Origin of the sequence: Granulicella sibirica (assembly GCF_004115155.1) — a bacterium.
Taxonomy (GTDB): domain Bacteria; phylum Acidobacteriota; class Terriglobia; order Terriglobales; family Acidobacteriaceae; genus Edaphobacter; species Edaphobacter sibiricus.
On sequence record NZ_RDSM01000001.1, the window covers coordinates 1,727,326 to 1,842,668 of the forward strand.

Genomic DNA, 115,343 nt, shown 5'->3' on the forward strand with positions numbered 1-115,343 from the left:
GTTTTGTAGATCACATCGACTTTATGCGAGGCGGCTGCCAACGAAGCTTCGGCATCCCCAATCTCCAGGAGCAGTGGTTCCCCCTGAAAAACTCCTGGCTCAGCGTTGGCCTTCGCGTCTTCGAATAAGGTCACCGACGATTCTGTCTCATAAACCACGGATACCAGCGACTTCGCGTAGTCGGCTTGCTCCTGTGTATCGGCAAGAACCAGGGCTACAGGTTGGCCATTCCAGTGGATTGCTTCATCCTGCATGATTGGCAGGTCATCGCCACCGGCGGCTTTCGCGCTCGACATGAACGGGGGCGCAGGCTTCATTCGAGGCGCGTTGCGGTAGGTCATGACCAGGACCACACCGGACGCCGCTTCAGCCGCAGCCGTATCAAGTCCCTTGATTCGGCCTTTCGCTACAGTGCTGTACTTGAGCGCCGCGTAAACCATGTTCTCCATCGGAAACTCGGCCGCGAATTTTGCCGTCCCACTCACCTTCTGCGGTCCGTCCAGCCGCGAAGTGGGCGTTCCAATAAGTCCGTGCTTTTGACGAATCAACGGGTCGGGCTTTCCACCTGGCATCCACGCATCAGGGGCGATCTGGACGGCCTTCTTCATAACCGCTTGCGCGGCGTCTTTGATACTCATGCAACGCCTCCTGCCAACTCCGCCAGCACCGCGACAATGGTGCGCTTTGCGAGCTCTACTTTGAATCCGTTATGGCTCAAAGGTTTTGCATCCGTGAGCTCCTCATTTGCTGCGGCCAGGAAGCTTTCATTGGTGGCGGGTCTCCCCCTCAACAAGGCCTCGAGCTTCAAGGCTCGCCAGGGTTTGTGGGCGACTCCGCCCAGAGCGAGTCGGACATCCTTTACGACTCCGATCTCTAGTTCCATCGCGGCTGCGACCGAAACCAGTGCGAACGCGTAGCTCGCTCTGTCCCGAACCTTGCGGTATATCGAATGCCGAGCGAAAGGCAAAACTGGCAACTCCACCGCTGTGATCAATTCGCCGGGAGCGAGCGTCGTCTCGATCTCGGGATGATCCCCAGGGAGAAGGTGCAGGTCGGTGAGCGCACGGATGCGTTGACCTTGTGAGCCTGTGACATGCACCATCGCATCAAGTGCGGCGAGAGCGACACACATGTCCGAGGGATGAGTCGCAACGCAAGACGTAGAGGCCCCAAGAATGGCGTGGATTCGGTTGAAACCTTCGATAGCGTCACAACCTTGCCCCGGATTTCGCTTGTTGCAGCGCGATCCGTCGTCATCGTAAAAGTAGGTACAGCGAGTCCGCTGCAGCAGGTTGCCACCAACGGTAGCCATGTTGCGTATTTGTCCGGAGGCCCCGGCCAATATAGCTCGCGCAAGCAGAGGGTAGCGCGTCCGTATCGCGCGATTCTCTGCGACCGCCGTATTCCTCGCCGCAGCTCCGATAAGGATGCTACCGTCTTCCCTCTCCATGATCTCACTTGAAAGGTTGGTCACGTCAACCAATGCGGACGGCCGCTCCAGATTCTCTCGCATCAGGTCGACGAGATTCGTGCCGCCTCCGAGGTATTTCGCATCGATTTCGCCGCCATGTCGGAGGGCGTCTGCAACATCAGTCGCGCGTGCATACGTGAAGGCGTTCATTTTGAGGCCTCCGCAAACTCCGTGATCGCATCGACAATCCCGTTGTAGGCACCGCAACGGCACAGATTTCCACTCATCCGTTCGCAAAGCTCATCGCGCGTGAGGCTGATCGACACCCCTTCCAGATCGCCGGTCACGTTGCTAGGTACACCCCGTCTTATCTCCCCCAGCATGCCCACGGCTGAGCAAATCTGCCCCGGAGTGCAGTAGCCACACTGAAAGCCGTCATGCTCAATGAACGCACGCTGGAGCGGATGCAACACCCCCTCCGTTGATAAACCTTCGATCGTTGTTACCGAGCGACCGTCATACTGTACGGCGAGTGCGAGACAGGAGAGAATGCGTTCTCCGTCAACCAGAACGGTGCAGGCCCCGCACGCCCCTTGGTTACACCCCTTCTTGGTGCCCGCGAGATCCAGATGGTCGCGAAGAAGGTCGAGCAAAGATACTCGCGTGTCCTTCGGCAAATCGATGGGTGATCCGTTGATGTTTATCGACATGCAATGATCCTCAAAATGTGAAAAACTGTTTCGCTATAAGACGCAAATATCGGTACTCGCGCAATCGCTGATTGACCAAAAACCCTGGGGAGTAGATCGGGCGGATTGCTGGACAACAGATGGCCACAAATGGCTCAACACTCCCTATGACTGCGCAATGGCAATCTGCCGGGACGCGAACGCACTTCCGAGCGCCATGAATAGCGATGCGGTGTATTCCTCTGCATCTCCTGATGCTCAGAAAACCTAACGCTTGAGTCCTCCAGGCGTGCCCGCAGTATCCCTGTCTGGGCTTATTAGCGCCGGATAGAACGCGAGACTTATCTTCTCTGTGTTGCAGAAGAGGTCATCTATCGCCGATGCTGCTCCCTGTTCCTTCGCGTCGCGCCTCCGCGCTCTTGTCAGCGAGCGATCTCGGTCTAAAGCTAATGCTTTCTCGTGGTATCCGTGACCTTAGGACTCCGCAGACGTTCCGTCCCTTCCTTTAGAACTCTGTGGCTGTGCGCCCTCCAGGGAAAGATGAAAGACGGTACCTCTTTTGACAGCGCTTCGCACCCGCATCGACGAGCCGCACTTCTTCATGATCTCAAGACTGAGCCAAAGTCCAAGCCCGTTTCCTCCAGCACCCTTGGTGGTGTAGAACGCCTCGAAGACCCGACTCAACACTTCTGGGGGCATTCCAATCCCCGTATCAGCAACGGTCAGGCGGACACACAGTTTACCGGTACGATGATTCATAAACTTTCGGACACGAAGGACAAGGCGGCCGCCATCAGGCATAGCATCCAACGCATTGCCTACGAGATTTGCTATGACCTGTCGCAACTCCCCTTGAGGTGCAGAGACGAGAACACCATCAGGAATGATGGTTTGTACCGTCACCCCGGATGTGACGATGCGTCCTTGGAACAGTTTTACAACGGTTCCGGCAAGCTCAGCCAAGTCGAACGGGGTCGTCCCGCCCGGATCGTGGTAGAAGCGAAGGGTGTTCGTCGCGATCTCCGAGACACGTCTAAGCTCATCTTCGGCTAGTTGAATATATTCAGAACGTTTCACTTCGGACGATTCCGTACGAAGCAAATAAAGAAGGCTGACCACCGTGTCTAGCGGGTTCCGGATTTCATGGGCAATAGATGCGGCTAGGCGTCCCGTCACTGCAAGCTTCTCGGATTCTATGAGTGCATCCTGAATATTCCGACGCTCGGTTCGATCAAGAACAGTTCCAATCAGTCGACTGGCTACTCGCTCACCGTTGCGTTCTTCAAAGAATGCCTTCCCTTTTCCGCCGAGCCAACGAATGAGTCCGTCAGGCCGAACGATCCGGTAGTCCAGTTCATAGAGACCCTTCCCGTTCGGATCAAGAGCGTCTGCTATCGCAGCCTCGACCAATGGACGGTCATCAGGATAAAGGACAGAGAGAAAGTCGGCATAAGCGAATTCAGCCTCGGGTGGAAATCCAAAGATCTCTTTGCATTTGGGAGAACTGCTAAGCTCCTCTTTCGCAACAAACAGGTGCCACGTGCCTACACCAGCCGTCTCTGCGGCGAGTTGCAGCGTTTCTTCGATTTTCAAGGGGACACCGATTGAAGTGGGTCTGGGATTCAGCTTTGTGCAGTTCCGCTCAAAGGAGGCTAAATCGCAGTCGGTTCTTCGTCTGTCTTGAGCGACCTGCCGATCGAATATGGGCTCTCTACCCTCAACAAGAGACGAACATCAGCGTATGACAGGTAGATGCGCCGGACCATCTCGCTGTTGTGTGTTTGCTCTCGGAGAGATTAATCGGTTGATCAGAGGCAAGAACCGGACCCATTTGTTACCTGCTTGACCCTGCAGCTACAGCAGCACACCGGAGAGGGGAATCAGTGAGAAACATCACGAAGAGTACGCAGCTGTTCATACGTCAGACTGTGGAGGGTTCCGTCAGATAACGTGAGCACCACAATCCCCAGAATCTCTTCGCTGACACAGATCACATCGAGAACGGGTGTCGTAGGTCTCACAACCCGCGCCTTCTTGTTCGCTAGGCTCGCACACGCCATCGATTTAGTCAGCTTCATAAGGGGACCGGGGTTGTCGCTTGGTTTGACTTCTCATCAGTTCCAAATGGTTTGAGCGGCGGCCTTGCAAGCGATGCTGCACGCGCATAGGCCTTTTCGGCAGGTTCCTCTGTAGGAAGCTTTTGCGTGGAGCGAGGCAGGGTCACCAAGAAAGATGTACCTTTTGTCGGATTTCTCTCCGCCCAAATGGCGCCGCCGTGCTGTTCAACAATGGCGCGACAGATTGCGAGGCCGAGGCCGCTTCCCCCGAGTCGACGGGCATCGTCATGCTCAAGTTGCCGGAAGCGTTCGAACACCTTCTCAAGTTGATCCTCTGGAATGCCACGCCCTTCGTCTGAGATTTTCACCGTCAGTTGGTCGATAGACGCCCGAATATCGAGCACTACATCCCCTTGAGGCGGGGAAAACTTGATCGCATTGGACAGCAAGTTGATGAGGACCTGCAAGATTTTATCGGGATCCCCATGAAAAAGGAGCTTGCTGCCTAATGTCTGAGAGACGGCGTTAACATGAAGCTCGACCCCATGCGCTTGAGCCGTTGGCATCATTGTTTCGATAGCCTGTTCTGCCAAATCTTCTATCAAACATTCTTGCACCTGGAGAGATGTCGCTCCGGACGCTATCCGCTCGAGGTTCAGGACATCGTTGACCAACCGAATCATCCGGTCCAGGTTGCTCAGAGCAATATGAAAAAGCCTCGCGCCTTTGTCGTTCACTGGACCTGCCAGGCCCGCCGATAGAATTCCAACAGCACCCCGCACGCTTGTTAAGGGTGACCGGAGCTCATGGGACACCATGGCGACATACTCATTCTTGAGGTCATCCAGTTCAGATCGCTTCCGCAGCTCGCATTCATCGGCCAAGTGTAGAAGCCGGGTTTCTTCGAGCTCAGCGAAGAGGTTCTCAAGCTTCCCATTTGCTTCCGTGAGGGTCTTGTTGCTTGCCTCTAGCCGAGTCGTGAGCTCCCGATTTGCGCTGATCTCTGTAAGGTTCTTCCTCCGCTCAGAGCGAAGCTCCAAGCGACCTTGAACCTCTTGGCTGAGGATAGAGAGGGCTTTGATCTGTCCGGGAGATAGGCCTCGCGGGATGGTATCTATGACACACAGCGTGCCAATGGCTACACCGTCACCGGCATAGAGGGGCATGCCGGCATAGAAGCGGATGTGTGGTGAGCCGAGAACAAGAGGATTTTGTTCGAAGCGCTTGTCCTTTGTCGCATCTTCCACCACAAAAAGACCCTTCTCAGCGATCGCGAGTGCACAGAAGGACGACGTGATAGAAGTCTCAGTTGCAGCAAGTCCAACAGCGGCCTTGAACCATTGACGTTCGGAGTCGAGTAAGGATATAAGGCTGATGGGTGTACCGCAGATCTCAGAGGCCAGCACTACCAGATCGTCAAATTCTGGCTCGGGTAGCGTGTCGAGGATCTCAAGTTCGCCCAGTGCCCGGTGTCTCCTCTCCTTCTCCGTCGCTGTAACGGAAAGATCCGTTACATGAATTGTCGTCTTGACCTTTACGGGTATTGCATCGTCGGGCAACGGCTTCTCCAGGTCGCTCGGAGCCACAATATCCTGCACGCTGCCGTACCAGCAGACGATGTTACCGCTAACGTCAAACCTAGGGGCACCCTTGGCCCGCTTCCATGTCCAGCCATCTTCCCCATCCGGCACGCGATAAGCAACGTCAATGGGCGCACCTGCTCGCCTCGAGACGGCCATAGCTTTGAGTGTGGCTCGCATATCTTCCGGATGGATCTTTCTGAGCCATTCGTGATCCGCTAGATGATCGTTCATCAGGCCCGTGCTCTTATCCCATCTCGGACTCAGATCAAGATTGCGACCTTGGGGATCCATAATCCATAGGACCTGCGGATTCAGCTCAACCATGCTCCTGTAATGAGCTTCGCTCGCTTTGAGCGCGTCCTCTGTTTGTTTTCGTTCCGTGATATCGGTCACAGCGATTGCGACTCCAACAACTTCCCCGCCCTCATCCAGCGCTGGCTGGTAGGAAACTAAGCGCGTGTCCCCGGAAGTGGGAGCTTTCGCCTCAACATCTGAGATTGCCTCCCCTTCAAGGGCACGCCTTATGAAGGGTTCCACGGCGGGAAAGAGCTCTGGAATCATCTCGGAGACTTGACTCCCCAGATGGTTTTCAACCGGAGCGCCGTTCATCTCGGCAAGTCTTTTATTGAGATTCACATATCTAAGATTTTGATCAACGAAGGCCAGGCCTACTGGCGCGCCATCATAGATGGCTTGGAGTTGTGCTAGCCGCTGAGACGGAGAAACCTCGAAGTCTGAAGCAGAAATGCGTCTCCAGGCGCTCCGATCGTCTGTGACGAAATGTTCACGATCAATTGAGATTGACGCAGCAAGCTCGTGTTCTGGTACGGGTTGACCATAAAACTCCCCTTGACCAAATTCGCACCCCAGCCACAGCATCATCTCTGCCTGCTCCCGGGTCTCGATGCCCTCAGCGACAGTAGCCAAGCCGAGGCTTTGTCCAAGGCCTACAACTGCAGAGACTATCTTGCGGCTTTCCCGGCTGTCCGTCATTGAGCTGACGAAGCTTCGGTCGACCTTTAATTCGTCAAACGGCAGAGCCTGGAGATGGTGCAGGCTAGAGTAGCCCGTACCGAAATCGTCAAGCGCCAGCCTGCAACCCATCGCCTTAAGTTTAGCTACGATCGTTGCGGCACTCTGAAGGTTGTCGATGAGGGCGCTCTCTGTTATCTCCACAATGACCCGCGAAAGTGAGAAGTTGCATTCCATGGCGATACGGTGGACTAGTTCCGGCAAGTGCAAGTCGCGTAGTTGAAGAGGAGAGATGTTAATAGCCAGTGTTAGAGGGGTCGGGATCGCGGAAGCCGCAGCAAAGGCCTTCTCCAAAATCTGTTGGGTGAGGGCGTTGATCCAGCCATCTTGTTCTGCTAGCGCAATGAATTGGCTGGGCGGAATTACACCGGCCGTAGGGTGCTTCCAACGGGCGAGTACCTCGAACCCAGCTAATTGCCCGGTGTGCATGGTGATCACGGGCTGAAAGAAGGGAACAAATTGGCTTTTCTTCAAAGCGCCATGGACGTCCTGGTCGTAGGAAACCACCTTATGTAGTGGCGTCGGCATCAGCTTGTCTGTCATATCTCTCTTCTCTGCTCTCACATAGAGACATCTGCGCGTGCTGGTCGGCCATTGGTTCAGGGCCGAGGATGAGTCTTTCTCAACGTGCAGCAACGATAGCCTTTTCATACTCTTCGATCTGTGGTGCCCACTACATAGGCGTATATAACGTGGGTGCAAATGGAGCGGTCGGGGCTTTTTCTTCGCTGCCCAGGTTGAGTAAGGATGGGATTTAGACAAGATCGCCAAGGATCTTGAACAGTACTTTGCGTATCGCTTCAGCAAATCACGCCAGTATTAAATCTTGTGCTCGGTCGCCTACAACACAAAAGAGCGCGTATGCTTTGCGTAGCATCACAAGCCATCGCGCGGAGATCCATACCACGCCGTCCCTGGTGTATCTGATCGGCCAGCCGAGATCGAGGCCACACATGACACAAGGACATTTCAAGAACGGGCTGCTTCAACGCTTCGATTCCGAAACTATTAGGCGGTTAGACCTGAATGCGGTCGACCTTCCGGTGAATCGCGAGATCGAATTTCCTGGCAATCGAATCGAGCATCTCTTCTTCATTGAGGAGGGGATGGCGTCGATGACGACGACGTTCGACGATGGGTCTCAGGTCGAGGTGGGCCTCGCAGGGTGGGAGTCTGTGCAGGGTGCATCCGTTCTGATGGGTACCAAGAAGAGCCTCAACCGGGTCTATATGCAGGTAGCCGGACATGGCTACACCACTACAACGTGCCTGGCAGCTCAGGAATTCAAACGTTGCTCAGTGTTTCAGGACCTTACTTTGCGGTATCTTCAGGCTCAATTCATTCAGTCAGCACAGACGGCGGGCTGCAATGCCCGTCACTCTGTCCAGCAACGTTTAGCCCGCTGGCTGCTTCTTTGCGCCGACCGGAACGGAGGCCGCATTCTGCCTCTATCCCATGAGTACATGGCGGACATGCTTGGCGCAAACCGTACGACCGTAACTGTCGTTGCAGGCCAATTTCAAAGCCTAAATCTGATCCAGTACACACGCGGCAAGATCAATCTTATCGATCTTCCAGGCTTGGAAAAGATGGCCTGTGAGTGCTACCGGGTCGTGCGAGACCACCTCACCAATCTCACTGAATATGATCAGGGCGTTGGGTGTACCGGACAGGTAAATGAGCAGCAACTGAAAGCCAGCTAACAGAACAGCAGTGTTAGACGAGATGGGACCGGATATGCCAGAAATGACCAAGACAAGACTTCTGCTTGTCGATGACGATGACGACTTGCGTGAAACCCTCTGCCTCATCCTTGAGCACGGCGGTTTCGAAGTGCTTTCCGCAGCTAACGTCAATGACGCGCTCAAGCTGATTGGGGCGAACATCTTCGATGTACTTGTCAGCGATCTGCACATGCCTAACGACGGAGATGGCCTTACCGTAGTGAGCGCCATGCGCCACTCAAACCCAAAGGCCGTCACGATCATTTTCAGTGCTCACCCCGAGATGAAGGCGGCCGCAGCCGCAATATTGGCTCAGACGGACGAAGTGTTTGTTAAACCGCAGGCCGTCGTGAATCTGGTGGAAATGATCCGGGCAAAGATGAAGGCCGAACCGGGCCCTGTGAAGGTGGTCAGCACAGTTGCGACGATCCTCGAAGACGATGCAGCGGTGACCATCAAAAACTGGCTTCTTAGGGTTGATGCAGACAAGCACATTGTGTGGGTAAAACTAGATGATACGAAGCGTACGGCGCATCTGCCCCAGCTCTTTAGAGACCTGGTGTACAGGTTGAGAAACCCGCTTGAGTTGGGAAGCCATGCGTTGGTCTCTGCCGCTGCGGCTGAGCACGGACTTCTACGAAGAGAGCAGGGTTATACGGCCGCGATGATGGTGGAAGAGTCGCGAATGTTGCAAGTCAGCATCTTTCAGACTTTGCAAAACAATCTGCATCGCGTGAACTTTAGCCTGGTTCTCATTGGCGTGATGGCGATCGCGGATGAGGTCGACTCACAATTGGCTCAGGCGATGACGGCGTATATCGGCGAGTCTAAAGTCGACAGTCTGCCCAATATTGCGTAAGAAGTTACGCAGATTCGCTGACAGAGTGATCCAGCGCCAGATTCACGAGTTCTCCCTGCCATTGGTCAGGCCGCTGGCTTGACCAGCCGTTGGGCTGTGAAACGACTACATTCCCTTTCTTTTTCAGTTGCAAGCAGCGCTTAGGATCTTCGCCCCGCACGCTGCCTCCGTCCCAGTCTTCTGAGAGAACACCATCTACCGAATCTATGTGAAACTCTACTTTGTGTGAGAGATCTCCGCCAGGTTCAGCAAGCGGACGATCTGAGATGCTTTTGATGCTTACTCGATAATCATTCATGACCCGCCTCGTGTTTTCGTCGGATTCTCCATGATTTACTCCTGTGAGGCGTCCGGCTTGGGCGTGGAAACAGCATCTATGTTTTCCTTCTTCGCCGTACCACTTCCGCCACATTCGGCGCAGACCCCACCCATTGCAGTTTCCCCGGTGCCGTCACAGAACCGACACTTCACATTTGACACTAGCCGCACCTCGAAGAGGTTTGATGCCAATTCGCAACCTCTTGCCGCATATGATCGCTAGAGCGTATTCCATAAACACCGTCTGCAAATGATCTACAGGCAAGCGAGGTAGAGGAAGGCTCTATAGGTTGCGAGGAGGTTCTCATAGCGAACGAGGAGTCTGCGGAGTCGGTCCAGTCCTCGATAGCGCCGCGACGAGCGTAGACAGAACTTCTCTACTCCGAACCTGGTGACGCCGACGACAGTTCGCAGCCAGTTCTCCGTGAAACTGCCTGCGCGCAGATACGACACTGGAATCGGCAGCGTGCGCGTCGCCACTTCCATTAGGTGCGTCGACGTGATCCGCCCTAGGTTGGGGACCATCGTCGGCCTTGTGTATGACAAAGACAAGTTCAAAATGCGTCGATCCACTTCTGCCTTAGCATTGTGTGTGCCGAGCAGGGGCGCGCCGAAAGGGCGGAATACGGAGGTGGGTCAATGAAACCTGGGAAATAGTTGACCTGGCGGTGGGGCGATAACCCACAAGTCCCGCGAAGGCCTAATTTGCGAGTGGGATTAGCCCTCTATCAGGTGGATGATAGTAATGGGATCAATCCGCAGTTTACGCCGCTCTGGAATCCACCTGAGATGCCGAAGACTCAACTCCCTGCGTCGAGGACTTCTCGGGCCAAGTCACAGGTGGCAGCGTCTCGAATGCTGGCTTCGCAAAGAAATAGCCCTGCATGAGTCGGACACCGCAATCCCGCAGTGTTTCGAACTCCTCCAAAGTTTCGACGCCTTCCGCGAGCATCTCCATCCCCAATGCCTTTGTGAGCGCTACGATGGACTTCACGATCAGGAGAGCTGATGGACGCTTATGCACTTTTTTGACGAGATCGATGTCGAGCTTCAGGTAGTCGATTTGCAAATCGGCCAGCATATTCAACTCCGAGTAACCACTCCCAAAATCGTCCAGCGCGACCTTGAAACCTTGCCGGCGGTACTCCTCAACAATGCTCCGAAGGTGAGCCTTGTCCTTCACCCTCTCGGTCTCGGTTATCTCGAAGATCAGGCGTTCCACGGGAAAGCCACACTTTTGCGCTGTCGCGAGTGTCAATTGAATGCAGGCGGCCGGGCTGTACACAGCTCCCGGCATGAAGTTAATTGAGAGCCTCGCTCCGGTTTCTACTAAGCCCAGCTGGGAGGCCAGCATGATCGCAGCCACGCGGCAGTTCTGGTCGAAAGCATACTTGTTTTGATCGGTCACTTGGCTCAGTACAGAGTAAGCCGATTCACCCTTCGGCCCGCGCACCAGTGCCTCGTATGCGTAGACTTTCTTCGTATCAACGTCCACGATTGGCTGGAACGCCATAGTGAATGGGAAGGGGCTCTGAACGCCGTCTCTGCAAGCGCTGCACTTTGTAGTGCTCGTCACTTGTCTCATTCTTGTACCCGCATGGGCGATAGAGTTGTGCTCGGTTCGATCCGCCTTCGTAAAGGCTGGCTCTCGGCAACTCTCGCGGATTTTGAAGCAGAAATGATCACTGATAGAGCAACTTGTTATGGGCAGCCGACATAAACTTCTGGCGCATGGCTGGCCCATCCGTGGGAGTGTTCTCGGTAGGAGTTGGCTCTAACATTGAAAACCAGGCGGAGGGGTGTCGCCTGCGGACGTATGGCTTCCATAAAGTGGTTCCGATAACCATATCAGTGACAATCAAGTAGTAGTTATCATTCGGCGTCTTGCGGGCTGGGCGAGTCCTCTTTGATGAAACCATAGCGGGTCCCCGGCCCGAGACTCCAACGCGCGGCCACTTGAGTCGAGATTTCGTAACCGATTCGTTGAGGAGCAACGCCGGTTGGCGAACCGACGCTTGAATACCTCTTGCAAGTTGAATAACGAGAAGCCAAAATGTCTGGCAGAGAACCAGCGTCGGCTTCGGCTACGCGGTGGGGTAAATCTTTGCTGAGCCAGGATCGCAGGCGACGTGTTGTATGGCTGGTCAATTTTGTGGTCGTCATTCTGGGAGCCCTCGTCGGTGGCACCATCACATTCCTGATCGGACAATGCGCCCAACAACGAGCGGCTCGCGCCGAACTGCGCCTCTACACCCGTGAAGTCTTGAGTGTCGAGGAGCGCTTGGGGTCTGAAACCCGCGCCACGCTCAAGGCAATTCAAAGCGACAATCTAGAGTTTTGTTCCGACGCCGAACTCTTGTACATGCGGCAACAGCTCTTTCGCTCTGCATTGATACGCGATATTGGTCGAACGAGGGGCGACAAACTCTATTGCACAACAGGCCGCGGTCGTCTTTCGGTGGCCCTTCCCCGTGACACGCCTAATTTTGAATTTGAGGACCGGCTTGTGTTTAGGGATATTCCGCTGGCTATTTACCCCGGTGGGACAGGAGAAGTGATTGAAAGCAACGGCGTCTCATTGGTGTACAGCCATGAATTTTTCGCAACTCTCGATCATCCTCCGGTCTTTTATACGGTTTTCATCGTCAATAGCTCGAAGCATCAGGTGTTCGCCCTCTATGGTCCTGATGTGCCACTCAGTGTGGACGAAATCTTGACCGGCGCGCTGGTTGAACGCCGCAACGGCGAGCTCTACGAGGCAATCTGCTCTGATAAGTACCCAGGTTGTATTGTGGGCCGACTGTCTGTCTCAGCATGGGCGGAGCAGTATAGAGATTTCGTCCTCGAGTCTCAGGTTGCCGGCGGTCTCCTGGGGGCTGCCATTGCTTTCATACTTCTGCAGTTCTATCACACCCGATCAATGGAGGTAGAACTACGCCGTGCAGTGCGACGGGGAACACTACGCTTGGTGTACCAGCCGATCGTCGATTTGAAGACGGGAAGGATCGTCGCAGTAGAAGCCTTGCTACGCTGGTCTCGCAGGGGACGCGATGTTTCACCAGAGGTCTTTGTCGCTCTTGCGGAACGCCGCCGATTTATCGGCGCCCTCACAAGGTGGGTTATCCGGAACGTCATCTTAGAACTTGGCACGACGATTGAGGAGCGACACATTCGTGTCACCGTGAATATAGCTTCCGAGGATCTGAAAGACCTGGGGTTCCCTGCATTCCTGACGGACTGTCTGCAAAAGGCACGCCTTACCGCGAATCTGATAGGACTGGAATTGACTGAGCGCTCTGCCGCCGAAGGCACTTCCGCAGCTACGGCGATTGGCCTGCTGCGATCTCTTGGACATTCGATCTACATCGACGATTTCGGGACGGGTTATTCCAGTCTTTCCTACCTGCATCGTCTCGCTCCCGACGCGATCAAGATTGATCGGTCCTTCACCCAGACGATTGGAACCGAGGCAGTTACAGCCCCAGTTGTACCCTTGATTCTAGAAATGGCTTCGAAGCTGAACATGCTCGTTGTCGTTGAAGGGATTGAAAGCCGGGAGCAGGCGGTCTATTTCAACGCGGCCGTGCCGAACGGATCGCCGATATGGGGACAGGGATGGCTATTCGGCAAGCCTATGCCGGTCTCTGAGCTGCGGAGTTTGCTTGCCAGGAATTCAGCAACACAGAGATGAGGATGCGCAGTCGGTATGTCGGCTCTTGTCCTAACCGCGTAAACCAATCAACCCGAGGTCTGCTAACTGTCATTTGGCGATTCCATAGGAAACTCCATCTCAGTCCCTTGAGAAGCAGACAAATTCGCACCAGGAGCGGCTAAACCGAATTGAAGAGTAATTGACGGATCAACTTCAGCCCACGCCTCATCCCGCGGGGCCTTGATCCGAATGTGTCGTCTCATCGCTCACAGGAGAAAGGCGTGGTTTGCAACTCGGCACAACCTGGGCCTCGCCAAGATCAGGCTATGGATTTGACGCTCGCACTCTACGCGAGCCCGGAACTCGGATAACGCCCGCGTCCCGCAAACCCACAGCTTCGACGGCGGTGAAATCTAGAAGGTCTGCCGGGTTGACGCCTAAGATGATTGCGCCTGTTTCGGACGAAGGTCTTTACTAGCCGTTTTCATCTTGTACATAGCTTGATCGGCGAATGAAAGCAATCCTTGTACTTCGGTTGCGTCATCCGGGTATATTGCGATCCCTAAGCTGCACTTTACCCTGAAGGTTTGCCCCTCGATCACCATCGGTTTGCTTATAGCCGCAAGAATCTTTTTTGAGACCTGTCTTATCCCGCTTTGCGCTTCGTTGTCCGGCAGAACGACAACGAACTCATCTCCACCGACTCGAATGACGGAGTCCGTCGCGCGAACTGCCGATAGAAGTCGTTGTGCCGTCTGCATCAAGACCTGATCACCGACTTGGTGGCCGTGTTCGTCGTTGACTGGCTTGAAGCTGTCCAGGTCGATCATGCAGACACTGATCTTGCCTCCAAAACGTTTCACACGCTCTATCGCTTGGGAGATGCGATCGTTTAACAGGGTCCGATTGCTCAAGCCCGTCAATGGATCATGTTGCGCAAGATGGAGAAGTCGTTCCTCGTTCAGTTTGCGTTCAGTGACGTCAGACGCCGTGATCGCAACCCCGTCTTCAAGGCGGACCGCTTGAACACGAATCCACTCGCTCAAAACGCTCTCAGCATGGATCGGAACCTCAGCTACGAAGGGTTCACCCGTCTCTACTACCCTCTTGTAGGCGTCAAACAGCCCGGTTGTTCGGACTATCGGCAACAGTTCACACAATTTTCCGTTTAGGAGGACATCTCGCGTGATGGCGACCATCTTCTCCAGACTGCTGTTCAGGTAGGTAAAGATGAAATCTTCTATCTCTCCGGACTCAGCTCGCACGGCCTCGCATATATAAAACGCGTCTATGCTGCTTTCCATAGCAGCAGTCACGCGATCGCGATCGCGCCGGACCAGGGCCTCCATTTGGAGGACCTCTTCTTCCTGTCGCTTTCGAGCGCTGATGTCGCGGACCACCTTGGCAAACCCGATTAGCTTTCTCTTCGAGTCGCGCATGGCGGTGACTACAAACGTTGCCCAGAACCGCTCTCCGTTTTTCCGAAGCCTCCAACCCTCCCCCACATGGTGTCCACCTTGGCTAGCGGCTTTCAGTTGCTTCTCAGGAAGACGGTTTTCTATGTCATCAGCGACAAAAAACATGGAGTAGTGTTGGCCGATCACCTCGTCGGCTGTGTAGCCCTTGTTTCGTTCTGCGCCTAGGTTCCAGCTGCAAACGCGGCCACCACAATCCAGCATATAAATTGCGTAGTCTTCGATTGAGTCGACCAGGATCCGATAGTGTTCTTCATCCATTCCCTTTGCATGAGAGCTGCTGACAAAGGCGTTCTGTGTCGAGTTCACCTCAGAATGCGAGACCTGTGGATCCAGGCGATACCCCTTGCGTGGAACCGTCTCAATATATTCACGATCGTTTGACTGCCGACCAAGTGCCCGCCGCAGTTGAGAGATAACCTCCGCGAGATTTTCGCCGTCGACGAAACGGTCTTGCCAAACCTTGACTCGGAACTGCTCTTTGGACACGGCTTCGCCGGCCGCCCGCACAATTAATTCAAGGGCTCGGAACTGCTCTGTCGGCAAGTCAATGTTTCGGCTTCCCGCGCGAAGCTCAACCGCTTCTAGGTCCAGTGTGTATGGGCCAAAGGAATGGACCTTCTTCCGGGATGGGATCGATGATTGTTTGATAATGCATTCTCTTGAGGACTTCCACAGTGCAGTGCAATTAGGTTTGCGCAGTCGTTGGGGCACTGTGGAACTGCGGGGGGGGTAGAGCATGATGCGAGCGAAATAAACCATCGCTGTGACGTTAGTTGCCGCCTTACGCCGTACGAGGATCACAACACAGAGCGGGTTAAATGAATCAGCCTTTGGACTATCTCTGCCGATCATGATGAGCGACATCGGGTGTTGCGACGATTCGGGACAAAAGAGACCATTTGGGATTCGTCAGAAACGGACGACTCGAGTACGAAAGCCGTCCGCAATCCTGTCCACTCCTGCACAATCGAAGAGACACCCACCCCCTGACGCTATTTTGCCAAACGCGTCTCGTCGCCCTCACCGAACCGCGTGGGCCGACTTCAATCGACGGGCAAGCTTCGATCGCTTCGTCGGCTGCTGCGCCCCAAACCCAAGAGCTATGTTAGATGCAAGAGGGTTACCCGCACGTCATGATCGCCGGTATATCTTTTCGATGCGTTGAGCAGAAATTGCCTTTCAGTAACTGATCATGCCTGTAGGACCGCCATTATCGAATGCCGTGTGCTGGCAGACTGACATCACGACAAATGCGGTCAATCGCTCCAGGTTCGTTCATGCATCAGCAACGGCTGATGGATGACGACGGATCGTCTTTTGAGACAATACAGTCGAATTGAGCGGACCGCCGTCGGAGAATCGGACTATCAAGTTCAGAAGGAGCAGCATCGATTACCTCGGCCATGTCATGCCTTTCAAATCGATACGATGAAGTTGGGTATCTTGTAAAACGGTTGCTGAAGTGCAATGCAGGCAACGACAGGAAGTCGCCTGGACACTGAGATCGTCAAACGCTGTGAAGATTTCTGAAAACTGCGGGGCTTCGGGGAGGACGATGTCCTCAAGACCCTCTCGGCTGCGGCGGCCGCATGGACGAGCTGATCACGTCCTTCTGTGAGGAGACGCGGAACTTAGGCGTGGTCTCTCGCGTATCCTGCACATCCGATACTCGCCGATGAAGCCGGAAAGGTCGTGTCAGATTGAGACTCCCGCTCCTGATTCTTCATATCCTCGGCGGTACGTTCAGCCTCGTCGCCGGAGCGGTCGCGATGATCGCGCGCAAGGGCGAGCGGTTCCATCGTCTTTCGGGCAACGTCTTCACGCTGGCCATGTTGACCTTAGCCACCAGCGGATTTTGGCTCGCCATCCTGAAGTCGCAGATCAGCAATGTCATCGCCGCCGTGCTCACCTTCTATCTGGTCGGCAGTGCTTGGCTTGCCGGACGCCGCCGAGACGGCACCGGCCCGCTTGACTGGATCGCTCTGTTCATTTGCCTGGCTTCCGCCGCAGGCGTTCTTACCCTCGGCATCCGAGCCATCCACTCCGCCACAGGTACAGATAACGGCGCCCCCGCATTTATGAGTTTCGTATTCAGCGGTATCCTTCTTCTGGCCACTGCTGGAGACATCCGTCCTCGCCCATCGTGGCATCTCCGGTCGTCCTCGCATCGTTAGGCATCTATGGCGCATGTGCGTGGGACTTTTTATCGCGACAGGTTCCTTCTTCCTCGGTCAGCCGCAGGTTTTCCCGCCTGCGCTCCGTGGCTCTATTTACCTCATCGTTCCGGCAGTCCTTCCACTCCCACTGCTCGTCTTCTGGCTCATCCGGGTCCGCTTCGGGAACAGCTATATCCTCGATCGCCGAAAACCTTCGTTCGCGCTCAGCGATTCAGGCAGACATGAACGAAGCAGCCCAAAACGGGCGACTCCATAGCCGTGATTCGCGTGTACAGGCTCTGCCGTGTTCCCACTTGTGGCAATTCAGAAGCAATGGCAGATTCGTCCTTCGAAGTCGGCTCTCGTCACAGATCAGCCAGATGACGAGGGGCCGTCTCACAGTACTAATGATCCAAGATCGGCTTAGACAGAGTTGGATGAGTGCATTGGCCTGAAATCACGAGTTGAGGGCTCCATTCCGCGTAGAGCGCCGAGATCACCGACTTCGACCGGGACGACCACATCTGCGACGACAGCACCGCTGCCTTTTCGCTTACTGGAAGCACGGTCACCGTCTCGAACCAGGTCCGCGACGTCCGGCCCGGCACGCTGCTCGTCGACCACGAGCTGCCCATCGGCCCTCTGGGCGGCCCGCCAACCGTCTCTTCGTTAAAGGCGAGATGGAGTTCATCTTCACTACCGCCAGCGCCTCACCGCCGGGCTGCTCCTGCGATGGCCGCAGCGTGAGCCCACGATTTTTCCGCGACTAAACCTGGCGCATTTGCCTTTTGATTCGGCATCCGCCAGAGACGCACGTGTCTTCTGGTTTGTCATTCTCTGGATTAACTCTCATTCTCGGACGGCGAAGGTAGAGGACTTCCCGAAACAGAGTCGATCAAGATGCGTATAGCAGCCCGATCATTTTCGGTGTCGAGACAAAAGGCGAACCCTACATCATTGCCTTCCACACGGGCCACGCGCACTTGGATATTGAGGTAGTGCGCTCCTGCCTCCAACTCCAACTTGCCTTCGACCCAGACATCCGGCGGATGATCAAGACCTGCCAGGAGTCCAGACTCGCTCACATTGACACACCGGCCTTCATGCCTGCGTCCATCAACGACAAAAGAAACATCAGCATCGAGTCGAAAGCGCGTGGCACGTGGTTGATCGTTGCCTGGCGTCTCCACCGGCCCGCTGGATTCTGCCGACGAGCGAAAAAGGTTAAACCACATACAGTGCCTCCAAAATCAGGTTTTCTCTGTAGCCATCCGCCTTCGTTCGTACAGCGCGAACGTCAGGAGCGAATCAAGCCATGCATTCAGTAAAGGGACTGTCGGGGAGACTGCGGTAGTCGAAGACGCGGGCGGGGAACGAGGTTGTGACAAAACTCTTAGAGCTCCGCTTCCAACCGCGCAGAAGAGGTTTGGCCTTTAAGTTCCTTGATGAGAGCTTCCGCCAAGGTGAGCAGCCGTTCTCGCTCTCGCTTGATTTCATCGATGTCCTGAACGACTACGACCGCGCCCTGGACAGAGCCGTCTCCTCGAACGATCGGTGCACCCAGCAAGGATACCCACGCCTCTGTGCCATCCGCACGCAGGCAGAGCGCTTTTTCAATACTGGTCTTCTGTCCGCGCAGGGCGCGGGCAAGGGGATACTCGCCACACTCGAGCCGTCTGCCATTGACTCGAATCGCACCCCACTGCGCGTAGTTTTCTATGATGTGCCTGGATGGGGCGGGGTAGCGAAAGATACGACTCGCCTCGGGGTTCGACAGGCTTAATCGGCCGTCCGGCTCAGCCGCCAGCAAGATCGCCACAGGAACGGAGTTGAAGATGGCTTTAAGTTGTGCCTCGCTCTTTCTCAGCGCCTCTTCCGCCTTCTTCTGATCGTCGATATCGTCGACGCTGCCGTACCATCGAATGATTATTCCTGATGCATCGCGGCGTGCGGCGCCTCGAGATCGTATCCATCTCCATCTGTTGTTCCGGCACAGGATGCGGCATTCGACATCAATTGGATCGCCGCTGCGAATCGATGTTGCAATGACATTTTCCACAGATGGCCTGTCTTCCGAATGGATGGCTTCGAGGAAACCTTTCCCTTCAGCGGTCGCGGCATTCATGCCAGTCACCTGTTCCCACCGCGGGCTGATGGCCATCGCGTTTCCCTTGGCATCAAGCACCCAGGGAATCTGCGGGTTCAACTCAACCATGTGGCGATGGTGGTCTTCACTCTCGCGGAGTGCGGCCTCCGCGGCCTTCCGGTCGGTGATATCGACCACCGCGACGGAGACTCCGACAACCTCGGCGCCTTCATCCCGCACAGGCTGATAGGACAAAAGATAGTCTCGGTCGCCTTGTCCCGGGCCAGCGGGTCGTCTGGCTTCGACGCCGGTGATCACTTCGCCCTCGAGAGACCGACGCATGAAAGCCTCGAAATGGTGGAATGCTTTGGGGACCATTTCAGCGACCGGTCTTCGCAAGTGCTCTTCAACCGATGCGCCGTTCATGTCGGCTAACCGCTGGTTGAGGGTGACATAGCGAAGGTTGCGATCGAGTAAGGCGAGTCCGACGGGCGCTCCATCGTAAACAGCCTGCAAGTGCGCAAGCCGCTGACTGGGCAGCGCATTTCCCGCCAGGCCTCCCCAAAGGCCTGGCGAATGGTTGAAGGATATCTTTTCGCGCGGCATCTCAACGGTTGTGGGCAGATCTTCAGCCGGGATCGGCCGTCCGAAGAGCCACCCCTGTCCCAGTTCACAGCCGAGCCACAACAACATTTCGGCCTGTTCGCGTGTTTCGATGCCTTCCGCCACAGTAGTCAGCCCAAGACTTTGTCCGAGACCCACTACGGCCGCCACAATCTTGCGACTTTCTCTGCGTTGGATCATCGACCCAACGAAACTTCGATCGACCTTCAGCTCATCGAAAGGCAGCGATTGCAGATGCAGGAGGCTGGAGTATCCCGTTCCGAAGTCATCAAGCGCGATCTTGCACCCTAGCGCCTTCAATTCGTTCGAGATGGTTTGAGCACGCTCCACGTTATCGACGACCGCGCTTTCCGTGACCTCGATAACGATGCGCTGGAGGGGAAAACCCAGGTCTTCGGCGGCGCTCTGAATCCGTTTGGGCAGATCTAGATCGTGCAATTGCAGTGGTGAAACGTTGAAGGCTAGTGTTAGGGGTTCCGGGATCAGCTTCCCAGCCTCGAAGGCCTTCTGCATCAGCCGTTTCGTCAACGCATCGATCCATCCATTCTGTTCCGCAATTGGGATGAACCGGTCCGGTGATAAGACTCCAGCCGTGGGATGGTGCCATCTCGCCAGCACCTCAAATCCGGCGAGCTCGCCAGTCCGAAGTGTGACAAGAGGCTGGAAGAAGGGAACGAACTCATCGTTCTCGATACCGCGACGAACGTCATCATTACTGATCAACATGACCGTGACCTCCAAATGGCCTCGTGCGCCCCTGCTGGGGAAGGGCTGCGCCAAACAGAGCCGGCCGCACGATGACCGCGTTTAGAACCGAGAGACCAGGATGAGGAAGAATCCCACTACGCTCAGAATGGCAAAAGCCAGACACGCGGAGATGTAGTAGGCAGCAAACCGCCGTTGGCGTTCCTTCGGTCGCGTGATCCCAACACCCCAAATGAAACTCTCGCTCACGAAATCGGTTAGGCTTCTCATCATTGACTGCTCCTGTCCTTTTCCATTGGAGCGGCCAGAAGGCTGGGATGATATGCAAATCCTGCTGAAAATGCACTCCGGAGCGCGATGAGAAGGCCGGAAGCGGAGCCTCCATCCGGACGCATCGCTGTAGTCCGCGACTCTCAGTTGGTGCCGCTGATTGACGCTCCGCGTGATCAAATCCCGACCCGGGAACCGCCGTGGAAAGATATCGTTCTTGAGCAGCATCTCGTCCGTCCCGGAGAGATCCCGGAACATGAACATCCGAATCTCTGCCTCCACCTGCAGATTGCTGGCGACCGAGAGATTGAATGGTGGCAGAACGGGAGGAATGCGATTGAACATACCCAACCTGGGTCGCTCATCGTAATCCCGCCCGGAACGCGGCACCGCTGGCGATGGCATGGGTCTTCCGAAAGATTGATTCTCTCGGTCGAGGATGACGCACTGCAGCAGCTTGCATTGCAGCTAGGAGCGCAGCATCCACTGGAGATCAAAGGAGCCTGGTCTATCCTGGTCCCATCGACGCGGCTTCTCATCTCGGAGATGGGCAGAGAGGCACGCGAGGGCTGGCCACTCGGCGCTCTCTACGCAAACCTGCTGGCATTATCTCTCGAAACCAATCTCATCAAGAACCATTCCAGTCAGCAGATCGCTTTGCCTCGTCTCAAAGGCGGACTCGGCGTGCCTAAGCTAAAGAGGGCGATGGAATATATGTCAGCAAATCTTGCTGAGGACATAGGCCTCGAACAAATTGCAGACGAAATGGGGATGAGTCCATCACACTTCGCCCATGAGTTTCGGAATTCGACGGGCACGACTCCATATCAGTACTTGCTACACCAGCGCCTGGAGAGAGCAAAGGCTCTGCTCAAGACCACGAAGCTACCCATTCAGAATGTCAGTGTCCTGACGGGGTTCAACTATCCGGCTAATTTTGTACGGGCCTTCCGACAACGCATAGGACAGTCACCTGACGCTTGGCGCAAAGACCATAGGAGGTAAGTAACGGCAAACGCGCCAAGGTCACGCAGCTATTCTGGAATGACGCATGATCGCCAATGCGCGTTTCGAGCGCTGATTTGCGATGCACGTGCGGACACTCTCTGCTTTATCCTTAGGTTGAGGTGACATGAGTACACACGAAATATTGGAAGCCATCGACAAACAGATCACGCGCCTGCAACAGGCCCGGGCCCTACTCTCTAGCGCCGCTCCAGATACTCCTGCCGTTGCCGCAACAACAAAGCCAAGCGGTAAGCGGCGTGGCCGGCCCAAAGGATCAGTCAACAAGAAGTCTGAAGCTACAGCTCCAGCCCCGGCAAAGAAAGTCAGAGCCACCATCAGTGCCGAAGGTAAGGCGCGAATTGCGGCAGCCCAAAAGGCTCGTTGGGCCGTGCTAACGAAGAGCAGCAACGTCGCCAAGCCCGCAGCAAAGAAGAACTCTACAAAACAGAGCAAGAAGACCGTCACGCCTTTGAAGAAGTCTGCCGCTAAGCGTGCGCCTACCGTTAAGGCTGTCGCAACGACAAAAGAAGCGTAGAACGACGGCTCCGGTTCAGGGTGGGTCTCTCGTTCCGCCTCATGCGGACGCGATTATCTTGAACCGGAGTGGCGAACTACCGCCTCCATTGCGGAATGCGACCCAGGCGTGGGTCATGGCTCAGAATGAGGTCGCATGCATGAAGAGCCTCCTGTTCAAATTCGGCGCAATCAGCCGGCAGGACGAGCCAGTGACCAATCTTGCTTCCCAGGCCCTGAATCGGGCGAAGCGACGGTAAGGCCTGACGAAGCTCTGCGTCCATGGGATCAGTGGCTTCAGAAAGGACGAGCCACACACCGTTATCTTTGGGATATTTTGCATGATCTAGCAGCATCATGAAGAGTCGGTTACCGACATATACAGACCATCCGGAAAACATCCGGCGCACATCCGGCTCTAAAGTCGCGAGGGCCTCCAGAACAAACGAATGCGGCGGTCTCGGCTTCAGCTTTGGGTGACGCGGCATTTCGGTCCTCCATTTGGTTCCCGTAACAGTTGACCACGCTATGCCCCCAATTTCGCGTGGGTGAGGTGCACGCGCTATCGATGGAAGCTTGGTCTCTCACGCCGAAGCTGCGATGGAAGGCTTGGAAGATAGGCGGCTACCATCCCTCATGTTGAAGAGAACGCACATGCCGACACACTCAAGCTTAACGACGACGACCTCACGGCCATCGACAGGGTGTTTCCTCCTCGTCATCACAAGCAGCAACTTGAGGTACTTTGAGCGCTTCAGAACTTGTTAAGTGGGCGACCAGGCGCGAACGAGGTCTCCTCCCTTCCCCGTGATCGGGTCACTTGCCGGAAAAGGAAGGTGCAACATCCTTTCGGTCGTTGCCGCGTCCGGGGCGGACCGGCAGATATCCCAGTGTTGCCCCACAGGGTAGGCACCCACAACGAGGAAGCCCGGATCCCCACGCACAAGGTAATGACCCGTTCCTGCGGGCAGCACGAGGACGTCTCCGGCACCGACCGTCACATCGTGACCACCTTCGCCACCCAACGTCAACCGTGCGCTTCCTGCGGCGAAGCCGAGCACTTCGTGAGCAGTGGAATGATAGTGATGAAAGGTGTAAACGCCATTTCTCCACTGAGCTGGCCAAAGATTGCGCTGCAAATCCTCTTCCATGTGGTCCGCGAGCCCATCACCGCTAAATGCTCGGCGATAGAGCAACACCGGCAAGCGTTCATTGTTCGGCATCCAGCCATTTCGAGACAGCTGCAGTTTCTCGACCTCAGGTTTCCGTTCTCCTTGGGCCCTTGAACCGAGTCCCAGGACCGCCATCGCCACGCTAAATTGTCTACGGTTCATTCTTCGGCTCCGAGAGTTAGGATGCGATCTGCCCGCTGAACCGGTTGACGGATAGGAAGAGGCTCTCCGACCGGCCACGGGTGGGACTGTGACGGCAGCATAGATGTCGCGTAGGGTCTAGACACTCCTCTGAGAGCGTCGTGAAATACAGAAACGCATCCTATTACGACGCTTTTCGGTGCCTTTCACGCCGTATCTTTGAGGTATACCCTAACGCACAAGCCCAACGGTGGAGATCTCAGCTAAGCCACCGGTCAGACGATTAGAATGGTGTTCTCAAGATTTCAGCTCAAGCATGCAGTCAACGGAGAGGTTAGAGGACTGAGCAACGATGGGCGTGGCAGAGACTTTTCAAGCATTTAGGGATGAGTATGTCATCGGCAAGGACCAGATGGACTCGATCTCCTACCGATACAAGCGAATAACCCGCCAGCTAAACACAGATTTTTGGGAGACTCAGTCCGACACAGCCCACTCCCTTTACATCGGCTCATATGGCCGAGATACCGCCGCAAAAGGGGTAAGCGACGTCGATATTTGGTTCAGGCTCCCCGGTCGGCTATATCAGCAATTCAACAACCACCAGGGCAACGGGCAGTCTGCGCTCCTTCAGGCGGTCCGAGCCTCAATGCAAAAAACCTATGGCACAACAAGTCTCAAGGCCGATGGCCAGGTTGTGGTCGTCAGCTTTACGGATGGGATCACTTTCGAAATTCTCCCGGGGTTCGTAAACGCGTCAGATACTGTCACATTTCCGGACTCAAACGACGGGGGGACCTGGAAAACCTGCGATCCACAGAGCGAGATGACCGCGTTTGCAACACGCAATGCCCAAGCAAATCACAATCTCAAAGCCATTTGCAGAATGGCTCGAATCTGGAAGGGCCAGCACAACATAGCAATCAGCGGGATGCTTATCGACACTCTCGCGTATCAGTTCATAGATTCATGGGGAGAGAAGGACAAGAGCTACCTGTACCACGACTGGCTAGTTCGTGATTTCTTCCTCTATCTATCAAAGCAAGATCGAACCCAGGAATGGTGGAGGGCCCCAGGAAGTGGCTCATGGGTCCACAAAACGGGCGCTTTTGTGGCGAAGGCTGAAACTGCGTATGACAATGCTTTAGAAGCGATTAGGCAGACAACGGCGGGGCAACCCACATCGGCACGACTATCTTGGCAATTGATCTTTGGGACGACATTCAATGGCTAACGCAAACGAATACGACGCGCTAGAGGCGCAAATGCGAGAGTGTTTTGGCCGAGTAATCTACACACACAAGACCCATTCCAAAATGGCTGATCGGGCGGCGAATCGTCTGAAAGTGCTCAAGCTCAGTCAAATCGTTCTTTCGTCGCTCACCGCTAGCGGGACCATCAGTATCCTCTTCACAGACCAGTTCTCTCTAAAGCTCATCACGGCCTTAGTCTCTCTTGGCACGGTTGGGTTGACGGCCTATATGAAGGGATTCGATCCAGGCGCGGTTGCTCAAAAGCATCGTGACACGGCAGCGGATATTTGGCCCATTCGAGAGAGCTATCTGAGCCTCCTGACAGACATTGTGGGAGGTGATGAGCCCATCGAATCTATAAAAGAACGCCGTGATTCTTTGCAGGCCTCGTTGGCTGCAATTTACAGAGGTGCGCCTCATACGGATGGCAAGGCCTATTCGGAAGCCCAAGTAGCGCTTCAGAAAAATGAGGAATACACGTTCTCTGATGACGAAATCGATCGGTTCTTGCCGAAGTCCCTGCGTGTTGGCGACAGAAGTGCGAAGACGGAGGGGCCGTCAGCTTGAAGAAGAAAGATACGACCACGCTCAGTAAGCCCCTCCAGAACTACTACCGCGACTTGGTCGGCTTCGCCGATCAGATGATCACTCACGAAACAGCGGTCCGCTCCGCGTTTCAGAACCTGTTGGCCGATACAGCGCGAACATACGGCTGGATGCTAATCCCAGAATTGGGAAAAAAGGGCTTACGTCGAGTCATCCCAGACGGCACATTACGCGACATCAATTCCCTGCCCCGGGGTTATTGGGAAGCAAAAGACACGAAGGACAAACTCGACACTGAAATCAGCAAAAAGATTGCCCTAGGTTACCCTTTGAGCAACATCATCTTTAGGACACCCGAGAGGGTGTGTTGTATCAAGCTGGCGCGATAGCGTACCGCGCTGATCTGACCGACCCCCTCCAAGTCACGGAGTTGCTCTCTCAATTTTTCTCGTACACAGAGCCAGATATTGATCGCTTCGAAGCCGCTGTCGAAGACTTCAAGCTGCACTTTCTAAACACCATCTACGAGCGCTTTTTTCAGAGGCTGCTTCGGCTTTCGCATGGGTGTCGTCGCCTATGTTGCATGCGCACGATGGCCGGTCAAGGAACGTATCGAGCTAGGCACCGATGATCGGAATTCGTGACCGCCGCTGTTTGCGCCATCCGTTGTAGCACTTCAAGAAATCATCGGACGCCTGCGGCGTCAGGATCATCGAACGCGCACATTGCTTGGCAAATATATCAAGCTGGGTGTTTGTAATGTCATCGTTCGGATAGGTACTGAGCAACGCTTTCGTCGCCTCACATCGAGTCTCGGGCAAGAGCGGCTCCAGAGCTATCTTCAGAATGAATTCCCCCATAATAAAGAAAGAGGCACGGCGGTCAAAGATGGGTACGCCAGAGAAGGCCTTGAGCATCTTGGCCATCGGGAAGTTGTCGACCGAATGCCTTGCCAGTCGTAAGGCCGCGAGCATCACCGATCCTGTGAAGTGAGTTGACTGAAAATCGTAGCCGATCAGCTTGGCGTAAATTTCTTCAGCGAGCGAGCGATCGATTAGACCGAGATTGGCGATTTGCTCAGTGAGTGCCTGGGTCCAAACCCTTTCGACACCTAGTTCGGTCTTTGCCAACTCGCTTGCGTTATAGTCGTCGGACCATAGGAGATGTCCGGGACGTAGCGCGAGCATCGCAGACTCCAAGCCTTCTTCGCCCAAGATTTCGTTAAGCTGGTCCCGTTTATCTGGAAGCAACCGCGCAACCTCGGGAACCGTCACGATCTTGGTATTGGCTTCGATCTCCGCTAACCATTGCTCGAACGCCAAATGGTATTGCTCGGCCTCCTGCTCCGCGGTTGGCACCATGTAGTGTTGGCCATCTTTGTAAAGCATCGTGCCGTGCGCGGGAGAAAACTTTGCCTTGGCTCTCAACTGTTGCAGGGTCGCGTATGTGGCGGCAGAAATGACGAACTGGATCGTTCCTACGGAAAGCACTTGCCGCGTTATATCCAGCAGTCTCAGTGTCGCAAGTGCTGTCAGGTCGACAACAACGATATTTCTCACCGCCAACGCGGACATGGCGTTCATCAAGGAATTCACATCTGGCGGAGCACACTTTACGAAGTCTTCGCCCGAACGTGCCAGATCGATCAGAGCGCCATGAGCAGAATCATCGAAGCGATCGCCAAACATATGCAAGGTGATCGTCGAGTTCTTGTAGATTTCTCTGACTTTCAAAACGGCTTCCGATTGTGACCGGACTGAATCGAGGATTGGCTGAACATCTGCCAAGGTGAGTTTTTCTGGAGTAGGAATCTCTAATGTCCAGATTACGGACTGATCTGAAAACTTGTATTCCATCTGTGGTCCGATGGCCTGGATTCGCCTTGTGTATTTCGGCATGATCTGGACGATCGTGCCGATGTGGTCGCGCAAGGGGTTCTTTACACGAACGAAGGTGTCCCCGACACGCTTACCGATCAGATCCATTGCCAGTTCGCTCGTTGCTGAAATCTCCTCAAAATCGGAACTCGGCGTCTCTGTATCCTCTATTACCAGCCATTCGGTCACCCCATTGTTTCCTCTACTGTATTGAACGGCACTTCCGATTTGAACGGTTTCCGTTGCCGGTCCTATCTCGTCGGGACATGCTCCAGGAGCGAGGGCTGCGATATAGGCTGTATGCGCTTCAAGCTTGTTCGGGTTGGCCCGCAGTACACGATAGGCGTAATCGACCGCTTCCATGGATCGGTCGCTCCATTGCAGGACGTGGATTGCCGGCACGGCGTATCGCATGGGGATTTCTTCAGCAAGTGGCATCGCCGCCGCTGAAATCCGTGCCAGGTCCTTGCGACCAAACCTTAAGGCAACTATCGCAAGCCGCAACTCCGCCAGCCGATGTTCAGGATTGGCGGCGATGAATTCCTGTAGGCGGATGATGGCTTTTTCGTAGTCGTATCGTTCCAGGTATTGCAGTTCGTATTCGAGGTTGTCCCACATTCGGAGGCCCTTGGCGTACAGGGAATCGAATGTTTCCAAGATCACGTCATCACGCCTCAGGCGTCCGGCGCAATTCAGAAGCAAGTTAGGATCGCACCTGACGCCTACTCGGCTGAACAGAAATTGGAGCAAGGGCAGTGCATCGGCCCAACGTCCAAGCTCCATGAGATTGCGCGCAAGCACGGCTATTGCGGAAAGCGTTGTGGTGCTGGTTCTTAGCGCGATTGCATCATCCAAAAGCTGGTTCGCTTCGGCAATTGTCCCCTGCTTGATTGACGCGGAGGCGCGGATCGTCGTTGCAAGAACCGGTGACGCAATGACTTCCTGCCTTTCGGCGTAAGATGCCACTTCTGAGTGGCGCTCGGCCAGAGCAAGAGCGCGCACCGCACCGATCGTGAGCGGGTCGACAAGCTCCTGTCTCATTTTGCCGACGGCTGCCGAACTGAACACGTCGAAGGCTCTGAACAGATCGTTCGCCGCGCCTCGCTCCAGCAATGCCTCGCCAAGCATGAAATTAACATTAGGCATCTCTTTAAACCGAGCATGGATTTCTTCGAAAAAGATGATCGCGTCATCTCGATTGCCATTTGCCATAAGTGCTTGCGCCAGGGAAATCTGCGCATCGATATCGGAAGAGTCCGCGCCAAAAGAATCGCGGGCGTACCGTACCGCGTCTTCCTTGTTTCCGAGAATTGTTGCTATATCTGACTTGAGTCCAAACGCCTTCGCTTTGACGTATGAGATGCCCTCGACTTCGGCAACCTCTATCGCCGTCGAGGCGGTCAAATCAGCATTTTGGAGCGCGCCCGAGCGATCTGTGCCGGGCAGAGGGGTCCCGCTTCTGTCCAACAACACAACGCGTCCGAACCGTACCTGAGCAAGAAACAGATGCGCCTGAGACCATTTCGGCTTAGCTGCGACGGCATCCTTGGCATGTTGTTCGCCGGCTTCGAGCCGATCGCCTGCCATAGCCCTCATGCCAAGGGCAAAGGAAACCTCCGCATCGCTACGCAGATGAACCGGAGTGGCTGCCAGCAAATCCTCGTATGGGATGTCTATTGGAGACGACTGAATCCAGAGAGACATGAGGCGAGTGGAGTGTGGAAACCTCTCTCTTGCGACAAGGACTTTTTGGCGCGTTTGGTCATCGTCTCCGAGAAGGTGAAACGCCAACACCTCATTCGCTATAGCCAATTCGTCGGTTGGTCTGAGTGGAGCGGCATCGAGAAAATGGCGCGCAGCCTCCTTTCCTCGTCCCAATATCAGGCAGGCCGCGCCCAAATTGGTGAAGATGCGGAAGCGGTGCCACTCGGTAAGGTCTGCACCTTTGTTTTTCTGAATGCGATTGAGTTGCAAAAGAGCGATTTGGGCATCGCGTGAATTGATCAGGTCACGCGCTATGTCTATCTCGGCATCGATTCCGGTCGCTCCGAACGTTGCAGAAATTGTCTGGCCTATATCGACGATCTGATCCAACTTGTTATTTACAACCGCAACTTCTTCGGGACGAAGACCGCCGTAAAACTGCGCCTCGATTTCTGGGTACTGCCTGATCATCTCGGTGATCTGATCCCAGTTGAGGAGCTGAACGGTGAACAGTCCGGCTGCCCTGCATTCCTGATTGAGCGACTGTATCGTGAGTTGCGCCCGACCGGACGCTTTCCCGGTTGTCAGAATCACGTAATGATCGATCCTGGACGGAAAGGTCTTGGCCTTTTCCACTTCGTCCTTGATCTCGCTAGGCGTGAGCGATTTCGTCTGTTCTTTCAGCTTGCATTGAGCGGCAAAGATTGGGTCTTCGCCAAGCGTGTCGAAGATGTCTACGCCATACTGGTCTTCCCCCTTCTTGCCGAAAAGTTCCAGGCCGGGTCTATTCCAGTGGCGTTTTAGCAAGGCTAAGCAAAGCTTTTCGAAAGCGACTTCCGATTGTGGCGGGTTGATCGTGTACGGATTCACTAGAATGACGCTCCTCGGAGACCAGTGAAACTGGCAGTGTCAGCTAGTGTAGCGTTTCGATGTTAGGCGAAGCGGCGAGCAGCCCCCATCAGTCATCACTCACGTAATGGCTCTCCGGGAATCTGCCAGCCGCAATCAGGCTGATCTCGTTGGCTCGTGTGCGGATGCGCAGCTTGTAGGCCTCGAAAGTTTCGCCTGGTGTTGAGAACCCGTGCTCGGTCCACGCTTGCCACCATGCCTTCATCAGGTCGTGCGAGACAATCGGCACGTAGTCCTCGTCGCGAATGTGTGATCGCGTGGGTGGTGCGGGCCTGCCTCTCGTCGACTCGCGCAACAGGTCGCTGTTGTATAGGTCGTATGCGATCTTCTTAATTTTGGCTGGTGCCGGTCTGATGGCACGTCCCTGCTCGTCCATTGCGCCTACATCGGAAAGATAGTCGATGAACGCCTTATCGACGCAGTTGAACGGCACTTCCACAAGGACGCGCGCCCAGCCATCCAACAGGTGGGCCTTCTGCACCGCAGTCATGTCGCCCAGCCAAAAATTTCTGCGGGAACCCGTCTGTTCCATCAATCAACTCGCGTGGCGTATCGCGCTGGTAACGACGCTCAATGAGGTCGAGAGCCTGCTGGGAGATACCGGCTCGTGTATTGCTTGGCCTATTTGTCGCATTCCTCATCTCCGTTCGTTCGTCTTTCCGGCGCTCGGCGTTCAGCCCGCTTGCCGGTAGTGGGGTTGTAGGTGGGGTCTTGCCCGGTGCGGATCGTCGCGTATTCGTGACTGGCGGCGATCAGCGTTTTCGCATCAATCTTCACTCGCGCCTTCGTCCAGGTCTGCCGCGCTTTGCCCTTCGCCTCATGCGAGGGTATGCGGCATAGAAGCGCTCGAACAACGCATCTTCCTCGGGATCGTCGGGTGGTGTGGGTGACGCGCGCTTGCGGCCGAGTTCGCCGATGACGGTGACCACGCCATGCGGTGAGGCCAAGATCGTTCAGGCGCAAGATGATGTCAGGCGTGACGTCCACGCGCGTGTTCTCTTCCAGTAGGACCAGTGATAAAGGGCGGCGGCAACGGTCACTGGAAATCGCGTTCGGATGCCTTTTAGCCGCCAGACACGATCTTGCATGTTTAGCAGAGACCAGCAAGCACACACGCAGCACGAACGATCATTGCCTAAAACTCTTCCTTCTTTGGCGGTGCGTCAGCGTCTTCGGGCAATGCCTTCAGCATCAGTTCGATCTCAGTGGCGAATGACTGAACCGCCGCTTTCAGTGTCGCGATCTGCTCCTTCTTCCAGGTCTGTTCCTGACCCTCGGGAGTTTTGCCATTCCGGTGAACGATATCGTGGCGAAGTTTTATGCCAGTGCGAATGGTGTCAGGGATGTCTGGAAGGGTAAGACCGAACGCCTGTTTATAGATTTTTGCCACGTTGGCGAGATCGTGCCAAGAGATGCCGTTGATGAACCCACGCACGTCGGTTTCGATGGTCTTCGCACGTTTGAAGATATCGGACAGGGATATCTGTTTCTCACGCAGGTGCGTGCTGTGACTGACGAAGCGTTCGAGATATGGTCTTTTATTCAAGACGATCGCCGAAAACGAGTCGCCGAGGTAAGTTTCTAGGGCAATGATGATGTTCAGGTACAGCAACCGGTAAATCAGCGGGCCGTCGATGATCGACCGCTTTTCCTTTGCGACTAGCTCGATCTGGTTGAGCGACGCCATAAGTTCCATGTAGGGGCCTTCCAGGTCATCTGGAACCCAGTCGTCTCGATAGTAATCATCCTCGGTAGGTCGCGGCGACCATTCATGATTTATGTCGGTAAGCTCATCCGCAATGGAGTCGATCAAGTCTTCAGCAACGGTTCCGGCAAACTCATCCTGCAACGCATCCTTAGGATCGACACCTTCTCCCCAAATCCACTGGTATCCGCCCTCGCCTGAGTCGTACGGCAACTCATTCGGGTCCATGTAATTCTCCTCGAACCACTGACGAATAACCTCCTCCTGGGCAGCCTTGCTCAACTTGCTCACTGCGCTGCGCGGGATCGCCTTATCAAATCTTGGGGAACCATAGTACGTCGTCTTGTGGGGCATGTCAGGATTGTAGGTCAAGGCATCCGGTTATGCGGCGATCGTAGCCGATAATGGCACACTTGATCGAGTCAAAGCACTGGAGACATCGGCAAGAGACTTGCAAACATAAACCGCAAACCCGGTGGCTGACAGGCACTGGTGCACCGATTTCTGGTTAGTGGACAGTACACCCTTCGGCGTCTTCAGTTCGATGAACGTCGTAATGCCGCGCCAGAAGATCAACAGATCGGGAATACCGGCCAGCACACCAGGGTTCTTCAGATCACGTTGCGCCTTCCAGCCGCGCTTTCCCTCGTTCATGACGTGACAGAACACAGCACCTTTCGGCAACGCTAGGCTGAGGTAATCGACGAATGCCTTAGCCGAGTCAATTGGCAATTGCCAACATCGGCCGGGATCGGCTAAAGCTCGATGGCGTATCCGTCGAACGCGATGGAAGGGGCGTCGATCTCCGGCATGGGAATTTCAGCTACAGCCGAACCATCAAACTCTTTCTGCACGACAAGCTCAGGCGCGCCAGGCTGATAGCCGTCCGAGGTGTACACGGTTAGCTCATAGAGCTTGGCAGGAAGCTGAGAGAGTACTTTGCGCTGTGCGGTGATGTGCTCGGCCTCGCCGCTCAGGATGACGCGATCGACAGTAAGGCGTTTGATCGACTCTACGGCATAACCGTACTCAACATGTTGCGCTTGTGTGGGGGTAAGCTGGAGGCTCTTTCCCGAATCTACTTTGACAGAGAGGCCGCCGTCTTCGTGGATGTGCTCGATGGTGGCGAGATTGCCGACCCGGATACCTTGATCCCACTCAGAACGGGTGAACTGGATGCGCTCGCTTTCGGCCAACTCGCGCTCTTCGGGCTTATAAACAGTTGCCTTGAGGCGCATCTGCCATTCGGCTGCTGGGTCGTAGACGCGGGGGCTGTCGTCCTGCCCGGTCACAGTGATGAGGTTCTTCTCGGTATCGACGTCGGTCACCCTTCCGTAGGAGTTCGGAGAAATGCTCAGCTCATCGCTGCCCTTGCTGCCGTAACGGATCACGTCACCGACTTCATAGTTCGCGGCGATCTTCGCATCCTTGTCGGAGAGCACTTTGTCAGATAGTACGGTGGTGCTAGAGATCTCGCCCAGCCTGCCCTGCTCATGAAGATCCACCCGGATGAGCCGGGTCAGCTCTTCACGCTCCGCTTTGTCAGGAGCGAAGATGACGGCGCGGTCTTCCTTGGAAACGTAGTCCTGGGCCACGGCAGCAACGCGGTGTTCTCGGTCGCTGTAGACATGGATACGGTTGGTATCCCGCAGGAGCGCGGTTGCCGACTGTGGGTCATCGCGCCTGAAGCTGTCCACCGCCTGCCGGACATCGCTGAGGTCGAGGGCTGCGGTCTTCGAAACCTCGTTGGCCAGCCGCTGGCCCAAGGTCCCGGCGTCGTTGGTGTAGATGCGCGCATCGTAGGCGGCCCGGGAGACGGCGACATAGGCCAGCCTGTCATTGATAAGCGAACGACTGGACTCGGTGTCGATATTTGCGATTACCCGATCGGCGGTGAGTCCCTGCGAGCTGTGCGACGTAACGGCGTAGCCGTGGTCGAGCTGCCGGAACTCGGTCGGGTCGAAGGTCACCTCGCGCCCACTCTTGCCATCCATGCGCACGGTAATGGACCGCTCCTCAAGGGCCGCGACGGTGCCAAGGTCGCGATTGGCGATTCCGAGAGCGCGATTCCCGGCGGTGAACTGGATCCGCTCGCCCAAACTGAAATCCCGGCTGCGCTCTTCAAACACGTTCACGCCATAGAGCCGCTTCGGGTCATAGGAGACCTGTTCGCCGTCCTGCTTCTGGACGGTGAGGGTGTTGGTCCGAGCCTCGACACTGATCACGCGAGCCTCGGAATCACGCTCAAAGCCAAGAGCCTTGCTGCACGACTCGTAGCGGATCACATCGCCGGGATTGTAGAGTGCTGCCCAGGTGCGGCCTGCGCCGGTGAGGTCGGAACGATGCGCGAGTGTCTGGAATGCGCGGCCGTCCGGCGAGAGCTGGCCGGTGCTTTGCAGCTCGGAGCGAATGCCCTCGTTGATCTGCTGACGGCTCCGGTTGTCCGGGGAGACAACGAGGGTGTTTTTCGGGTGGGCGGCATAGTCCTTGGCGATGGCCGCGATACGATCCACGGCGCTCTTTACCTCGGTCACGCGGCCCTGCTGGGCCAGCAACTCGACGCCCTTCTCTGTCTCTCCGGTGGCAAGGTGCTGCACCGCTTTTAGCAGCTCCGCATCCTTCTGGCGCATGATCTGATCCAGCTGCGAGGTCTGCATCCCGGCCTGCTGCATCTGTTCGAAGGGCTTGCCGGCTTCTACGCCCTGATGCTGGCGAATGTCACCGATGACCAGAACCCGGTCCTCCGGCGAGACCTTCTGAAGAAAATCCCGCATCTGTTTAGAAGAGGCGAGCGAGGATTCATCCAGCATGTAGAGATGTCGGCTGGCAGGCTCGGCTTCTATCTTGCGGGCGATGAAGCTCTGCAAGGTGTAAGCCTCGATTCCGGCCTCGCGGAGCTGGCCAGCAGCGCGGGATGTGGGCGCAAAACCCTCCACCTTGTAGCCCTTCCCCTCCGCGCCTTCGCGGATGGTTTCAAGGCTCGCGGTCTTGAAGGTCGTCATCAGCGTCGTTGCCCCGGAGAAGTCCATCGTTCCCTGAGCATGGGCAATGCTTGTGACTGTGAGCGCGGCGAGTGTCGGCCACATCACACCCGTGGCGCGGAACAGTTTGCGTTTCGAGAACGGTCGGGCCAATCGCTTGGCAAGGCGGGCTGTACTGCGGGAGATCACTACGTGGCTGCTGCGTATCATCGGCACCTCCATCGACTGGTCTCAGTCGGGATATGTCGTGATGATTGGGCGTGTGTCGGGGTCTCGTCCAATACTTCTTATTTATCGGGTGATAGCTCCGAAGTATCACCCCGATCTATCTCGTGCCAATGGTGCAACTCAACCGATGAGCGTCATCTGTGCCGCATTGTCTTTCGTTCTTTGAGATGGACGTTTCGTCGTTAAGAACGAGGCTTGGACCGATGTTGATGCGCGACTCAGAGGGGTCTCTTTGCTGTTCGCTGGGAGTTGCCTGATGAGACGCTTTAGCAGGATGGGGACGGTCTTCGGATGACGGGTCTTGTGAAAGATCACCGCTGTGTCCACAGTCCAGTCCACGCCCACGATTGGCCGGGTGGTTAGCTCTTCGTGGAGGCTTGTTCCTTCTCGGATCAACGCGAGTCCGTGGCCCTCTTTGACCAGCGTCTGCATCTCCGACGGCTGTGAAGCCCATGAGCACGCCTCGATCTCAATACCGGCCTCCCTGAGAAGTTCCACCAGACGTTTGTGAGCATCGGGGTGGCGTTGCGGGTGATACAAAACGGCAAGATTGCCCTGTAAATCGGACGGTTGCAGGGAAGCTTTTGCTGCCATCGGATCGTCACGCCGCAGGCAGACAACGAGGCGATCCCGGCGCAGCTCTTCGATGCGCAGATCGGGATGGTGCAGCGGTAACGTCACGAAGGCAGCGTCTACCGTTCCCGTGACCACTTCCTCCGCGAGGTGCATCGCGTCTCCATGCGTCGGGCGTACAGGACAGACGGGAAGCATCTCTTTGTGCAGATCACAGAAGGTCCGAAAGAGCGCTTGATCGACCAAAGGAGTTGATCCGAACCGAACCGAATTCACCTCACCTCGCTCAATTGCGATGAGCGCGTCGAGTACATCGTCGCGCGTCTCGAGCAGAAACCTAGCTAGGACCTTGAATGCGATTCCAGTGTCCGTGGCGCGGATGCGACCGCCCTTTATCTTCCGGAAGAGACGGACTGAAGCGTTCTCCTGGAACTGGCGAGCCTGAACGCTCAGATTGGGCTGCGCCGTGCGCAACTCCTCCGCTGCGGCCCGGAATCCTTGTTTCTCGAGAATCGTCAGCAAGTATCTGAAGTGGCGAAGCTCTGCCCAGTCATACATAGCCCACCGCTCGATAGGAAGTATTGACTCAAGTCAATTCCGAACAAGCGGGCGTGCTCCTCTCCGCCTGCGCAAATTCTGTCAATAGCGATACCGGTTTTCAACATGAAAATCGATTTTGGCCAAACTTACTTCAAGCGCAAGATGCTTCTTTCGAACGCGATGGCCCGAGGTGATACGTGAGACATATCACCCGATAAATAAAACGTATTAGACAGGACCCTTCTGACGAGAGAGGCTAGGCACATTTCCAGGTGTTTTCGATGCCGGATTCAAGCCGAGTTACAAGTTCGTTACTGATCCACTTGCGACCCATTTGATTTGCCGAGGCTGACGGAACGAACCAGTGTTGGATCAGACTCGCCATTTCGGACCATCGGTCACTGAATCAGCGGAGAAAAGTCCTGCAGCTGCAATGACACAACTGCAAGGAGGAGAAGAGCTTATGCCGGCGCTACAACGAGGCTTCAGCGCAACAGCTGCAAAGTTAGAGGCAATAGTGTCCAATGGACCAATTGGAAGGCGGCTCCTGAACGTCGGGGAGGCTGCCCAGTACCTGGGCGTAAGCGTGGACACTCTCCACAAATGGGTCCAGTTACGGGCGATTCCTCACGTCAAGGCCGGTCGTGCGTTGCGTTTCGATCTAGTGGCTCTCAACCGCTATATCGACGAACACACAATCGGAACCATTGACTAAGGGAGACGTCAGATGTCAGTCACAAAGATAGAAGAGGGTCTGTATAAGGTTCGCTGGAGAGAAGGAGGCCGAGCCAGGAGCGTACTTGTCCATGGATCGGCGTCTCTTGCGGACAAAGTCGAGCGAAAGAAGCTTTCACTTCGAGATGAAAACCGGCATCTCGATGTCAAACGGCAAATCAACTACCGGATGAACGACCTGATAGATCGTTATTGGGAGCAGTACGGGGTCAAGAAGAAGTCGGCTGATCGAGAAAAGAGCATTGTCGAGGGCATTCGTTCTTCACTGGGCCGAATGTTTGTGCGAGAGGTGGATGGGATGGCGGTGCAGGAGTGGTACGACAACCTGACGGATATTCGTGAGTTGGCCGTGAACACTGCGGAGCGTCACTTTCACGTCATGCACCACATGATGAGAAAGGCATCCACCATCTGGTCGACGGTGACCGGACTTGATCGGAATCCTGCAGATCAGGTGGAAGTGGAGCACATCGATGACGCGAGGAAGCGCTACCTTTCTGAGAAGGAGCTTCTCCGGCTCAAGGTGGCTCTCGACGAGCGTTTGTATCGGAAGGGCACAAAGGACATCAACCGGACGAATCTTCGTCTGAGACTGTTGGTCCTCATTGCCGTGGCAACCGGTATGCGGCGCGGGGAGATCTTTCGCCTTGAGTGGGGAGACATTCTCTACAGCGAGGGATTGATCGTCGTACGGGCAAGGCTCAAGAAAGGCAAAATACGCCTTGTCCCAATGCCACCTGAACTCGCAGAGGAGATCCGGCGGTATCCGGCTGTCATGGGGGAGGACCGCATTTTGCCCCCTGAGCCAGGTGCAACGAGTGGACGTCAGCGTGCGGACAAGAGTTTTCATGAATTGCTCGAGCGAGCAAAGATTCGAGACTTTCGGTTCCACGATCTGCGCCACACGTTTGCTTCTTGGTACATGATGTCGGGCGGTGATCTGTACGAGCTCTCGAAGCTGCTTGGGCACTCAAACATCAAGATGACGGAGCGATATGCCGACCTCGCTAGAGCGCACATCGTGAAGACAGGAAACGTCTCACGGGAACTCTGGAGCAAGATGGAACCTCGATCAGAAAGGGGAGAGAGCGACGTTGCGCAAACGAAGACAGGACACCGAGCTTGATCGCTTGGTACGGAGAAGTATCGCGTCGTATCGAGAATGTGTCCGATATGTGTCTTGAACTAAACTGAGCTAAATTTGGCTACCGCTAAGTTGTTTAGAATGTGGTGGCCAGAGACGGGATCGAACCGCCGACGCCGGCCTTTTCAGGGCCGCGCTCTACCACTGAGCTATCTGGCCTTGGTCTGCAACGAAAGAAACGCGGGACGGCCAAGATCCGTTCCTACGCCTCTGACCCCAGACTCATCCAACGAACCTGCGCCTGGAAGATTGTGATCCGGGGCAATGCTTGAGGGAGTCAGACGCCAGCGGGGAGCCGGCGTTTTCTGCTGTCCATGCAAGTATAGCAATCTCCGGGCGTCTCGCCAAACGGAGTCGACAACTTCGGGCCGGACAGCTCCATTCAGTTTGGACGAGGCGGCAGACGTGGAATGGGACGCACAAGGTGCGTCCCATTTTCCACGTGCTTGATCCACTTTAGAAGCTGAGTCGACCGCCAAGCTGGATCAAGCGGGGAAAGCCCAGGGTGCTGGTGATCTGTCCGTGTGAGCTGGAATCGACCGCGAGGGTGGGACCGTTGAACTGCGGAGTGTTGAAGGCGTTGAGCGCTTCGGCGCGAAACTCTGCGTGAATACGCTCAGTGATGACGAAGTCTTTATTAAGTGAGAGATCCGAGTTGAGATAGCCGGGGCCATAGCAGCCGCTGGTGCGGGGTGCGTTGCCATAAAAACCTGCGTTGGTGGTCGTGTAAGCGCCTTCCGCTACACCCAGAAAGTAATGATCGAGACGGCCTTCGGGTGCTCCAACCTTGCAAGGGCTGGGCCCAACAAGGCTGGGGCGGGTAACGGCATTGCCGAAGGAAGAGTTCGGATTGCTTCCCTGTCCGATGGGCAATGCGCCGCCGGACTGGATGATGGTGATGTCGTTGAAGCGCCAGCCGCCGACCGCGGTGTTGACCCAGCGATTCGCGTTGCCCATGAACTGCTTGCCTTTGCCGAAGGGAAGCTCATAGGTGACGGCAATCGATCCACGCTGAGGAAGGTCGTTGATGGAGCGGGAGTATTCGTGGGAGAGGTTGTAGGCATCCTGGGGACCATTGTTGCCGGGGTTGAGCGTGCTGCCCGCGCCCCAGAGGTTATCCCAGTTGGAGGACCACGTATACGAGGCTAGGACTGTTACACCGCGGCTGAAGGACTTCTGTACCTTGACGTCCAACGCGTTATAGTCAGAGCGGCCGTTGCTGAGCGAATCCGAGATTGCCTGATACTGAGAAAAGGGCAACAAGGTTTGATAGTTCTTGACCTTGCCGGACGCCAGCGTGGGGAAAGCGCCGATGCCTGCGTAAGCAAAGCTTGTCGCAGTGCTGGAGAGAGTTCCAGGGCCTTGACCGAGGTACTGATCAGGAAGCTGGTTGATGTTCAGGCTGTTGTAGATGTTTCGTCCATGCCCGCCAACGTATCCGATCTTGAAGGCGATTCCGCCTGCGAACTGATGATCGAGACCGAAGGAATATGACTCGTAGATCGGAGAGCGGCGGGTCTGGTCGACGACTGTCAGCGTCGTGCCGATGTTCTGGCTCAGACCATTGGCATTGCCCACGGGCTTCGTTTGCACGTTCGGAAATGGATTGCTGAGACTGGTCAGCCCGGCTGCGGAGGACGCGTTGGTGTAGGCGTTGGTGAGGCTGTTGGTGAGGACGTAACCGGGAGCGAGTGCCGGCGAGGTGCTGTATACGATCGGATAGTAGAAGACACCCGCACCGCCTCGAACAACCGTTGCGTCATCGAGCGCGTAGGCAAAACCGGCGCGCGGAGAGTACTTGTTGCCCATGTTGCCGGTCTGGGTGCCGTAACCGTTCTGACCAGCGAACTCGACGCCGCCCGTCGCTGTAGGACCTGTACCGAACGCACTGTAGGTCGCGCCACGATCGAAGCCAACCGCGTAATGATTGTTGCGCTCGTGGACGCCGGGCTCGTACTCATACCGGAAACCAAGGTTGAGGGTGAGCTTTGGCGTCACGCGCCAGTCATCCTGGAGGTAAGTTGCCTGGTAAGCGGTGGTGATCCCCAAAGCCGCGGGGATAACGAGCGATGCGCTCGTCGGGTACCCGAGCAGGATATTCGCCGCGGTGGCGCTCGTGCTGCCGTTCGTGCTCAGCAGCGACTTATCGAAGGCAAAGGTTCCGTTGCCGTTGCTGATATTCGTGAAGCTGACGCTGATAGCGCGGTACACGTAGCCAGTCTTGAGACTGTGCTTGCCAAGGCTCTTTGAGACGCCGACCACAAAGTTGCGCGAGAAGTAGACAGCGGGACCAGAGTTGGCGGTTCCTTCGGGTGAGAGACCCGCGTCTGTCGTGATCTGGGGGAAGGCGGCTTTGGTGAGGGCGCTGGTGTAGTTAGCCGGGAAGCCAAGGGAAGACTGATTGAAGCCGTTGCTGATATCCAGCGTGTTGTTCGGGAACCGGTTGAAGCCGAAGCCGACCGTCAACAGGGTGGTGGGGTTGATGGTGATGGTGTTCTGGATACTGGTGGCGTCGACCTTCCGGTACAGCAGGTAGGAGCTGGAGCTGCCAGCCAGAGATTCGAGCGAGTTACCGCCGGGCTCCTTGCTGCCGTAATGGAGATAGTAGAAGTCCGCGAGCCAGCGCGTGCCGAACTGGTGGGTCAGTTTTCCATCGAACTCATCGGCGCGATCGCCGAGCGTGTCGGCTCCGTTGAAGTTCGGATTGCCGTATGTCGCGGTCAAGTTCGCGTGCGGGTAGGTGTTGACGATTGCCTGACCTACCGGGTTGATCGAAGAAGCCGGGATGGTGTTGTTCGCGAAGAACTGTCCGGTTGCCGGATTGGTGATGCAGATGGCATCCACTCCGTCTGAGCCCTTGCCGCAGGTCGTCGGGCTGGTGACGGTTCCGATTTCGGAGAAGTTACCCGAACGCTGAAGATCTGTCGGGACGATGTAAGCATTTGTGGTGATCGGGGAACGCTGACGGTAGCCTTCCTCGGCGACCCAGAAGAAGGTCTTGTCCTTGCCACCCATCCAATGGGGAAGCGGAATCGGTCCGCCAATCGCGCCGACGTAGCTGTAGAACTCGGCAGCGCCGCGCGGCGTTGTGGACTGGGTGATACCCGTCACGGGATCCTTGTAAGGGGTGCGGTTATTGAAGAAGAGATTGGCGCCCCAATTCGTCTGGCGTGTCTCCCCCTGCAGGACGCCGTGGAGGGAACTTCCACCTGACTTCAGTGTGGTGTTGAACATGCCACCCGATGTGCGTCCGATTTCCGCGTCGTAGGTGTTGGCTTGAACCTTTACTTCTTCAACGGCCTCGATGGAGGGAATAATGACGGCGCGGTTGGAAAAGTCCGTGATCGGGACACCATCGATCGAGTAGTTATTCGAGCTGATCGGGGCGCCAGCGATGGAGATTGTGGAGGAGCCGGACTGATCCTGGAAGCGCACAAAGCGCGGGTCGCCAACGGGCGTGACGTTGTTGTCGAGCTTGGAGAAGAGGAAGGGGTTGCGGCCGGGGTTGGGGAGGTTTTCGAGCTTTTGCGAATCAATAAGCTGGCCGTTGTAACTCGTTCCGTTATTGACGAGTGGCTCCGAAGCAGTGACCTCGACGCTCTCCGTCATCGATCCAATCTGCAGCTTGATATCGAGCGGAATCGTATTTCCCGAATCGATTACGATGCCGGTGTTTTCTTCCTTCTTGAAGCCGTTCCCTGTCACGGTAAGCGTGTAGGTTCCGGGTTCTACGGCGCTGAACACATATTCGCCAGAGCCATTCGTCGTCGTGTTACGCGGAATCTTAGTCGACTGTGAAGTAAGCACAACCATCGCGCCAGATACACTGGCCCCGATTGGATCCGAGACGATTCCACGAATGACGCCGTAGTTGGACTGGGCCGATCCGGCGACAAACGACGAGATCAGTAGAAGAACAAGCAGAAGTGCGTGGGTGATCTTGTTAGCTCGAATCAAGTGTCGCCTCCAGAGAGTGTGCTGCGCTTTGACCGCAGGACACAGGTATAGGTCGTCGCCTGCTATAGAAATCGCGCGGCAAGTAAGTGAACCGAAAGATGGAATGCATGAGCTCGCTGAAGAAAGCTCCGCCCGGACCGCCCTTAAGGCGAGTAGGTGGCAGCACTGTTCTCAGTGCAATCACGGCTCATTTCATTCTTACGGCGCTGGAAAATCCTGAAGCTGGTCCATCTCTTCCATCTGCTGGCCGGAGTCGGATCCCGGGAGGGTTAGACAAAGCAGTTGCGGTACGGACAAGTACAGCGAGAGGGCGACTCCTCGTCGACGTAGGTTGCTAAACCATGGTGCGGCGGGTGAATCGATACACGGAGAGCGTGGGCCGTTTTCGTTGGTGGCCTCTAAGTCGTGCTCAAGATGCTCAATTGGGCTGTCAGGTGTTGAGTCTGAGACTATCGGCAGGTGAATACAGTGTCAATACTTATTTTGCCCAGATAGCCGCGTCCTTCAGGCCGGCACGGCAAAAGGGGAAGCTCGTCGAACGAACGTGCGCGGGAATCCTGCGTCGGCAAGAGTGTTTTCTTCCATTGTTCCGTTTGCGGCGTAACACATTTGGAGTTAGAGTAAGTTCCACGAACGCGAATATCGCGTAGTATCTTCGACCTCTGCTCCTCCCAAGCTTCCCGCTGCGTTCTCTCGCATCAGACTCCGATTCTTGTCGCCTCGACTAACATCTTGCCCGGCTAACCTCTTGAAGGAGTACCTCATGAATTCGCAGAAGATCACCAGCCCAGTTTCCCGTCGCTCCTTTATGCGCATGGCGAGCGTCGCCGCATCCATGCCGATCATGACCGAGGCTCACTTCGCCTGGGCCGCACAGCAGGCGGCTGCCAAGGCAACCGATGCTGCTCCGGCGCGCCGCACGCGGCCTGCCATGCCGCCAGGCGCGGTGCTTATCAATGCCAATGAGAATCCACTCGGCCCTTGTAAGGCCGCATGCGACATCATCGCGGCCATTGCGCCCAAGGGCGGTAGATACGATATCGATGGAGAGACCGGCAAGCTCACCAAGACCTTCGCGGAGCAGAATGGCCTGAAGGAGAACTACATCGCGGTCTATGCCGGATCGAGTGAGCCGCTGCATTACTCCGTTCTGGCATTCACGTCGCCGACGAGAGGCTTTGTTACCGGCGACCCCTCGTATGAAGCAGGCATGCGCGCCGCGCAGGTTGCCAAGGCGAAGATCTCGAAGGTGCCTCTGACCGATACGCATGCACACGACGTCAAGGCGATGGTTGCGGCAGATCCGAACGCCGGCATTATCTATATCTGCAACCCCAATAATCCCACCGGTACGCTGACCACCAAAGAAGATATCGCCTGGGCGCTCGAGCATAAGCCGGCTGGCTCCATCCTTCTCGTCGATGAGGCGTATATCCATCTTTCGGAGGCTCCGAATGTGCTGGACATGGTGGCTGCCGATAAGGATCTGATCGTGTTACGCACCTTCTCGAAGGTGTACGGGATGGCGGGCATTCGTTGCGGACTTGCAGTTGGACGTCCAGACTTATTGGCGAAGCTGACGCCTTACGGCATGAACGCGATGCCTATTACGGGTTCGGCTGCTGCCAACGTCAGCCTTCTCGACACGGACCTGGTGCCGACACGCAGAAAGATCATTGCCGATACCCGCAACGATACCTTCGCGTGGCTCACGGCGAATAACTACAAGTTCATTCCATCGCATTCCAACTGCTTCATGATCGATACCGGCCGCAACGGTAAGAGCGTTATCAGTGCGATGCAGGCCAAGAACGTCTATATCGGCCGCACCTGGCCGATATGGCCGAATATGGTTCGCGTGAGCGTGGGAACTCCGGAAGAGATGGCGAAGTTCAAGGTTGCGTTCAAGCAGGTAATGGATGCCCCCGCGACGAGCGCAGCTATGCGCGATCCGTTTGCTGGAGTGTCATTTCCTGAACTCTCGTAGAGAGATTCGCCAAGGCAAGTAGAAAGGGGAGCCAATGGCTCCCCTTTCTACTTGCTCATAACGACTTACTTGCTTTTGACGGCGATCACTTCGATTTCAAGCAACGCCCATGGAGCGGCAAGCGCAGCGACCTGCACAGCGGAGCGAGCCACCTTGTTTGGCTGATCCTTGGTGCCGAAGTACTTCACGTACTCGGACTGCATGCCTGCGAAGTCAAGCTTGCCACCGTTGGCTGGATCGCCCGCAAGGAAGACCGTCATCTTGACGACATCTTTCATATCGAGACCCTGCGCCTTGAGAAGCGTCTGAATCTTGGCGAAGACACTTGCGGCCTGAGTCTTGGTGTCTCCGTAGACCGCTGGGGTTCCCTTGGCGGTATCTGCCGGAGTGACAGGCGAGGCGAGTTGGCCGCTGAGGTAAAGGGTGTCGCCAGCCCAGACGCCATCGGCGATCGCTGCCTTCTCGTTGGGTTGCAGGTGCTTGACGGTTGTCTGCGCGTGGATGGCGATGGGAGCAACCAGCATCGCGGCACTAAGAACAATCTTCGTGATCTTCATAACTCTCCTGAGGTCGATATTAATGAGACTGATTGGTTGTAACTAGGCCGAAACGATTGAGGAGGCTGTGGTGGCAAGCTTCGCAGCCTTGACGCGCTCGCTGATCAGCTTGACCGCACGCAGGGAGCTGAGCGTGGCGCCCTCCTGCCAGGCGACGATGTGGCTGACGTGGCATCCGGCAAAGAAGATCGGGCCATCGGGCTGAATGAGGGTTTCGTAGCCTGGGCTTACTGGGCGCGGAGCGGTTGGGTCGGACGGGCCGCCGGCGCGCGCGCCGCGGCCTGGCCCGTCCCCTGCTGGCGGGCCATAGGAGCGGATCCACGAGCCTTCGTTGTATGGAATCCGCTGCCAGCCGACATAGATGGGCTTCTCGAGTTCCTTGCCGTGGCCCGGATGCAGGCGCTCGATCGACTTACGCGACTCTTCGAATTTCTCCGGAATCGTGAGCTTGCCGAAAGGAGACGAGGTCTCGTCGGTATAGCCCGAAACAACGACACCGCGTTCGGAGAAGATCTTCGCCGAGGGAAACCAGATGGGACTACAACCTACGTTGACGAACTCGAGGCCGCCATAGATGTTGTAGTCCTGCTCCCAGAAACGGCGCGATTCCCACGCGACTTTGTAGGCGTTGGCGTAAACGCTCTCCTCGATGACCTTCTTGTAAGGCGCGGAGAAGTCGTTCGGCGTCTTCTTGAGGATCGTGAGGGGCATGGCGCAGATGCAATAGTCGGCCTCAATCTGCTTCGCCGAACCGCCCTGCATGTAACCGATCTTGACACCCTTCGCGGTCTTCCGAATCTCACTTACCGGCGAGCTGTATTGAACGATATCTCCGAGTGACTTGGCGAAGGCATACGGGATGCGATCCATGCCACCCAGCGGCTGGAACATGGTGGCCTGCATGTCGAACTGCTCCTCGAACAGCATGCCCTGCCAGAAGCTCTCGTCGAGCAGCGTGTGCATGTCGATGGGCTTTGAGAGTACGCCCGTCTGGTCTCCCGCGCCCGCCGTCTCAAGATAGCCGGAGCGGTCCGAACCGTTGTACTTGCCAGCCTGGTCGAGCGGTCCGTACAGACGCAGGAACGCGAGCATGCGGTCCTTATCGTCCTTCGACATCTCGGAGTCGAGCGAGCCTCCACTCATGGCCTTCGACAACAGCTCCGAGACGTGACCACGGGTGTCATTGATGGCCTGGCGCTGCACGACGGGCTTGCCGCCGTTGGCATTATCGTTCTGCAGAAAGCTGGAGCGAGTCGTGTTGACTTCCACCTCGAGCTGGACGCCGAGCTTTTTGCAATAAGCAAGGATATTGGGGTGGATGGATGGAAGGCGGGCTGGTCCGACGTTCTGGTAGTTCCCTTCGTCGAAGCTACAGGTCTGCGTTGTGCCGTCCACAAACTTGATCTTGTCGCCGCCGCGTACCGTCCAGTTGCGGCCACCGGGGCGCTCACGCGCTTCAAGCACGGTGACGGTGTAGCCCAGTTGCCGCATCTCATAGGCCGCCACGAGACCGGCGATGCCGCCGCCGAGGATCACCACCTTCACGCCCGCTCCCGAGCCCGGGGCCGCTCCGAGAGACTCGTGTGTCACCAGACCTTCAGCGCGCGCGGGCATAAGACCCAATCCCTGCATCGCTACAAACGCAGCGCTGTATCCGCCAGCCTGCCCTACGCGCATTAGAAAGTCGCGCCTGGAAAATTCCATGAAACACCTCATCAATCAGAATCGGAATGCGTTGCTTGCTGCGAGAGACTCGTGCGGGAGGAAGACGAAGTTATCCTTCCGCACGACGTGGAGAAGCATGCTCGGGTAGCTCAGGAATAAGGCAAACGATGGTGAAGTCCGGGAGGTAGAGGGCGTGGAAAAGCTCAGATGCCCTTCAAATAAACGGGATCTGCGCAGGTTTTTTCTAAGGTTGTTACCCGACTGTAACCTATTTCCGCTGGGATCTCCACGTTTTTCCAGAGGCCGGCAACAGATGCTCGCAGGGAAAGGACTTAGTCCGTTGAAGCCGGTTCCGGGAAAGTTGGGAGGTCGAAGAGATCGTCCATATCGCGAACAGGCGAAGGGGCTAACGTGAGTTGCGGACGGGTAGAACGCATCGGGCGAATCGATCGCACTTGTCCTCCGCTCGGGACCGTTGCAGGGCGCGATAGAAGGGCGTGAAGATCCTGTAGCTCTTTACGGATCCGGTTCCATTTGCGCAGGTCGGTGTTCGCGGGCGAGGGTGAAGCTTCGATCGCAAGCGCGAGCTGTGGTTCTTTGCCTTGCTGTTCCGACTTGAAGACCTGGCGTGCACCGGGGATGGTGTAGCCCTCGTCGTAGAGCAGGCGCTTGATGCGGAGAGCCATCTCGACGTCGCGCCGACGGTAGAGACGTTGGCCGGTGCCGCCCTTATTTGGTTTGAGCTGGGGAAACTCGGTCTCCCAGAAGCGAAGGACGTAGGCGGGCACCTGGCAGAGCTTGGCGACGTCGCCGATGCGGAAGTAGAGCTTATCCGGAATCTCGGCGCTCGAAGGTACTCGGCGGATTGGCTCGTTCTGGGCCATGAATGTCCGGCCGCCGTGCAGGTCGAGCGGCTTGAGCGTAAGTATAGGACAACATTGGGGGGGATTCGCGGTTTTTTGTCGCTGGACGCGTAGTCGATACGGGTCGAGCGGATGTGGCATCCAAGGAGTCCAGGAGAACGATATGCCACAGAGTACACACGATCGCGTTGCAGAACTCCATAATCTGGCTGCACATGCCCATTCCGCGGCCGCTACGGCGCATGGAAAGGGCGAGTATCTGAGTGCGCACGAGTTGACCAAACAAGCGCATGAGCACTCGTTGAATGCACACAAACATTCAGAAGAATTGGCCAGGGAGAAGGCCGAAAAGGGCTGATTCCGCTGGTCAGCTACTGGGCCGTTGTATGGATAGAACGGTTTAGTGGTGCCGTACTTGCGGCGGAGCGTCGCCGATCGTGACCTCGACAGGCACGGAGGCGGCGCTCTCGCCGTTTGCGTTGTCGGTGGAGACTGTGTACTGCTGGGAGCCAAGCTCGGCGATGATGCCCGAGTAGATGGGGGTGGTGAGGCCACCGGCTAGCCTGAGGGTCTTGCCTTCTCGAATGCTTCGGACGGTGTAGGTGTGCGCTCCGGGAACGGGAAGCCACGTGAGCGCGACCGCGCCGCCCACTACGGTGGTCTTGAGGCCGGTGGGAGCGGCGGGCGGTAAGCCCGCTGGGAGCAGGCCGTACACGCAGAACTGGCCGGTGCCGATGTTCCTCGTGCCAAAGCTGGCGAGGTAGACCTTGCCGTTGGCGATGGTAGGCGGGGCCATCTTGGAGTACTCGCCGCAGTCATCGCGGGCGGGATTCTGGAGTGAGTTCCAGAGTTCGTGGGTGACGTCGTCGGCGTCGTAGGCGTGGAGGATGCCAGGGCGGGACTCGTGCCAGGAGTCCCCGGTGGCGTGAATGGCGGCCCAGAGGATGCCGTCGTGGCCGTTATTCGCGGAAAGCGAGAGCATGGCTCCGGGATGACCTTCGTTGACCTCGGGCCGCGTCATGACTGGAGTCTCGTCGATCTTGTTGCCGCCGACGTGGTAGACGCGGGCCTTATCGCGCTGGCCCCAGACATAGAGGAGTCCGCCGCGCTTTGCGCTCTCCCAGAAGACGAGGCTGTGGAGATGCGACGCCGTGGCCTGGAAGTGCTGGATGGCGTGCTCGTCGCCGAGATGGCCGAGACGATCGGCGTCGACGGCGTAGAGGACGCCCTCCTTTCCTCCCCCGGCGATCATGCGGGTCCCGGGAATGAGGGTCGGGCCGGAAGAGCCAAGGTCGGCGTCGATCTGGTCGAGCTTGACATGGTTGGTGGGAGTAAACCAGTCGAGGAGCTTCAAGTGCGCGTCGAGTTTAAGGAAGCTTTCGCTGAAGTTCTGGACGCCGTCCCAGTCTCCGTTCGCCGTGACGACGTAGATGTTTCCGGCGGCGTCGACGGCGGGAGCCTGGCCGGACTGCCAGATGGTCGCGCCCTGCCCTGTGGGTGAGGTGTTGAGCACGGCGGTCTGTTGCAGCGTGCGGGCGTCGTAGCCCAGGAGATAGCCGTGGTACGGCAGCTTGTCACAGTGCGAGGCGTAGCCGACGTAGATCATGCCATTCGCGAGCGTGAGAGCTGGACGCTGGCTCTGCTGGAGGGGGTCGAAGCCGGGAGCGGTGATGGTGGTTGGGCTTTCGGGCAGGTCGGCGCCGGTGGCGAGGTCGAGGGCGTGAAGGCGTTGCTGATATCCGCCTCCGGTGCGGGTGAGGGCCACTACGTAGAGGGCGTCGTGGGGTGCGCCATCGCGCTTGAGCCAGAGGACGGGCGCGCCAAGGATGCCCATCTTTCCATTGATGTCGAAGCAGCCGAAGTCGGCGTCGTGGAGGTTGGCGGGAGTTCCGAAGTTCACGTGCCAGACAGGTGCCGTGGCGGCGGGGTCGTTGGCGTCGAAGGCGTAGACGCTGTTGTTGACGGTGGTGAGGAAGACGAGGTCGTGAGTTCCGCCATCGATCGAGATATTTGTCGCAAGGAGAGGCTGGGCGTAGATCTGGTCGTCGAGGACGTGCTTGAAGAGGAGGCCGAAGTCCTTCTGGTTGACGTTCTTCAGGTTGAGAACGGTCTCGTGAAGGTTGGCGCCGGTGCGGCCGGGATCGTTGTGCTGGGTGAGGACGTCGACCTGGGCGAAGGCGGCGAGGGAGGACAGCAGGACGGCGACAGCGACGTACATCCAGGGTTGCCGGGTGCTTCGAATGCTCAATTGACGGCTCCAGTACAGCGCATGTGCGGCTTTGCCCGTTCGAACCCAGAGTACAGGGAAGGTTGCTATCTGCGGGGGGCAGTCGCGACGACGAGTTCGGTAGCGTCGGATGGAGTGGCCGGGTTGGCGATGGCATCGAAGAAGATGGCGGAGAGAGTTGTGGTGGAAGCGCAGGTCACGTCTCCGACACCAGGATGGGCGAAGACAAACTCGCGGAGCAGAAGGCCGTTGTAGGAGTTCATCTCGAAGAGCCGTCTTGCCGGGGTGGTGGATGCTCCGGGCGAGGCCTCCCGGGGTTGGGCGCGCAGAACGAGAGGGTATCCGGCACCGGAGACGAGGACATCGTGGAGGACGAAGCCGGGAGGCAGGGCGATGGGGATGGAACGATCTTCGCCCATAGCGCTGAGGACGCGGACGGAGCGGGCGGTGCCGGGGTATGTGAGGAGAACCTGCTGACCGTAGGGGACAAACGCGGCACGCTGGAGAGAACCGAGCGTTACGTGGTTGGGCGCGGCCTCGGCCTCCTTCGCAGAGCCGAAGGTGGTGTACGGGGCGGCGTGCTGATGCTCGTCGAAGTCGACAAAGCGGCGCACGGTGCCGTCTTCCTTGACGAGCGCGAGGAGTGGGAGGAGGTTGATCTCGTCCCAACCGAGGACAAGGAAGTCACCCGTACCGAAGAGAGCGACCTTGACGGGCTTGAACTTAAGGTCAAGGGTGAGGAGTTTGGGGCTGGTGCCGTCCGGGTCGGAGAGAGAGAGAAAGTAGCCAGTTTCTCGGACTGCACTGGGGTCGTTGTGGTCGTTACGCCGGATCCCTTCGAGAAGGGTTACGAGGGTGTGGTCCGCCGCGAAGAAGTCTCGGACGGAAAGGTTGATAAAGTCCAGGGGAAGCTCACGGCGGATAGGCAGTCCCTCGCCGCTTGAGGTGACGCGGTAGAGGTCGGGGATGGTGGTGGCATCCGGGCCTGGGATTTCATTGAGAAAGGTGGTGCCGTCTTCGGAGCAGTGGGCGATGAGGCGGGTGGCCGGGGTGGGAACGCCAAGGATGGGTTTCCGATCCGAGAAGTAAACGGCCTGCTGACGCCATGAGGTGTCCGCGTGAGGCTTTCGAGCGGTCGAGGCGGCGTGTGGAACCTGCGCACGGACGACAGAGGCGAGACAAAAGAGAGCGAGCGGCAGGACATTCGAGAGGGTCATCGTGCTCCGTGGAGAGGCGGTGGCATTGATAGGACGCGAATCCGAGGGAAAAGGCGCGGAGGGGGTTCCGGTGACGGCACGGAACTTATATCGTTATGGGGCGTATCTTCGGGGGATGTTGAGCCGTCGAGGACGGTCGGAGGTTTTTCATGGAGCGGATGATGAGCATGCGTTCTGGTGTGGTGGCTGCTGGACTGCTGGGTGCTCTGGTCCTGGCTGGGTGCAATGTGCGTTCGAAAAAAGAGGGGACCGGGGAGAACGTAAAGGTCGCCACGCCGTTCGGGGGGATGCAGGTAAAGACGGATGAGGCCGCGGTGTCGGATGGGCTTGGGCTCCCGGTGTACCCGGGCGCGACGGTGCTGAAGAAAAAAGATAATGGCAAGGACGACGATGCCGCCGACGTGAACATGAGCTTCGGCGCGTTCAAGATGCGCATCAAGGCGATGAGCTATCACAGTGACGATGCTCCGGAGAAGGTCGCGGAGTTCTACAAGCCAGCGCTGGCGAAGTATGGGGACGTGATCGAGTGTCAGCACAACAAGGCGGTTGGGACGCCGGTGAAGACCTCGCAAGGGCTGACCTGCGACAACAACAAGAGCAACCACATCACGGTGACTGAGGCGGGATCGGGTGAATTGGAGTACAAGACAGGGTCGCAGCAGCACCAGCACATCGTCGCGCTTGAAAAAGATGGAGGCGGGACGAAGATCGGGCTGGTGGCGCTGGATCTGCCGGGGCATCTGTCGTTTGGGGACGATTCGGACGGAGACAAGCAGTAGGGCGGCCCATACCTCGCGGGCAGTGGGGTGGTAGCCTCAAAGAGGTATGCGCGGATTGTGTCATCGATGCGGCGGGGATCTGGTGGGGAGTGCGGGTGAGTCGACGTTCTGCCCGCATTGCGGGGCTCCGCAGCTTCGGGTTCTTGAAGAGAACGTTGTCGTAGCAAGAATCGAAGCCTCCGATGGACGGGCCAGCACGGGTGCGCTGCCTCCTCCACATCCTGGGCGGGTTCGATGGGGGACCGTGACGGTCCTGGCGGCTGGGGTTTCAGCCGTGGCGGCGGTTTTGATGGTTGGAGTGATGTGGCTTCCGGTGGCGTTTCCGCTGGCATGGCTGTGGACGGTCTGCGGTGCGGTGGTGGTGCTGGCGATCTACCAGAGACGGCATCCGGAGACCCTGATCACTGCGGGTACCGGTGCCCGGGTGGGGCTGGTGTATGGGCTGATGGCGGTGACGTCGCTTGCGGCGGTGATTGCAATTGGCGGCCTGGTGGCTCGCTTTGGGCTGCATGCGATGGGGTCGATCGACCTCTGGCTGACGAATGCGATGCAGCAGGCGGTCGTCCAGCAGAAAGACAGCGGCGTGCAGATCACCGAGGAGCAGTTGAAGATGTTTTACTCGGCCGAGATGCGGGCTGGGATGGCGCTGTTTCTGCTCGCGGTTTCGGGGACATTTCTTGTGGGATTTTCGGCGCTTGGCGGGGCCATTGGCGGAATGCTGCGGATGCGGCGTACCCGAGCGTGATGGAGCCTGAGGGCTTCTTCAACTGATATGATCTGGGGCAATTCGATATGACAGATGACACGGTAAAGACGAAGGCTGGTGAGGAAAGCGCGGCGAAGCCCAAGCCGAAGCTGCGCGAGAAGGGCCGGTTGATGTCGGCCTCGGAGATCGAGCGCACGCTGGTGAGGCTGGCGCATGAGATCGTCGAGCGGAACAATGGCGGCCAGAATCTCGGACTCGTCGGGATCAAGCGACGCGGCGTTCCGCTGGCGGAGCGGCTGGCGAAGCTGATCAGCAAGATTGAGAAGCATCCGATCGATACCGGCGTGCTGGATATCAGCTTCTATCGCGACGACCTATCGACGCGGGATGTGCGGCCGGTGGTGACGCCGGGAGCGATCGGGTTCGATGTGAACGGGCGGGACATCGTCCTGATGGATGACGTGCTGTATACCGGGCGGACGATCCGCGCGGCGCTCGATGCGCTGTTCGCGCATGGACGTCCGAAGAGCGTGCAGTTGCTTGTGCTGATCGACCGCGGGCACCGCGAGCTGCCGATCCAGGCGACGTTCGTGGGGCGCCTGATCCCGACGTCGTGGCGCGAGATCATCGAAGTGAAGCTGAACGAGATCGACGGGCAGGAAGAAGTTCTGCTTGTCGAACTGGCCGACTAGTGCGGTACGCTCCGGGTTCACTGCTGACGGTGGACGGGTTGCCCGCCATGGAGGTGGCGTCGATTCTGGCGCTGACCGACCGGTTGGAGACGATGGACCCGAAGGCCAAGTCAACCTTGCTTTCCGGGCGTCGTGTGGCGCTGCTGTTTTACGAATCGAGCACGCGGACGCGAACGTCGTTCGAGCTGGCGGCGAAGTCGCTGGGCGCGACGACGACGCTGGTGAGCGATAAGAGCTCTTCGATCGAAAAAGGCGAGAGCCTCAAGGACACCGGGCTGACGCTGCGGGCGCTGGGGGCGGAGTGCATCATCCTGCGGCACAATGCGGGCGGGGCTCCGATGCTTCTGGCGCGGATGACCGGACTTCCGGTGCTGAATGCGGGAGATGGGATGCATCAGCACCCGTCGCAGGCGCTGTTGGACCTGCGGACGATGATTCGGCGGCTTGGTGTCGCGACGAGGGGTGGGCCGGGCGAATGGCTGCGCGGGCGGACGGTCGTGATTACCGGGGACATCCGGCACAGCCGCGTGGCGCGGTCGAACGCTATGCTCCTGCCTCGGCTTGGGGCGAAGGTCATTCTGTGCGGCCCGGAGGCCCTGCTGCCGGAGGAGGCGCGATGCCTCGATGTCGAGATCTCGCGGGACTTCGACCAGGCGCTCGACGGCGCGGATGTGGCAATGATGCTGCGGATTCAGCGGGAGAGGCTTGAGGGGTTGGAGATCGATCTGAACGAGTACAGTGCGCGCTACCAGATGAATGCAGACCGACTGGCGCAGGGCAAACCGGGCCTTGTGGTGATGCATCCGGGGCCGATGATTCGCGGACTCGAGATTACGGGTGACGTGGCCGATGGACCGTCGTCGGCGATTGAAGAGCAGGTGGCGCATGGGCTTGCCGTCAGGGCTGCGCTGCTTGTGCGGGCGTTGGGGGTGTCGGCTTGAGTTCTTTGGGGCAAGACATGCTTATCAAGGGTGGGACGGTCGTCGATCCGGCGAGTGGGGTGGATGGGCTCTTCGACGTGCTGGTGCGGGATGGGCGAGTTGCGGCGGTCGAAGGTCCGGGGGTGCTGGACCGGGTTGAGGTTAGCGAGACGTTCGATGCGACCGGAATGACGGTGGCTCCGGGATTTGTGGATGTCCACGTTCATCTGCGGGAACCGGGGCAGACGTATAAAGAGACGATTGCAACCGGGACTGCGGCGGCGGCGGCGGGTGGGTTTACGACCGTGGTCGCGATGCCTAACACGGTTCCGGTGAACGATTCGACGGCTTCACTTGCGTGGATGCTCGACCCGGAGCGGGGGGCTAAGGTTCATCTATATGCCATGCCGGCAGTGACACTCGGCAGCATGGGTGAGCACCTCACGGACTTCGAGTCGCTGGCGCGGGCCGGGGCGGTTGGATTTACCGATGATGGCAAGCCGGTGCTCGAGGATCACGTGATGCAGGCGGCGCTGTTGTGCGCAGGGCGGCTTGGGTTGCCGATCTCGCAGCATGCGGAAGATACGCGGCTCACCGGCGGATGTAGCATGAACGCGGGGACGGTGGCGTTCAAGCTTGGTCTGCGCGGGATGACGGTTGAGGCGGAGAGCCGGATCGTCGAGCGGGATATCCGGCTGGTGCGGGAGATTGCGAAGGTCGATGGCGTGCGGGCGCACCTGCATGTGCAGCATGTGTCGACGGCGAAGGCGCTTGAGGCGATCCGGCGGGCCAAGGAAGATGGGCTGCATGTAACGTGCGAGGCGGCTCCGCATCACTTCACGCTGACGGATGAGGCGGTCGGAGACTTCGATACGCACGCCAAGATGAATCCTCCGCTGCGCGCCGAGAACGATCGGCAGGCGGTGATCGCCGGGCTTCTGGACGGCACGGTTGATTGCATTGCGACGGATCACGCTCCGCATGCGGCGCATGAAAAGGAAGTGGAGTTTGAACGGGCTCCGAACGGGATTACCGGGCTGGAGACGGCGCTTGGGCTTGCGTTGAAGGTGCTTGGACGAGAGCATGGGATGCCGGTGCGGCGCGTCCTGGAGTTGATGAGCCAGAATCCGGCGGCGATCGTCAACCTGGCCGGGCGCGGGACGCTTGGTGTGGGTGCGGTGGCCGACGTTGTTGTGTTCGATGCAGGACGCGAGTGGACATTCGACGGGTCGAAGGCGCTGTCGAAGTCGCGCAATACGCCGTTTGATGAGGTTGCCATGATCGGGCGTGTGGTGGGTACGATTTGCGCGGGGCGGGTGGTTTACCGGGGTTAGTGAAAGGATCCGGCTTTCGTGGTGAGATCAGCGATGATCTCTGGGGTGAAGTCGCGATCATCCGCGTAGGCGATGCCCACTACGGCGATGACATTTTCGGCGGAATCGAAGACAGGCAGGGCGATGGCGGCTTTGGCGTCGACCGCCTTCGCTCCAGGGCGGACGGTGGCTGAGGGATCATCCTTGAGATTGCAGGTGAAGACTGGAGTCTTGGTGACGAGGGCCTGTCCGGCCATGCCCTTGCCGTCGGGAACCCAGGCGACGATTTCACAGACTTTCGGCGGGATGTTGTGCGAGGCAGTGAGACGGAGACCGCCTTCTTCGCGGCGATGGACCGTTCCGGCGACTGCGCCTGCTTCACGAATGTAGTCAATGAGCCAGGGTTGATCGATCTGCGTGGCGGCTGCGGTCTCCTGCGTTTGCATGGTCATCTCTGGTTTCCTTGGATTGGCTTCTTTACGCTCTTCGGAGGAAGCTTGGTCAGGCCGATGGGAGCCGTGGCGCATGGGTTTGGCGGGGTGTAGACCGGTGGCCCGGAGTTTGGCGCTGCGGGCTGTACGGCGGCGGTGTTGTGAGGGTAGACGCCGGAGGCTTCCGTCGCGGTGGACGCAGGAACGAGGTTTGGCCACGGGCCCTTGCTGAGATAGACGCTGTAGAGAGTATTCGTCGCGATGGTGCCGTGGCTCGGGTAGCAGGGCAGCGGGAAGGTGGCCTCGATGCCTCCGTAGATATAGCCGATGAGTTCCTTCTCGCCGTCGGTGAAGGTCGAGAGATTGACGACGGAGTTTTCGGTTCCCTGGAAGTGCGAGGCGACGGAGAGGTTCGGGATGAAGTCGACCGATGCGCCGTGAAGGAGACCGCCCGGGATGGGGTCCTGGGAGACAACCTCCTGGTACTGGCCGGAGGAGTTCTCGAGCAGCGTAGCGACGTCCTCGATGAAGGGCATGCCGTCGTTGCGGCCTTGGGCGGTGACCATCTTGTAGACGGTGGCCTGGTCGGCGGTCTGGTTAAGGAAGAAGTGGCCGATGCCGCCGAAGAAGGTGTGGTAAATGCTCGACCCATCCCACACGGAGATGATGGGCGACTCGTAGAAGCCGAAGTGCTGGGAGAGGTTGTGGTCAGAGTTGACGGCGATACTGACGCCGTTGCCGGTGATGTAAACCGGAAAGTCATAGGCGGCGATCTTGCCCGGCGGGAAGACACCACCGAAGACGGAGTAGCGTTCGAGTCCGGTGGTGGGATCGACGTCGTATCCGGAGGCGAAGTCGCGGCGGTTCCACGGCATGGTGGAGTCGGAGGATGTGATGGGGTCGTAGGTCTTGATGGAGAAGGCTGGCGGATTGGCCGTGCCGGTGGTGCTGATGACGAAGGGTAAGACCTGGTTCGTGTAGGTCTGGGTGAAGGATCCGAACGGGTTGTAGTTGCCCTCGAAGTCCTGCCCGAAGGCGAGGAACTCGAGCCCGGCGGCGGTGTGGGAGAGGGAGCCGCCCGTGACCTTGAGAGCATTGTTGGTGACGAGGTTGACGGGGTTGGTGATGATGCCTGCAACGGCAGCCTGGCGCTGGGCGGCAGTGTACGTGGTGTTGGTGGCTGCCGCGGCTACCTGCGAGACGGGGATGCGGATGATCGTCGGGAAGGTGGTGTACTGGCCGGTCGCATGAATGACCCCATAGCCTCCGACGATGTACCAGGCGTTCGATTCGGGATGGTACTCGCACTGCTGGTTCGTGGCGGTCAGAGGATCGGCGAAGGAGGCGCTGAGCTGAGAGAGATCTGCGACCTGGACAGAGGTTCCGGCGACGGGATTGACGGACCAGAGCATGGTATTTGGCCCGGCGAAGTTACCGCTGGGATTGAACTGGTGAAGGCCCTGGAGGCGTCCGCCGAGGATGAGCCACTGGGTGGGGGAGACGTTTGCAAGGCAGTACGAGTGCAGGGCTGGAAGCGTGCTTGGCTGCGGCGCAGCGACGAAAGTGAGGGTGTAAGGGATGGTGGGCGTGGTCTGGACGGGCGGCGTGGTTTGAGCGGTCGCTGGCGTTGTGGCCATCAGGGAGAAGGCCAGGAACAACGGCAACACCAAACGCAGATTCCCTTCGGGAACGACAACCGAAGAGGCGACGGGCCGGAGGTATCTCATGCGTTGGCTCCTTTCCTGGTTGGCGTCGCGGTTGGGTGCGGCGCACCTTCTCCCGGCGGTGGCGGCGTGGGCTGGGTCTCCTGCTGGAGGTTGTAGCAGTAGTAGAGGACCGTGAGCAGGCGGTTCGGCGAGAGGTCGCGCATGATGGGCATCAGGCGCGGGTCGTCGATCGTACGGGTCATGTAGTAGGGGATGGTTCCGCTTGCGATAACGCCACCGCTGGGGAGCGTGTACGTGGCAGGACCGGGCATGTTGGCATAGGAGACGAACCACGGCGGGTTCGTCGAGAAGATCTGGAAGGTCTGCTGATCGCTGAGGTCCATGCGGGCGTGCATGGAGGGGAAGAGCTTGACGTAAACCTTCATGAGCCGCTGGATCTCGGCCCAATCCGGCTTGGTGTTGATTTGATAGCTCGACCAGACGACGGCGGACATCATCTGCTCCTGCGGCGGGCAGCCGCTCTCGAGGTTCGGTGGTGGCGGCGGTGTGCCCTTCTGCCAGAGGCAGATGAAGTAGAGCTGCGACTCCAACTCCGGAGTGCGTGAGCCGGGGTCCCAGATGGCGGAGAGCTCGAGGCAAAACTGGCCTGAATGAGTTCCCGGGCAGAGAACCGCTTCGAGGCAGCCATCGGAGGAGAGGCTGTTGCCTTTATAGCCGCCGGACCATGGGACGGTGGCGGCGGAGTTATTCGGGAAACAGGGAAAGACGTGATGCTCGATCTGCGAAGCGTCCGTTACGGGCTGTCCCCACTGGGTGACGTAGAAGAAGCCAGGCTGAGAGCCGGGGTTGGGCTGATCGCTGGCAAGCTGGAAGTTGCGGTCGTCGCACGCGATCCAGAAACCAGTGGCGCTCTCCTGCCAGAGGACAGGCTGCTTATTGAAGGTGCTGAGGCCGTTGATGCCAGGGAGCGACGAGGCGAGAAAGAAAGGCGCCGACGCGGCTGCGGCCGCCTGTTCGGCGGTGAGAGGCAGGCGGACGATGCCGCCAGAGAGGCTGTAGAGGATGTCGTTCGTCTGGAACGGAGTACCGACGACACCCGTCGAGCCGTCCCCGATATAGACGGAGAGGTTTCCGAGATTGAGCGGCCCCTGGCCGGGGGCGGAGGTCATCAACGCGTTCGAGAGATCGATAGCGACGGTGTTGTTCTTGACCTCAAAAGGCGCACCGTAGAGCGAGGGCTGATCCCATGCGTCGCCGGGTCCGGCACTCCGTCCGGCGAGCCAGCGGCCGGCTAGGCAATGGGAGGGATCGGTCGCGAGTTGCGGGCCGACTGTGGCGAGGACGCGGCCGATACGAAAGTCCGATGCATGCCAGGGGACGTTCTGGTAGCCGTCGAGCGTCATGCGGATGGAGAGAAGGAGGTTGCCCGAGGTGTCCTGCGTGGTGGCGGCTCGGAGCTGGTCCAGGATGGGCGAACCGGAGGCGGCGGGCCAGGTGTCAGCGGGAATGCGAACGACGGACTGGTAGACGCCGCATGCGTTGGAATCCCCTCCAAAGCTTCCCCAGCCGTAACTGTCCCATCCGGCCCAGCCGCGCGTGGGAAGAACGCGATCGAAGCGGATGCTGTTCAGTGTACAGGGATCCATGGCCCCAGTAAGGACCGTGCCGCCTACCGTGAGCTTGAGAACGAAGCCGTAGATGTTCGAAACGCCCTGTTGGTAAACATCAAGGTCGACCATCTTGGCGGGGGAGAAGGGCGGCGTCTGGCCATTCGTCGCGCCCGGGGTGTCGGTGGAATTGACCGGCGCGCCGATGAGCGGATCGGTGAGGCTTGGGTTGCCGTTCTGGTCGAAGGCGCAGGTGACGACTGGCGGCGTAAAGGCGCGGTTCGGCTTCGAGGCGAGGATGTCCTGAAAAGAGAAGAAGTGGGAGCCGCCGGGATCCTGCCAGGGGGATGGATTGGTGCAGGATTCGTCGTAGTGCGAGGGGTCGTTGTCCATGGTGGATGGATCGGTGTAGAAGCTGCCGACCAACGAAAAGCTCGGGAAATCCATGTAACTCACGCGAAGGCGCTCCTTGGGTAGCTCACTAGGGTTAGCTCGCTGGCTTAGTTCGCTGAAACTGGGGGCCCGGTCTTTGTTTGCTGCAGGGTCGCGGCGTATCCGGTTGCGCCCCAGTGCGTGTAGTGACGGATTGCTTCGCCGAGAAGATGCTGTCGAAGGCCGGCTTCCGAGGCGATCGATGCAGCCCGCTGACAGGCGAGGGCCGCAATGTGTGGATGATCATAGCGCAGGGCCGTGCGGGCCGCATCCCCAAAGCGGTCGAGTGCCTGCTGACTTCGATTCGCAGTGGCCAGCCATTCGGCTTCGATCAGCCTCGCCTTGGAGGCGAAGTTCGCGGGGGAGTTGCGAGCCCAGAGCTTGAAGCGCCTGACGGTGCGCCGGGCACGCAGCAGGGTAAGGATGCGCGCGGGTGGAGAGCGGCGTCGGGACAGGGCGAGTTCGGTAAGGGTGAGGTAGAGATAGTGCTCCGTGCCGTGGAGCATGCCACGGGAGTCACCGATGTAGGCCGCGGATCCTTTGCCGGATATCTTCGCTGCTTCGTAGTTGCCGAGGAGATAGTGCGTTTGGAGATTCAGCAGATGTGCGTAATGCGCGAGGTGGCGGGAGCCGAAGTCGGCTTCCTGCTTTGAGGCAGGTACAGAGGCGGCATTCGGGTCCTGTAAGAGGGCGATCGCTCTGCGGACGGCGAGAACTGAACTGAGTGGTTCTTTGAGTTGGAAACGAGTAAGGAGATCGACGTCCTCGGCTGTATTCTGCGCGATGATGTTGAGCGGCGCTCCGCGCATGAACTGGCTGATGGCAGTGGCGGCACAGGCACAGCCTACGTGGAAGAGATCTCCTGTGCCGAGGCCAGCGGTACGGGCTGTACGCCAGAGAGCTTCAGCCTCTGTCGCAGGTTCGCGCCAGGAAGTACCGAAGTAGCCGACGACGAAGCTGACCTCGGGACGCTTGCGGGTGGCGTCATAACGATCGATGAGCTGCAAAGCGACCTTGCCGTAGCGGTGGCCTGTCTTGTAACGGCCAAGAATGCCTCCGAAGAAGATCGTGCCGACGGCCATGAAGCCGATGGCGGTATCCCGTGTGCTCCCCAAAAGAACGTACTGATTCACCATCTTGACCATGATGGCGATGCAGAGCTCCGGACGGACCTGGTAGGCCGCTTTGCCGATCGAGGCAAGGATGGTCATGCGCGCAATGTGTTCCGGGTCCGTGGCCACGGGGAGGTCGGGGATGGATTCGATTTCGATCTTGCGGAGAAGTAGCCAGTTCTTGAAAAGATCGACCGCGAAGCTGGGGGGATGGAATTTCGCCGGGATCTTGAGATGAAGCTCCGCGAGGGCAGCGCGGCCGGTGGCGTACGCCTCGGGAAATCGGGCGAGGTCTGTGTAGAGGTGGACGAGACGCTCGGAGATGCGGGTACGGGAGACGACGTCCGGAACAAGTTTGCGGGCTTTCACATAGAAGGCTTCCGCGCGCGCAAAGGCGAGCGCCTTGGCGGACTCCTGCGCGGCGAGCTCGTAGAAGTGTCCGGCTTTGGCGGGCTGCTCCCCGGACTCGTAATGCACGGCAAGTGTGTCGGAGGTCGCTTCGCCGGATGCCTCGAGCGTGACGGCGAGGCTGGCGTGACGATCGCGACGGAGGACGTGGGTGAGGTGGGCGAGGACCGTCTCGCGGATGCGATCGTGATAGGTCTCGACTTCGTCGAGGAGGCTGAGACCACTGCTGCGAACCAGGTGATGCATGCGCAGCGACGTGAGGATGGAAAGCGGGAGATCTTCCAGGCCGCTCGCCTCGTGCGCGTAGCGGAGGCGGATGGGCTGGCCGGAGACAGCGATCGTTTCAAGGAGATCGAGTTCGGCTTGAGGAAGCGCGACAATGCGGCTCCAGAGAATCTCGTCGAGGCCCGAGGTTCCTGAGCTGCCTCCAGACTGCGGCAGAGTACGGCCGGTTCGAATGTGGTGAGCAAGCTCTTTGAGAAAGTAGGGGTTACCGTCGGCCTGCCGGATGATCTCCTGCATCTCTTCGACCGACGCCTCATTCTCGCGCTCGCGTAGCATGGCGCCGACGAGCTCCATCGACTCTTCCGCACTCAACGGCTCGACAGGAATATCCCGGAGTGTGAGCGCGGCAGCTCTTCGTTCGAGACCGGCGAGGGCTTTGAGAGACGGACTTGTAGCCGCATACTCATCCCGATAGGTGACAAGAAGAAGGACGCGTAAGCCGGGGCGTGCAAGGGCGACCGAGAGCATCTCCACCCCGTCGACATCGCCCCACTGCAGGTCGTCGATCCAGAGCACGAGGGGATGCCTTCGATCAAGGCGCTCGAAGAGGTCGCCAAGAGCCTGGAAGGCGTCACGACGAAGCTCTGTGAGGGCGAGAGAGCCCTCGGAACGATCGGCGCACTCCGCGATATAACGCACCCGGCGGAAGACCGGAAAGACCTTGGTGAGCGGAAGGCACTCGATTGGCGAGAGAGCTTCCTGGTCTTTTGCGTCGGCCCCCGCGAGCCACAGGGCGATCTCGTCTGCGATCCCGTCGACGGATTTATAGGGCACGGACTCCTGTTCGTAGCACCGCCCGCGAAAGACGAGCACAGGCTGCTCGGCGGCGAGGCGCTCTAGAAAGTTTTCCGTGAGCGTGCTCTTGCCGGAGCCGGATCGTCCATGCAGGTGGACGACTGTAGGGGCCATGCGACTGCTGTCGAAGCCTGCGCGAAGAGCCTGCATGTACTGCTCGCGGCCGACGAACTCCGGTTCGTCGTCGATCCCGATGGCCTGAGCCTGCGCGGGGCCCGTGGTTGCGCCGAGAGCCTGGAGTATCTCGCGACCTTCGGGGCGGCGGCTGGAGTCGCGCTGCAAAAGCCCCATGCATACGGCGCTCAGCGAGGGCGGAACTCCGGAGACGATACTCGTGACCTCCGGGGCTTCCGTTAGCTGTTTGGCCCGGAGAATCCTGATCGGTTCGCCTTGAAACGGCAGACCGCCCGTAAGAGCCTCGAAGAGCATGACGCCGACGGCGTACCAGTCGCTAGCCTCGGTCAGTGGCGCGCCCGCGGCCTGCTCTGGAGACATGTAAGGGATCGTGCCGGAGATGCCGTGATCCGAGCTTGAAGAGCTGGACCCGGGCTGACGCACCTGGTTCCCTGCCCTATCCGGTTTGAGCCTGGTCTCTGGCTTGGCGGCGCGGGTCGAGGCCAGGCCAAAGTCGAGGATGACGACCGTCCCGTCGCCGCGCACCATGACGTTCCCGGGCTTAAGATCGCGATGCAGCTTACGCTGGGCGTGCAGGGCCTGAACTCCGATGGCGAGTTGCCGGAAGCCGTGCAGGATCTGCTGGATTTTCTCGAAGGAGATGGTGCGAAGAGCATAACCAGTGGGAGTTTCAGAAAATGTGATGAGACTGGTTGCTTTTTCAGCGAAAGGAAGATGAGCGACGGTCGCATCTTCGTCCGGGAGCGCAACGGTCGCCTGAGTCAAGCCTGGCATCGCGGACAAAGAGCGGGTTGCGTCGCTGTCCTGTGAGGGCAAGGCGGTCGTGTGGTCCAGCGTAGGGAGTGTTCCGGCCGCCTCCGAACTCTCCCTCTGCGAGAGGGTGACATCCTGCATGAAGTTCGAAGCTCCCTGAAGGAACTCCATGGTGAAAAACCAGTCGTCCTCATGGCAGAGCAGCTCGTACATCGAGATCAGGTTTGGATGGGCGATCTCGCTGAGGGAGCGAAACTCCTGCTTGAGCCGGAGGATCGTCTCGGAGTCGCTGCGATGCAGCATCTTGAGCGCGATGGTCTCACGCCGCTCCGTGTCCCAGGCCTCGAAGACGACGCCCATCCCCCCGCGTCCAAGCTCGCGGCGCAGTTCGAATCGTTGATTGCCGGTGAACGCCATCGCGGAGAAAGCCACCAGGTCTGAGGGGTGTAGAACATACCAAGCATACCCTGCGGGTCAAGCGAGCGAGAGCGGCTAGACTGGGCTGGCACCACGACAATTCCAAATGAAAACTCCTCATCCACGCTCGGCTCCGCTTCTGTATTGTCTTGCGGCCTGCGCGCTGCGCATGGCGCCCGGACAGAGCGTTGCGCCGCGTGCAGAGAGCATCACCGTCATCGCGGAACCGGTGCCAGCCGACACGCTTGCGGGGACGCACACAATCCTCGATCGCGAGGAGATTGTGCGGAGCGGGGCGAGGGATGCGGCGGAGTTGCTGCGCTTCGTAGCCGTGGTGCATCTCTCGCAGGCAGGATCGAAGGGTTCTTTAAGCAGCGTGAGCATACGGGCGGCAAAACCGAACTTCACACTTGTATTGATCGATGGCGTGCCGGCGAATGATATCGGCGACCTGCTTGGTGGCGCGTTCAACTTCGCAACGCTATCTGCGGACGAGATAGAACGCGTCGATATTCTGCGAGGGCCGTTGTCCTCGATCTACGGCTCGGAGGCGGTGGGCGGAGTGATCAGCATCGTGCTGCGAAGGCCTGCTGACGGACCAGTGATGAGACTGTCGACTGAAGGTGGAGAGTTCGGGTACGGCTCAGCGAGTGGCGGGCTGAGCAGGACATGGAAGAGGCTTGGGCTCAGCGGGGATGGCGGCTTCTCGCGCATGGGGCAGCAGGTACTCGATGACGGGTTCGCATCGGGTGACGCTTCGTTGAAGGCTGACGTGAGTCTTGGCGGCAGCAAGCACGTGCAGAGCTTTATGCGGTGGAACCGGCTCGCTTCGACGAGCTTTCCCGTCAGTAGCGGCGGACCGGCGTTTGCGATCTCTCGGGCAATCGAACACGATAGGGCGGATCAGATAGTCAGCGGGACAAATTATCAGCAGCAGGTTGGGACGCGTTGGTTCTACACGGCGGGTGGAGACGTCTTCTCGCGTGTGGCCGTGAACGATACGCCGGCGATTTTCGATAGGCTTCCTCCCGGCCCCTCGTACGTGCCATCGACGGCGAGCGCCACGCGATTCATGCGATGGCGGGTGTTGACGGTTCAACAGGTCCATCCAGCCCGGTGGCTTTCGCTGTATGCCGTGACGGCATTTCGGCAGGAGAACGGGACAAGCGTGGGTAACCTGGCGGGATATCTTCCTGCGTCCTACGCGCTCTCGCGGCCAACGTTTTCGTTCTCGGGAAATGGGACGGTGACGAAAGGCAAGCTGGCGGTCACCGGCGGGTTCGGGCTCGAAAAGAGCAACACGTATCACACCGTGATCTCGCCACGTGTTGGTGGAAGCTATGCGCTTGCGAAGACACGGCTGAGGGCGAGTTGGGGCAAGGGGTTCAAGCTGCCCTCGTTCTACGCGCTTGGCAGCCCGCTTGTGGGGAATCCGAAGCTCGTGCCGGAGTTCGGCACCGGATTCGACGCTGGCGTGGAACGGGAGTTTGCGCCGGCTGCGACGAAGGTTTCGCTCACCTATTTCGATAATCGGTATCGAGATCTTGTCGACTTCGACCCCACCGTCTTTCGCCTGGTGAATGACAGCCATGGCTATGGCCGAGGACTGGAACTGGAGGCGAGCGCGGCAGTGCGGCGAGTCAGAATTGGCGGAGAGGTTTCCTATCTCGATGCAGGCCTGAAGGAAACCGCGAACCGGCTGCGGGATGTGCCGCGATGGAGCGAGCAGATTCGCATGTCCTTACCCGTGACGCGCGCGATGGGCCTCGACATTGCCACCGTATGGGTTGGAAGGAGATACGACTACCAGGTGCCTGTTCCGCAGTACAGCACTGTCGGCGCTTACTCGATCACGAACGCGAAGCTGCGATGGAACCTGCGCGAGGGGCTCGAAGGGACGATACGGGTGGAGAACCCCTTCGATCGGAAGTATCAAGAGTTCGTGGGCTTCCCAAGCCCTGGTATCTACGCGAGTGCGGGTCTGACCTATACGAGGCCGCGGAAGGCGACGCCGTAGACACTGAGGCGTTGACCTCTCGGAACGGCAACCCGCGCAATTCGATTATGGTAGCGTGTCTGGGTGCCGATCTTCCGCAAGACCGCGGTCGTCCAGTTTGTGCTGCCGAGCACGAAGGACGAGGAGAAGATGCCGCTTACGCTTGAGCGCGAGTATGGCGTCTTTTTGTCGATCGATGGATGCCAGTTCTCCGCATCGACGTTTCGCTCGCCCGTGAACGATGAACGGTGGCGCGATTTCGTCAACCGAATGAAACGCTGTAATGAAGAGCGGAAAGGATACGAGAGTGCGGTGGTCATCCGCGCCGTCGGGCGCGACTTGTTCCAAACGCTTGCTGGCCTGAGCCCCGTGCTGCAAGAGTTTCTTTCGGAGCCGTCAACTTCCCGAAGGCTCGTCATCCAGACGACACGGCCGGAACTTCATCTTCTGCCATGGGGAGCGCTCTATGACCTTTCAGGAAAGTTCCTCGCCGCGCGCGACCTATCAGTCGTTCAGTCGTGGGGTAAGTTTTCGAAGATACCAGTGGCGCTCGGAGCAACGTTGAACCTGGTCTCGGACGTCGACGCGAATACAACCAGCGCGACGCTCAAGTCGCTGAAGAATCTGCCCGAAGAGATTACGCGGATCGCACGGGGCGCGCCGGACATCCTGCATATCGAAAAGCACGGGAACCCCGAGTTGAACCAGATCGGCGGAGTCAGCGCGACGACCAACGCCCGCCGCTATGCGAAGGCTCGAATCGCGCTTCTGTGGAGTTGCTATTCGGGCTCGGCAGACTCGTGGGGGCAATCGCCCGCGCTCTCGCTGCATCGCCAAGGCGTTCCGCTCGTTCTCTCGTTCCAGGCGCCGCTCAACGTCGTTGACGCGAAATCAATTTCAAGGGACTTCTACTCCGATGTCTTTGGTCCGGCGGCAAGCCGCGACCCGGAGACCGCCCTGGTCCGCATCCGCGCGGCGAAGTTCGAGCAGGAGTTCGACTGCGCCAACTGGGCCTCGATGGTCGTTTACATGACGGGGGCACTGGACCTCAGTGCGATGGCGCTGAACGGTCCACAGGTCCCGCAAGCCACGTGGTTTTCACCGGCTGTTCCGCTTGCCGAACCTGCGGTGAGTGTACGGGCAAGAAAGGGATGGAAGCAACTAGCCAGAGCGATCGAGCGCCTTCCGCCGGGCTCCATCACAGGCATGGAGATACCGGATGCGCTGCAAGATGAGGACTGGAGTCAGCTTCCTGTCTCCATCGTCGAGAACTGGCGGGGAAACAAGATCCGGCTGGATGGCGGAAACGATCCTTTGTCCGGCGATGCCATCGCCGAGCTAAACCTGCCCGTGCAGGACGCGCCGAAGACCGACGCCGCGGACCGGCTCGTCTGGTTCTTCCAGAAGATAGCTTCCTTCGGGGCGCCTTTGATCGTCTGGACGGATGCGTCGCCGTGGCATTCCGAGTTTCTGAAGACGATCTCCCCGAACCCCGCCCTGACCTTTCTGCTGATCTACGGCAAGCCAAAGCCGCTCACGGTGCCTGAGTTCGTCGATCTCAACAAGCTGGACGAGGCGCAGAAGCTCTACGAGGACATCGTTGGATCAGATGGAACTGGGGAATGCGACGACGAGGTCCGCTCGGCGGCGTACTTCGCCTATGCGCGCTGTAATAGGCAGGCGAAGGCTGCGGCTTGTGTGCTCGCGCTCAAGAGCTCATCTGAACGTGCTCTGCTGACGGGGAACTACGTGAGCCGTTGGGGTGGCATCCCGGAAGAGATCGCGCCGAGCGTCCCCACGACAGGGACGGCTGCTGTTGCGACGAAGGGACCCAGGATAACGGATGCGAAGCGCCGCGAAGATGACTGCTATCGCGAGACGGTTCACCTGGCCGAAACCGATAATATGCCGCGCGACTCCGGCAGGGCTCGTCACGAACTCGGTTACTTCATGCAGACTCGGCACCGGGTACGCTCCGCTGAGACCTTTTACCGTGCCTCTCTGCTCGACTTCGAACGAAGCCCGTTGCCCCGCGACATCCGCTGGCACTCGGCGCTCGCAAACCTGCTGCGGGACTGGGCCGATCTGCTTGCCGACAAGCCGGACCATCTCGATGAGGCGCTGAAGCTTCTGCGACGTGCGCTTGCCATCCATGCATTTCACGGGCGACGGCTCCAGATTGCCTATTCTCTTACGACGCAGGCTAGGATTCACCAGACTGCGGGACGTCCGACCGAAGCGGTCGAGGGGGCCCTCGATGCGGCAAATCTCTTTGAGGAGTGCAGGAACTGGGGTGGCTGGGTGGAGGCAATCCGCATTCTGCTGGATGGACTGGCTGAGAAGCGTGAGACAGGACGGATGCTTGGCGTGGTCGACCTTACACTGGCTAAGCTGGCGAAGGTTCCGGGTGAGCAGATATCCGATCGCAGGCGGGACGGCTTTGTGAGAGCTCTTACATTCGAGAACGCGAGGGCTCACTGGATTCACGGAGATATGCCGGAGACGAGAAAGGCTCTGGAAGACGTGTTCGATAAAGCTCCCCGGGACTTTGACGAGAGCGCCCTCGGCCAGGCGGCGGCCCGCCTTAAGCGCTTCGTCACGCTCTGATGCGATCCATTTGAGGTTTCGCGGAGTACAGTGAAGCGAGGCTTGGGATGCACGCTTCCGTGAGGAATGACATAGGACCAAAGGCCCCGGAGAGCTTTGCTGAGGACGTACGACGCGCAGGCGAGCGGCGGCAATTCGGGCTGCTTGGACTGCTCGGCGTTGAAGCGCGAAGCTATGGCTGGATGGCCGATGGGCTTCGCCTGGTCGCGGAGAGCCTCGATGGGTTGTCGGACGCAAAGCGCTTCGGCTGGGATCACGCGATCCTTTTTACCGGCCACATGATCGACGCCCCGGATCGGAAGCACCCGAGGTTTCCTGCGTCTTGCGAAGGTCGAGCGCGCGAAGCCATGGCTAAGACGCTGCGGGAGCTAAAGCGTGTGCATACAGTGCGAACAGTGGGCATCGCAGGCGGTGCGAGCGGGGGCGATCTTCTGTTTCACGAAGAATGCGCTTCGCTTGGGATAGAAACGTTGCTGCGCCTCACGCTACCGCAAGAAAAGTTCATTGAGACATCCGTCGCGCCTGCAGGTGAAGCCTGGGTGAAGCGCTTTCATGCGCTCGTCGAACGGCTCGGCAAGAGCAATGTCGAGGTGCTTGGAGACAGTCTCGAGTTGCCCGCATGGATGGGCGAGCGTATGGACTACGACGTCTGGCAGCGAACCAACCTGTGGCTCATGCAGGAAGCAATCGCCAGGGCGCCGGCGCGATCGCTCCTCGCCCTGTGGGATGGCGAGGCCGGAGATGGTCCGGGCGGGACACAACACCTTGTTGAAGCAGCGCTCAGGTATGGGACCGTGGTGGCGCCCATTATTCGTACTCAAGACTTGATCGACTAGGAGCAGTTACTCGAGAAACGGCACGACGGCATCGAGAAACGCCGCCGGCTTTTCGGTCGAGGGAACGTGCCCGCACTCCGGCACGACGACGAGTTTCGCGCCCGGAATCTTCGCGGCGAAGTCCTTGCCATCGTCGAGCGGAACAACCATGTCGTTGCCGCCCCAGACCACGAGCGTCGGGATCGTGATCGACGCGAGCTTATCGCTCACAATCTCTTCCGCAAGCTTTGGATTGCCACGGAGAGAGCGCTGCGTAAACCCATCGTTCGCCTTGAGCTTGATGGCGAAGTTCTGACGAATGAAGTCTTCAGTCACACGAGACTTGTCGTAGAAGATGATACCAACGCCCGCGGCGTCCTTGAGGGTTCCCGCGATCGGGATGGATGGTCCATCGCCGAGCGTCCTATGTCCGGCCGCATCTTCGAGGATCAACCGTTCCGGCTTCGGCAGCGGGTACCTGCCGGTGTTCTCCGGAGCAAGCGCCTGAATGGCGTACGACGACGCGACCCATCCACCGAGCGACTCGCCCGCGAGCGTGAAGTGGTCGACATGCAGCGTGCGGAGGAACTCGCCGAGGAAATCGACGTAGGTCTGGATGCTGTAGTCGATGAACGGCTTATCCGACGATCCGAAGCCGATCTGGTCGAGCGCGATCACGCGATGGTGCTTGGCCGCGAGCGGCATGATCACCTGGCCCCAGTCGAACATGGCCTGGCTGCCGAAGCCATGTACGAGCACGATCGTGGGGCCGACGCCGGTGTCGTAGTAGACGATCTTCTGCCCGAAGACCAGCACTGCCTTGGTCATCGGAAGTGTGCCGGTCTTGACCAGAAGAGGCTCCGGCGCCGTCTGGGCCTTGAGACCAAGGCCGCCGCATGCAAGGAGAAGAGCAAGGCTGAGGCGGCGCATCGAAGGATCTCCAGGGGCTAGGCAGAATGACGGAGGTGGGAATCGCCAGGGGCTGTTATTTTCATAACAGCACAACCGCACCCCTTAGTAAACCTGTCGTCCGATCGGCTGAAATGCTGGCCTGTCCGTGGAGGATCGTCTCGTTGAATCGCCGGCGCTTTGTGCATCTCGGGGCGATGGCCGGTATGAGCGGCGCATTGGGCTGCCGGCGCACTCGTGGCGTAGGCCTGGTGTGGGCCCTGGGTTGGCTACCGGATGTCGAGTATGGCAACCTGTGGGTCGCGATGGAGCGCGGCTACCTGCGTGACGAAGGCGTCCGCATGTCATACGAGCCGGGCGGCCCGAACGCGCCGCAGCCCGTGGTCGTGGTCGCGGCTCAACAGGCGAACATGGGCGACGCCGAGTGGCTGCCTTTCCTCGATGCAGTCCTTCAAGGCAATGACTTCGTCGTGGTCGCCGCGCAGTTTCCTATCCTGCCTACGGGACTGATCACGCTGCCCAGGCGGCCAATGCTCAAGCCGGCAGACCTCGTCGGCGGCCGCTTCCTCGTGCAGGGCCCAAGCGAGCGCAACGAACTGGACGCGACCTTTCGGCTCAACAAGCTCCCGCTCGACTACAAACTTGTGCCGGTCGGCTTTTCTCCTGAGGCTCTCCTGCAGGGCGAGGGAGATGCCTACTTCTGCTATGTCACCAATCAGCCCACAATGCTTGAGAACATGGGCCTGAAGCAGGGGAAGGATTTCTTCGTCACGAAGGTCTACGATCTCGGCTACAGGGTGCCATCATCTCTTTTGTTCATGGATCGTGAGATGGTAACGAAGCATCGTGGCCAGGTTGTCGGATTTCTGAAAGCAATCCTGCGCGCGCAGGCTGACAACGCCAGGGACGCGTCGTATGCCGCGAGGCTTGCCGTCGAAAAATATGGCGGGGACCTGGGCCTCCACCTCAAGCAGCAGGTCACGTTGAACCGTTTGCAGGTGCCTCTGGAGCTTGAAACGGGAACGAATATTCCGTTCTGGTTCAGCGATCAGAGCATCCGGAACATGTACGCCATTGCGAAGATCACGGGCAGGGAAAACCTTCCGCCACCGGAGCGGCTTATCGATCGAAGTATGTTGGAAGAGGCATACCGTGCAGTCGGAGGGAAAGCTTGAGTGAAGTGCGGCAGAAGCAGGAAGTGAGCTTACTCGTCACGGGAGCAGACGTTGTCTGCTTCGACGACCATGAAACGCTGGTCCGTGAGGGCGCCATCGCGATCGACGGCGACTCAATCGTATGGATCGGCGCGGCGCGGGAGGCGGCGGATAAGTTCGCGGCAAAGGATACGATCCGCGCCACAGGCATGATCGCGATGCCCGGCTTCATCGACTGCCACGTCCACACGGCCCAGCAGTTCCTGCACGGCAAGCTGCCCTCCGTGCAGCGTAAGGGCGAGTTGCGCAGTCCCATGTGGCAGCGCTATCTCATCCCCTTCGAGAGCGGGCTGGAGCCCGAGGATGTGTACTGCAGCGGCCTTGCTGCTTACTCCGCGATGATCAGTTCCGGTACAACCTGCTTTCTCGAAGCGGGCGGCCCATTCCCGGAGGAGATGGGCCGGGCCGCCGATGAGATCGGCATTCGCGGACGCATCGCCATGTCGACGATGGACACGACCGACGATCTGCCTTCTCACTCGCGCATGGACACGGCAGTTGCGCTGCGACGAAGCGAAGACCTCGTTCACTCCTGGAAGCACCATCAGCGCGTGAATGCATGGCTGTCGCTGCGCCAGTTGATGGTGAATACCGAGGCTCTTCGTCTCGGCATGCACGAGCTATCGCACGCGCTCGATACGCCAATCCACACGCACCTCGCGGAGGGAACATACGAGGTCGACTTCGCCATTCGTCAATGGAATATGCGGTCGGCGGAGTATATGGAGAAGATCGGATGCCTCGATCATTATGTGCACGGCGCACACTCCGTTCTTCTGAGCCTGAATGAACTTGATCTCTATGCCGAGCGCGATGTCTCGGCTTGTCATTGCGCCCTGAATAACTACACCATGGGAAGACCAAGGCTGTTGGAGATGATGCGGCGCAACATCCGCGTGGGTCTCGGCACGGACGGTGCGGCTACTCGCGCAAGCCTCGATATGTTCCAGGTAATGCATGGCGCGGTGCTTGGGCAGCAGGCTGTTAACGGCACGCCGTATCACGTCGATCCACCCATTACTCACGAGCAGATGTTGAAGCAGGCGTTTCGTGGCGGTTCCCGCGCGGCGCGACTGGAGCGCTCGATCGGAAGCCTCGAGGCTGGCAAGAAAGCCGACGTAGTGCTTGTTCCCACCGATGACTACGACCAATATCCGAACTATGATCCGGTCATCACGCTTGCCGAGAGCACCGTGGGACGCGATGTCCGCACGGTCATCATCGACGGGCGTGTCGTCATGCAGGACCGCAGACTCCTGACCATCGACCTCGGACCCATGCGCGAGCGCGTTGCGCGGCAGTACAAGACCATCATGTCGCGGTTCGACCGCGCGATCGGATAGCGCGTGGCCACGATTGCCCTCGAGGGCGTGAGCAAAGAGTTCCGGATCAGCCGCGACCGTCGTGTGCTTGCCCTGGAAGCCATGGACCTGCGCATCGCCGAGGGAGAGTTTGTCGCGCTGCTTGGGCCATCGGGATGCGGCAAGAGCACGATCCTTCACCTCGTTGCGGGCCTTGATGAGCCATCGACGGGCCGCGTGCTCGTTGACGGCGTGCCACCCCGTGAACTCCAGGCAAAGCAGGAACTCGGTATCGCCTTCCAGGAGCATGCTCTCCTGCCCTGGCGTACCGTAGAAGGAAATCTGGAGTTACCCTTCCAGATCGCCGGACGCCGGCCTGATCGCGAGCATATCGCGGGTCTCATCGATCTCGTCGGCCTCAAGGGATTTGAGAGTGCGCGTCCGAGTCAGCTTTCCGGCGGCATGCGGCAGCGTGCTTCGATCGCACGCGCTCTCTGCCTGAATCCGAAGCTCCTCCTGCTGGACGAGCCGTTTGGCGCTCTCGACGCGGTCACCCGCCGCTCCATGAACCTCGAACTCCAGCGCATCTGGCAACAGAAGCGCATCACGACAATCCTCGTAACCCACACCGTCGAGGAGGCTATCTTTCTTGCTGACCGGGTGCTCGTCATGAGCGGTCGTCCGGGACGCGTCGTACGCGAAGTGGAGGTCCCATTCGCCCGTCCACGCGTCGTGGAGACGATGCGACAGGAGGCCTTCCACCGTATGGTTGACGATCTAACCCAGAGCCTGGAGCCGTGATGGACGACACGACATCAAGTCGCGAAGACATCCGACGCATACTCTACCAGGTGAGCGGCTTCGTGCTTCTTCTGCTGATCTGGCAGGCTGCCGGAAAGATGGGCGTGGCGGGCAAGACGCTTCCCGCGCTGACTGATGTCCTCGCAGTCTATGGAGCGAACGGACGTCGTGCGCTCCTTCTTCGCGCAACACTCGCCACAGCCTCTTCGGCTGGCATCGGACTCCTCGCGGGCACATGTCTCGGAATCGTAGCGGCTTTGGTGACATATCTTACCCCCGCGCTGAGACCCGGCCTCGACCGTCTCGCAGTTGTAGTGAATGCCGTTCCCGCAATCGCGCTTGGTCCGGTCCTCATCATCACGGCGGGCAGGCAAGCAACACCGGCTCTGCTCGCGGCAATCCCTGTCTTCTTCCTCATCTATGTCGCCGCGACCACCGGCCTCGCTCCGCCGACCGACGCCTCGTTGAGTTCTTTCGCGCGAGCGGGGCGGGCAGGTGGAAGCGTCTCCTCTATCTCGACGCAGTCTCTGCCCTGCCCGCGCTTCTCAGTGGAATGAAGCTCGCGGTCACGACGGCGATGATCGGAGCCGTTGTCGGAGAGTGGTTCGGTGCGCCCACCGGCCTCGGCATCGTCATCCTTAACACGATGCAGAACTTCCAGATACCGTTGATGTGGGCCGCTGTTCTGGTCGTTGCGGCGATCTCGCTCACCGGATACGGAGTCATCGGCCTCGTGGAGCAAGTCGTCGACCGGAGGCGCTCGTGATCGGCCGTCTCTTCAGGAAGTCGTGGGCTGTACTCCTGCTTCTCGCACTCTGGCAGGCATGGGTGATGACGACGAACTACAACAGGATCGTTGTAGTCTCGCCATTCTCCGTGCTGCAGGATATAGCGCTGCACGCGCCCGTCTATCTCGGCCCGGCGCTGTGGACGCTCGGCTTTGCTGTTGGCGGTCTCGCGCTCGGCATGATCGCGGGCGTAGCCCTTGCGGTCGTGTGCTGGACATCGAAGCTGCTCACCGGTCTTCTGCAACCCGCCGCGCTTCTGCTTACCGCGACCCCGATCGTCTGCCTCATCCCGCTGCTCGCGAGGATCTTCGGCTACGAGAGCAGAACGGAACTCCTCACGGTGATGATCATGACCTTCTTCCCGAGCTTCGTCTATGCGGGCTCCGGACTGAATCGTCTTCCGCGCCGGTCGCTCGAGTTCTTTCACACGCTGCAGGCATCACGCTTGAAGCGACTCACGCTGCTGGCTTTACCTGCCGCTATACCGGAGCTCGCCGTCGCCCTTCGCGTCGGCTCGGCCTACAGCATTCTCGTAACGGTCGTGGCCGAGTTCCTGATGCAGACAGGCGGCCTTGGCGCGATGTTCGCGGTCACGATGCAGATGTTTAATCTGCATCGTGCCATGGGTGCAAGCGTGATTGCGATGGTTCTTTCAACGGCTCTCTACGAAGCAAGCACCGCGCTCGAAGCAAAGGTCAAGATGCGCTTTGCCGAGTAGCTCACCATCTTTCATCAACCTTGGCACCGGCAAGCTTGCGAAGATAGTTACCCCACTTCGGATCGTAGCCCGGCATACGGTTCTCCAGCTTCGCTCCATCGTTCCACCAGTGGGCTACCGTCCGGCCCATGCTCGATCCGCGCCGCGTATGCAGGTCGACCATGAAGTCTTCCACCTCTACCTTGCGCTCGCCGCGTTCGACCACCTCGCGCGTCCAACCCGAGAGCTCCATCGACATGTTGTCCTTCGGCGCCGTCGCAAGCAGGCGCACGGCGTGCGCGCAGTAGATCCAGCGATCGCCGGGATCGACCATGCGCCCAGCCTGCAGATAGAGCGCGTTGATAATCGACGGAGCGGCCGGCATCCCGAGCCCGACATCTTCGGTCGCGATGATCTCAAGCCTCCGCCATAGCACCTCTTCCGCCTCCGCTCCCGAGGCAAAGAACTCATAGGCTGCAATAGCAGCCTCTTCCACGCGCCCGCGGCGAATGCTCTTCTGGAGCACCGAGCGGAGTTCGTCGATGGGGAAGCCGTGAATGCTTGTTGTGCGACTCCAAACGTCTTTGCTTTGATAGTTCTCTGACATCTTCGTTCCCTTGTCCGCTGGATTGGTTTGGGCCTCGGCCCATCCCTTGCATCATAGCGGCATCGTCTGCCGAGACTGATTTAACTGAGTATTCCGGTGCGCCGATTTGGTGTACGCTTTGCGAGCAGCCCATCTCGCTCTCAAGGCCGGATCGATGAAGAAGACGGACCCGAGCATCACATATCTCAACAGCTACGGATATAACGTCGTCAAAATGCCGCGTGCGGGGATCGAGGTGATGGACCTGGTCGGACGGGACGAAACGACCCAGATCATCGGGCCCATCAGCGCCATCTGGACGAGCACTGAGCCTGCACCCGTGCCTTCACCTCCACGCGCTATGCCGAATGTGAACGGCCAGAAGACCGACTCGCTCGACCTCTCGCTCGGACTCGATGTGCTCGCCGGAGCCCTGCAGGCGCTCGGCGCTTCCGCCCCATCGCTCAAGCTCGCCTTCCATAGCGCGCGCAGCGTCCAGTTCGCCTATACCGGTGTGACGCTCACGACAATCCAGACGGTCGAGGCCGGGAACTACCTCACCGAAGGAACGCTCAAGACGGATAACCCGGTCGTAAGAAATTACTTCTTCAATCCGGATTCCCACGCCTACCTGATCACGTCAGTCCTCAAGTCCGCGTCCATTTCGGTTTCGGCGACGGATGCCAACGGAACCGACGTCGGAATCGACGTACCCGCGATCCAGGGAGCAGTCGGGGCCACAATCAAGGTCGCGCCAACCAACTCTTCGAACTCCACGCTTACCTTCACCGGTCCCGACGCGGTCACCTTCGGCTTCGTCGTGCAGGAGATCACCCGCGACGGCGACCAGTGGAATCTCCACGGCGTGAATCCATCGGGAAAGATCGCCTTCGCCGTCGGCCCCAATGCTCCCGCCGACGCCCCGAAGCCGATCATCTTTTCGTCACCGGAGTGTCGCATCGATATCTAACGTATCCCGGGCCCAGCAAAGGATTGCCTTATGACCTCCAATGCGTTCCCTATGCCTCTCTGCGTTCGCGCCGCCACCTCCCGGGTACGTCCGCCGCTCACAGATGCGGACGTTCCCCACCTGCCACCCGATCTGCCCAACGCGGACAAGCGCAAGAAATCCGGCAAGATCCTTGGTACCGACTCCAGCGTTCCGAATCCGCAGGACCTGACCATGGCTGGGTGGGGCATCATCTTCGCCACCAACCCACAGGCCGAACTCATCAAGGCGCAGCTCCAACCGCTGATCGATCTTCGCCGATCGCAGGTGCAGTCGGCCGATCTCTTCCGGATCTTCGAAGGCCCTCAGAACGGCGTCACGCCGAACCTCACCGCGGAGGCCTGGGCCTATAGCCGAGGGGTCACACTGAACGCACCCGTCCACCCCAGGGGCAAGGTGCCGTACTACCTTCTTCTCGTCGGCTCCCCGCAGGACATCTCCTTCGAGTTCCAGAACAAGCTCAAGATGCAATGGGCGGTCGGCCGTCTGTACTTCAACGATATCGCCGACTACGGCCGCTACGCCGCCAGCATCGTCCAGTACGAATCTGAGTCCTTCACCCCCGCGCAGGCAAAGAAGGCGGCATGCTGGATGACCCGCAATCCGAAGGACCAGCCCACCGACCTTCTCTCGAGCACACTCAAGCAAGCCTTCGACAATCCAGATCCAGGCGAAGCTCTCGGCGCTTCCCGTTCCTTCCCTGTCGACTACTACGTATCGGCCCAGGCCACCAAGCCACAGCTTCAGAAACTGCTCTCCGGCGGTCCGCAGAGCCCCGCCATCCTCTTCACCGGATCGCACGGCGCCGACTACTGGGGAGCGGTCCCGGAAATCCAGCGCAGGATGCAAGGGTCCCTCATCACGCAGGAGTGGTCAGACGGCGCTGCCCTCGACTCTTCTAACTCCTTCTCGGCCGATGACGTCCCGGCAACCGCGAACCTCCAGGGAGCGATGGTCTTCCTCTTCGCCTGTTATAGCGGAGGATGTCCCGCCTTCGATAGCTACACCCGCAACGAAGACGGTTCGCTCGTTCGCATCGCCGACGAGGACATGATCTCGCGGCTACCGCAGACGCTTCTTGCCAAAGGAGCCCTCGCCGTTCTAGGGCACGTCGACATCGCGCACTGCGACTCGTTCCTCACCACCGATGACACCCCACAAACGCAGGTCATCGCTTCCCCTCTCGAATACCTGATGGACGGCATGAGAGTCGGCCGCGCCGCGGACTCCCTTACGAGCGTCTGGACATCCTTAAGCGCATCCGCCGGGTCGGCGAAGCCCCCCACCGGAACGACTGCAGCCGCTGCCCAGAAACGTGCTGCGTATGCCCGCCTCGTCGTCTCCCGCGACGATCTGAAAAACTTCATCCTCTTGGGCGACCCTGCGGCGCGCCTCAAGGTAGAGAAGTTCGCCTGAGCAAATCTGCCTTAGGGTTTGACGGTCTTTGCGTTGTTTCCCCTGCTTCCGCCGAATGGTATTGGAAGCCCGGCGTCTCCAGAGCTCAACATCCGGGTGATTTCGAGATAGGAAGAAGCCGGCGCCGTGAAATGCGGCTTGCCCTCATTCTCTCCACTAACCAGGATCTGATACATACCCTCTTCCGACGACGTAAAGGTGTATGTCACCTCGGTGGTGCCGCTCAGCACAAAGGTGCTCTCCGGTGCGGGGGAGAGTATCTTGGCCAGGTCGGCCGAAAAGTAGAGGACAGCCGTGCCGTCACCCTCGATCGCAAGATGAATCCCATCTCCGCTCACCACGTGAACGGACGAGACACTTGGGGTTGGAACTACTTCATCAGTGGCGAAGAGGATCGTCGTCGTAGCCATGGTGTGACGACGTTATGCCCTTTTTTTCGGGGTGTCCACAGCATTCTTGCTCTTTGCGTCCGCGAGAATTCCGGTAAAGGCAGGATCTTTTCTAAGTCCCGCGAGATAAGGATCGCGCTCAAAATCCGCGACATACGCGCCACGTGCCAGCGCCTTCGCTATAAGCCGCATCGCAGTGTCCCGCTGACCGAGTATCTCGTACGTCGCCCCGGCGCGGTAGTCGATATTGGGATCATCGCTAGAAAGTGTCAGCGTCTGCCGCAGGAGCACAGCGCTTCGATCCTTCTCGCCAAGCCATGCGTACGCATCGGCGAGCAGTACAAGCAGTTCCGGGTTATTCGGTTCCTTTTTTCTCGCCTCTTCCGCCGTCGTGACCGCCTTCCGAAAAGCTTCCATGGCTTTTTCGTGACCGTCGGGTGTCATCAGATAAGCGCCACCCAGATCGCCCCAGATCCGGTAGTCATTCGGACTTAACCCCGCGGCCTTCTTACCTGTGGTGACCGCTTCTCCATACTTACCCTGAAGGACAAGAAGTTCGCCGAGTAACTCGTACGTACCAGCATTCGGCTCAATCGCCAACGACCGTTCGAGGCTGGCGCGTGCCTCATCCAGCTTGTTCCTGCGCATCGCAACAAGCCCAAGGTCGTAGTAAGCGGTGGCGTTATCCTTCGCCAGGTCCGCGCTCTTTTTGTACTCCTGTGCCGCCTCATCCAGCCGCCCGGCCTTCAGATAAAGTCCACCCAGATTCATCGCCCAGCGCCAATCATCGGGCGCAAGATCCGCTGCCTTCTGCATCGAGGCAAGCGCATCGTCGCCGCGTCCCTCGGCGTCGTATACCTCCGACAGCGCACGGTACGCATCGGCATTGCGCTTGTCGATCGACATCGCCTTCTGCGCCTGCTGCATCGCAAGCGCGTTCTGACCTTCCATCGCCGCGATTCTGGCCAAGGTGACGTAGGGGGGAGCGATATTCGGATCCAGTTGAATCGCCCGGCTCGTCGCGGCCTTCGCCATCTCGAGAAGCCTCGGATCATCGCTGCCGCGGTACTGAATGAAGTAAGCGGTGCCCAAACCAGCCTGCGCAAGCGCATAGTTGGGATTCGCAGCCAGCAGAGCCTGAAACTCCTTCACCGCCTCGACCGTGTTCGCTTCCTGATACGACCTCAGCAGAAGCCCCTCCGCTCTCTGGTAGAGGTCGTCATCGCTCACCGAAGTTCCGGCCGACGCAGGCGAGGATCGTCTGCTTCCTTCAAACTTCCAGGCCCCGCCAGCGATCAGAAGAAGCAAGACCCCCGCCCCGGCAAAGACAGCCACCCTCGCCCTCTTCTTCGGAGGAATGACTTCGGAGGAGGCTGACGTCGCGCCGGAGCCAAGAGTCTCGGCCAGCGCCTCGGCCAACCGCCCCGCGCTCGAAAACCGCCTCGACGGATCGGACTCCATCGCGGTGTTCACTACGCGCAGAAAGCCCTCCGGCAGATCCGAACGCACATCCACCAGCGGTGTCCGCTTCCGCAGCGCAGCCTTCATCTGCTCAAGACTCAGGCCAGTCAGCTTTGCAGGATGCGTGCCTGAAACGAGAAAGTAAAGCAGCACGCCGATCGCGTATACGTCGGTCGCCGCGCTCGGCGGGCTCCCCACGAATAACTCCGGAGCCATGTAGTTTGGCGTACCCGCAAGATTTGCCGCTCTCTGTGGCAGCGCACTTAGCCCAAAGTCCATCAGCAGGATGCGGCCACCTTCCTCGCGCATCACGTTCTCCGCCTTGATGTCCCTGTGGAGAATTCCAGCCCGATGCACGGCGCTCAACGCCTTCGTGACATCCAGCCCGATCAGCGCCGCCTCGCGGTAGCCAAACGGCCCCTGATCGCCGAGCAGAACCGACAGTGTTTTCCCCCGCACAAAGTCCGTCCAGAACCCCACGCGGCCATCGTGCCGGTCGATCCCGTATACATGCACGATATTCGGATGCTGCACCGACGCCAGCGCGCGGGCCTCCCGGAGCATCATCTGGTATTCCTGGTCACCTCCCACGACTCCTGGCAACAAAAGCTTCAGCGCCACCTCGCGCCGCAGGTGCGGATCCCACGCCCGATACACCTCCCCAAATCCTCCATGACCCACCCGCGCCAGCAGCTCAAATCCGCCCCACTTCCGGCTCGCCGCCGAAACAGACGCCGTGCTCGAAGGTTCAGTCGGAAGAGGAAGGGTTGGTTCTTCGTTCATGGCGATCCGCAGGTGCCTTCGAGTATAGGACCACTCCACGGACAGGACAGCGACTCATTCCGTCGGACCGCCTTGTTGGCAAAGGACATTGACCCGCGGCTCTCACGGAACTTCGAAGGCACTTGGAACGTCAGTAGAAATGCGCGCGAACGGGCAAACGAAAGGGCAGACGATCCCGGCTCCCGCTTCGCTCGCTGGAACGTCCTTAAAGAATTGAGAATTTCTGAAACCAGGGAACGTCGAATCAGCAGATTACGGGTTCCACGGAAAAGCCGGGCTGCGACAAGGCATACCCGCGCGTGAAAGACAGGATAAGCTGAGTTTAATGGCACAGATGGGAAGCACCCCGATTCGACCACACGGTTTCTTCCTCACACTGCGTCCCGTGCTTTGCGTGGCGACGCTCGGCCTGCTCCTAGCCGGCTGTCAAAAGCACGAGGAGGCGAACCGCGAATCCGCCGAGGCGCCTCCCTCCGCTCCTTCCGTCGTCCCCAGCGGCGAGGCCGGCCTCGTCAAGGTTGATCAGCCTCAGCAGTTCCCCCTCACGACTGCCATCACCCGCCAGTCGGTCAGCACGTTGAACGTCACCGGCCAGGTTTCGCCGGACGTCTCCCGCGAGCTACCCGTCCTTTCGCTGGCCAACGGTCGCGTAGTCGCGCTCCACGTCGGTCTCGGTGACTACGTCCACAAGGGCCAGCTCGTGATGGAGGTACAGAGCCCCGATATCTCGACCGCCTTCGCCGGATACCTCAAGGCCGTTAACGACGAGCGCCTGACCAAGGTCGTTCTTGATCGCGACAAGCTCCTCTTCGATAAGGGAGCCATCGCCCAGAGCCAGCTCGAAATCGCCCAGAACGGCGAAGACGATGCCAGGACGGCCCTCGTAGCAGCCGAACAACAACTTCGCATCCTCGGCGTCGACAAGGATCACCCCGGCGACACGGTCCGGGTCTATGCCCCCGCCTCCGGCGTCATCATCTCGCAGAACGTCACTGCGGCCGGTGCAGCCGGGATCACCTTTGCCGGGGCCGCAGGCTCGCTCACGATCGCCGACCTCTCGCACGTCTGGGTCGTCTGCGATGTCTACGAGAACGACCTCGCTACCGTCCACCTGGGTGAAGCTGCCGAGATCCGTCTCTCCGCCTTTCCGGGCAAAGTCCTCACCGGCACAGTCAGCGACATCGGCGCGGTCCTCGATCCCGCGATCCGGACCGCGAAGGTCCGCATCCAGGTCCAGAACCCCGGCAGCCTGCTTCGCATCGGCATGTTCGCCACCGCCACCTTCCATGGCTCGAAGGCCGAGATGAAGGTGGCGGTTCCCGCCGCCGCCGTGCTCCACCTGCACGACCGCGAGTACGTCTTCGAGCCCGGCGGATCGGCGGGAACCTTCCGGCGCGTCCAGATCAAGGCAGGCGCCCCCCTCGACGGCAACATGCTCGAAGTATCGAGCGGCCTCGCCTCCGGCGCCCAGGTCGTCTCGAACGCTCTGGATCTGCAGAACACGGCGGCACAGTAATGATCCGGAAGATCGTCGATTTCGCGCTCAACAACCGCTTCATCATCCTGATCATCGCCGTCCTTCTCTTTGGCTGGGGCGCGATCTCGTTCCACAACCTCCCCGTTGAGGCCTACCCCGACGTCGCCAACAACTACGTCACGGTCATCACCCAGTGGCCCGGACGCGCGGCCGAAGAGGTCGAGCAGCAAGTCACGGTTCCCCTCGAGATCGGCATGGCGGGCATTCCGCACATGACCCACCTGCGCTCTACCTCGCTCGCAGGTCTCTCCAGCCTGACGATGATCTTCGACGACGAGAGCGAAAACGATTGGAACCGCGAGAAGGTCCTGGAACGCCTCTCGCAAGTAACCCTCCCGAACGGTCTTCAACCCCAGATCGGTACCGACTGGAGTCCCGTCGGCCAGATCTTCTGGTACACCCTCGAAAGCTCAAACCCCGCCTACGACACCATGGCGCTCAAGGGCCTCGAGGACTGGACCCTCGAACGCCAGTTCCGCAGCGTTCCCGGTGTCGTCGACGTGGCGAGCTTCGGGGGCGTCACCCGCGAGTATCAGGTCATTCTCGACCCAGAGAAGCTCATCCAGTACGGCCTTACCGTCGGCCAGGTCAAACAGCAGTTGATCGCCAACAACGTCAACGCCGGTGGAAGCTTCATCGAGACCGGCCAACAGCAGATCAACGTCCGGGAAGTCGGCCTCTTCCGCAACGTGGACGACATCGCCCAAACGGTCCTTAAGAGCCAGAACGGCACCGCCCTCCGCGTCAGCGACGTCGCCACCGTTGTGCAGGGACCAAAGATTCGCCTCGGCCAGATCGGCCGCACCATCCGCCGCCAGGACGGCAAGTACGACGACAACCAGGACGCCGTGGAAGGCACCCTGCTCCTGCAAAAAGGCGACAACTCCGACGAGACACTCGAGGCCATCCACGCCAAGGTCAAGGAACTGAACGAGCACGTCCTTCCCAAGGGCGTGAAGGTTGTTCCGTTCCTCGATCGCAGCGACCTCCTGCATCTGACGACCCACACCGTCCTGCACAACCTGACCGAGGGCATCATCCTCGTCGTCATCATCCTCTTCGTCTTCCTCGGCAACCTGCGCGGTGCGCTCATCGTCGCCTTGACGATTCCGTTTTCGCTCCTGTTCGCTTCGATCTGCCTCGATCTCCGCCACATCCCGGCCAACCTGCTCTCCCTCGGCGCGCTCGACTTCGGCATGGTCGTCGACGGTGCGGTCGTCATGATCGAAAACATCGTCCGCCACCTGAGCCACGGACGCCGCGAAGACATGACCCCGATGCAGCAGATCCGCGAAGCCGCCTACGAAGTCCAGCGGCCCGTCTTCTACGCCATCGGCATCATCATCACGGCCTATTTGCCCATCTTCACTCTGCAATCGGTCGAAGGCCGTCTCTTCAAGCCAATGTCGTGGACGGTCGCCTTCGCTCTCCTCGGCGCACTTATCTTCTCGATCATCCTCGCCCCCGTGCTCGCCAGCTTCCTCTTCCGCAAGGGCACCACCGAGTGGGAGAACCCAGTTCTTCGCTGGATCACGAACGGCTACCGTCACTCCGCCCAATGGGCGATCGAGCACCGCCCCGTTACCTTCGGCGTCGCCATTGCGGCCTTCGCGGCGACCGTCTATCTCGGAACCTCCGGCATCGTCGGCTCCGAGTTCCTTCCGCATCTCGACGAGGGCGCGATCTGGGTCCGCGGAACCCTCGCCCCAAGCACCGGCCCCACCGAGAGCCGCGAAGTGGCCAATCACGCTCGCGTCGTCCTCGCATCGTTTCCCGAGGTCAAACAAGTCGTCAGCCAGATTGGCCGGCCCGACGACGGAACCGACACCACCGGCTTCTTCAACACGGAATATTTCGTCGACCTGAAGCCCAAAGCCGAGTGGCGCCCAGTCTTCAAGGAGAACAAGGAAGAGCTGATCGGCGCGATGAATCGCGAACTGGATAAAGCCCCAGGAGTCATCTGGAACTTCTCTCAGCCGATCTCGGACAACGTGGAAGAGGCCGTCAGCGGCGTCAAGGGCGAACTCGCCGTCAAGCTCTACGGCACCGACCTCAAGACCCTCGAAGCCAAGGGCGACGAGATCGTCAACGTGATGCAGAACATCAAGGGCGTCGCCGATCTCGGGCTCTTCCGCGTGATCGGCCAGCCCAACCTGAACTTCACCGTCGATCGCCAGGCCGCCGCCCGCTTCGGCATCAATGTCTCCGACATCCAGGACGCCATCGAATCGGCCGTCGGAGGTGCTGCCGTCACCCAGGTCCTCGAAGGCGATGCTCGCTACGACGTCACCCCGCGCTACAGCCCCTCGTACCGCAACACTCCCGAATCCATCGCCAACATCCGCATCCTCTCGCCCACCGGCGAACGCGTCTCCCTCGCCCAGGTCACCACGCAGCACATCGAAGATGGGGCCGAGCAGATCGGGCGCGAAGGCGGCCTCCGCTACGTCGCCATCAAGTACAGCGTGCGCAATCGCGACCTCGGCAGCACCGTCGAAGAGGCCATCGCCAAGGTCGGGAAACAGGTCCAACTTCCCCCGGGATACAAGATCGATTGGGCGGGCGAATATGAGAGCCAGAAACGGAGCTCGCGCCGCCTCATGATCGTCCTACCCCTCACGATCATGTTGATCTTCCTGATCCTCTACACCATGTTCAGCTCCTTCAAGTGGGCGATCCTCATCCTCGCGAACGTGGCGATGGCGCCCTTTGGCGGCATGCTCGCACTTCTGCTAAGCCATACCCACTTCAGCGTCTCGTCGGGCGTCGGTTTCCTCGCGCTCTTCGGCGTCTCGGTCCAGACCGGCATCATCATGCTCGAGTACATCAACCAGATGCGAGCCAGCGGCTTCAGCGTCGAGCAGGCCGCCATCGAAGGCGCGGTGCTCCGCCTGCGTCCCATCATGATGACCATGCTGGTAGCGACCCTCGGCCTCCTCCCCGCAGCTACCTCCCATGGCATCGGGTCCGACTCGCAGCGTCCCTTCGCTATCGTCATTGTTGGGGGCCTGGTCGGCGCGCTGCTCATCAGCGTCTTCCTTCTGCCCACCCTGTATGTCTGGATCGCGCGCGACACCGACGTCCTTCCCGCGCCGAACACGGAGTTTGAGCATTGAGACCGCAATCGACTAACCCAACCCGGTTCGGCAAAGCCGCGCTCCTTGCCCTTCTGACCCTCACGCCACACGCCGCGATCCTGGCCCAAGCGGGCGGTGGTGCAGGCAGCGGGACCGGAGCCGGAGCCGCCGGTGGAAGCGCCGCCGGATCGCCTGGAGCCTCGGGCGCAGCCTCACGCGGAGCCGCCGCCGACCGGTCCGGCTCGGACCAGGGCACACCCGCCCAGACCAGCGGTTCGCAGTCCAACGGTACCGCCCAGAGCCCCGCAGCCGCCTACGCCGCCGGAGCCAGCCTCGGCCCAGACCCGCGCAAGCCTCCCGTCTCCAGGCCCGGAGCCTTCACCCTCCAGCAGATCATCGCCATGGCTCAGGATCACAATCCGACGCTCCTCGCCGCCCAGGCCAATCTCCGGGCCGTCCGAGCCCAGGAGGTCCAGGCGGCCGTCCGCGCCAACCCCTACCTCACCATCTACGGCACCGACGTCACCCTCCCCGCAGAAGGCTCCGCCAACCCCTACTCCTACAGCGCCCAGGTCTCACGCCTCTTTGAGCGCGGTGAGAAGCGCCGTTGGCGCATCGATGCTGCCAAAGCCACCACCGGTCAAACCCAGGCACAGCTCGAAGACACTGTCCGGCAAACCGTCCTCACCATTAAGCAGGCCTTCACCAAGATGCTGGTAGCCAAGGAAGCGCTCGAGCTCGCCAACGCCAGCCTCAAGGACTATCGCCACGAAGTCGAGATCAGCCTCGATCGCTACAAAGCCGGAGACCTCGGCAAGCTCGACTACGAGCGCCTCGACCTCCAACTCGGCAGCTTCGAATCGGACGCCGCCAACAACGAGATCACCGTCCTCCAGGCCAGCGACCAGCTCCAGACCCTTATCGGCGTCGAAACCCCGGTCGAAGACTTCGACATCGCCGGCGACATCGTCCCACCCATCGTTTCGGGAACCCGCGCCGCCCTCATCCAGCAGGCCCTCGCGAAACGTCCAGACCTCGCAGCAGCCCAGGCCGCCGTCGGAGCCGCCGAAGCCAACGCCCGCCTCGCCGTCGCCAACGGAACCACCGACCCAACCCTCGAAGGCGAGTACGACCGCGCCGGCACCGACAACTCAGCCGGCTTCTCCGTCAACATTCCCTTGCGCCTCTTCGACCGCAACCACGGCAACAAGCAGACCGCCCGCTACCAGGCCGACGCCTCCCGCCTCTCGCAGACCGCCGCCCGCAACCAGGTCCTCTCCGACGTCGACCAGGCATGGGTCGGCTATACCCGCGCCAAGGCCCTCTCCGACCGTTTCAGCAAGCACTACCTCGACGAGTCGAAGGACATCCTCTCCATCGCGCAGTTCTCCTTCGAGCACGGCGGCCTCGCCCTCATCGACTATCTCGACGCCCTCCGCGACGCCCGCTCCTCCACCTCCGACGCCCTGAACGCCTTCGCCACCACATGGAACGCCATCCACCAGCTCTCCGCCGCGACCGCTACCAACGTCGCGCCGTAGACGTTCTCAGTTATGGAAGCTGAGTGTTAGGACGGAAGAGCTTCCAGTCTCAATGCGCCGCCAATTCACGAAGGCAGTGCATTCGAGAAGAGCTATGTACTGCTCCGGGCATCGTTGTGCGAACGACTTTACATTTTCAAGTTGCACCGTGAGAACAGAGCCGGGTTCGCAGTGAACCCCGGACATGCCATCTGCAGGAACATCCAGCGAGGTAAGACAGTCGATCCAGGCATCCATGTTCTTGCCATAAAAATCAGGGAAGCCGAAGACCCGGGCGAACTCCTCATGAAAGGACAGCCAGTCTTGGATATTTTCGCAATTCAGCGAGATTCTTGAGGTCAACATCGTGCTCTCCGAAATGTGGTGCTCTTGAAGCATAGCTTCGCTTGGGTTTATGGAGAGCGAGCAGACAACGCCTCGCAGAGAGTCTATGGAGCCCATATAAACTTCTACCCATGGAATCCCCGAACGCCGAGCGTTACCGCCAGGCCGTAGCATCCGCCGCGCCACCCCGCCCGAAGACTCCACGCCCCATCGTCACCATCGGCTCGGGCGGCATCATCCGCGACGCGCATCTCCCCGCCTACGCCAAGGCCGGCTTCCCCGTCATCGCGCTCTCCGACCGCACCCCCGGCGTCGCCGCCAAGCTAGCCGCCGAAGCCGGCATCGCCCGATCCTTCGATTCCGTAGAAGCCGCCATCGCCTTCGCCCCGAAGGACGCCGTCTTCGACATCGCCGTCCCCGCCTCGCAGATTCAGCACATCCTGCCGCTCCTCCCCAAAGGCGCCGCCGTCCTCATCCAGAAGCCCATGGGCGACACCCTCGAGCAGGCCCGTACCATTCGCGACCTCTGCCGCAACCGTGGCCTCACTGCCGCCGTGAACTTCCAGCTTCGCTACGCCCCCAACAACCTCGGAGCCGTCGCCCTCGCCAAAGCGGGCCTGCTCGGCGAGATCCACGACATGGAAGTCCAGGTCCGCGTCTACATGCCGTGGAAGCTCTGGACCTTCCTCTCGACCGCCCCACGCCTCGAGATCCTCTACCACTCCATCCACTACCTCGACCTCATCCGCTCCTGGCTCGGCAACCCCGTCGGCGTCTACGCCCGCACCGTCCGCAACCCGCAGACCCCCACCCTGGCCGCCACCAAGTCCACCATCCTCCTCGACTACGGCGACTGGAAGCGCGTCTTCGTCGTCACCAACCACGGCCACGATCTCGCCGACACGTCGCAGCGCAGCTTCGTCCAGTGGGAGGGAACCGGCGGAGCTATCCGCATGGACATGGGCGTCAACCTCGACTATCCCACCGGCCGCTCCGACACCCTCTCCTACATCGAACGCGACTCCCCCACGAAGCAGTGGCATGACCTCCCGGTGAGCGGAAACTGGTTCCCCGACGCCTTCATGGGCTCCATGGGTGCCCTCCAGGCCTACGTTGAAGGCTCCGCCCCCGACCTGCCCACCGGCTTCGAGTCGGCCTACGAGACCATGGCGCTGGTCGAAGCTGCCTACGAATCAAGTGCACTCCCGACCCATCCTCTGCTTATTGATTAGCCGCCATCTGCTAGCGTAGACACCAATGCCCCACACCCACACCGTCGGCAGTGTCCGCTACACCTTCGACACCCTGGCCGACCTGCTCGCAAAGGCGACCCCGGCCCGCTCAGGCGACCAACTCGCCGGCCTCGCCGCCGAATCCGCCCAGCAGCGCGTTGCCGCCCAGATGGCCCTCGCCGACCTGCCACTATCTCACTTCCTCGAAAACCCCGTCATCCCCTATGAGAACGACGAGGTCACCCGGCTCATCCTCGACACTGCCCACACCCCTGAAGCCGTCGCCGCCTTCTCCCCTATCGCGAGCCTCACCGTAGGCGAGTTCCGCGACTTCCTCCTCTCGGACGACGCCACGCCCGGCCGCCTCGCCCCCCTCGCGCCGGGACTCATGCCCGAGATCGCCGCCGCCGTCTCGAAGCTCATGCGCCTGCAGGACCTAGTTCTCGTCGCCCGCAAGATCCACGTCGTCACCCGCTTCCGCACCACCGTCGGCCTGCCCGGACGCCTCTCCACCCGCCTCCAGCCAAACCACCCCACCGACGATCCCGAGGGCATCGCCGCCAGCATGCTCGACGGCCTCCTCCTCGGCTCCGGAGATGCCGTCATCGGCATCAACCCTGTCTCCGACAACGTCGAATCCACCACCACACTCCTCCGCCTCATCGACCGCGCCCGCGAGCGCTTCGCCATCCCCACGCAAAGCTGCGTCCTCGCCCACATCACCACGCAGATGCAGGCCATCGAGCAGGGTGCCCCGCTCGACCTCCTCTTCCAGTCGATCGGCGGCACCGAGGCCACGAACACCAGCTTCGGCGTTAGCCTTTCGCTCCTCGAAGAAGGCCACCAGATGGCCCGCGCCCTCAACCGCGTTCCCGATTCCAAAGCCAACATCATGTACTTCGAGACCGGCCAGGGAAGCTCCCTCTCGGCCAACGCCCACCATGGTGTCGACCAGCAGACCCTCGAAGCCCGCGCCTACGCCGTCGCTCGCCACTTCAAGCCCATGCTCGTTAACACCGTGGTCGGCTTCATCGGCCCCGAGTACCTCTACGACGGCAAGCAGATCCTCCGCGCCGGCCTCGAAGACCACTTCTGCGGCAAGCTCCTCGGCCTCCCCATGGGCTGCGACATCTGCTACACCAACCACGCTGAGGCCGACCAGGACGACATGGACGCCCTCCTCGTCATGCTCGGAACCGCTGGCGTGAACTACATCATGGGCGTCCCCGGAGCCGACGACATCATGCTCAACTACCAGAGCACCTCGTTCCACGACGCCCTTACCCTCCGCAAGTTGCTCAACCTCCGGCCCGCCCCTGAATTCGAGCAGTGGCTCGAAAGCGGACGCCTCCCCCAGCTTTCGGTCCAGGCACTCCTCAGCGCATGAGCGACCTGACGCGCCCCGGCCGTAGCCTCCGCGACCTCACCCCCGCCCGCATCTCCCTCGGTCGAACCGGCTCAAGCCTCACCACCGCCGAGCTTCTCGACTTCTCCCTCTCCCACGCCCAGGCCCGTGACGCCGTCCACGCAACCCTCAGCCTGCCCACGCTCCTCGAGGAGCTGACCCGTCGTGGCCTCAAACCGATAGCCGTAAGATCCGCCGCGCCAGACCGTCCCACCTACCTCCGCCGCCCCGACCTCGGACGCAAGCTGAGCGAAACCTCAACCACACGCCTAGGCGAGGTCTCACCGACAGTGACCCCAAGCCTCGCCTTTATCCTGGCCGACGGCCTCTCCGCGCTGGCGGTCGATCGCCACGCCATCCCCCTGATCGACGCGCTCCTTCCTCACCTGAACGAGCACTTCGCCTTCACTCCAGTCGTCATCGCCGAGCAAGCGCGCGTAGCCCTCGGAGACGAGATCGCCCCGCTCCTCCACGCTCAACTCACGATCATGCTCATCGGCGAGCGCCCCGGCCTCAGTTCACCCGACTCCCTCGGGGCCTACATCACCTGGCATCCGCGCCCCGGACGCACCGACGCCGAGCGCAACTGCATCTCCAACATCCGCACCCAGGGCCTCGACTACGCCACCGCCGCCGCGAAGATCGCCTATCTCTGCCTCACTGCCCAGAGACTCGGTTTTACCGGAACGCAACTCAAAGAGGCTGCTCCTGACCCGCAACAACTTCTTCCGTCGGCGCGACGGCCGCCTGAGCTGGGATAAACAAGGAAAACACCGTTCCGCCTGAACAACCCGGACGCCTCTCCCGGCTCCTCACCCGCATCGTCCCCTGGTGCTTTTCCATAATCTCGATCGACACCCAAAGCCCAAGCCCCGTCCCCGTAATCCCCTTCGTCGAGAAGAAGGGCTCGAAGATTCGCTTCAGCGTCTCGTTGCCAATCCCCGTCCCATTGTCCGCAACCGAGATCCGCACGCCCGTCTGCCCTGTCGCCCAGTTCCGGCCGTTCGACGTCTTGAGCCGAAGCTGCCCGCCCTCAGGCAATGCATCGATCGCGTTTCCGATCAGATTCACGAGCACCTGCCGAATCTCGCCATCATGGACCAGGATCTTGGGAATATCCCCGAACTCACGGATCACCTCGACCTGCATCCGCTTGACCCGGGAATCGAGCAGGGTCATCACCGTCCCGATCAACTCGTGCACATCCGTCTGCGCCGTCTGGGTCGAGCGCCGGTAGAACCGCAGTGTCTGCACCGTGATCTGCGCCACCCTGTCCAGTTCCTTCTGCGCAAGCTCCAGGAAGTTCCGCGCATCTTCCGGAAGCTCCGAGTTCCCTACAAGGTAGAGGCAATTCGTGATCGCCTCGAGCGGATTATTGATCTCGTGCGCGATCGACGCCGCGAGACGCCCCGCGACGGTCAGCTTCTCGGTCCGCCGCAGGATCTCCTCACTCTTCTTCTGCATCGTCAGGTCAGCGATAAACGCCGCGATCTGCCGATCTTCATCCGGCGACTCGGGATTCAGCAGTGCGACGCCGATCAGCACATCGATCGTCTGCCCGCTCGCCGAAAGACACGTCGCTTCGAAAGGCTCCCCCGCGATCCGCTGCATATCGAAGCTGCCGTCTGGATTCGTCCCGGCTAGAGGCCGAGGCTCGACAAGCAACGGACAGATTGCCGCAAGCGTCACCTCACCCGACAGCATCGATCCGTTCGGATATCCAAGCAGCCTCTCCACCGCTCCATTCGCATAGACGATTCGCCCAGACACATCGCTGATCAGAAGTCCGAGCGGCATCGCCTCCACCAGCCGGTGGAATCGCGCCTCCGCCTCCCGCAGCGCGCGTTCCGCAGCAATCCGGTTGCGCCGCGCCGCGGCCTCGCGGAGCTCGCGTTCCAAAGCGGGAACCAGTCGCGCCAGGTTCTGCTTCGTCACATAGTCCTGCGCCCCGGCGCGCATCGATTCGACCGCCGTCTCCTCCGAGATCGCGCCCGACATCATGATGAACGGAACATCAAGCCCCGCGTTCTTGAGAAGTTGCAACGCAGCAGGGCCGCTGAAATGAGGAAGGTTGTAGTCGGCAAAGACAATGTCAGGCGGCTCCAGCGCCGCGCCGTCGCCGGAAAAAAGCGCGTCCACCATCTCCGTCTCGGTCTCAACCCGCACCAGCGTCACGGCAAAACCATGTCGCCGCAGATGACGCTCCAAGAGGAACGCGTCGTCAGGGTTGTCTTCGACGAGGAGAACCTTAAGCTGGCGGAGTTCTAGCTCGGGGGACATTCGTTGAGCACCAGCCAGTACATGCCGAGCTGACGAGTGGCTTCCGCGAAGTCATTGAAGTTGACCGGCTTGCGGATATAACTGTTGACCCCGAGTTGATAACTCCGGACAACATCACGTTCCTCATCCGACGAGGTCAGCACGACGACCGGAAGCATCTTCGTCTCCGGCGTCTCACGGATCCTGCGGAGCACCTCAAGTCCTTCCACCTTCGGCAGCTTCAAATCCAGAAGAATCACCTGCGGCTTGATCGGGGTCGGTCCAAAAAGCAACTCGAGCGCCTCCGCACCATCCCGCGCCACCGAAACCTCATTCGCAATGTTCGACTTCTTCAAGGCGCGAATCGTCAGAAGCTCGTGATCCGGGTCGTCTTCGACCAAAAGAATAAGCCGTGTCGCGTCTGCCATGGGAGCTATCCTAACGTAAACCAAAAGGTCGCGCCATGATCGACGACGCCCTCGGCCCAAATCGAACCATGGTGCCGGCGAATCACGCGCGCAACCGTTGCAAGCCCAATTCCGGAACCTTTGAAGTCCTTGTCGCCATGCAGCCGGTTGAAGGCGTTGAACAGCTTATCGGCATAGAACATGTCGAACCCAGCTCCGTTATCTTTCACAAACCACGCGCTCTTCGCCGCATCCCAGCCGAACACGATCGTCGCATGCGGCACCTTCGCCGAGAACTTCACCGCGTTCCCAAGCAGATTCTCAAGCGCCACCTGCAAAAGCTTCGGGTCGGCCTCGCCCCGAAGCCCATCTTCCACCTCAAAGTCGATGTTCCGTTCCGGGTTCTCTTCCTTCAGATTCCCAACGATCACCTTTGCCATGGCGCTCAGATCCACTTCAGACCGAACGATCTCCGCCCGCGTGATCCGCGAAAGCTGCAGAAGCGCATCGATGAGCTGCCCCATCCGCTGCACACCGTTCCTCACCCGTCGCACATAGTCGCGTCCGGTCGCGTCGATCAACTCGGCGTAGTCTTCTTCGAGCGCGAGGCTGAACCCGTCGATCGTTCTCAGCGGGGCCCGCAGATCATGCGAGACCGAATAACTGAACGCCTCGAGCTCCCGGTTCGTCGTCTCCAGCTCCGCCGTTCGCAGCCGCACCCGCTCCTCAAGCGTCTGGTTCAGCAACGTCACCTCCGCGGCGTTCCGCTCCACCTCTTCTCGAGACTTCGCAAGCGCCACCGCCGCCGCCTCCGATGCCATCCTCTGTGCCCGCTCGCTCGCGAAATACCGGAACATCAGCACGATCAGCATGAAGTCCAGCGCGCTTGCAATCCCGAGAGTAAACCGCGCCCGGCGGCTACTGTTCGCTGTCTGCGCCGTCCGGATCACCAGCAGCCTGCGCTCTTCAGACTCCATGGAATCGGCGATGTCCCGCAGATGATCCATCTCCACCTTGCCTGTGCCGCTCAGCACGAGGGCCTGCACACTATCCCTGTCGCCCGACTGGCGTTGAACAATGCCCTGCGCCAGAAGGGTGAGTCTCTGGTTCAGAACAGCCCGCATCTCAGTCAGCCGCTTCCCTTGGCTCGGGTTGTCGGCCGTCAACTTCCCGAAGGTGTCCAGCTCCCCTGGCAACTCCTTCAGCGCCGACAAATAGGGGGCCAGATAGCTCGCGTCCTCGGTGATCAGAAAGCCCCGGTTCCCCGTCTCGGCGTCCTTCGCCGAACTCATGATCAGTTCCACCTGGTAGATCACCTGCCAGGTATGCTGCACCCAGGACTCGCTGCTAACCAGAACCTCAACTGCCCTAAATGCAAAAAATGCGTTCAAAGCCACTACGGCGAGCGCCGCGAAGAGCAGGAGCGGAACGATGAAACGGTTTGACTTCGGCGGCATAATCCGCCAATTGTAAAGTGCGATCGCCTCCGCCTCCGCTCATCCCGGCAATCTCTCTCGGAACCAATTCCCCAAAGTAGGCCATCGCCCGACCGAAATCCATCGAGTACGGAAATGGGCCGCAACCAAGCTCGATTCGCTCAAGCATTCCACTGCCGCCTATTTTGCGGGAAGCGCCACGGCATCTCTGGCCTTGGGCGTAGGAGACGTAAACAGCGCCGTCAAATCCTTCTCCAGACGCGGTGCATCGACATCGATCTGCGCGTGCACCTTCTGCAGCGTCAACGCCGGCTTATCCGAGTCCGAATAGATCATCGTGTCGCCGTAGTCGGAACCGTGGCTCAGGCTCACATCGATATAAACGTTCCGCTCATGCACCGTGATCGCCGGGTCGAGCCACGTCGCCGCCGCAAGCTCATCCCACGCATAGCCCGACACGCTTCCCTGCTGCGTGTACTTCACCAAATACTTCGCCGCGTTCGCATTGGACGCCGTCATGTTCTTCAGAACGCCATCGAGATGCGTCTGGATCGAAGCGTCGATCGTCGTGATCGTAATCTTCGGCCACGGCGCCGTAAGAGCAATATGCGCCGCCTCCGGATCGAACCAGAAGTTGAACTCATGCCGTGGCGCATTCACCCACTCCGGAGCCTCCGTGTGAGGATTCACGCTCCCGCCCATGATGATCAGCTCCTGCGCCGACTCCGCGAAGTGCGGATCGAGCCGGATCGCCAACGCGATATTCGTCAGCGGTCCCGCCCCGTAGATCGTCACCTGGTGTGGATGAAGATGCACCATCCGGACCATAAAGTGCGCCGCGTCCTCATCCGAAGCCTTTGTCGCCGGCAAGCCTTCCGCGGGCGTCCCAACCTCATCCCAGCGCATCTTGTTCTCTTCGCTCCACGCACCCATCCACGTCACCTTGCCGTACATCTGCAAGGCAAGCCGCGTCCACTCCTGCGTCCTTACCAGCGGAAACGCGGCTCCCGGATGCACTTTCACATCTGTCCGGCCCATGAACTCCAGCAGCCGAAGCGTATGCGCCACCTCAAGGTCCCGCCAGCTGTCTCCCGACACAACCGTGATCCCGAGCAGATCCACTTTCGGAGACTGGAGAAATACCAGCAGCGAAGCCATATCCGACCCACCCGGCCCCGACGCATCCTGATCCGCGATCACCATCCGCGGCGCATCCTGCGATTCCGCGACACCAGAGCAAGAAAGCAGCGCGGACAAGAGAGCAGGGGCAACCAGGGCGTTCAGGCGCAAGAGAGATCCTCCATGACGTTGGGCTTCAGCAGAAAGCGGGATAACCCAAGTCTAGAACAAGTGCTCTTTCACGTCGGCTCAACCGTTGCCGTCTCAAGAAACCGAGCTTTAGGTTGACCATCCCAGACGCCCGGGTGCCCCATCCTCACCGACAGTTCCATCGTCGGTGAGGATGGGACGACGAACGCCCAATGGCCTGCTTCACCTGCCGACTCGTCAGGCAAACTCCAGCCGAAACGCCTCCAGCTCCTTCAGCGTAGGCAGCGAAGGAATCGCCCCAGCCCGCGTCACCGACAGCGACGCCGCCGCCACGCCGAACCGTACCGCCTCCAGCGCATCCGCGCCCCGCATCAAGGCCGCCGCGAACGCCCCGTTCAGCGCATCCCCCGCCGCTGTCGAATCTACCGGCTTTACCTTGATCGCCGGCACGAGTTCTCGCACTCCCGAAGCAGTCGCCAGGTAAGCTCCACGCTCTCCAAGCTTCAACACCACATTCTTCGGGCCAAGCCCCAAAAGCCTCTCCGCAAAACCACGAACCTCATCATCCGAAGGAACCGTTCCACCCAGCAGAAGCGCGGCCTCGGTCTCATTCGGAGTGATCCAGTCAATCTTCGCCAGCAACTCCGCCGGCAGCGCTCGCGCCGGAGCCGGATCCAGCACTACCGGCACACCCGCCTCCGAAGCGACGGCAACCGTGGCCTCCAGCGCCTCCAGCGGGGTCTCAAGCTGCGTCAACACGACGCCGGCTCCCGCAATCCGCTCCCGGCTTGCAGACACATCCTCCGCACAAAGCCGCCCATTCGAACCTGGGATGACCACGATGCTGTTATGCCCCTCGTCCGTCACCAGGATCACCGCGACCCCCGAAGGTCCGGCCGCCGGGGTCATCCCCTCCGTCCCGACGCCTTTCTCCCGCAGCGTTGCCAACAACCCGGTCTCGAACCCGTCCGTCCCGTGCCGCCCCACCATGTGAACGCGACCGCCAAGCAGAGCCGCCGCCACTGCCTGGTTTGCGCCCTTACCGCCGATAAACCTCTGGAAGTCCGTCCCCGTAATCGTCTCCCCCACCTGCGGGTTCCGGGGGACCCGGGCCACCATGTCCAAATTCAAACTACCAACGACAACAATCTCTTTGCTCATAGTAGTAAGTGCTCTTCTTTGGAATTTGTCACAACCAATGGAACAAACTTCATCTGCAACAAGGCACGATCTTAGTGCCAGGTTGGCGCCAACGCAATCATTCCTAGTCCCGCGATGAAGAAAAGAAACATGATCACCAGCAGTCGTCCCGTCCCGGCTGGAGCCGAACGGAACTCCCGCCAGATAAACACGCCCCAGGCCGCCGAGACCATCGTCGCTCCCTGTCCAAGCGCATACGACACCGCTGGGCCCACCATCTGCGCGCGAGAAGCCGCCAGATTGAACTGCAGCCCGCACCCCCAGATCAGTCCCCCCACGATCCCCCAGACATGCCAACTCGCCAGCGCCCCCGTGTAGTTCGAGAACGCCACCGGCTCGCCAACGAACGGCCTCCGCATCAGCCAGATGTTGAACGGAATCGCGCAAAGCCCAAGCCCCACCGCAAAGAAAGGCACCACCGTATATGCCCCGAGCGCCCCCGGTCCCTGCATCGCCTTCGTCAGAATCGGATAAAACCCACCCATCAGCAGGCCGCCCACGAGGCTGATCACAATTCCAAGTCGCGAGATCGCGGGCTTCGCCCGTTCCCGCTTCCGGTACGCCACCGCATCCACCAGGATCGCGATCACCACCAACGCCACCCCGCCAAAGAGAAGCAGAGGATTAGCCGCCGGAGCCAGGAAGTAGTTCAGCAACACACCGACGACTAGCGCCAGCCCGATCCCAACCGGAAACGCCACCGCCAATCCCGCCAGGTCGATCGCCACCACGATCAACTGGTTCGCCGCGTTGAACACGATCCCTGCCAGGATCGCCAACAGCATCGCCGCGCCCGAGGCCGCGCCCAGCCCGTGCAGAAACTCTTCACCACCGCCCGGCCCAAGCCCCCATAGAAACGACCCAAGCAAAACCCCAATCACGTAGTCCCAGTAAAACGACTGGAACTTCCAGCCCGGCGTCAGCTTCAGCGTGTTCGCCCACGAGCCCCAGCAGAGCATGCTGCCGAACAGGAAGACGAGTTGTGCTGCATACGTCGATGGCAGATACACGGTGTCGTTCTCCTCTACCCTGCTTGAAACCTTTCAACAGATAGTCGTGCGTCTCCCGCCTGTCAAGACTCCACCGCGACCAACGTCGCACGACGACGCCGAACCTCGCCCGAAGGCGCGAGCGCGCGCACGGAGTTCCGCTCGCGCAACTCCGTCGCCAGCACCGTATGCTCCGGCGGCTCCTCGCCTCCACGAACTCGCGTCAGCAATAAGCTGCACGCCGTCGCACCCATCTGGTACCCGGGTTGGAACACAGTCGTTAAAGAAGGTTCCGAAAGACTGGCAAAGTCCAGATCATCAAATCCGACGATCGACACATCCTCCGGACACCGCAGCTTCAAACGCCGCGCCGCCGCCAGCGCACCCGACGCCAGCAGGTCGCTTCCCGCAAAGATCGCCGTCGGCCTCGGCGCCAGTTGCAGAAGCTCCAGCGCCGCGACACACCCCGCCTCGGCCGAGAACGGTGCCGCCCTCAGATACTCCCGCTTCAGCCGAATGCCTGAAGCCACCAGCGCCCGCCGGAATCCCTGGATCCGGTCGTGCGACGAGCTGATCTGCATGGGCCCACCGATCGCCGCCAGAACCCTATGCCCCATCCGGACAAGATGTTCACCAACCCGGAACCCGCCCTCCTCGTTGTCCGCGACGACCGTATCGCCCGCCCACCATTTCGGCCGACGGTCCACGATCACCACCGGCAGATGGCTGTCGGCAATCTCCTGCTGCAGCATGCTCTCTACCGAGGGAATCACGATAATTCCCGCCGGTTGAAACGCTCGCAGGTCCTTGAAATAAATCTGCTCCTTGATCGGATCGTTATCCGCGTTGCACAGGATGAGCCGGAATCCCTCGCGAAACGCCACATCCTCCGCACCGCGCACCACGCTCGGAAAAAATGGGTTCGTGATATCCGGAATGATGACCCCAAGCAGATCCGTCGTCTTCTTCCGCAGTCCACGCGCAAGTTGGCTAGGCTGATACCCAAGGCTACGAATAACCTCTTCGACCCGCAGCCTGCGCTCATCCCTCACCTTCCCAGGGTTATTCAGCACGTGCGACACCGTGCCGACGGAAACCCCGGCCCTCGCTGCAATCTCCTTCACGGTAAAAGCCTTCTTCAGAGCTCTTCCACCTCTCTCACACCGGTCGGACTCCATGGCCGATCATCTCTCCAGACGGAAACTACACCGGCGCATGGAATCCGACACGCCCCATCCGTGCGGGACCGGGTATCGACTCTGGTTCTTTCCATGCCACCGCGAACGATTTGCAGCCAGAATATGTCGGACACTCGAAGATGACATGAAGAAGAAACTACGCATCGGCATCCTCTTCGGAGGCCGCTCCGGCGAGCACGAAGTCTCTCTCCGCTCCGGAGCATCCATCCTGCACGCGATCGACCGCAAGAAGTACGAGATCGTCCCCCTCGGTATCACCCGCGAAGGCCGCTGGCTCGGCCCCGCCGAAGCCCAGCATCTCCTCACCCCCGGAGCCCCCTCGCAAGCCGCCGAGACCGCCATCCAGATCAACGCCAGCGCCGACCTCATCCAGCAATCCGGCTCCCTCACCTCGTCGCTCGACGTGATCTTCCCTGTTCTTCACGGCACCTTCGGCGAGGACGGCACCATTCAGGGCCTCCTCGAGCTGGCCGAACTAGCCTACGTCGGCTCCGGCGTACTCGGTTCCGCCGCCGGCATGGACAAGGACGTCATGAAGAAGCTCTTCGCCGCCGCCGGGCTCCCCCAGACCCCGCACGTCACCCTCCTCCGCACCGAGTGGCGCACCGACCCCAAGCGCTGCCGCAAGCAGATCGAAAAATCCCTGAAGTATCCCCTATTCGTAAAACCCGCGAACCTGGGCTCCAGCGTAGGCATCTCCAAGGTCCACGACCGCTCGGAGTTAGCCGCCGCCATGGACCTCGCCGCCTCGTTCGACCGCAAGCTCGTCATCGAGCAGGGAGTCGGCGGTCCCGGCGTCAAACCCCGCGAGCTCGAAGTCGCCGTCCTCGGCAACGACACCCCGGAAGCCTCCGTCGTCGGCGAGATCGTCCCCAACAAGGAGTTCTACGACTACGAGAGCAAGTACGCCGACTCCCCCGAAGACCCGTCCATCCCCATCATCCCCGCCGAACTCACCGCCTCGCAGTCCAAACAAATCCGCGCTATGGCCATCGAAGCCTTCCGCGCCTGCGACTGCTCCGGCCTCGCCCGCGTTGACTTCCTCATGGAACCCGCCGCCAAGGGCAAAAAAGCCGCGATCTACCTGAACGAGATCAACACCATGCCCGGCTTCACCAGCATCTCCATGTACCCCAAACTCTGGGAAGCCAGCGGCCTACCCTACAAAAACCTCATCGACCGTCTCATCGCCCTCGCCCTCGAGCGTAGCGAAGAACGCAAGCAAACCAACTTCACCCTCTAAGCCGCATTCTGGGTGACCTGGGCCTGTACTTCCCACGTCACCCCAAACTGATCCACCACGATCCCATACCGCTCCGCCCAGAAGGTCTCCGCAAGCGCCATCTTGACCGTCCCACCTTGCCCCAGCGCCGCAAAGACCTCTTCGGCCCTCCCCACACTCTCCACCTTGAGCAACATCTGAAACCCGCCAATCCGCTCATACTCAAGCGGAGGCGTGTCCACACCCATGACGAGGGAACCTCCGAGATCAAGCGTCGCGTGACAGACTTTCCCACGCCAATCCTCGCCAACCATGCCCGCAATCGGCGACTCTCCCCACGTCAGCAGGGTCGTGATCGTGCCCCCGAGGCATCGCTCATAGAACCGGAAGGCCGTCTCGCACGTCCCCGGAAATCCAAGATGTACCGTGATCTCCATCGGGACAACTCTACCTTGCGCCAAGTGGAGACGATCTACTGCAGGAATGAAGGGCAGCGCCGCCAGGCGGGCCTTCTACTCCCTATTCCTACCCCCCGCCTCTAAAACACCCGGCTGTACCGATACCCCCCAGCCGTCATAGCCTCCTGCAACTCCACCACCTGCTGCGGCCCCCTCGTCTCGAGCGTGATATCGATCGTGGTATCCCCAAGATTGACCCCGTAATAAGCCCGGTTATAGAGCGTATCGACAATATTTGCCCGATAACTGGCAATCAGCTTCGTCAACTCCGATAGCGCTCCCGGCTTGTCCAGCAGATGAATCCGCAGCCGGATCAGCCTTCCATCCTGCACCAAACCGCGCTCGATGATCCGCGCCAGCAGCGTGACATCGATATTTCCGCCGCATACCAGCACCGCCGTATGCTCCGCCTTCAGGCTCGTCCGCTTCTGCAACAGCGCGGCAAGCGCGGTCGCACCCGCCCCTTCAGCAAGCGTCTTCTCCCGTTCCAGAAGCATAAGAATCGCCGAAGCAATCTCGTCCTCCTCCACGGTCACAATCTCATCGACATACTTCTTGACCACGGGATAGGTCACATCTCCCGCCCGCCGCACCGCGATACCATCCCCGATCGTCGTCGCCGGGTCGAGCGTCACCGGCCCACCCTCGCGCACCGCCGCCAGCATCGACGGCAGCCGTGCCGTCTGCACCCCGATCACTTTGATATCCGGTCGTGACTCCTTCACCGCGCACGCAATCCCCCCGATCAGCCCACCACCGCCAATCGGCACCACCACGGCCTCAAGCTTCGGAATCTGCTCCAACAATTCCAGCCCGATCGTCCCCTGCCCAGCCATCACGATCGCATCGTCGAACGGATGAATAAACGTCATCCCCTCGGCCTTGCAGATCCGCGTCGCCTCCTCGCATGCCTCGTCGTAGTTGGCCCCGAAAAGAACGACCTCTGCCCCAAACCCACGCGTAGCCGTCACCTTCACCAACGGTGTAGGCAGAGGCATCACGATGATCGACCGAATCCCCCGCTTCGTCGCGTGGTAAGCCACGCCCTGCGCATGATTCCCGGCGCTCGCCGCCACCACGCCGTTCGCCGCCTCTTCCGGAGTCAGCATCGCAATCCGGTTCAGCGCCCCGCGCTCTTTGAACGACCCCGTCATCTGCAGGTTCTCGAGCTTCAAATAAACCTGCTGCCCCGTCAACTCCGAAAGCACCACCGAATGCGCGCACGGCGACAGGTAAACCGACTCCCTCACCCGTTCGCGCGCAGCCAATACATCCGCCAAACCGATCATCGTTCCCATCCAACTAGACTATCGCGGCAGCCACTCCACTCCACCGTAAACTGGTCCCAGCATGGCCACTCCCGAAGAGATCTTCTCCAACCCTTTCTTCCACTCCCTCCTCACCGAACACGCCGGCATTGCTATCGGCAGCAACCTCGCTTTGCGCTTCCCCGCAGACGTCATCCCGTTCGCGAGCCTCGCCGAAGCGACGCCGCAAGCCATGCAGGCCCTCCACGACGTGCTCGCCCCCGGAGAACGTATCTACGTCCTCGGCGACCATCTTCCCTCCATCCCCGGCCTCACTGCCATCCACACTCTCCCTGTCCCGCAGATGCACCCCCAGGCTCCCGCTCCACCAGCATCCTCTGAGATCACCATCCGGTCTCTCAACGCCTCCGACGCTCCCGCAATGGTGCATCTCACCGACGTCGCCTTCCCCACCTTCTTCCGCCCGCGTGCCCACATCCTCGGAGACTTCTTCGGAATCCATCACGATGGAGAACTCGTCGCCATGGCCGGTGAGCGGATTGCCCTCCCCGGCTTCCGCGAGATCAGCGCCCTCTGTACCCACCCCGCGCACACCGGCAAGGGTTACGCAGCCCATCTGCTTCATCACCTCATGCGTCACCACGCGGCGCAGGGCCTCAAGAGCTTCCTCCATGTCTCCGGATCCAACACACGCGCCATCTCTCTCTACGAGAGGCTGGGATTCACAAAGACCCGAACCGTGCTCGTTCACGAACTCCAGCGCAGCTGACTCGAATCGATCCAGCTACCCGCATTCTCTGCGTGAAAAGCCTCCCTGATATGACACCCTAGTAAGGGATGAAAAAACACGCATTCAGCTTCACCCTGCTCCTAGCCGCGATCTCGGCTCTCACCTCCTTGGCTATCGACATGGGCCTTCCCGCCATGCCTGCCATCGAGTCCCGCTTCGCCCTCGCTCCCGGTCGCGGAGCCCTTACCCTCAGCGTATTCCTCGCCGGCTTCGCGCTCACCCCGCTCTTCGGAGGCCCGCTCTCCGACCGCCTCGGCCGCCGCCCCGTCCTCATCGCAGGACTCGCCGTCTTCGCCGCCAGCGCTCTCGCCTGTTCCACTGTCCCAGGCTTCCACGAACTGCTCCTCGCCCGCCTTCTCCAGGGTTCCGCCGCCGGCGTCTGCGTCTCGCTCCCCCTCGCCATCATCCGCGATTCCCTCGATGGCCACGCCGCCCGCAACGCCATGTCCCAGGTCACCACCGTCCTCGGCGTCGTGCCTCTTCTAGCCCCTATCACCGGCTCCTGGGTCATGCTCATCGCCAACTGGCGCTATATCTACGTCACCCAGGCCACCCTCGCCGCTGTCCTCCTTACCGTCGTCGCCCTCACCTTCAAGGAGACCCTCCCCGAAGACAAGCGCCAGGCCCTCCCCGCCCACGTCCTCCTCCTCAACTACCGCCTGGTACTCCGCGAGCCCGTCTTCCTCGTCCACGCCTTCGTCTATGGCCTTGCCTTCGCCTGCATGTTCTCCTACATCTCGGCTTCGCCTCTGGTGTTCATGGACGAGATGCACGTCCCCCAGCATCTCTACACCCTCCTCTTCGCCTGCACGGCGGGCTCCCAGATGCTCGGAGCCTTCACCAGCGGCCTCCTCAGCAAACGCCATCACTCCGGCCGCAGCACCATCCGCTTCGGCCTCATCCTCCTGACCGTCGCTTCAGCCCTGGCAATCATTCTGCAGAGCATTGGCCTCGAGCGGCCCATCTATCTCATGCTCCCGATGATGCTCGTCCTCTTCGCCTTCGGCATCATCGCGCCCTCGGCAACCCTCGGCGCACTCGAACCCATCCCCCACGTCGCTGGAGCAGGCAGCGGAGCCATCCGCAGCCTGCAGATGATCCTCGGTTCGGCCTCCAGCGCCATCCTCGCCTGGATCTGCGCCCGCCCTCACGTCGATCCGGCCATCGCCATGACCGCCACCATGGCCGTCACCGCCCTGATCGCCCTCACCCTCTTTTTGACCACTCTCCGCGCGCCTGCAAGCTCTCCCGCCGCCCACCTCACCGCGAAGTAATCCCGCCCCGGCAGCCTCCGCCCGCGACACCAAAGTAATCATTTCGAGCCTGCACGCTCACAAATAGGCCAACCGCCCTAGAAGCAACGGCGGGCAATTGTCTGTGTCCGCGCGAAGTACTTAACTTTATTATGTATTCACGCACTCGTAACGTTACCTGACACTCACAGGACTCCGCCTCGCCCCAGCAGAGCTGTCTCCTGCGTGGCTCCTACCCAACTGTTTTTCAGAAGAGGAGACCCATCGATGCGCTTTTGTAACGCCCTTCTCACCGCCGCCTGCTTCGTTCTTCTACTCGCACTCCCCCTCACCGCCCAGACCTTCGACACCTCCATCACCGGGACCGTAACGGACAGCTCCGGAGCCGTTCTCCCCGGAGCTACCGTCACCGTCACCTCCCCGTCCACCGGCCTCACCAAGACAGCAGTCAGCGGAGCCAGCGGCCAGTATTCCGTGACCTATCTCACCCCCGGTTCCTATACCGTCACCATCGCCGCCACGGGATTCGGTTCCAAGGTACAGAAGGGCCTCGAACTCCAGATCAACCAGCAGGCGAAGTTCGACACCTCCCTCAGCATCTCCTCCCAGGGTCAGGTGGTCGAAATCACCAGCCAGCAGCCGCTCATCCAGGCTGAGGACGCCTCGCTGGGAGCCGTTATCGACAGCGACCGCGCCGTGAACCTGCCGCTCAACGGACGCAGGTTCAACGACCTCGCCATCCTCACGCCCGGCGTTGTCGTCTCCAATCCCGATGACCACTCCTCGAGCACCAACGGTTCCACCATCTCGTCCAATGGCGGCCGCAACATCTGGGGGCAGATCAACGTAGACGGCGTCACCATGGTCAACAATCGCCACGCCTACGTGAACGCCTATCCTTCCGTCGATGCCATCGACGAGTTCAAGGTCCTCACCGGCAATTACTCTGCCGAATACGGCGGAGGGTCCGGCTCCATCGTCAACGTCCAGCTCAAAACCGGCACTAACCAGTTCCATGGCACGGTCTTCGAGTTCATCCGCAACCAGGCCGTCGATGCGCGCAACCTCTTCCGAGTCGCCCCACTCGCCAAAAACGTCCTCAAGCAGAACCAGTTCGGCGGAACCGTTGGCGGCCCCATCTTCAAGGACCGCACCTTCTTCTTCGCCAGCTATGAGGGCCTTCGCTCCATCTCCGAGACCCCCTCCACGGCGAACGTCCTCACCGCCGCCCAGCGCAACGGTGACTTTTCCGCCCTCACCACACCGCTCCGCAACCCCTTCACCGGCGGCACCTACGCCAACAACCAGATCCCCGTGAACGCTGTCGCCCAGAACATCGTCAACACCTACATGCCTCTGCCCAACACCACCGGAAGCACGAACTACTCCGGAGCCAGCTCAGGCAATCTCAGCGTCGACCAGGGTATCCTCCGCCTCGACCACAAGTTCAACGACGCCAACCAGGTCTTCCTCCACTACATCTACGCCGACCGCAACTTCCCCGTAACCAACATCAACCCGAACTTTCACTTCACCGGCACCTATCCCATCCACAACGTTGCCTTCCAGTACGTCCACGTCTTCTCGCCTCACATCGTGAACGAACTCCGCCTCGGCACCGACCTTGAGCACGTCAAGCAGCTCAGCGTCCGCGCCAACACGAACTTCACCGCCGCCTCCATCGGCATCAACGGCTTCCTCGTCGGCGGCCCCAACGGACGCGTTCTCACCCCCGCCGAAGAAGGCTTCCCTACCCTTTCCATCTCCGGCTACATCAATGTCGGCGACGGCACCGCCGCCTCCAACCTCGACGACAGCCGCACCTACCAGCTCGCCGATAACCTCACCTGGACTCGCGGCAAGCACACGATTGTCTTCGGTGCCGACATCCGCCACGTTCAGGACAACGCCACCACCAACAACACGCCCTACGGCTCCGAGTCCTTCACCGGCTCTATCACCGGCAACGCCGCCGCCGACTTCATCCTCGGCTACCCCGCCACCTCCATCACCCCCGAAGGCGTGCCGATCTCGAAACTCCGCCAGTGGCGCACCGGGGCCTACGTGCAGGATGACTGGAAGCTCACACCCAAGCTCACCCTCAACATCGGCCTTCGCCACGACCTCTGGGTCCCACCCGTCGACGTCAACAACGTCTCCCGCACCCTCGATTTCAGCGGCCCCACGCCTGTCTTCACCCCTGCCCCCGGAGCCCGCCTCAACAACATCTGGTCCGTCTCCGACAAAGATTTCGAGCCTCGCGTCGGCTTCGCCTACAGCATCGATCCCACCACCGTCATCCGCGGAGCCTACGGCATCTCCTTCTTCGGAGGCCAGTTCGACAACATCAATATCCTCCAGCTCAACCCGCCCACCGCCGGCTCCCTCACCATCTCGAACACGACCACCAACCCCATCGCAACCATCTCGACCCCCGTCCCGGCAGCCCTCTATCCCGCAAACCCCTTCTACAACGCCACCACCCTCAACGCCAGCCGCACCCACCCCGACCTCTATCTCCAGACCACCAACCTCGCTGTCTCGAAGCAGTTCTACTCGAACGTCCTCGACATCACCTACGTCCACGTCAAGGGAACCCACGAAGACTCCTCACTCACCTACTTCAACTCCCCCCAGCCCGGGCCCGGAGCCATTCAGGCTCGCCGCCCCTATCCCACCTTCGCCCGTATCCGCATGCTCGACTTCAGCGGAGCCTCCGGCTACAACGCACTGCAGGTTCACTTCGAACACCGCATGACCCATAGCTTGAGCTTCACCGGCGTCTACTCCTGGTCGCACACCATCGACAACCAGGGAGCCGATGTCAACGGAGGCGGCTGCGAGTGCCAGAATCCCCGCGTCATCCACGAGTGGGCCAACGGCCTCACCGATCAGCGCCACACCCTCACCGTAGGCTACGTCTGGAAGCTGCCGAAGCTCTCCGACAACCAGAACGCCATCGCCCGCGCCTTCCTCAACGGATGGGGTCTCAACGGCATCGCTCAGGTCGCCAGCGGAACGCCTCTCTTCATCACCCAGTCCACCGATGCGCAGAACACCGACAACGGATGGGAGCGTCCCAACCTCGTCATCGGCGTAAACCCAAGGCTAAACAACCGCTCCGTCAACGGCTGGTTCAATACCGCCGCGTTCACCACCAGCACCTATCTCACCGGCTACGGCACCACGCCCCGCAACCCTTTCGTCGGGCCCGCAACACGTAACACCAACCTGGCCCTCGCAAGAAACTTTACGATGCCCTACAACGAAGGCCATCACCTCGAACTCCGTCTCGAAGCATTCAACGCCCTCAACACCCCGCAGTTCTCTAACCCAGGTACCAGCCAGGGCTCGAGCACCTTCGGCAAGATCACCTCCACCAAGATCGACAACCGCGAACTGCAGCTTGGCGTGAAGTATCTCTTCTAAACCAGCCGCTCCCGAACAAACCAAGGCTGCGGAAGCCCACACTTCCGCAGCCTTTTCCTTTGCAAAGCAGCATAGTTATTGGCGCTAGTTGAAGATCACCGTCTTATTCGCATACGAGAGAATCCTTCTCTCAAGGTGCCATCGCACTGCCCTCGACAGCACAAGCCTCTCGAGGTCCCGTCCCTTCTGAATCAGGTCTCCAAGCTGATCGTCATGCGAGATCCGCATCACATCCTGCTCGATGATTGGACCCTCATCCAGAACCTCCGTCACATAATGGCTGCTCGAGCCGATCAGCTTCACCCCACGCGCAAAGGCTGCATGGTACGGCTTCGCGCCTGTAAACGCCGGCAGGAACGAATGGTGAACGTTGATGATTCGCCTCGGATACGCCGCGCAGAATCCCGGCGAAAGAACCTGCATATACCGCGCAAGCACCACAAGCTCGACGCCGTTCTCCCGCAGAAGCGTGGTCTGCCTCTCCTCCGCCTGAAGCTTCGTCTCTTTCGTGACAGGAACGTGGTGAAAAGGAATCTTGTAGAAATCCGCCAGTGGCCGAGCATCCTCGTGGTTGCTGATCAGCAGCGATATCTCGCACTGCAGCTCTCCCGCATGATGACGAAAGAGAAGATCGTTCAGGCAGTGCAGATACTGCGAGACGAAGATCGCCACCTTCGGAAGCTGCTCCTGATTCGACAGCTCCCACTCCATCCCGTATCTCTGAGCCAAAGCGCCAAACTGCTCTCGAAGACTCGCACGCTCCGATGCATCATCCAGGGCAAACTCAACCCGCATGAAAAAGAGATTGAGGTCGTTGTCCTGGTGCTGCGCCGCATGCAGGATATTCCCACCACGCTCGAAGAGGAACTGCGCGATGGCGGCAACGAGTCCCTTACGATCAGGACAATGGAGAAGAAGGATCCACGGCTTTGTCATCGGGTTCCAGCATAAACTCCGGGCACAGCCTCATTGTGCGCCACACAGTCGAAGCAGCTGCCGCCACCGCTGATGCCTTCGCCATGGCTGCTGCCGTTGCCGTTGCTTCTTTGGTTGTCATTCCCGAAGGGAATCTGCGTCTTCTTTTGCCGTTGCTATTCTCGAAGCAGCTACTCCTAGAACCGGATAGTCCGCCCGCGCAGCTTCCCAATATCCCGCCGATCCTTCTTCGAAGGCCGCCCCTCCGTTATCCCGCCCGCCTCAAGCATCATCTTCCGTTCAAGCGCCGCCTTGGCACGCGCCTCCCGGCTCTCCTCCGTCTCCCGATAGAACGTCTGCGCCACCGCCGCAGGCCCCCTCAACTCGCCGGCGATCAGCACCTCCACCTGAAACTCCCCACCCTCATTTCGGATCAAGAGCATATCCCCAACCCGCACATCCCGCGAGGCCTTCGCCCGGGTGCAATTGCTCTCCACCCGGCCCAGTTCACAGGCATCCGAAGCCAGCGCCCGCGTCTTGAAGAACCGCGCCGCCCAAAGCCACTTATCGATCCGCACCGATCCCATGCCCTATTCTCTCTCCCAGCCCGCGACCGGCGTAAAGTGGTCATCAAGGCCAAAGAAAGGGTATTCCTCTTGCCATCCACAAGCACAGCATTCGTAGTAATCGCCGAGTTGCAGGTTCCGATCGAACATCGCGAAGAATTCCTGAAAATATGCCAGTTCGACAGCGAGCATTCCGTAGCCGACGAACCCGGATGCCGCCAGTTCGACGTCCTCATCCAGCCGGAATCACCGGAGACGATCGTCCTCTACGAGGTCTATGACGATCGCGCCGCCTTCGACACGCACCTGACCATGCCTCACTTCGCCCCCTTCGCGGAGGGCCTCGAACGCCTTAATATTCCAAAACCCAACGTACGCTTCTTCACCCGCAACAACCCATAAGTCAGCGCCCTACCGCTTCCGAAACGCGTTCGCCCGCGCAAACTCATCTCTTAACTCCGGCGTCCGCAGGTTCTCCCGAAGATGCGCGAGTCTCTGCTCCAGTGCGAGCAATGTAGCCGCGACCGCGTCCGTATTCGTCATCGCCACATCTCGCCACATCGAGTAGGGACTAGCCCCAAGCCGCGTCATCTCCCGAAGCGCTCGCCCTCCGATCGCAAGAAACTCTCCAGCAACCTCCGGGGCCTCGCGGAACTCATCCTCCAGTAGCGCCGCCATCGCGGTCGAAACATACTGCGGCAGGTGGCTGACCCAAGCGCAAACAACATCGTGCCGCCCCGCCTCCATCTCCACCACCCGGCACCCAAACCGCCGCACCCAATCCTGCCACTCCACCTCGAGCTCTGAAGCCGCCCCCGGTAAGGCCGTAAACAGCCACGTCGCCCCATTAAGCAGCCGCGCCTCCGCCAGCGCCGCTCCACCCGACTCCTTCCCCGCCATCGGATGCCCTGGCAAAAACCGCGCCTGTCCGTCGCCGTTATAGAGCCGCCCAGCAAGCTCAGCAATCGAGCCCTTGGTACTCCCCACATCCGTCACAAGCTGGCCCGGCCCAAGCAACGGAGCCAGTCTCTGCATCCAGTCCAGGATCCCCAGCACCGGCACCGCAAGCATGATCACATCCGCTGCCGTCACCGCCTCGAGAACCCGCTCCTCCCCCTCCAGCGCCTCACCAATCGCCCCCATCGCAAGCGCCTGCCGAAGCTCCTCTTCGCTCAGATCCACCCCGGAGATCAACCCGGAAAATCCCGCCGCACGCAAAGCGAGGCCGATCGATGATCCGATCAGCCCCGTTCCGACGATGACAACCCGCTCAATCAACAGATACCCTCGCAGCTCTAAGCCACCGTACGCCCAACCACCGGCGCCAGCATCCTCATCTGCTCCATCAGCTTCTCAAGCTGCTCCGGAAACAGGCTCTGCGCTCCATCCGACATCGCCTTATCCGGATTCGGGTGCATCTCCATCAGCAGCCCATCCGCGCCAGCAGCAATCGAAGCCAGCGCCATCGGCGGAACCAGGTCCCTCTTCCCAACCCCATGCGACGGATCGCCGAACACCGGAAGATGCGTCAGCTTCTTCAGCACCGGGATCGCCGAGATATCCATCGTGTTGCGCGTGTACGTCTCGAACGTCCGAATCCCGCGCTCGCACAGCATCAGGTCGTAGTTGCCGCCCGAAAGAATGTACTCCGCCGACAGCAGAACCTCTTCAATCGTCGCCGCGATCCCACGCTTCAGCAGGACAGGCTTCCGCACATACCCAAGCTCCCGCAGCAGGTTGAAGTTCTGCATATTGCGCGCACCAACTTGGAAGCAGTCGATGTAAGGAAGCATCAACTCGATCTGCGAGATCTCCATCACCTCGGTGATCACCAGCAGGCCGGTCTCGTTCGACACATCCCGCAGCAGCTTCAACCCCTCAAGCCCCATTCCCTGGAACGAGTACGGCGAGCTGCGCGGCTTGAACGCCCCACCCCGGAGGAACTGCGCCCCCGCCTTCGCCACCTGCTGCGCGCTCAGCAGGATCTGCTCCTTCGACTCCACCGAGCAAGGCCCCGCCATGATCGTCACATTCTCGCCGCCAACGACAACGCCATTGGGAAAAGTAATCTTCGTCCCCTCCGGCCGAAAGCTCCGCCCCGCCAGCTTGTACGGCGAAGAGATCCGGTAGGCGTCGAATACCCCGCTCAGCACCTTGAACTCCGCCACATCGAAGTGCCCCGGCGTCCCCACACCCGCCAGAATCGTCTGGTTCGCCCCGGTCGTCCGGTGGACATCGAACCCGAGTTCGACCATCCGCTCAATCACCGCGTGAATATGCTCTTCCGTTGCCTGGTCCTGCATCGCTACGATCATCGTCGTCTATCGCCTTTTCTCTCTCTGACTCAAATCTGAAACCTGCCCACACTCAGGGCCTTTGCTGCAACGTCCGCATCACATCGATAATCCGTTCAAACACATGCTGAATCTCCGCATCGCCAAGCGGTCCAGGATTCATCGCCCGCACATGGTCGAAAACCTCCTGCTCCCGCTTCGGCTCATACACAGGAGCCCCAGCCTGCCGCTTCAGCTCGCCGATCGCCTTCGCAGCCTCAGCCCGCTTGCTGATCAGCCCGACTATCTGCTCATCCAGCGCATCGATCCTGTCCCGCCAGTCCGCTATCTCCACGTCATCGCCCCGTCTCTGAGAATTCTGCGCCGCACTCCTGCGCTAATGGCACACAGGGAACTCCAACCACTCATCCTACCGCCCCCGCAATCCCGCAATGAAACTCCCAACCGCCGTCGCCGCATCCGTCGGCCCCGTCTTCTCGATCAGCGCCACCAGCGCGCTCCCGATCACAGCCGCATCCGCGAACTCGCCCACAGCCTTCACATGCGCGGCATTCGAGATCCCGAACCCAACCGCAATCGGCAGGGTCGTGAACTTCCGCAGCCGCTCCACGAGTCCCGGAGCATCGCTAGCCACCGTATCCCGCGTCCCCGTAATCCCAACCCGCGAGATCGCGTACACAAACCCCTTCGAGTTCTCCCCGATCGCCTTCAGCCGCGCATCCGGACTCGTAGGAGCCGCCAGGAACACCGGTGCCAACTCATTCGCCGACATCTCCGCCAGGTACTCGCCCGCCTCCTCCACGATCATGTCCGTCAGCAGAACCCCATCCGCGCCCACCTCCGCAGCCTTGGTGCAGAACTCCTTCATCCCCATCCGCACCACGGGATTCAGATACGAGAACAGCACCAACCCACAAGCCGGACGAGCCTTCCGCAACTCCGCCGCAATCCCCAGCACATCCGTCAACCGCGTCCCCCGAGCGACGGCCCGCTCACTCGCTCGCTGAATCACCGGCCCATCGGCAAGAGGATCCGAGAAGGGAACACCCAACTCGATCACATCCGCGCCGTTATCGATCGCCGCCAGCGCAATATCCCGCGTCGTCGCCAGGTCCGGGTCTCCCGCCGTTAAATAAGCCACAATCCCCGGCTTCGTCTCGAATGCAATCGGCACTAGAGTCCCCCCGCGATCGTCGAGTCCTTCGTGGCGCCCTGCAAATTCAATTCCCGCGCCATGATCCCCATATCCTTATCCCCACGGCCGCTCAGGTTGATCATCAAAATCTGATCCTTCCCCATCCGCGCCGCCATCCTCATCCCCTCAGCCACCGCATGCGCCGACTCCAGCGCCGGAACGATTCCCTCCGTCCGCGACAACGCCACCGTAGCCTTCAGCGCCTCCTCATCCGAGCACGACACATACTCCGCCCGCCCCGAGTCATGCAGCATCGCATGCTCCGGCCCCACGCTCGCATAGTCCAGCCCAGCACTCACCGAGTGCGTCGTAGCCACCTGCCCATAGTCGTTCTGCAGCACGTACGAGTAGGTCCCCTGCAGCACTCCCGGCAGCCCGCCGCCCGTCTTCTGAAACCGCGCCGCATGTTCCCCAAGCGCCGTCCCACGCCCACCCGCCTCCACGCCGACTAACTTCACCGAAGCATCCGGAATGAACTCATAGAACGCCCCGATCGCATTCGATCCACCACCCACGCAAGCAACCACCGCATCCGGAAGCCGCCCTACCTCCTCCAGAAACTGCTTCCGTGCCTCGATCGAAATCACCCGGTGAAAGTTCCGCACCATCGTCGGATACGGATGCGCCCCAAGCGCGCTCCCAAGCACGTAGTAAGTCGTGCGAACGTTCGTGACCCAGTCCCGCATCGCCTCGTTGATCGCGTCCTTCAACGTAGCCGACCCCGACGCAACCCCACGCACATCAGCCCCGAGCAGGCGCATGCGATAGACATTCAGCTCCTGCCGCCGCATATCTTCCTCGCCCATGTAGATAACGCATTCAAGCCCTAACAACGCACAAACGGTAGCCGTAGCCACCCCATGCTGCCCCGCGCCTGTCTCGGCGATGATCCTCTGCTTACCCATCCGCCGCGCCAGCAAACCCTGCCCAAGCGCATTGTTGATCTTGTGCGCGCCAGTGTGCAGTAGGTCCTCGCGCTTCAGGTAGATCTTCGCTCCACCCAACTGCTCGGACATCCGCTTCGCAAAGTAAAGCGGCGTCGGGCGCCCACAGTAGTGATGCAGCAGCCCATCAAGCTCCGCATGAAACGCCGGATCATCCTGCGCGACCGCATACGCCGCCTCGAGCTCTTCCAGCGCCGCCATCAGCGTCTCCGGAACATACCGTCCGCCATAAGCGCCGAACCGCCCCGCCACCTGCACCGCCGGATTCTCAACCGCTGTCGCCATCACAAGCTCCTCGCCCGCAAAACAAACACACGCAAAACAAAAGCCGCACCTTATGCAGGTTGCGGCTCGTGGGTATATCGATCGTCTGAAGCGTTACGAAACTTTCAGATGAACCTACACCGCCGAAGCCGCTACCGTACGCCAGTAGCGGAACGTAAACGACGGGCTAAAAAAGAGACTCATCCTGCGATCTACCTTACATCCGATGGTTCCCCCACTGCAACCTCGCCTCATGAATTCTCCGCTGATCGTTTCCCACTATTCCGCGATCAGTAATCGCAAATCCCGCAAGTTATTCCCCGTAGGCCCCGTATACACCGTCGCATTCAACCGATGCAAAAGCCCGTAAGAATCGAACCGCCGCAAGGCATCCTCCGCCTCGCTCTCAAGACCAGGCAGCGTAGTCTCATCCACCACGGCACCGGCACGATCGCTGTTCCCATCCACCCCGTCGGACCCAGCCGAAAACACCACGGTCGGCCGTTCAGATCCAGCAATCTTCGTAGCCGCATACAGAGCGAAGTGCTGATTCCTTCCACCCTTGCCCCCAGTTTCGCCGTCCGTATGCGTCACCTTCACCGTCACCTCACCCGTCGAGATCAGGCAAACCCGCCCCAGCGTCTCCCGTAGCTCCTGCAGTCGCCCAAGCAGGTAATCCGCGGCATCCCGATAGTCCCAGTCATCGCACGTGTTATCCACCACCGTCGCAAACCCTAACGCCTCAGCTTCTCTCCGAGCAGCAACGGCCAAATCCTCAGCCGACAGAAGCGTAAACACCCGTGGCGAAAACATCTCCGGCTTCGGCGTCTCGATCATCTGCCCCGACTCGAAGAACCCCCGCACCGCCGCCGGAAACCTATCCAGCAACTGATAGCGCCCGAGTATCTCCCAACACTGCTCCACCGTCGACCGATCCGGCAGCGTCGGCCCCGAGGCAAGCGCGTCGAGCTGCCCTTCCGGTACATCCGACACCAGCATCGTCACCCCCGGCATCCCCGCTGCGGCCATCCCAAGCCGCCCGCCTTTTACTGCCGAAAAATGCTTCCGCACGCAGTTGATCTCGGCGATATGCGCCCCGCTATGCACCAGCACCCGATAAAACCCAACCGTCTCCTCCAGCGAAATCGACTCGTCCAGCGGAAGCTCCATCATCGCCGAAGCCCCACCGCTGATCAGGAAGAAGCAGAACGTCTTCTCCGCCGCAACCGAAGCCTCACGAACCATCGCAAGCGCCGCCCTCGCAGCCGCAAACGACTCCTCATTCGGCATCGGATGCCCACCCGCAAAATAAGCAATCCCATCCCGCAGCCCGTCCGGCCTCTCCGGCGCAATCAGCATCCCGGAGACCTCGCACCCATCGGGCAGCCGCACCCGGTCGAGCAGCGACTGCAGCATAGGCGTAGCCCCCTTACCCATAGCAACCACCACCACCCGCTCCACCCCGGCGAGATCGACCTCCCCATCCCCCTCCAGCGCAAACGCATACGGCTTCCCGCTAGGACCAGCCCTCATCTTCGAAGCAAACGCCTGCTCCACACCACAAGCCGCAAGCGAAGCCGCAAAGATCCCTCTCGCAACGCCACGACGATCGGCCGAAGCTCCTGTCATCTGGCGCTCACCAGCTCCATAGGCTGCACCCGTGCATAAGCATAGGGACCATCCGACATCACCGCTACCCGCCCGCCCGCCGGAAGCCCATCCAGCAGACTCGCGATCGCCTCGTCGACAGTCCTAAAGCTCCGCAGCGCCCCAAGCTCCTCCGGCCTCGTCCCCGGAGCATAGAACAGCACCGGATGCTTCAACTCAACCAGCGCCAGCTTCTCCAACTGCCATTGATCCGGCACAACCGGCGCATCCGCAATCTCATCGAGATACCGCTGCGGCCCCTCATAACTCCGGAGCTTCTCCGCAAACTCAGCCGACCCAATCCCCTCCGAGCACTCGCTCACCACCAGAATCTTCCCACCCGGCTTCACGATATGCTGCACCGCCGTCACGCCCTTGATCGTCTGGTAGCACGTCAGGTCCAGCGGATTCCCCGCCGCGCTCGTAATCGCCGCATCCACAAACTCCGGCACATACTCCACCGACGATCCACGCAGAAACTCCACACCCGCCGCATGCGCCTTCACCGGATCCCCCGCAAAGATCCCCGAGATCCCCCGGCTCTTCGTCAACGTTACATCCAGCATGAAGTCATGCCGCACCATCCGCGCAATCTCGAGCAGCTCCGCATGCAGCGGATTCTCATCGATCGACCCTTCCACCGCCAGGCTCTCCCGCATGAACTTCGGCGAATGAATCACTTTGATCGTCTCCTGCGCCGCCAGCCCCGGCGCAATCATCTTCCGCCCACCCGAAAACCCAAGCATCAAATGCTGCTCGATAAACCCAAGCGTGATGTGCAGGTCCGCATCCAGAAACGGCCTCTCGACATACACCGGCGTCCCCCGTCGCGTCTCGCCGACATACCCATGCGCATCCTTCTTCTTCGCATCATGATTCAGAATCGGATACTTCGCCGCGATCTCCGGCCCGAGAATGATATCCAGCTCTTCGCGCGTAGCCTCCCGATGCAGCCCGGTAGCAATGCAGATCGTAATATTCTGCACCCGCAACCCAGCCCGATGCAGCCGTTCCAGCACCGGAGGCAGCGTCACCTGGTTCGGAGCCGGGCGCGTAATATCGCACACCGAGATAGCCGCCGTCTTCTTCCCCGCCGCAAGCACCTCTAACGGCGCACACCCGATCGGCCCATCCAAAGCCGCATCCAGCGCCCGCCGCACATCCTGCATCGCACCCGCCGCATGCGCATGCACCACCTGGTAACGCGGCCCATCCGGCAGATGCAGCGTCAACCCGGTCTTCCCAAAAGCAACGACTGTATCCAACTCAAACCCCCACCGATCGCCTACGTTGCAAGGTCAAAGGCAACAACCTCATGCACCCCGATCGAAGGCACATCGACCGCGATCACGTCACCCTCTCTCTTATAGACGCCATCCCCACCCGCCACAAGCAACCGCACCCGCGACACCTTCTCGCCCTTCGGCACCCGCAGCCTCACCACCTGCGGGGGCATGGCGATGATCTCCCGCACCGGCCCCTTCATCATCATCGGGTTCGTCAGGTTCACCAGGTGAACCGTCATCGACCCCTTCTGCTTCCACACCGCGAGATCCAGCACGCCCTGCCCCGTCACTTCCACCGGAGCATCCTCAGCCGTAGCCCACCGCACAGCGTTCGCCAGCAGCCTCCCCTGGTCGACATTCAGCACCTCCCAGAACGTCCGGTCGATATCTCCCGGAAAATAAACCACTCTCCCCGCACCATGCTTGTTCAGGAAAACCCCGGGCCCACCCGTCTGCTGAGACCGCTGAAACACCTCCTCCATCGGAAGATCCGGATAACTCGGAACGATACTGACAACCGCCTTCGTATCCCCCGTCGTCTTCACAGAAACCTGGTTCGCCGCATTG

General features: G+C 59.7%; 91 protein-coding genes and 1 tRNA gene (2 of these 92 only partly in view). 38 read left to right on the forward strand and 54 right to left on the reverse strand.

Annotated elements, in window-relative coordinates; genetic code table 11:
* The 5 genes from GRAN_RS07225 to GRAN_RS07250 all read right to left on the reverse strand — a co-directional run.
* Positions 1–638, reverse strand: partial view of a xanthine dehydrogenase family protein molybdopterin-binding subunit gene (locus tag GRAN_RS07225; RefSeq protein ID WP_128912254.1) — the 5' portion only. It extends 1,669 nt beyond the left edge of the window; only the first 638 of its 2,307 coding nucleotides appear in the window; it begins with the start codon at positions 636–638; the stop codon falls past the left edge of the window.
* Entirely contained in the window at positions 635–1,621 is a 987-nt protein-coding gene (locus GRAN_RS07230; protein ID WP_128912255.1) for an FAD binding domain-containing protein, read from the reverse strand. The genes GRAN_RS07225 and GRAN_RS07230 overlap by 4 nt, the downstream gene beginning before the upstream one ends.
* On the reverse strand, positions 1,618–2,121 hold the full coding sequence (locus tag GRAN_RS07235; protein ID WP_128912256.1) for a 2Fe-2S iron-sulfur cluster-binding protein: 504 nt from the start codon (positions 2,119–2,121) through the stop codon (positions 1,618–1,620). Before GRAN_RS07235 ends, GRAN_RS07230 begins: the two co-directional genes overlap by 4 nt.
* A 453-nt stretch (positions 2,122–2,574) precedes the next feature.
* The gene (locus GRAN_RS07245) at positions 2,575–3,693 is read right to left on the reverse strand and encodes a two-component system sensor histidine kinase NtrB (protein WP_128912257.1); all 1,119 of its coding nucleotides are present in this window, start codon (positions 3,691–3,693) and stop codon (positions 2,575–2,577) included.
* A gap of 481 nt (positions 3,694–4,174) precedes the next feature.
* The gene (locus GRAN_RS07250) at positions 4,175–7,315 is read right to left on the reverse strand and encodes an EAL domain-containing protein (protein WP_161570881.1); all 3,141 of its coding nucleotides are present in this window, start codon (positions 7,313–7,315) and stop codon (positions 4,175–4,177) included.
* Positions 7,316–7,548: 233 nt separating this feature from the next.
* On the opposite strand from GRAN_RS07250, the gene GRAN_RS07255 reads away from it, so the two are divergent.
* Both GRAN_RS07255 and GRAN_RS07260 read left to right on the forward strand, forming a co-directional pair.
* Positions 7,549–8,475: a Crp/Fnr family transcriptional regulator gene (locus tag GRAN_RS07255; RefSeq protein WP_338323419.1), complete on the forward strand. Its 927-nt coding sequence runs from the start codon at positions 7,549–7,551 to the stop codon at positions 8,473–8,475.
* 34 nt (positions 8,476–8,509) lie between these two features.
* Positions 8,510–9,355, forward strand: a complete 846-nt coding sequence (locus GRAN_RS07260; protein WP_241654389.1) for a response regulator — start codon at positions 8,510–8,512, stop codon at positions 9,353–9,355.
* Between the two features lie 4 nt (positions 9,356–9,359).
* On the opposite strand, the gene GRAN_RS07265 is transcribed toward GRAN_RS07260, so the two are convergent.
* Together GRAN_RS07265 and GRAN_RS07275 are read right to left on the reverse strand one after the other, a co-directional pair.
* Complete coding sequence (locus GRAN_RS07265; protein WP_128912259.1) at positions 9,360–9,653, reverse strand: hypothetical protein; 294 nt, start codon at positions 9,651–9,653, stop codon at positions 9,360–9,362.
* A gap of 783 nt (positions 9,654–10,436) precedes the next feature.
* Positions 10,437–11,258, reverse strand: coding sequence for an EAL domain-containing protein (locus GRAN_RS07275; protein ID WP_128912260.1), 822 nt, complete (start codon positions 11,256–11,258; stop codon positions 10,437–10,439).
* 519 nt (positions 11,259–11,777) lie between these two features.
* Between GRAN_RS07275 and GRAN_RS07280 the strand changes: the two genes are divergently transcribed.
* A complete protein-coding gene (locus GRAN_RS07280) occupies positions 11,778–13,364 on the forward strand; it encodes an EAL domain-containing protein (RefSeq protein ID WP_161570882.1) in 1,587 nt (528 codons plus the stop codon).
* 398 nt (positions 13,365–13,762) lie between these two features.
* On the opposite strand, the gene GRAN_RS07285 is transcribed toward GRAN_RS07280, so the two are convergent.
* A complete protein-coding gene (locus tag GRAN_RS07285; protein WP_161570883.1) occupies positions 13,763–15,346 on the reverse strand; it encodes a diguanylate cyclase domain-containing protein in 1,584 nt (527 codons plus the stop codon).
* 1,157 nt (positions 15,347–16,503) lie between these two features.
* Here GRAN_RS07285 and GRAN_RS07290 point away from each other — a divergent pair.
* Positions 16,504–16,977, forward strand: coding sequence for a DUF2306 domain-containing protein (locus GRAN_RS07290; protein WP_128912263.1), 474 nt, complete (start codon positions 16,504–16,506; stop codon positions 16,975–16,977).
* Between the two features lie 824 nt (positions 16,978–17,801).
* Here GRAN_RS07290 and GRAN_RS07295 read toward each other — a convergent pair.
* Positions 17,802–18,194 (reverse strand): PilZ domain-containing protein, encoded by a 393-nt coding sequence (locus tag GRAN_RS07295; protein WP_128912264.1) that lies wholly within the window; start codon positions 18,192–18,194, stop codon positions 17,802–17,804.
* A gap of 158 nt (positions 18,195–18,352) precedes the next feature.
* A complete protein-coding gene (locus tag GRAN_RS07300; RefSeq protein WP_128912265.1) occupies positions 18,353–20,395 on the reverse strand; it encodes an EAL domain-containing protein in 2,043 nt (680 codons plus the stop codon).
* 399 nt (positions 20,396–20,794) lie between these two features.
* Between GRAN_RS07300 and GRAN_RS07305 the strand changes: the two genes are divergently transcribed.
* Together GRAN_RS07305 and GRAN_RS25770 are read left to right on the forward strand one after the other, a co-directional pair.
* The gene (locus GRAN_RS07305; protein WP_241654484.1) at positions 20,795–21,649 is read left to right on the forward strand and encodes an AraC family transcriptional regulator; all 855 of its coding nucleotides are present in this window, start codon (positions 20,795–20,797) and stop codon (positions 21,647–21,649) included.
* A gap of 127 nt (positions 21,650–21,776) precedes the next feature.
* Entirely contained in the window at positions 21,777–22,187 is a 411-nt protein-coding gene (locus GRAN_RS25770) for a hypothetical protein (protein ID WP_192897977.1), read from the forward strand.
* Between the two features lie 76 nt (positions 22,188–22,263).
* Here the strand turns inward: GRAN_RS25770 and GRAN_RS07315 are convergent, their stop codons facing one another.
* Together GRAN_RS07315 and GRAN_RS07320 are read right to left on the reverse strand one after the other, a co-directional pair.
* The gene (locus GRAN_RS07315) at positions 22,264–22,653 is read right to left on the reverse strand and encodes a hypothetical protein (protein WP_128912267.1); all 390 of its coding nucleotides are present in this window, start codon (positions 22,651–22,653) and stop codon (positions 22,264–22,266) included.
* Between the two features lie 276 nt (positions 22,654–22,929).
* Positions 22,930–23,388 carry a cupin gene (locus GRAN_RS07320; RefSeq protein ID WP_241654391.1) on the reverse strand — a complete coding sequence of 153 codons (459 nt, stop codon included), beginning with the start codon at positions 23,386–23,388 and terminating at the stop codon, positions 22,930–22,932.
* A gap of 442 nt (positions 23,389–23,830) precedes the next feature.
* Between GRAN_RS07320 and GRAN_RS07325 the strand changes: the two genes are divergently transcribed.
* From GRAN_RS07325 to GRAN_RS07335, 3 genes are read left to right on the forward strand one after another with little or no spacing between them, the layout of a single operon-like run.
* Positions 23,831–24,712, forward strand: a complete 882-nt coding sequence (locus GRAN_RS07325; RefSeq protein ID WP_128912269.1) for an SMODS domain-containing nucleotidyltransferase — start codon at positions 23,831–23,833, stop codon at positions 24,710–24,712.
* Positions 24,705–25,298, forward strand: coding sequence for an SLATT domain-containing protein (locus tag GRAN_RS07330; protein WP_128912270.1), 594 nt, complete (start codon positions 24,705–24,707; stop codon positions 25,296–25,298). The genes GRAN_RS07325 and GRAN_RS07330 overlap by 8 nt, the downstream gene beginning before the upstream one ends.
* Entirely contained in the window at positions 25,295–25,666 is a 372-nt protein-coding gene (locus tag GRAN_RS07335) for a hypothetical protein (protein ID WP_128912271.1), read from the forward strand. Before GRAN_RS07330 ends, GRAN_RS07335 begins: the two co-directional genes overlap by 4 nt.
* Positions 25,667–25,894: 228 nt before the next feature.
* Here the strand turns inward: GRAN_RS07335 and GRAN_RS07340 are convergent, their stop codons facing one another.
* The 7 genes from GRAN_RS07340 to GRAN_RS07365 form a co-directional block, all read right to left on the reverse strand.
* On the reverse strand, positions 25,895–29,728 hold the full coding sequence (locus GRAN_RS07340) for a PIN domain-containing protein (RefSeq protein ID WP_128912272.1): 3,834 nt from the start codon (positions 29,726–29,728) through the stop codon (positions 25,895–25,897).
* 88 nt (positions 29,729–29,816) lie between these two features.
* On the reverse strand, positions 29,817–30,299 hold the full coding sequence (locus GRAN_RS07345) for a hypothetical protein (RefSeq protein WP_128912273.1): 483 nt from the start codon (positions 30,297–30,299) through the stop codon (positions 29,817–29,819).
* 89 nt (positions 30,300–30,388) lie between these two features.
* Positions 30,389–30,544, reverse strand: a complete 156-nt coding sequence (locus tag GRAN_RS25435; RefSeq protein ID WP_161570885.1) for a hypothetical protein — start codon at positions 30,542–30,544, stop codon at positions 30,389–30,391.
* A gap of 358 nt (positions 30,545–30,902) precedes the next feature.
* Entirely contained in the window at positions 30,903–31,826 is a 924-nt protein-coding gene (locus GRAN_RS07350; RefSeq protein ID WP_128912274.1) for a hypothetical protein, read from the reverse strand.
* Between the two features lie 27 nt (positions 31,827–31,853).
* On the reverse strand, positions 31,854–32,204 hold the full coding sequence (locus GRAN_RS07355; RefSeq protein ID WP_128912275.1) for a VRR-NUC domain-containing protein: 351 nt from the start codon (positions 32,202–32,204) through the stop codon (positions 31,854–31,856).
* A gap of 23 nt (positions 32,205–32,227) precedes the next feature.
* Positions 32,228–34,663: an ATP-dependent DNA helicase gene (locus GRAN_RS07360; protein WP_161570886.1), complete on the reverse strand. Its 2,436-nt coding sequence runs from the start codon at positions 34,661–34,663 to the stop codon at positions 32,228–32,230.
* 138 nt (positions 34,664–34,801) lie between these two features.
* Entirely contained in the window at positions 34,802–35,776 is a 975-nt protein-coding gene (locus tag GRAN_RS07365) for a LysR family transcriptional regulator (RefSeq protein WP_241654392.1), read from the reverse strand.
* 481 nt (positions 35,777–36,257) lie between these two features.
* Here GRAN_RS07365 and GRAN_RS26975 point away from each other — a divergent pair, with 481 nt between their 5' ends.
* On the forward strand, positions 36,258–36,509 hold the full coding sequence (locus GRAN_RS26975; RefSeq protein WP_421800771.1) for a helix-turn-helix domain-containing protein: 252 nt from the start codon (positions 36,258–36,260) through the stop codon (positions 36,507–36,509).
* A gap of 189 nt (positions 36,510–36,698) precedes the next feature.
* Positions 36,699–37,655, forward strand: a complete 957-nt coding sequence (locus GRAN_RS07375; protein ID WP_161570888.1) for a tyrosine-type recombinase/integrase — start codon at positions 36,699–36,701, stop codon at positions 37,653–37,655.
* 102 nt (positions 37,656–37,757) lie between these two features.
* On the opposite strand, the gene GRAN_RS07380 is transcribed toward GRAN_RS07375, so the two are convergent.
* Together GRAN_RS07380 and GRAN_RS07385 are read right to left on the reverse strand one after the other, a co-directional pair.
* Positions 37,758–37,832: transfer RNA gene (locus GRAN_RS07380), tRNA-Phe, on the reverse strand.
* Positions 37,833–38,129: 297 nt separating this feature from the next.
* On the reverse strand, positions 38,130–41,630 hold the full coding sequence (locus tag GRAN_RS07385; protein ID WP_241654393.1) for a TonB-dependent receptor: 3,501 nt from the start codon (positions 41,628–41,630) through the stop codon (positions 38,130–38,132).
* A gap of 763 nt (positions 41,631–42,393) precedes the next feature.
* On the opposite strand from GRAN_RS07385, the gene GRAN_RS07390 reads away from it, so the two are divergent.
* A complete protein-coding gene (locus GRAN_RS07390) occupies positions 42,394–43,617 on the forward strand; it encodes a pyridoxal phosphate-dependent aminotransferase (protein ID WP_128912280.1) in 1,224 nt (407 codons plus the stop codon).
* A gap of 65 nt (positions 43,618–43,682) precedes the next feature.
* Here the strand turns inward: GRAN_RS07390 and GRAN_RS07395 are convergent, their stop codons facing one another.
* The 5 genes from GRAN_RS07395 to GRAN_RS07420 form a co-directional block, all read right to left on the reverse strand.
* On the reverse strand, positions 43,683–44,174 hold the full coding sequence (locus tag GRAN_RS07395) for a Rid family hydrolase (RefSeq protein ID WP_128912281.1): 492 nt from the start codon (positions 44,172–44,174) through the stop codon (positions 43,683–43,685).
* 42 nt (positions 44,175–44,216) lie between these two features.
* Entirely contained in the window at positions 44,217–45,878 is a 1,662-nt protein-coding gene (locus GRAN_RS07400) for an NAD(P)/FAD-dependent oxidoreductase (protein WP_128912282.1), read from the reverse strand.
* 293 nt (positions 45,879–46,171) lie between these two features.
* Positions 46,172–46,723: a MerR family transcriptional regulator gene (locus GRAN_RS07405; protein ID WP_128912283.1), complete on the reverse strand. Its 552-nt coding sequence runs from the start codon at positions 46,721–46,723 to the stop codon at positions 46,172–46,174.
* A 379-nt stretch (positions 46,724–47,102) separates the two neighbouring features.
* The gene (locus tag GRAN_RS07415; protein ID WP_128912285.1) at positions 47,103–48,950 is read right to left on the reverse strand and encodes a hypothetical protein; all 1,848 of its coding nucleotides are present in this window, start codon (positions 48,948–48,950) and stop codon (positions 47,103–47,105) included.
* 65 nt (positions 48,951–49,015) lie between these two features.
* Positions 49,016–50,146 carry a hypothetical protein gene (locus tag GRAN_RS07420; RefSeq protein ID WP_128912286.1) on the reverse strand — a complete coding sequence of 377 codons (1,131 nt, stop codon included), beginning with the start codon at positions 50,144–50,146 and terminating at the stop codon, positions 49,016–49,018.
* Positions 50,147–50,313: 167 nt separating this feature from the next.
* Between GRAN_RS07420 and GRAN_RS07425 the strand changes: the two genes are divergently transcribed.
* The 5 genes from GRAN_RS07425 to GRAN_RS07445 are packed head-to-tail and all read left to right on the forward strand — an operon-like array spanning position 50,314 to position 54,577.
* A complete protein-coding gene (locus tag GRAN_RS07425; RefSeq protein ID WP_241654394.1) occupies positions 50,314–50,925 on the forward strand; it encodes a hypothetical protein in 612 nt (203 codons plus the stop codon).
* Positions 50,926–50,971: 46 nt separating this feature from the next.
* The gene (locus GRAN_RS07430) at positions 50,972–51,670 is read left to right on the forward strand and encodes a hypothetical protein (RefSeq protein WP_128912287.1); all 699 of its coding nucleotides are present in this window, start codon (positions 50,972–50,974) and stop codon (positions 51,668–51,670) included.
* A 47-nt stretch (positions 51,671–51,717) separates the two neighbouring features.
* Positions 51,718–52,323 (forward strand): bifunctional pyr operon transcriptional regulator/uracil phosphoribosyltransferase PyrR, encoded by a 606-nt coding sequence (pyrR, locus tag GRAN_RS07435; protein WP_277751197.1) that lies wholly within the window; start codon positions 51,718–51,720, stop codon positions 52,321–52,323.
* Complete coding sequence (locus tag GRAN_RS07440) at positions 52,323–53,264, forward strand: aspartate carbamoyltransferase catalytic subunit (RefSeq protein WP_277751198.1); 942 nt, start codon at positions 52,323–52,325, stop codon at positions 53,262–53,264. The genes pyrR and GRAN_RS07440 overlap by 1 nt, the downstream gene beginning before the upstream one ends.
* Positions 53,265–53,281: 17 nt before the next feature.
* On the forward strand, positions 53,282–54,577 hold the full coding sequence (locus GRAN_RS07445; RefSeq protein WP_128912289.1) for a dihydroorotase: 1,296 nt from the start codon (positions 53,282–53,284) through the stop codon (positions 54,575–54,577).
* Here the strand turns inward: GRAN_RS07445 and GRAN_RS07450 are convergent.
* The 4 genes from GRAN_RS07450 to GRAN_RS07465 are packed head-to-tail and all read right to left on the reverse strand — an operon-like array spanning position 54,574 to position 62,613.
* Entirely contained in the window at positions 54,574–55,008 is a 435-nt protein-coding gene (locus GRAN_RS07450; RefSeq protein ID WP_206662717.1) for a GAF domain-containing protein, read from the reverse strand. The genes GRAN_RS07445 and GRAN_RS07450 overlap by 4 nt on opposite strands.
* Positions 55,005–56,714: a hypothetical protein gene (locus GRAN_RS07455; protein WP_128912290.1), complete on the reverse strand. Its 1,710-nt coding sequence runs from the start codon at positions 56,712–56,714 to the stop codon at positions 55,005–55,007. Before GRAN_RS07455 ends, GRAN_RS07450 begins: the two co-directional genes overlap by 4 nt.
* Positions 56,711–58,717, reverse strand: a complete 2,007-nt coding sequence (locus tag GRAN_RS07460) for a hypothetical protein (protein WP_128912291.1) — start codon at positions 58,715–58,717, stop codon at positions 56,711–56,713. Before GRAN_RS07460 ends, GRAN_RS07455 begins: the two co-directional genes overlap by 4 nt.
* 44 nt (positions 58,718–58,761) lie before the next feature.
* Entirely contained in the window at positions 58,762–62,613 is a 3,852-nt protein-coding gene (locus tag GRAN_RS07465) for a serine/threonine-protein kinase (protein ID WP_128912292.1), read from the reverse strand.
* Positions 62,614–62,704: 91 nt separating this feature from the next.
* Between GRAN_RS07465 and GRAN_RS07470 the strand changes: the two genes are divergently transcribed.
* The 3 genes from GRAN_RS07470 to GRAN_RS07480 all read left to right on the forward strand — a co-directional run bounded on the left by GRAN_RS07470 (position 62,705) and on the right by GRAN_RS07480 (position 68,037).
* The gene (locus GRAN_RS07470) at positions 62,705–64,615 is read left to right on the forward strand and encodes a TonB-dependent receptor plug domain-containing protein (RefSeq protein WP_128912293.1); all 1,911 of its coding nucleotides are present in this window, start codon (positions 62,705–62,707) and stop codon (positions 64,613–64,615) included.
* Between the two features lie 63 nt (positions 64,616–64,678).
* Positions 64,679–67,201, forward strand: a complete 2,523-nt coding sequence (locus tag GRAN_RS07475; protein WP_128912294.1) for a hypothetical protein — start codon at positions 64,679–64,681, stop codon at positions 67,199–67,201.
* Positions 67,202–67,248: 47 nt separating this feature from the next.
* Positions 67,249–68,037, forward strand: coding sequence for a hypothetical protein (locus GRAN_RS07480; protein ID WP_128912295.1), 789 nt, complete (start codon positions 67,249–67,251; stop codon positions 68,035–68,037).
* A gap of 6 nt (positions 68,038–68,043) precedes the next feature.
* Here the strand turns inward: GRAN_RS07480 and GRAN_RS07485 are convergent, their stop codons facing one another.
* A complete protein-coding gene (locus GRAN_RS07485; protein ID WP_128912296.1) occupies positions 68,044–68,946 on the reverse strand; it encodes an alpha/beta fold hydrolase in 903 nt (300 codons plus the stop codon).
* A 143-nt stretch (positions 68,947–69,089) separates the two neighbouring features.
* On the opposite strand from GRAN_RS07485, the gene GRAN_RS07490 reads away from it, so the two are divergent.
* From GRAN_RS07490 to GRAN_RS07510, 5 genes are all read left to right on the forward strand, one after another.
* On the forward strand, positions 69,090–70,100 hold the full coding sequence (locus GRAN_RS07490) for an ABC transporter substrate-binding protein (RefSeq protein ID WP_161570889.1): 1,011 nt from the start codon (positions 69,090–69,092) through the stop codon (positions 70,098–70,100).
* 5 nt (positions 70,101–70,105) lie between these two features.
* Positions 70,106–71,482: an amidohydrolase family protein gene (locus GRAN_RS07495; protein ID WP_128913023.1), complete on the forward strand. Its 1,377-nt coding sequence runs from the start codon at positions 70,106–70,108 to the stop codon at positions 71,480–71,482.
* Between the two features lie 3 nt (positions 71,483–71,485).
* On the forward strand, positions 71,486–72,241 hold the full coding sequence (locus GRAN_RS07500; RefSeq protein WP_128912298.1) for an ABC transporter ATP-binding protein: 756 nt from the start codon (positions 71,486–71,488) through the stop codon (positions 72,239–72,241).
* A gap of 235 nt (positions 72,242–72,476) precedes the next feature.
* Complete coding sequence (locus GRAN_RS07505; protein ID WP_128912299.1) at positions 72,477–73,007, forward strand: ABC transporter permease; 531 nt, start codon at positions 72,477–72,479, stop codon at positions 73,005–73,007.
* A complete protein-coding gene (locus GRAN_RS07510; RefSeq protein ID WP_128912300.1) occupies positions 73,004–73,747 on the forward strand; it encodes an ABC transporter permease in 744 nt (247 codons plus the stop codon). Before GRAN_RS07505 ends, GRAN_RS07510 begins: the two co-directional genes overlap by 4 nt.
* A gap of 1 nt (position 73,748) precedes the next feature.
* On the opposite strand, the gene GRAN_RS07515 is transcribed toward GRAN_RS07510, so the two are convergent.
* Positions 73,749–74,333 (reverse strand): AAA family ATPase, encoded by a 585-nt coding sequence (locus GRAN_RS07515; protein WP_128912301.1) that lies wholly within the window; start codon positions 74,331–74,333, stop codon positions 73,749–73,751.
* Between the two features lie 154 nt (positions 74,334–74,487).
* Between GRAN_RS07515 and GRAN_RS07520 the strand changes: the two genes are divergently transcribed.
* Both GRAN_RS07520 and GRAN_RS07525 read left to right on the forward strand, forming a co-directional pair.
* Complete coding sequence (locus tag GRAN_RS07520) at positions 74,488–75,282, forward strand: gasdermin (protein WP_128912302.1); 795 nt, start codon at positions 74,488–74,490, stop codon at positions 75,280–75,282.
* Positions 75,283–75,312: 30 nt separating this feature from the next.
* Positions 75,313–76,737 carry a C25 family cysteine peptidase gene (locus tag GRAN_RS07525; RefSeq protein WP_128912303.1) on the forward strand — a complete coding sequence of 475 codons (1,425 nt, stop codon included), beginning with the start codon at positions 75,313–75,315 and terminating at the stop codon, positions 76,735–76,737.
* 11 nt (positions 76,738–76,748) lie between these two features.
* On the opposite strand, the gene GRAN_RS07530 is transcribed toward GRAN_RS07525, so the two are convergent.
* Both GRAN_RS07530 and GRAN_RS07535 read right to left on the reverse strand, forming a co-directional pair.
* Positions 76,749–77,147, reverse strand: coding sequence for a hypothetical protein (locus tag GRAN_RS07530; protein ID WP_128912304.1), 399 nt, complete (start codon positions 77,145–77,147; stop codon positions 76,749–76,751).
* 12 nt (positions 77,148–77,159) lie between these two features.
* Complete coding sequence (locus GRAN_RS07535) at positions 77,160–79,370, reverse strand: serine/threonine-protein kinase (protein ID WP_128912305.1); 2,211 nt, start codon at positions 79,368–79,370, stop codon at positions 77,160–77,162.
* A gap of 325 nt (positions 79,371–79,695) precedes the next feature.
* Here GRAN_RS07535 and GRAN_RS07540 point away from each other — a divergent pair, with 325 nt between their 5' ends.
* From GRAN_RS07540 to GRAN_RS07550, 3 genes are read left to right on the forward strand one after another with little or no spacing between them, the layout of a single operon-like run.
* Entirely contained in the window at positions 79,696–80,886 is a 1,191-nt protein-coding gene (locus tag GRAN_RS07540) for an efflux RND transporter periplasmic adaptor subunit (protein ID WP_128912306.1), read from the forward strand.
* Positions 80,886–84,023: an efflux RND transporter permease subunit gene (locus tag GRAN_RS07545; protein WP_128912307.1), complete on the forward strand. Its 3,138-nt coding sequence runs from the start codon at positions 80,886–80,888 to the stop codon at positions 84,021–84,023. The genes GRAN_RS07540 and GRAN_RS07545 overlap by 1 nt, the downstream gene beginning before the upstream one ends.
* Positions 84,020–85,525, forward strand: coding sequence for a TolC family protein (locus GRAN_RS07550; RefSeq protein ID WP_241654395.1), 1,506 nt, complete (start codon positions 84,020–84,022; stop codon positions 85,523–85,525). The genes GRAN_RS07545 and GRAN_RS07550 overlap by 4 nt, the downstream gene beginning before the upstream one ends.
* Before the next feature lie 6 nt (positions 85,526–85,531).
* Here the strand turns inward: GRAN_RS07550 and GRAN_RS07555 are convergent, their stop codons facing one another.
* Positions 85,532–85,966, reverse strand: coding sequence for a barstar family protein (locus tag GRAN_RS07555; RefSeq protein ID WP_241654396.1), 435 nt, complete (start codon positions 85,964–85,966; stop codon positions 85,532–85,534).
* Positions 85,967–85,980: 14 nt separating this feature from the next.
* On the opposite strand from GRAN_RS07555, the gene GRAN_RS07560 reads away from it, so the two are divergent.
* From GRAN_RS07560 to eutC, 3 genes are read left to right on the forward strand one after another with little or no spacing between them, the layout of a single operon-like run.
* Positions 85,981–87,081 (forward strand): Gfo/Idh/MocA family protein, encoded by a 1,101-nt coding sequence (locus tag GRAN_RS07560; RefSeq protein ID WP_128912309.1) that lies wholly within the window; start codon positions 85,981–85,983, stop codon positions 87,079–87,081.
* 25 nt (positions 87,082–87,106) lie between these two features.
* A complete protein-coding gene (locus tag GRAN_RS07565; RefSeq protein ID WP_128912310.1) occupies positions 87,107–88,468 on the forward strand; it encodes an ethanolamine ammonia-lyase subunit EutB in 1,362 nt (453 codons plus the stop codon).
* Positions 88,465–89,247: an ethanolamine ammonia-lyase subunit EutC gene (gene eutC, locus GRAN_RS07570; protein ID WP_128912311.1), complete on the forward strand. Its 783-nt coding sequence runs from the start codon at positions 88,465–88,467 to the stop codon at positions 89,245–89,247. Before GRAN_RS07565 ends, eutC begins: the two co-directional genes overlap by 4 nt.
* Here the strand turns inward: eutC and GRAN_RS07575 are convergent.
* The 7 genes from GRAN_RS07575 to GRAN_RS07605 form a co-directional block, all read right to left on the reverse strand.
* Complete coding sequence (locus GRAN_RS07575) at positions 89,180–90,766, reverse strand: hybrid sensor histidine kinase/response regulator (protein ID WP_128912312.1); 1,587 nt, start codon at positions 90,764–90,766, stop codon at positions 89,180–89,182. The genes eutC and GRAN_RS07575 overlap by 68 nt on opposite strands.
* The gene (locus tag GRAN_RS07580) at positions 90,751–91,173 is read right to left on the reverse strand and encodes a response regulator (protein ID WP_128912313.1); all 423 of its coding nucleotides are present in this window, start codon (positions 91,171–91,173) and stop codon (positions 90,751–90,753) included. The genes GRAN_RS07575 and GRAN_RS07580 overlap by 16 nt, the downstream gene beginning before the upstream one ends.
* A gap of 5 nt (positions 91,174–91,178) precedes the next feature.
* Positions 91,179–92,609, reverse strand: a complete 1,431-nt coding sequence (locus tag GRAN_RS07585) for a sensor histidine kinase (RefSeq protein ID WP_128912314.1) — start codon at positions 92,607–92,609, stop codon at positions 91,179–91,181.
* A 159-nt stretch (positions 92,610–92,768) separates the two neighbouring features.
* On the reverse strand, positions 92,769–93,878 hold the full coding sequence (locus GRAN_RS07590; RefSeq protein ID WP_241654397.1) for a nucleoside hydrolase: 1,110 nt from the start codon (positions 93,876–93,878) through the stop codon (positions 92,769–92,771).
* A gap of 216 nt (positions 93,879–94,094) precedes the next feature.
* Complete coding sequence (gene rbsK, locus GRAN_RS07595) at positions 94,095–95,018, reverse strand: ribokinase (protein WP_128912315.1); 924 nt, start codon at positions 95,016–95,018, stop codon at positions 94,095–94,097.
* A gap of 71 nt (positions 95,019–95,089) precedes the next feature.
* Positions 95,090–96,067 (reverse strand): GRP family sugar transporter, encoded by a 978-nt coding sequence (locus tag GRAN_RS07600; protein ID WP_128912316.1) that lies wholly within the window; start codon positions 96,065–96,067, stop codon positions 95,090–95,092.
* Between the two features lie 62 nt (positions 96,068–96,129).
* Complete coding sequence (locus tag GRAN_RS07605; RefSeq protein WP_128912317.1) at positions 96,130–97,170, reverse strand: LacI family DNA-binding transcriptional regulator; 1,041 nt, start codon at positions 97,168–97,170, stop codon at positions 96,130–96,132.
* A gap of 199 nt (positions 97,171–97,369) precedes the next feature.
* Here GRAN_RS07605 and GRAN_RS07610 point away from each other — a divergent pair, with 199 nt between their 5' ends.
* The gene (locus GRAN_RS07610; RefSeq protein WP_128912318.1) at positions 97,370–98,488 is read left to right on the forward strand and encodes a D-alanine--D-alanine ligase family protein; all 1,119 of its coding nucleotides are present in this window, start codon (positions 97,370–97,372) and stop codon (positions 98,486–98,488) included.
* Here the strand turns inward: GRAN_RS07610 and GRAN_RS07615 are convergent.
* Both GRAN_RS07615 and ilvA read right to left on the reverse strand, forming a co-directional pair.
* A complete protein-coding gene (locus tag GRAN_RS07615; RefSeq protein ID WP_128912319.1) occupies positions 98,485–98,904 on the reverse strand; it encodes a VOC family protein in 420 nt (139 codons plus the stop codon). The two genes, GRAN_RS07610 and GRAN_RS07615, sit on opposite strands and share 4 nt — an antisense overlap.
* Positions 98,905–99,005: 101 nt before the next feature.
* Complete coding sequence (gene ilvA, locus GRAN_RS07620) at positions 99,006–100,214, reverse strand: threonine ammonia-lyase (protein WP_128912320.1); 1,209 nt, start codon at positions 100,212–100,214, stop codon at positions 99,006–99,008.
* A gap of 61 nt (positions 100,215–100,275) precedes the next feature.
* On the opposite strand from ilvA, the gene GRAN_RS07625 reads away from it, so the two are divergent.
* From GRAN_RS07625 to GRAN_RS07635, 3 genes are all read left to right on the forward strand, one after another.
* Positions 100,276–100,962 carry a GNAT family N-acetyltransferase gene (locus GRAN_RS07625; protein WP_128912321.1) on the forward strand — a complete coding sequence of 229 codons (687 nt, stop codon included), beginning with the start codon at positions 100,276–100,278 and terminating at the stop codon, positions 100,960–100,962.
* Between the two features lie 68 nt (positions 100,963–101,030).
* Positions 101,031–102,257, forward strand: coding sequence for a multidrug effflux MFS transporter (locus tag GRAN_RS07630; protein ID WP_128912322.1), 1,227 nt, complete (start codon positions 101,031–101,033; stop codon positions 102,255–102,257).
* Positions 102,258–102,503: 246 nt separating this feature from the next.
* Positions 102,504–105,665, forward strand: a complete 3,162-nt coding sequence (locus GRAN_RS07635; protein ID WP_128912323.1) for a TonB-dependent receptor — start codon at positions 102,504–102,506, stop codon at positions 105,663–105,665.
* 84 nt (positions 105,666–105,749) lie between these two features.
* Here GRAN_RS07635 and purU read toward each other — a convergent pair whose 3' ends face one another.
* Both purU and GRAN_RS07645 read right to left on the reverse strand, forming a co-directional pair.
* Positions 105,750–106,601, reverse strand: a complete 852-nt coding sequence (gene purU / locus GRAN_RS07640) for a formyltetrahydrofolate deformylase (RefSeq protein ID WP_128912324.1) — start codon at positions 106,599–106,601, stop codon at positions 105,750–105,752.
* A gap of 176 nt (positions 106,602–106,777) precedes the next feature.
* Positions 106,778–107,167 carry an RNA-binding S4 domain-containing protein gene (locus tag GRAN_RS07645; RefSeq protein WP_128912325.1) on the reverse strand — a complete coding sequence of 130 codons (390 nt, stop codon included), beginning with the start codon at positions 107,165–107,167 and terminating at the stop codon, positions 106,778–106,780.
* Positions 107,168–107,236: 69 nt separating this feature from the next.
* Here GRAN_RS07645 and GRAN_RS07650 point away from each other — a divergent pair, with 69 nt between their 5' ends.
* The gene (locus GRAN_RS07650; protein WP_192897978.1) at positions 107,237–107,548 is read left to right on the forward strand and encodes a putative quinol monooxygenase; all 312 of its coding nucleotides are present in this window, start codon (positions 107,237–107,239) and stop codon (positions 107,546–107,548) included.
* Positions 107,549–107,557: 9 nt separating this feature from the next.
* Here the strand turns inward: GRAN_RS07650 and GRAN_RS07655 are convergent, their stop codons facing one another.
* The 8 genes from GRAN_RS07655 to GRAN_RS07690 all read right to left on the reverse strand — a co-directional run.
* The gene (locus GRAN_RS07655; protein WP_128912326.1) at positions 107,558–108,424 is read right to left on the reverse strand and encodes a prephenate dehydrogenase; all 867 of its coding nucleotides are present in this window, start codon (positions 108,422–108,424) and stop codon (positions 107,558–107,560) included.
* A 17-nt stretch (positions 108,425–108,441) separates the two neighbouring features.
* Positions 108,442–109,461 carry a 3-deoxy-7-phosphoheptulonate synthase gene (gene aroF, locus GRAN_RS07660; protein WP_128912327.1) on the reverse strand — a complete coding sequence of 340 codons (1,020 nt, stop codon included), beginning with the start codon at positions 109,459–109,461 and terminating at the stop codon, positions 108,442–108,444.
* A 52-nt stretch (positions 109,462–109,513) separates the two neighbouring features.
* Positions 109,514–109,774, reverse strand: coding sequence for a chorismate mutase (gene pheA / locus GRAN_RS07665; RefSeq protein WP_128912328.1), 261 nt, complete (start codon positions 109,772–109,774; stop codon positions 109,514–109,516).
* A 75-nt stretch (positions 109,775–109,849) separates the two neighbouring features.
* Positions 109,850–110,614, reverse strand: a complete 765-nt coding sequence (gene trpA / locus GRAN_RS07670; RefSeq protein ID WP_128912329.1) for a tryptophan synthase subunit alpha — start codon at positions 110,612–110,614, stop codon at positions 109,850–109,852.
* Complete coding sequence (gene trpB / locus GRAN_RS07675) at positions 110,614–111,864, reverse strand: tryptophan synthase subunit beta (RefSeq protein WP_128912330.1); 1,251 nt, start codon at positions 111,862–111,864, stop codon at positions 110,614–110,616. Before trpB ends, trpA begins: the two co-directional genes overlap by 1 nt.
* 258 nt (positions 111,865–112,122) lie before the next feature.
* On the reverse strand, positions 112,123–113,472 hold the full coding sequence (locus GRAN_RS07680) for a glycerate kinase type-2 family protein (RefSeq protein ID WP_128912331.1): 1,350 nt from the start codon (positions 113,470–113,472) through the stop codon (positions 112,123–112,125).
* Complete coding sequence (locus tag GRAN_RS07685; protein ID WP_128912332.1) at positions 113,469–114,755, reverse strand: lactate racemase domain-containing protein; 1,287 nt, start codon at positions 114,753–114,755, stop codon at positions 113,469–113,471. Before GRAN_RS07685 ends, GRAN_RS07680 begins: the two co-directional genes overlap by 4 nt.
* Positions 114,756–114,775: 20 nt before the next feature.
* Positions 114,776–115,343, reverse strand: the 3' portion of a protein-coding gene (locus GRAN_RS07690) for an alpha-amylase family protein (RefSeq protein ID WP_241654398.1). The gene runs 1,649 nt beyond the window's last position; the window shows 568 of its 2,217 coding nt (coding positions 1,650–2,217); its start codon lies beyond the right edge, outside the window; it ends in the stop codon at positions 114,776–114,778.

What these genes read in the sequence shown, in the direction of transcription:
- GRAN_RS07230 (WP_128912255.1), bottom strand. Translation starts at nt 1,621, where the DNA reads ATGAACGCCTTCACGTATGCACGCGCGACTGATGTTGCAGACGCCCTC.
- GRAN_RS07235 (WP_128912256.1), bottom strand. Translation starts at nt 2,121, where the DNA reads ATGTCGATAAACATCAACGGATCACCCATCGATTTGCCGAAGGACACG.
- GRAN_RS07250 (WP_161570881.1), bottom strand. Translation starts at nt 7,315, where the DNA reads ATGACAGACAAGCTGATGCCGACGCCACTACATAAGGTGGTTTCCTAC.
- GRAN_RS07260 (WP_241654389.1), top strand. Translation starts at nt 8,510, where the DNA reads ATGCCAGAAATGACCAAGACAAGACTTCTGCTTGTCGATGACGATGAC.
- GRAN_RS07265 (WP_128912259.1), bottom strand. Translation starts at nt 9,653, where the DNA reads ATGAATGATTATCGAGTAAGCATCAAAAGCATCTCAGATCGTCCGCTT.
- GRAN_RS07275 (WP_128912260.1), bottom strand. Translation starts at nt 11,258, where the DNA reads ATGAGACAAGTGACGAGCACTACAAAGTGCAGCGCTTGCAGAGACGGC.
- GRAN_RS07295 (WP_128912264.1), bottom strand. Translation starts at nt 18,194, where the DNA reads ATGTGGTTTAACCTTTTTCGCTCGTCGGCAGAATCCAGCGGGCCGGTG.
- GRAN_RS07300 (WP_128912265.1), bottom strand. Translation starts at nt 20,395, where the DNA reads ATGTTGATCAGTAATGATGACGTTCGTCGCGGTATCGAGAACGATGAG.
- GRAN_RS25770 (WP_192897977.1), top strand. Translation starts at nt 21,777, where the DNA reads ATGAGTACACACGAAATATTGGAAGCCATCGACAAACAGATCACGCGC.
- GRAN_RS07315 (WP_128912267.1), bottom strand. Translation starts at nt 22,653, where the DNA reads ATGCCGCGTCACCCAAAGCTGAAGCCGAGACCGCCGCATTCGTTTGTT.
- GRAN_RS07320 (WP_241654391.1), bottom strand. Translation starts at nt 23,388, where the DNA reads ATGCCGAACAATGAACGCTTGCCGGTGTTGCTCTATCGCCGAGCATTT.
- GRAN_RS07325 (WP_128912269.1), top strand. Translation starts at nt 23,831, where the DNA reads ATGGGCGTGGCAGAGACTTTTCAAGCATTTAGGGATGAGTATGTCATC.
- GRAN_RS07330 (WP_128912270.1), top strand. Translation starts at nt 24,705, where the DNA reads ATGGCTAACGCAAACGAATACGACGCGCTAGAGGCGCAAATGCGAGAG.
- GRAN_RS07345 (WP_128912273.1), bottom strand. Translation starts at nt 30,299, where the DNA reads ATGGAACAGACGGGTTCCCGCAGAAATTTTTGGCTGGGCGACATGACT.
- GRAN_RS07350 (WP_128912274.1), bottom strand. Translation starts at nt 31,826, where the DNA reads ATGCCCCACAAGACGACGTACTATGGTTCCCCAAGATTTGATAAGGCG.
- GRAN_RS07360 (WP_161570886.1), bottom strand. Translation starts at nt 34,663, where the DNA reads ATGATACGCAGCAGCCACGTAGTGATCTCCCGCAGTACAGCCCGCCTT.
- GRAN_RS26975 (WP_421800771.1), top strand. Translation starts at nt 36,258, where the DNA reads ATGCCGGCGCTACAACGAGGCTTCAGCGCAACAGCTGCAAAGTTAGAG.
- GRAN_RS07375 (WP_161570888.1), top strand. Translation starts at nt 36,699, where the DNA reads ATGAACGACCTGATAGATCGTTATTGGGAGCAGTACGGGGTCAAGAAG.
- GRAN_RS07390 (WP_128912280.1), top strand. Translation starts at nt 42,394, where the DNA reads ATGAATTCGCAGAAGATCACCAGCCCAGTTTCCCGTCGCTCCTTTATG.
- GRAN_RS07395 (WP_128912281.1), bottom strand. Translation starts at nt 44,174, where the DNA reads ATGAAGATCACGAAGATTGTTCTTAGTGCCGCGATGCTGGTTGCTCCC.
- GRAN_RS07400 (WP_128912282.1), bottom strand. Translation starts at nt 45,878, where the DNA reads ATGGAATTTTCCAGGCGCGACTTTCTAATGCGCGTAGGGCAGGCTGGC.
- GRAN_RS07405 (WP_128912283.1), bottom strand. Translation starts at nt 46,723, where the DNA reads ATGGCCCAGAACGAGCCAATCCGCCGAGTACCTTCGAGCGCCGAGATT.
- GRAN_RS07420 (WP_128912286.1), bottom strand. Translation starts at nt 50,146, where the DNA reads ATGACCCTCTCGAATGTCCTGCCGCTCGCTCTCTTTTGTCTCGCCTCT.
- GRAN_RS07425 (WP_241654394.1), top strand. Translation starts at nt 50,314, where the DNA reads ATGCGTTCTGGTGTGGTGGCTGCTGGACTGCTGGGTGCTCTGGTCCTG.
- GRAN_RS07430 (WP_128912287.1), top strand. Translation starts at nt 50,972, where the DNA reads ATGCGCGGATTGTGTCATCGATGCGGCGGGGATCTGGTGGGGAGTGCG.
- pyrR (WP_277751197.1), top strand. Translation starts at nt 51,718, where the DNA reads ATGACAGATGACACGGTAAAGACGAAGGCTGGTGAGGAAAGCGCGGCG.
- GRAN_RS07445 (WP_128912289.1), top strand. Translation starts at nt 53,282, where the DNA reads ATGCTTATCAAGGGTGGGACGGTCGTCGATCCGGCGAGTGGGGTGGAT.
- GRAN_RS07450 (WP_206662717.1), bottom strand. Translation starts at nt 55,008, where the DNA reads ATGACCATGCAAACGCAGGAGACCGCAGCCGCCACGCAGATCGATCAA.
- GRAN_RS07455 (WP_128912290.1), bottom strand. Translation starts at nt 56,714, where the DNA reads ATGAGATACCTCCGGCCCGTCGCCTCTTCGGTTGTCGTTCCCGAAGGG.
- GRAN_RS07470 (WP_128912293.1), top strand. Translation starts at nt 62,705, where the DNA reads ATGAAAACTCCTCATCCACGCTCGGCTCCGCTTCTGTATTGTCTTGCG.
- GRAN_RS07480 (WP_128912295.1), top strand. Translation starts at nt 67,249, where the DNA reads ATGCACGCTTCCGTGAGGAATGACATAGGACCAAAGGCCCCGGAGAGC.
- GRAN_RS07485 (WP_128912296.1), bottom strand. Translation starts at nt 68,946, where the DNA reads ATGCGCCGCCTCAGCCTTGCTCTTCTCCTTGCATGCGGCGGCCTTGGT.
- GRAN_RS07505 (WP_128912299.1), top strand. Translation starts at nt 72,477, where the DNA reads ATGTCTCGGAATCGTAGCGGCTTTGGTGACATATCTTACCCCCGCGCT.
- GRAN_RS07515 (WP_128912301.1), bottom strand. Translation starts at nt 74,333, where the DNA reads ATGTCAGAGAACTATCAAAGCAAAGACGTTTGGAGTCGCACAACAAGC.
- GRAN_RS07520 (WP_128912302.1), top strand. Translation starts at nt 74,488, where the DNA reads ATGAAGAAGACGGACCCGAGCATCACATATCTCAACAGCTACGGATAT.
- GRAN_RS07525 (WP_128912303.1), top strand. Translation starts at nt 75,313, where the DNA reads ATGACCTCCAATGCGTTCCCTATGCCTCTCTGCGTTCGCGCCGCCACC.
- GRAN_RS07530 (WP_128912304.1), bottom strand. Translation starts at nt 77,147, where the DNA reads ATGGCTACGACGACGATCCTCTTCGCCACTGATGAAGTAGTTCCAACC.
- GRAN_RS07535 (WP_128912305.1), bottom strand. Translation starts at nt 79,370, where the DNA reads ATGAACGAAGAACCAACCCTTCCTCTTCCGACTGAACCTTCGAGCACG.
- GRAN_RS07540 (WP_128912306.1), top strand. Translation starts at nt 79,696, where the DNA reads ATGGCACAGATGGGAAGCACCCCGATTCGACCACACGGTTTCTTCCTC.
- GRAN_RS07545 (WP_128912307.1), top strand. Translation starts at nt 80,886, where the DNA reads ATGATCCGGAAGATCGTCGATTTCGCGCTCAACAACCGCTTCATCATC.
- GRAN_RS07555 (WP_241654396.1), bottom strand. Translation starts at nt 85,966, where the DNA reads ATGGGCTCCATAGACTCTCTGCGAGGCGTTGTCTGCTCGCTCTCCATA.
- GRAN_RS07560 (WP_128912309.1), top strand. Translation starts at nt 85,981, where the DNA reads ATGGAATCCCCGAACGCCGAGCGTTACCGCCAGGCCGTAGCATCCGCC.
- GRAN_RS07565 (WP_128912310.1), top strand. Translation starts at nt 87,107, where the DNA reads ATGCCCCACACCCACACCGTCGGCAGTGTCCGCTACACCTTCGACACC.
- eutC (WP_128912311.1), top strand. Translation starts at nt 88,465, where the DNA reads ATGAGCGACCTGACGCGCCCCGGCCGTAGCCTCCGCGACCTCACCCCC.
- GRAN_RS07575 (WP_128912312.1), bottom strand. Translation starts at nt 90,766, where the DNA reads ATGTCCCCCGAGCTAGAACTCCGCCAGCTTAAGGTTCTCCTCGTCGAA.
- GRAN_RS07580 (WP_128912313.1), bottom strand. Translation starts at nt 91,173, where the DNA reads ATGGCAGACGCGACACGGCTTATTCTTTTGGTCGAAGACGACCCGGAT.
- GRAN_RS07585 (WP_128912314.1), bottom strand. Translation starts at nt 92,609, where the DNA reads ATGCCGCCGAAGTCAAACCGTTTCATCGTTCCGCTCCTGCTCTTCGCG.
- rbsK (WP_128912315.1), bottom strand. Translation starts at nt 95,018, where the DNA reads ATGAGCAAAGAGATTGTTGTCGTTGGTAGTTTGAATTTGGACATGGTG.
- GRAN_RS07610 (WP_128912318.1), top strand. Translation starts at nt 97,370, where the DNA reads ATGAAGAAGAAACTACGCATCGGCATCCTCTTCGGAGGCCGCTCCGGC.
- GRAN_RS07615 (WP_128912319.1), bottom strand. Translation starts at nt 98,904, where the DNA reads ATGGAGATCACGGTACATCTTGGATTTCCGGGGACGTGCGAGACGGCC.
- ilvA (WP_128912320.1), bottom strand. Translation starts at nt 100,214, where the DNA reads ATGATCGGTTTGGCGGATGTATTGGCTGCGCGCGAACGGGTGAGGGAG.
- GRAN_RS07625 (WP_128912321.1), top strand. Translation starts at nt 100,276, where the DNA reads ATGGCCACTCCCGAAGAGATCTTCTCCAACCCTTTCTTCCACTCCCTC.
- GRAN_RS07630 (WP_128912322.1), top strand. Translation starts at nt 101,031, where the DNA reads ATGAAAAAACACGCATTCAGCTTCACCCTGCTCCTAGCCGCGATCTCG.
- GRAN_RS07635 (WP_128912323.1), top strand. Translation starts at nt 102,504, where the DNA reads ATGCGCTTTTGTAACGCCCTTCTCACCGCCGCCTGCTTCGTTCTTCTA.
- purU (WP_128912324.1), bottom strand. Translation starts at nt 106,601, where the DNA reads ATGACAAAGCCGTGGATCCTTCTTCTCCATTGTCCTGATCGTAAGGGA.
- GRAN_RS07645 (WP_128912325.1), bottom strand. Translation starts at nt 107,167, where the DNA reads ATGGGATCGGTGCGGATCGATAAGTGGCTTTGGGCGGCGCGGTTCTTC.
- aroF (WP_128912327.1), bottom strand. Translation starts at nt 109,461, where the DNA reads ATGATCGTAGCGATGCAGGACCAGGCAACGGAAGAGCATATTCACGCG.
- trpB (WP_128912330.1), bottom strand. Translation starts at nt 111,864, where the DNA reads ATGGCGACAGCGGTTGAGAATCCGGCGGTGCAGGTGGCGGGGCGGTTC.
- GRAN_RS07680 (WP_128912331.1), bottom strand. Translation starts at nt 113,472, where the DNA reads ATGACAGGAGCTTCGGCCGATCGTCGTGGCGTTGCGAGAGGGATCTTT.